This is a genomic window from Chromobacterium alticapitis, from assembly GCF_002924365.1.
Taxonomy (GTDB): domain Bacteria; phylum Pseudomonadota; class Gammaproteobacteria; order Burkholderiales; family Chromobacteriaceae; genus Chromobacterium; species Chromobacterium alticapitis.
The window spans coordinates 1-115343 of record NZ_PQWB01000051.1 but is presented as its reverse complement, the minus strand read 5'-3'; the positions used below and the strand labels follow the sequence as shown (position 1 = coordinate 115343).

Here is a 115343-nt window from a genome sequence, read left to right as displayed (position 1 = left end):
AGACATGGATGCCCAAGGGCGCCAGCGAGGCCGGCGTGACCGGGCCGCCGACGCGCAGGCCGTAGTTCCAGCCGGCGAAGAAGAAGTCGGCGTTGCGGGCCAGCAAGACCTCGGACGACGGGTAATCGCCGGCCAGCTCCGGCAGCGCGCCCAGCGCCTGCTTCAGCGGCGCGTTCAGCTTGTTCCAGGCGCTGATGCCGGTGTAGCCGACCATGCGGCTTTGCAGGCCCAGCGCCGCCATCATCTCGGTCAGATTGATGTCGTGGCTGACCGCGCGTTGCGGCGCATGCTGGAAAGTCACCTGGCGGTTGCAGCTTTGGAGGGTGAACGGGTAGCGGGTGGCGTGGACTTGGGCGGACAGCAGCGCGGCCAGGCCGCAGGCGATGAGCGAGGGGCGGATGCGTTTCATTGGATTTCTTCTTCTAATAGGGTAATGCGGGGGTGGCCGGCCAGCGGGTGGCGATCCACCAGCGCGCGCACGCCGAACACTTCGGCCAGCAAGGACGGCGTCAGCACCGCTTCCGGCGCGCCGCTGGCGACGACGCGGCCGGCCTTCAGCGCGTACAGCCGGTGGCAGAAGGCGGCGGCCAGGTTCAGATCGTGCAGCGTGGCGATGGCGGCGATGCCCAGCCGGCGCACCAAGCGCAGCAGCGACAATTGGTGGCGCAGGTCCAGGTGATTGGTCGGCTCGTCCAGGATCAGCAGCTCTGGCTTCTGAGCCAGCGCCCGCGCCAGCAGCGCGCGCTGCTTCTCGCCGCCGGACAGCGTGGCGAAAGGCTGGTGTTGCTGCGACGTCAGGCCCACCTGGTCCAGCGCGTCGTCGACGATGGCATGATCGGCGGCGCTGCCGCCGCGCAGCAGCGACTGGTGCGGAATGCGGCCCATGTCGGCCACTTCGCGCACGGTCAGGCCGAAGTCCTCCGGGAATTCCTGCAGCACCACCGCGACGCGGCGGGCGAAGGAGGCGGCGGATTGGCCCCAGATGTCGGCGCCGTCGAGTTTGGCTTCGCCGGCCAGCGGCTTGTTGAAGCGGAAGGCGCAACGCAGCGTGCTGGTCTTGCCGCTGCCGTTGGGGCCGATGACGCCGACGAATTCGCCGGGCCGGACGGTCAGCGCGATGTCGCGCAGCAGCCTCGCCTCAGGCGCTGTCGCGGCGTCCGGTGACCAGTCCAGGCCGCATAGTTCCAATGCGCTCACCGCCTAGCTCCAATGCGCGCCGGTGATGTCGCGCAGCAAGGCCACCACGCGCGGGCGGCTGGGGTGGTAGCCGATGAACACCAACTGCGCCTGACGCGGCGCGGCCAGCGCCTGGTCGCGGCTCAACTCGATGCGCTTGCGCACGCCCTGGGCCAGCAGCCGGCCGGGGCCGTCGGCGCAGGCGGCGAAGCCCTTGATCCTGAGCAGCGGCTCCTCGCGGGCGATGGCCTCCAGCGCCGCCGCCAGCTTGTCGGCATGCTGCGCCTCCTTGCTGCGTATCATGAACGATTGCCAGCCCGGGTCCTGCTCGTGGAAATGCTTGTGGGTGGACAGGCCGTGGCTGTGCGCGGCCTGGCCGCCGTGGCTGTGGCCGTCCAGCAGCCCCTGGTTGGCCAGCGGCCGCATCGCGAGCCCGGGCATGCTGGCCACCGGGCCGTAATGGCGGTGCGCGGCCGGCGCGGCCTCGTGCAGATGCAGGCCCAGCGTCAGCCGGGTGTCCAGCTTGGCTTGATAGGCCAGTTCGATGAAGCGGATCGACGGCGCTTGCCGGCGAACGGCTTCCTCAGCCGCCAGCAGCTGGTCGGCGGACAGCGCGTCTATCTTGTTCAGCACCACGATGTCGGCGTGGCCCAGCTGCTGGTCGAACAGCTCCGCCACCGCGTCGGCCTTGCCGCCGTCTCCGGCCGGCGCGAAGTGGCCGGCCAGCAGCAGCGGGGTGTCGACCACCGCCAGCGTCGCGTCCAGCACGAAATAAGGCGCCAGCGCCTCGCTTTGCAGCTGGGCCATCACCGCGCTGGGCAGCGCCAGGCCCGAGGTTTCGATCAGCACGTGGTCGATCTGCTGGCGGCGTTGCCACAGCGCCAGCATGGTGGGCAGGAAGTCGGCGTCGTCGTCGTAGGCGACCAGGCCGTTGGCCAAGTCGTGGATTTCCACGCCGCCGGCATCAGCGTCGCGCAGCAGGCCGCCGTCTATCGACACCTCGCCGAACTCGTTGACCAGGATGGCCAGCCGGCGTTGCTTGTTGTTTTCCAGCAGCTTGGACAGCAAGGTGGTCTTGCCGGCGCCGAGGAAGCCGGTCAGCACGGTGACGGGAAGGCGCGGCGCGCTCATGCCTGGCCTCCCTGCGGCAGGGCCGCCAGCACGGAAGCGAAGTCGCCAAAGGCTTGCGGGTAATCCAGCCGCGGACGATCGATGACGATGAACGGTATGCCCAGCGCCGCCGCGGCGGCGGCCTTGGCGTCGAAGCCGCCGGCCTCGCCGCCGTCCTTGCTGATCACGCAGTCGATTCCCCAATCGCGCCACAGCGCCTCGTTGGCGGCTTGCGAGAACGGGCCTTGCATTGCGCAGACGCGCGCGCGCGGGAGACCTAAGTCCAGTGCCCGCTGCAAATGCTGCGGGTCAGGCGCCAGCCGCACGAACCATTGATGCTTTTGCTCCGCGTCGGCGGCGAGGAAGCGGTGCAGCTCCTTGCTGCCGGTGGCGAGGAAGATGCGCTGGCCGCGAGCCATCGCCAGCCTGGCGGCCGTGTCCGCGTCGGCGCAATGGATGACCGGATGCGCGCTTGCGCTTGCCGGCCGTTCGTAGCGCAGATAGGGCAGGGCCAGCTCCTCGGCCAGCGCCATCAGCTGCTGCGACATCTCGCTGGCGTAAGGGTGGGTGGCGTCGACGATGGCGCTGGCCTGGCTGCCGGAGAGCAGCTCGCGGCGGCGCTCAACGCCGAGACGGCCGCTGACGGTGGCCACGCCGGGCACGGCTTGCTGCGCTTGCTCGTTGCCGTAATCGCTGGCGCTGCTGACCACCACCGCGCGGCCGGTTTCGGCGATGGCGCGCGACAGCGCGTTGCCGTCGCTGGTGCCGGAAAACACCCAGGCGGCGCCGGCGGGCAGCGCGTCGGCCTTCACCGTATCGCTGGTGTTGTCCCAGTTGAAGTAGCCGCGCGGGGTGAACATCCACTCGCGCTTGCGGCGGGTGAAGCGGTTGCCGATGACGATGCTGGTCAGCATGTCGAAGCGGCGGGTGCGCAGCTCGGCCAGGGTGACGATCTCCACCGCCTGGTCTTCGCGGTAGGCGTTGCGGACGATGCCGCACAGCGTCTCCGGCTTCTTGTGCTCCAGCATGATGTCCAGGATGCGGTAGACGCCTTCCTGGCGCTGGCGGCTTTGCACGTTGTAGAACACCACCGCCAGGTCGGCCTGGGCGATGTGGCGGGCGCGGGTTTCGATCCACTCCCACGGGCATAGCAGGTCCGACAGGCTGAGCGTGGCGAAGTCGTGCGATAGCGGCGCGCCGAGCAAGGACGCGCAGGAGTTGGCCGAGGTGATGCCGGGGATCAGCTGCACATCGAACACATCGTCCTCGCGCATGTCTTCGTAGGCCAGCGTGGCCATCGCGTAGACGCCGATGTCGCCGCTGGACAGCAGGGCCACGGTCTTGCCGGCGCGGGCTTCCTCCAGCGCCAGCTGCGCGCGCTCGCGCTCCTGGGTCAGCGGCAAGGTGCGGATGTCCTTGCCGGCTATCCACGGTTGCACCCAGGTCAGATAGAGGTCGTAGGACACGATCACGTCGCTCGCGGCCAGCGCCTGACGGGCGAGGTCGGGGATCAGTTCGGCGCGGCCGGGGCCGACCGAGACGAGGTAGAGTTTGCCGGTCATGGGTTCATTCGTATTCATGGATGATGGTTATGCAATGTCGGGTGTTGGTTTGCAGATGGTTTCTGCAAAGCTGGATAGGTGTGCGATGCGCCCCGCGTGGGAAAATCCCCGTATGCCCACCCAAGGGGTAGACGTGGTATGGGGTTTGCCGCCGCGTACTCGGTGGAACGCCCCTTTGGGGCTTCCGCCTTACCGCAGTGTCCATGTTGGAGCCCCTCTCCCCTTGTGGGAGAGGGGTTGGGGAGAGGGGGCGTCGTGCCCTCTCCTCGGACGATCTTGGGGTGCTGGTTCCGCCCTGCGGGCGGGTAAGTCCGTAGCGAGGGTTGGACGCCAGGCCATACCCGCGATTCCATTTCCGATGGCTCATGTTTTGTCGGCCGCCTCGCTCGCGGGTATGGCATGGCCAACCCGCGCTACGCACTGCGTCAAGCCCCTCTCCCCTCGCGGGAGAGGGGTTGGGGAGAGAGGGGCATCCTCCACCACCGCCACCGTCACCCCATCCACTGCGGTCTTGGGCACGATCAACCTCCCCCGCGGGCTGGCGATCAGCGCGCAGGGCTCGCACACGCCGTCCACGCCGACGTTCCGCCGCACCCAGTCCGACGGCGTGCCGGTCCAGCCGCGGGCGGCGACGTCTTCGCGGGCGATGACGCGCAGCGGGAGCGCGTGGCGGGCGCAGAATGCCAAGAGGCCGGCTTCGTCGGCCTTCAGGTCTATCGTCGCTACTTCGCGCACGTCGGACAACGCTCGGCCAGCCAAGGCCTGCAATACCGCTTGTTCGATGGCCTCGGCGCTTTTGCCGCGGCGGCAGCCGATTCCCAGCATCAGCGGCTTGATCGCCTCCGTCGCGGTGGTGACGGCCGGCACCGCGCCGGTCAGCCGCGCCGCTTCGTAGGCCAGCGCATTGGCGCCGCCTTCGTGGCCGGACAACAGCGGGATGGCGAAGCGGGCGGCTTCGTCCATCACCACTACCGCCGGGTCGCTGTACTTGCTTTGCGGCAGGCCGTCCAGATAGCGGACGGCGATGCCGCTGGCCATCACCAGCACCCAGTGGCTGTGCGCGTGGAAGGCGGCGCGGAATTGCTCGCGGCCGCTGGCATCCGCCTCCAGCCACGGCTGGTACAGCCGGGCGTCCAGCGCCGATGCCAGCTTCTGCCCCAAGGGCAGCGCTTCGGCGCGCACCAGCCACACGGCGCGGCTCATGCCTGGTTTTCTTTCTGCAGGCTGGCCCGCTTGGTCTTGCGCTCGTCGCCGTCGCGGAAGATGTGGGTGAAGCCGGCCGCGTACAGGCTGGATTCGACGCCGCCTTCGCGCGACAGCGCTTCGCCCACCAGCAGCAGCGTGGTCAGCAGCCAGTCTTTCTGCTTCACCTCGGACAGCATCTTGCCCAGCGTGCTGCGGTGGACGGACTGGTCCGGCCAGCTGGCGCGGCGCACCAGCGCCACCGGGGTGCTGGGCGGGTAGTGCAGCGACAGGTCGGCGACGGTCTGTTTCAGCCGCTGGCCGGACAGGAAGATGCACATCGTCGCGCGGTGAGATGCAAAGCTGGCGATGGATTCCGTCTCCGGCACCGCGCTGGCGCGGCCGCTGGTGCGGGTGAGGATGATGGACTGCGACACCTCGGGCCGGGTCAGTTCGCTGCACAGCGCGGCGGCGGCGGTGGTGAACGAGGACACGCCGGGGACCACTTCATAGGCGATGCCCAGCGCTTCCAGCCGGCGCATCTGCTCGTTGGTGGCGCCGTAGATGGCCGGATCGCCGGAGTGCAGCCGCGCCACGTCCTTGTCCTCGGCCTGGGCGCGGCGGTACAGCGCCTCCTGCTGGTCCAGATTCAGCTCGGCGGTGTCATGGATCTCCGCGTCCGGACGGCAGTGGCTCAGCATCTCGGCCGGCACCAGCGAGCCGGCGTACAGCACCATGGGCGCCGCGCCCAACAGGCGGCTGCCGCGCAAGGTGATCAGGTCGGCGGCGCCGGGGCCGGCGCCGATGAAATACACTTTCATTTCGAAACCTCGGTGGAAAATTGGCATCGCCCCCTCTCCCCGGCCCTCTCCCACGAGGGGAGAGGGAGGGCGCGGCGATGGCTTTGATCGCATAGGAGGTCGGCAGTGGATAGCGTAGGGCGGATGCCCCAAAGGGGCGATCCACCTTCCCTGCGACGGCTTGGCAGAGTCGGCGAGGGATACGCAGTGCATCGCCCCCTCTCCCCGGCCCTCTCCCGCGAGGGGAGAGGGAGGGCGCGGCGTTGGCTTTGATCGCATAGGAGGTCTGCAGTGGATAGCGTAGGGCGGATGCCCCAAAGGGGCGATCCGCCGCGACCCGCTTGCCGACTCACTACCGTAAGCGCGGCGGAGCGCCCGATGTCATCGGGCTTCCGCCCTACGGTGCAAGAAGGCGCGTTCATGAATGGCGTCTTTCTCTGGCTGCCTTGCGGATCAGCATGGTGGCGAGGTAGCCGCTGGCCTCGGCCGTCAATTGCGAGGCGTCGGCGCACAGCACTTCGCCGGGCAGGCCGATGCGGCGGGCGAAGGCGCACAACTGGGCGATGCCCATCTGGTTCAGCAGCGCCAGCACGTCGGGCAGCCGCTTGCCTATCTTCATCAGCACCACGATGTCGTGGCTTTCGATATCGGCTTGCAGCTCGGCCATGTCGTCGGGGCAGGGCAGGATCAGGATGCGTTCCTTGCCTTCGCCCAGCGGCCAGGACAGGGCCGACGCGGTGGCGGCGAAGCTGGTGACGCCGGGGAAGGTCTGCGTCTCCAGCGCCGGCAGCATTTCACGCAGCGCCGCCAGCAGGTAGCCGTAGGTGGAGTAGGTCATCGAATCGCCTATGGTCAGGTAGGCGACGTTCCGGCCGGTTTTCAATTCGGCGGCCAGTCGCTCGGCCAGCGCGCCGTAATGGCGCGACAGCGCGCCGCGATCCGGATTCATTTCGAACTCGATTTCGCAAAAGCGGCTTTCGTCCAGCGCCAGTCCTGCCAGGCATTGCCGGGCGACGGATGTGTCGCTGGAGGTGGCGCGCGGCAGGTAGACGATGTCGGCCTCGCGCAGCGCGGCCAGCGCCGCCACCGGAATCAAGCCGGCCGGTCCCGGCCCTACCCCTATGCCTATGAGCTTGCCCAGCTTCATGCGGCTTCTCCCAGCGGCGTGCCGTCCATGCTAAAGAGGCGCACCGCCACCTGCCGCACGCTGGGCACCTTGGTCGCCATCCGCGCCGCGGTGCGGCGTTCTATCTCCATCCAGTAGCCGCGCGCGTCCGGCTGGCTGCTCATGATCTGCACTACGTTCTCCACGGTATTCGCTTGTTTGATTTGCGCCACCAGCTCGGGCGCATGGCCCAGGTCGGCGGCGACGCCGGCGACGGCGTCCATCGCCATGCCGCTCTTGCCGGAGTGGGTGTCCCACACCCCGTCCAGCAGCTTGGCGATCTTGCCGGGGTGGCCCAGCACCCACAGCGTGTCGAGGATGCGGCCCTGTTCGATCAGCACCGATTCGGCGAAGTCCAACGAATCGCCGACGAAGTTGGCGATCTGGACGACCTGTTTCTTCTGAAGCCCCAGCGTGTCGGCGGCGTAGCCGCGGCCTATCTTGCCGGGGGTGAAGGCGATGGCAGTCGGCAGCTCGCCCAGCGCCACCCGCACATAGACCTCGATCGACGCGATCCACGCCGCCTGCGACATCGGCTCTACGATGCCGCTGGTGCCCAGGATGGAGATGCCGCCGACGATGCCCAGCATCGGGTTGAAGGTGCGCTTGGCGATCTTGTCGCCGTCGACGCAGCCTATCGCCAGGTCGATGCCGGGGGCCGGCCGGCCGGCCAGGACTTCGTCCACGGCCATCCGCATCATCTGCCGCGGCACCGGGTTGATCGCCGGCTCGCCGGGCGGGATGCGCAGGCCGGGTTGGGTGACCATGCCGACGCCGGGCGCGGCCAGGAAGCGCAGCGCGCCGGTGTCGTTCAACTTCACCTCGGCGAATATCGTCGCGCCGTCGGTGTTGTCCGGGTCGTCGCCGGCGTACTTCAGCACTTCGGCGCGCACGGTGTTTTCGTCCAGCCAGGCCACGATCTCTACCGGCACTGCCAGGTAAAAGTCCGGGTCCGGCAGGCTGATGTCGACCTCGTCCGCGACTACGCCGTCCAGCAACAGCATCAGCGCCGCCTTGACGGCGGCGGTGGCGCAGCTGCCGGTGGTGCGGCCGCGGCGCATGCCGTTGGGCGCGGGGGCGGCGAGGTCGTAGGGCTGGCGCACCGGGCTCATTCTTCCCGTTGCTGTTGCTGCTGATGATGAACGTGTTCGATCGCGTCTATCATCAGCGCGTTGACCACGGTGGCCGCCCACGGCGAGCCGCCGCGGGTGCCGCGGTTGGTGATGCGCGGCACTTGCAGCAGCGCGCGCAGCTCTTCCTTGCATTCGCGGGTGCCGACGAAACCCACCGGCAGGCCCACCACCAGTTGCGGCCGCCAGCCGTGATCGCGCACCAGGCGCACCACTTCGCGGATGGCGGTGGGCGCGTCGCCTATCGCCACCACGCAGTCGTTGCCGAACTTCTGCCACGCCCGGCGGATGCCGGCGGCAGAGCGGGTGAGGCCGCTGGCTTCGGCCAAGAGCCGGGTTTCCTCGTCGTGCACGCCGCACCAGGTTTCCACTTCCAGCTGGCGCAGCACCTCGCGCTTCAGGCCGGTTTCCACCATGGTGACGTCGGTGACCACGCGGCGGCAGCGCAGCAGCGCGCGCATGCCGGTTTCGCAAGCGCCGGCGGAGAAGAACAGGTCGTCGACGCTGTTGAAGTCGCCGGTGGTGTGCACCAGCCGCATCAGCGCGGTGCGCTGCTCGGCCGGGAAGGCCGACCAGTCGCGGCCTTCATCTATGATGCGCATGCTTTCGGCTTCGATCGGATGCGGGGTGTAGCGCTTCCAGGCCGGCGGCTGGTTTGGCGCCGGCTCGCGCTCCAGCAGGCCGCGCACCTTGCCGTGGTGGCCGCGCTGCGGCTCGCCCACTTGCTGCTCGAAGCCGACGATCTGCACCCGGTACTTGCACAACGCGCAGTTCATCGCCGCGCGGCCCTCCACGCCTTCCTGCGCCCGCTCCAGGAACACCTCGGCCACTTGCGGGTCCGGGCCCAGATAAGCAGTGCTCAGCACCTCGATCTCCGGATGGCGCGCCGCCAGGTCCGCCGCCGCGCCGTAGATGCGCTTGACCAGCACGCCGTCGAACAGGAAGTAGGGCAGCACCACGATGCGGCGGTAGCCCAGCATGGCGGCGGCGCGCAGGCCGTCGGCCACCAGCGGCTTGGCGGTGCCGGAATAGCAGACGAAGGAGGCGGCGAAGCCCAGGCCTTCCTCCAGCATCCGCGCGAGCTTGGAGATTTCGGAATTGGCGTCCGGGTCCGAGGTGCCGCGGCCGACGACGACCAGACAGGCGTCATTGCGCGAGATGGTCTGCGGCGACGCGGCCTCGGCCTCGACGATGCGCTGGCGGCACAGCGCCAACAGCCGCGGATGCAGGTCCAGCGCCGCGCCGAAGTGAAAGGCTACGCCCGGATGCGCCTGCTGCAGCGCCAGCAACTCGCTGGGCATGTCGTTCTTGGCGTGGGTGGCGGCCAGCAGCACGCCGGGCACCATCACCACGGTCTTGGCGCCGGCGGCCAGCACCTGCTCCACCGCCTCGTCTATGGTCGGTCGGGCGAATTCCAGAAAGCCGTGGGCGACGGGGCGGTCGCCGGCGCGCGCCTTCAGCGCGTCCACCAGCTGCATGACTTCGTTCACCCCGCCCGGGTCGCGGCTGCCGTGGCCGGCGAGCACGATGGCGTAGTCTTGCGTGCTCATTTGTGGGTCGGCTCGATCTGGCTGTCCATCGGCGAGAGCGTGCGGATCAGCATGATGCTCATGTCGGAGAAGCGCTGCTCTGCGCACTCGGCCAGGGTGCCGCGCCATTCCGCCTCGTTGCGGGTCAGGTTTTCCCACACTTCCACCGGCTGGCTGGCCGGGATGCCGTTTTCCAGCAGATAGGCGGCGATGTGCCAGGGCATGAAGGAGCGCGCCTCGTCCCAGGGGCAGGGGATCACGATGGCGTTGCGGCCGTCTTGCAGCACGTGCACCAGGTGGCGCTTGAACGGGGTCAGGTCGCCGCGGCGGTGGAAGGTGATGAAGCTGGTTTCGTCGAAGCACACCTTGCCGCGGGAGGCCAGGATCTGCGCCGACGAGATGCCGGGTATCGTTTCCACCGGGTGGCCGCAGGCGCGTTCGACCCGCTCCAGGTACTGGAAGCCGCTGAAGTGGATGTCGCCCATGAACACCACCACGCACTTCTTGCCGGCATGGTGGCGCTCGGCGACGATGTCCAGCTGGGCCACTTGGTCGCGGTAGCCCATCTGGATCACTTCGGCGCTGTCGGGGATCAGCGGGCGGACCATGTCCACCACCGCGTTGAAGCCGGCCACCACGTCGGCCTCGCGTATCAGTTGGGCCGAGCGCTGCGGCAGGTAGCCGATATCGCCGGGGCCGGCGCCTATGCAGATGATCATGCGTATTCCTTCGTTATGTCGTTGGCGGCGGACGGGCTACAGGACGCCAGCGCCACCGTTGGTCCGATGACGATCAGCGCCGGGCTGTGGATGCCGGCCGTACTCATGTCTTGTTCCAGCGCGCTCAGGGTGCTCAACACCTGGCGCTGCTGCGGCAGCGTGCCGTTTTCTATCGCCGCCGCCGGGGTGTCGGGTTTCAGGCCGTGGCGCAGCAGTTCGGCGCGGATCAAGGGCAGCCGTTTGACGCCCATATAGATCACCAGCGTCATGCCGCTTTGCGCCAGCGCTTGCCAGTTGGGCTCGTCGTCGTCCTGGTGCGGGTGGCCGGAGACGAAACAAACGCCGTGGACGAAATGGCGGTGGGTCAGCGGGATGCCCAAGGTGGCCGGCACCGCCAGGCCGGCGCTGAGACCGTTGACGATTTCCACCTCAATGCCGGCCGCTTGCAGCGTCAGCATTTCCTCGCCGCCGCGGCCGAAGACGAAGGGGTCGCCGCCCTTGAGGCGCGCCACCGTCTTGCCGGCGCGGGCCTCGTCTATCATCCGCTGCTCGATGGCCGCCTGGGGCGTAGACGGGCAGCCGCCGCGCTTGCCGACCGGCACGATTTCGGCGTCCGGCCGCAGCAGGGTGCGAATGTCCGGATGCACCAGATCGTCCACCAGCGCCACGTCGGCCAGTTGCAGGCAGCGCGCGGCCTTCAGCGTCAGCATTTCCAGGTCGCCGGGGCCGGCGCCTATCAGGTAAACCTTGCCCGTCATCTCAGCGGCCCAGTCTTTGTTGAATCGTCAATGTCAGCTGCTCGCCGGTGAGGGCGTCGCAAGCCAGGTATTCGGCACCCAGCGCTTCGGCCAGCTCGCGGGCGCGGCCCAGGCGGACGAAGTCCTGTTCGGTGTCCAGCACCAGCGCCGGCGCGCCGGCCAGCTGGCCGGCCAGGTCCAGCGCCTGCCGCCACGGGTCGCCGTCGCCATCCAGCGCCACATTGGCGCGGCCGTCGCTGAGGATGACCAAGAGCGGGGCCGGGCCGCCCAGCTGGCGGGACAGCGTGTCGGCGGCCAACGCCAGCGCGTGGGCCAGCGGCGTGCGGCCGCCGGTGGGCAGCTCGCGCAATGCCAGTTCTGCCTGTTCGACGCGGTTGCACGGCGGCAGCAGCAGTTCCGCCTGCTGGCCGCGGAAGGCGATCAGCGCCACCTGGTCGCGGCGGCGGTAGGCGTCTTCCAACAGGCTCATCACCGTGCCCTTGACCTGTTCCATGCGCTGGCGCGCGGCCATCGATCCGGACGCGTCGACGACCAGCAGGATCAGGTTGCCCTGTTTGGCGACGCGGACCTTGTCGTGCAGGTCGGCGCGGGTTACGGCGAAGTGGTCCGGATCGCGCAAGATCGCGTGGCGCAGAGTGGCGTCCACCGCCAGCTGGGCCGGCTGAGGATTGGCCTCGGCGCGCACGTAATGGCCGCGCTGGCGGCTGGCGCCGTCGCTGCGGCGGCCGGCCGCGTCGCCCAGACTCTGCGCCTGGACGCGGATGCGGGCGATGTCGCCGGCCGGCGCGGCGGCGAAGATTTGTTCCGAACCATGGCTGGCAGGATTCGGCTCCTGCTCGCCGTCGGCGTCCGGCGGCGGCTGGCTGTGATCCTGTTCCTGAGGAGAAGGCGGCGGTGGGGTGGACGCCTGCCGCGTCATCTGCTCCAGCTTGTCCTGGTCCAACCCGCTCTGCTCGAACGGTTTGCGGCGGCGGCGGTGCGGCAGCACCAGCCGGGCGGCGTCGCGGATGTCTTCGGCGCTGGCGTCAATGCGACCGTCCAGCGCGGCTAGCGCGCGCGCGGCCTTGTTCAGCACGATGTCGGCGCGCAGGCTGCTGACGTCGAATTCGCAGCACAGCTCGCTGACGAAGTGGAACAGGCTATCGCTGAGCCGGGTTTGCGGCAGCAGCGCGCGGGCGGCGGCGATGTTTTCGCGCAGCGCCTCGCTGTCGGTTTGCCACTGGGCGGCGAAGCCGGCCGGGTCGGCCTCGAAGGCCAGGCGGCGGCGCACCACTTCGGCGCGCAGGGCAGGCTCGCGCGGCGCGGCCACGTCCACCATCAGGCCGAAGCGGTCCAGCAACTGCGGCCGCAGATCGCCTTCCTCCTGGTTCATGGTGCCGAGCAACGTCACCCGCGCCGGGTGGCTGACCGCCAGGCCCTCGCGCTCGACGGTGTTGACGCCCATCGCGGCGGCGTCCAGCAGCACGTCCACCAGATGGTCGGCCAGCAGATTCACTTCATCGATGTAGAGCATGCCGCGGTGGGCCGCCGCCAACAGGCCGGGCTTGAATGCCTGTTTGCCGCCCTGCAGCGCCTTTTCGAAGTCCAGGCTGCCCAGCACGCGGTCCTCGGTGGCGCCCAGCGGCAGGTTGATGAAGGGCACCGGGCCGTCATGCAGCGCGCGCGCGCCGCCGGAGCACACCGGGCACAGCGGCAGCGGATGGTCGGGCTCGCAGTTGTAGCCGCAGCCGGCGGCGCGGCGTATCGCCGGCAGCACGGCGGCCAGACCGCGCGCGGCGGTGCTCTTGGCGCTGCCCTTGTCGCCGCGCACCAGCACGCCGCCGACCGTCGGATCGACGGCGCAGATCAGCAGCGCCTGTTTCAGTTGTTCCTGGCCGACGATGGCGGCGAACGGGTAAATCGGGCTCATGCTTGGTTTTCTCCGCGCGCTTCCAACAGCGCTTCGCTATCCAGGTGCAGCTGGCGCAGGGCGGCCAGCGTGTCCGGGTCCGGCTCCGCCCACAGCTGGCGCTGCGCGGCTTCCAGCAGGCGGTCGGTGATGGCGTTCAGCGCCCACGGGTTGCTGTCGGCGAAGAATTGCTGCATAGACGGGTCCAGCGCGTAGCTTTGCGCCAGTTGTTCATAGACCCAGTCGTCCACCACCTGGGCGGTGGCGTCGTAGCCGAACAGGTAATCGACGGTGGCGGTCAGCTCCAGCGCGCCTTTGTAGCCGTGCTTCTGGATGCCGGCTATCCACTTGGGGTTGGCTACCCGCGAGCGGAACACGCGCAGCACTTCCTCCTTCAGGCCGCGCACGGCCGGCGCTTCCGGATTGTGGCTGTCGCCGAAGAAGGCGCGCGGCTGGCGGCCGCTGAGGCTGCGTATCGTCGCGATCATCCCGCCGTGGTATTGCAGGTAGTCGTCGCTGTCGAAGATGTCGTGCTCGCGGTTGTCCTGGTTGTGCAGGGCGACCTCGACGCCGGCCAGCCGGTGGCGCAGCGCGTCGCGGGCGTCGGCGCCGTTGGCCTCGCGGCCGTAGGCGTAGCCGCCCCAGTTGACATAGGCGGTGGCGAAGTCGGCGTCGTTCTGCCAGTTCTGCTCGTTGATCAGCGGCAGGATGCCGGCGCCGTAGCTGCCCGGCTTGGCGCCGAACACGCGGTACAGCGATTGCGCGTCGGCGTCGGGCCGCTTGCCCAGCAGTTCATTCTTCAAGTCGGCCAGGTAGTGCTTGCGCAGGAAGTTCTGCTCCGTCGGCTCGTCCAGCCGCGCCACGGTGTGCACCGCCTCGTCCACCAGCGAGATCAGATGGGGGAAGGCGTCGCGGAAGAAGCCGCTGATGCGCACGGTGACGTCGATGCGCGGCCGGCCCAGCTCGGCCAAGGGGATCACTTCCAGGCCCTGCACGCGGCGGCTTTCCTGCTGCCAGCGCGGCTTGACGCCGAGCAGCGACAGGATTTCGGAGATGTCGTCGCCGTGGGTGCGCATCGCGCTGGTGCCCCACACGCTGATGGCCACCGATTCCGGATACTGGCCGGTTTCCTTCAGATGGCGGGCCAGCATCTCGCGCGCCAGGCCGTCGCCTATGCGCCAGGCGGCTTGCGAGGGCAGGCTGCGCGGGTCCACCGAGTAGAAATTGCGGCCGGTGGGCAGGATGTGGGCCATGCCGCGCGTCGGCGCGCCGCTGGGACCGGCCGGCACGTAGCCGCCTTCCAGGCCGCGCAGCAGATTGTCTATCTCCTCGGCGGTGCGGGCCAGCTTGAGGCACAGTTCGGCGCAGATGAAGTTCAGCACCCGCTCCAGATCGGCGTTCGGTGCTATGCCGGGCAGGATGTTTTCGACGGCGGCGGGGATGGCGGCGGCGTGGTAGCCGCGCGCGGCCAGATCGGCGATCAACGCGCGCGCCAGCTTCAGCACCGCGTCGTGCGCGTCGGCGCGGGTGACCAGAGCCTGGCCGGCCAGCGCTTGCAAGGCCGCGGGGGCTTCGGCCAGCCGTTTGCCCTGGTCTTGCTGCCACAGCGGCCAGTCGCCGCCGCAGGCCGCCGCCACGCTGGCGGGCAGGCCGGGGATGCCGAGGTTGGGCAGCCGGGTCAGCGCCAGCAGCATGTCGACCAGGGCCTCGCCCTGCGGCGCGTTGCCGAGCACGTGCAGGCCGTCGCGGATCTGCGCCGCGCCCAGCTCGCACAGATAGCCGTCTATGTCCTCGATCAGGTGGGCGACGTCGACGCCGTCCATCTTGGCCAGGCTCAAGGGCACGCCGTCCTCGTTCAGCGTGTCGTCCCAGTCGTGGTCATGGTCGTGGTGGTCGTGGTGATGGCCATGGTCGCCATGATCGTGGTGGTGATGGTGTCCATGATCGTGGCCGTGCGTGGCCTTGGCCGGGCGGTATTTCGCCGCGGCGGCCGTCGCCGGCTTCATCGTCGCCGCCGGCTTGGCCGCTTGAGTCCGGTACTTGCCGTGGACGGCGGCGGGCGCATGCTGGTGTCCGCCATGGGGGTGATCATGGTCGTGATGGTCGTGACCGTGGTGATCATGGCCATGGTCATGATCGTGCTTCAGCATCGCCGCCAGGTCGGTGTCGAGTTTGGCTTCCTTGATCAGGTCCCAGATCTGCTGCTGCAGCAGCGGCAGTTTGTTTGGGTCCAGCAGCTCCACCTGGTAGTACTCGTCCACCAGCTGGGTCAGCTGCGCCAGCGGGCCGTAGCTGTCGGCGGTGGTCATCGTCGGCGTCAGGTGGTCGATGATCACCGCGTGGCCGCGGCGCTTGGCTTGCGAGCCTTCGCCCGGATCGTTGACGATGAAGGGGTAGAACAGCGGCATGTCGCCCAGCAGCGCGTCCGGGAAGCAGTTCTGCGACACGCCCACGCCCTTGCCCGGCAGCCATTCCAGCGTGCCGTGCTTGCCGACGTGGACGATGGCGTCGGCTCGCCAGTCGTCGCGCAGCCAGCGGTACAGCGCGTAGTAGTGGTGGGTAGGCGGCAGGTCCGGGGTGTGGTAGATGGCGTCCGGGTCCATGCCGTAGCCGCGCGGCGGCTGCAGCGCGACGAAGACATTGCCGTAATCCAGGCCGGAAAACACCAGTTCGTCGCCGTCGACGTAGGCGCCGCCCGGCGGCTGGCCCCAGCGTTGCAGCATCTTGTCGCGCAGCGCGTCGGGCAGCTCGTCGAACCAGGCCTGGTAGCGCTTGGCCGGCACGCGGGCGGCGGCGTTCCGCATCTGCTCGGCGCTCAGATAGTCCTGGTCGTAAGCGCCGCGGTCTATCAGCTCGTGCATCAGCGCGTCGCTGTCTGGCGGCAGCTCCGCCATTTGGTAGCCGCGCGTCTGCATGCCGCGCAGCATCGCATAGAGAGATGCCGGCGAGTCCAGCCCCACCGCGTTGCCTATCTGTGAGGCCTTGCTGTTGGAGTTGGTGAAGATGAAGGCGATGCGCTTGTCGGCATTGGGCACATGGCGCAGCCGCGCCAGCCGGGCGGCGATGCCGGCCAGGCGGCGGGCGCGGTCAGGCAAGGGCGCGTATTGCTCGGCCTGGCCGGCTTTCGCCGGCTGCTTGAAGCTCAGCGGCACGCCGATGATGCGGCCGTCGAACTCCGGCAGCGCCACGTTCATCGCGGTGTCCAGCGGATTGAAGCCGCGGTCGGACGCCTCCCACTGTTCGCGGGTCATGCTGCTGGTGATGGCCTGCAGCACCGGCAGATCCAGCCGGTCCGACGCCTCCACCGCCCAGCCGGGCTGGGTGGGGCCGTCGTTGTTGATGTCGCCCATCGCGAACGAGGTGGTGTTGATCAGCAAGGACACCTGAGCGCGTGGATCGGTCAGCAGCGCCAATGCCGCCGGCAGGCCGCCGTCTTGAATCGTGCGCAAGGACGAAGTGAACACCGGCAGCGCGTTGACGCCGCGCTCGGCCAGGCAATCCACCAGCAGGTCGATGAAGCGGGTGTTGCCGGACAGCCAGTGGGCGCGGTAGAAGCACAGACCGACGGTGGGCCAGTCCGGATGGCGGATTTCAAGCCAATCGTCGAGCGAGCAGGGCGCGGCCAGCTCCGGGTGGTAGACGCCGTGCTCCGGCAGCGGCTGCGGGCTCTGGTAGCCGAAGCCGGTCAGCAGCAGTCTATCCGCCAGGCAGCGCATCATCTCGCCCAGGTTGGCGCTGCCTCCGGCCTGCAGATAGGCATGGACGTCCTGCTGCAGCGATACCGGCGCGCTGCACAGGGCTTGCAGCTCCGGGTCCGGCTCGCCTGTGCCGCTGACCACGATGACGGCGCATTGCACGCGGCGGGCGTGGGCCAGCAGCCGCTCCAGGCCGGGTATCGCGTCGGCGCGGCCCAGCACGCGCAGCACGATGGCGCGGGCGTTGGCAAGCTGGCCGTCCAGCAGTGTCTGCATCGCGGCTTCGTCGGCTATGCCTTGCAGCGCGATGCCGGCGACCGCGGGGAAATCCTCAGGCCAGCGCGCGCGCGACAGCGCGGCGAGGTCGGTGCCGGCGTGGCTCAATAGTGCGATTTCGGCGCTCATGCCTGGGCCTCCGCGTCGATGTCGCCGATGCCGGTTTTATGGAACACCAGTTCTTCAACCGGCGAGCCATCGCGCAGATGCTGGCAGACGATGCGTTCGACATCGGCCTCGGTGACCTTGCGGTACCAGACGCCGTCCGGGTACACCACCATCACCGGGCCTTCCTTGCACACGGCGAAGCAGTGGCTGCGGGTGCGTTTGGCGCGCAGGCCGTCGCAGGCGTCTATCGTGCGGCCCAGATGCAGGAACATCGCTTCCGAGCCCTGGCCGTCAGGCGTGCAGCGCGGGCCGGTGCACATCAGCACGTGTTTGTCGTGCGTTCTCATTGCGCCTCCGGGGCCATTTGGTCGAAGCGCTTCCACTTGTAGATGGCGGCGGAGGCGAGCCAGGTGAACAGGAACACGCCGACCACGAAATAGCCGAAATGGGCCAGGTCGTCGTTGAGCGCGGCGATCACATCCCACAGGCCGCCGCTGAGCTGCAGCTTGTCCACCAGCAAGCCCAGGCCTTCCAGCCCGCCGATGCCGACGGCGACGACGACCGAGACGAAGGTGATGGTCAGGTTGTACCAGAGCTTGCGCACCGGATTGATGAAGGCCCAGCCGTACACTTCCACCATCATCATGCTGTCCAGCGTGTCCACCAGCGCCATGCCGGCGGCGAACAGCACCGGGAACACCATGATGTGCCACAGCGCTACGCCGTGCGCGCTCTGCGAGGTGGCTATGGCGAACAGGCCGATCTCGGTGGCGGTGTCGAAGCCAAGGCCGAACAAAAAGCCGATGGGCAGCATATGCCAGCTCTTGCTCACCATCTTGAACAGCGGGCGCAGCATGCGCGCGATCAGACCGCGGTTGTTCAACAGCAGGTTCAATTGCTCGTCGCAGATGGCTTCGCCGGCGCGGGCGCGGCGGAAGGCGTTCCATACCGCGCGCAAAGAGGATAGGTTGATCAGGGCCAGCGTCAGCAGGAAGAAGGCCGACACGCTGGTGCCGATGACGCCGCCTATCTCCTTGAAGCCGGTGATGCGGCTTTGCAGCGCGCTGGCGGCGAATACGATGACGGCGACGGCGATGACCACCACCGCGGAGTGGCCGACAGAAAAGAACAAGCCGACTGCCGACGGGTGGCGGCCTTCCTGCATCAGCTTGCGCACGGTGTTGTCGATGGCGGCGATGTGGTCGGCGTCCACCGCGTGGCGCAGGCCGAACAGGTAGGCGAGCAGGGCGGTGGCGAGCTGGGCCGGGTAATCGGAGAAGGCGGCGAAGGCCCAGGCCCAAGCCAGGAGATTGGCCAGGATCAGCCCGGCGAGTATGGGGGCGTGGCGCGCCAGGCGGCGGCCCGCGGATAGCGTGGTGGATGGATGCATGGTGCCCTCGGAGACGATAACCGTCGCGCAAGCGAGGGCACATCCTTCCGTCTTCTATCCATGGACGGAGCTTGTGCGTATCCCCCGGTACACCCCGCCCGGCTTCTGCTTGCGTCGACACGTATGACGGCCGGTCTCCTGGCTTGCGCGTCGCCGTCCTGGCGCCGCCTTCCCGATCGCTAAGGATCAGTGGCGTCTGGCGTGGACTCTGCGCTTACAGTTGCGGGGGCAGCCGCGGTTTCGCACCGCGTTCCCGTTTCACCCTCTAGGGGCACCGTCATGATTGAGCCGGATGATACGCGACTAGCGGTGGGCTGTGAACCGCAATGGTTCTGATTACAAGCGTCGCCAGTCAGTCAGCGCCTGTTCCAATCTCACCCAGTCTTGATCGGTTTTGGGCAGGCCGAAGCGCAAGCTGGGAGTGGATTCGAAGTAGCGGGTCAGGATGCCGCGGCCGGCCAGGTAGCGATGCGTGGATAGGCTGTTTGCATGTGGACTCCACTGGAACAGTTCGCAGCCGCCGGCGGGGGGCAAACCATGCCGTTCCAGGCAGCGTTGCAGCCGCGCGCTGTCGCGCTGCAGCTTGCTTTTCATGCTTTGTTGCCATTCTGTGTCCTGCAAGGCTAGCTTGACAACTTCGCGCGCCGGGCCGGCCACCGTCCATGGGCCCAGTTCTTCGGCCAGGGCGTTCAGTAACTCCGGCCAGCCGAACACGAATCCGGCGCGCGCGCCGGCCAGGCCGAAGAACTTGCCGATCGAGCGCAGCACGATCAGTCCCGGCTTGCCGATGTGCGGCAGCATGCTGTCTTCCGGCGCGGCGTCCAGAAACGCCTCGTCCACCACCAGCCAGCCGCCGCGCGCGGCCAGCCGCTGCCGCCAGTTTTCCAGCAGCGCCGGGTCGAAGCGGTCGCCGGTGGGGTTGTTGGGATTGCACAGCAACACCACGTCCAGTTGGTCTATGCCGGCGGCCAGCTCCTCCGGCGACAGCCGGAGCAACTGGTGTCCGCGCTTCTGCCAGTGGTGCGGGTGCTCGGCGTAGCATAGGGCCAGCATGCCGACGCGGCAGGGCGCGCGCAGCCGCGGCAGCAGCTGGATTGCCGGTTGCGAGCCGGCCACGGCCAGCAGCTTGTCGCTGCCGTAATATTCCGCCGCCGCCGCCTCCAGCCCATCATGGTTCTGCGGCAGCCGCAGCCAGCTGTCGGCAGACAGCGGCGGCACCGGCCAGCCATTGGGATTGACGCCGGTGGACAGGTCCAGCCAGTCGCCGGCCGGGATGCCGTATTCGGCCGCGGCGCGCAGCAGGCCGCCTCCGTGTTCAAGCATGGATCGCTCCGATCAAAATGGCGGCCGCCAGCGACAACGCCGCCCACAGCCACATGCCCCGGTTGACCAGCCGCACCGCGCGGGCTATGTCCTCATGCGTAGGCGTGGGACCGCAACCGAGCGGCGGACGTTCCTTCCACTGGCCGTGGTAGCGCGCGCCGCCGCCCAGCGACACGCCCAGCGCGCCGGCGCCGGCCGCCATCACCGGGCCGGCGTTGGGGCTGTACCAGGTCGGCGCCTGGGTGCGCCAGCAGCGCCAGCCGTCTGCGGCATGGCCCAGCAGCAGATAGGTGAGGGCGGCCAGCCGCGCCGGGAGATAGTTCAGCGCGTCGTCGAAGCGGGCGGCGGCCCAGCCGAAGTGCAGGTAGCGATCGTTTTTGTAGCCCCACATCGCATCCAGTGTGTTGGACAGCCGGTACAGCACCGCGCCCGGCGCGCCCAGAACCAGGAACCAGAACAGCGCGGCGAAGACGGCGTCGCTGCCGTTTTCCAGCACCGACTCGATCGTCGCGCGGGCCACGCCGGCTTCGTCCAGCTCGCTGGTGTCGCGGCTGACGATCCAACCCACCCGTTCGCGGGCCAGGGCCAAGTCGCCGTCGGCCAAGGCTTTTCGCACCACCTCGGCGTGCTGGGCCAGGCTCTGCGCGCCAACGGCCAAATACAGCAGGATGATGGGAACGATGGCGCCCAGCCACGGCAGTCTCGCCAGCGCCCAGGCCAGCAGGGTGAAAGGCAGGATCAGCAGCGCGATGGCGGCCGCGCCGCGCAGCCGCATGCGCCAGACCGGCTCAGCCTCCGGCGCGGATGGGTAGGCCAGCCGCTCCATGGCCTTGACCAGCCGGCCGAAGCCGACCAGCGGATGCCAACGCGGCGGTTCGCCCAGCAGACGGTCCAGCAGCAGCGCGATCGGCAGAAACAATGCGGAATTCAACAAGCGGCCCTATATAATGGCCGGCCGCCGCTCGGGATTATCCAATGCGCAAGCGTTTTGCGCGCGGGGCGGCCGGAATGAATCAAGCCGCCATTCTAAGCGTTGTCAGCCATCCATGCGCAGGGAGATCGCCATGAGCGCCAAAACCATCATGATCCAGGGCGCCACGTCCGACGCCGGCAAGAGCGCGCTGGCTACCGGCTTGTGCCGTCTGCTGGCCCGGCGCGGCGTGAGGGTGGCGCCGTTCAAGCCGCAGAACATGGCGCTCAACAGCGCGGTGACGGCGGACGGCGGCGAGATCGGCCGCTCGCAGGCGGTGCAGGCGCTGGCCTGCCGCGTGGAGCCGCACACCGACATGAACCCGGTGCTGCTGAAGCCCAACAGCCACACCGGCTCGCAGGTGATCATCCAGGGCCGCGCCATCGGCAATATGGAGGCGCGCGGCTATCACGGCTACAAGCCCATCGCGATGCAGGCGGTGCTGGCGTCGCACGCCAGGCTGGCGGAACAGTATCAATGCATCGTCGCCGAGGGCGCCGGCAGCCCGGCCGAGATCAATCTGCGCGACGGCGACATCGCCAATATGGGCTTCGCCGAGGCGGTGGACTGCCCGGTGATCCTGGTGGCCGACATCGAGCGCGGCGGCGTGTTCGCCCATCTGGCCGGTACGCTGGCGCTATTGTCCGAATCCGAGCGCGCCCGCGTCGTCGGCCTGGTGATCAACCGCTTCCGCGGCGATCCGAGCCTGCTCAAGACCGGCGTCGACTGGCTGGAGCAATATACCGGCAAGCCGGTGCTGGGCGTGCTGCCCTATCTGTACGATCTGCACCTGGAGGCCGAGGACAGCATGGGCCTGGATAAGCCCGGCGGGGCCAGGGCAGAGGGCGACACGCTGCGCGTGATCGCCCCGGCCGCGCCGCGCGTCAGCAATCACACCGATTTCGACCCGCTGCGCCAGCACCCGCAGGTGGAGTTCACGCTGGTCCGCGCCGGCGAAACCATTCCGCCGGCTGACCTGATCGTGCTGCCCGGCAGCAAGAACGTGCTGGCGGACCTGGCCTGGCTGCGCGCCCAAGGCTGGGAGGAGGCGATACGCCGCCACCTGCGCTACGGCGGCAAGGTGCTGGGCATTTGCGGCGGCTTGCAGATGCTGGGCAAGAAGCTGCACGATCCGGATGGATTGGAAGGCGAGCCGGGCAGCGGCGACGGCCTGGGCTGGCTGGATATGGAAACCACGCTGGCGAGCGAAAAGCGGCTGACGCGGATGCGCGGCCGGCTGACATTGGGCGACGCCGAGGCCGCCGGCTACGAAATCCACATGGGCGTGAGCCAAGGGCCGGCCTTGGCCAGGCCCGCCGTGCAATTTGACGATGGCGCTACCGACGGCGCGCGCTCGGAAGACGACCAGATCTTCGCAACCTATCTGCACGGCGTGTTCGACGAACCCGCCGCCTGCCAGGCCATTCTGCGCTGGGCGGGACTGGCGGAGCCGGAGGCGCTGGATTACGCGGCGCTGCGCGAGGCCAATATAAACAAGCTGGCAGACATGTTGGAGAATTATCTTGATTTGCGGGCTGTCGAGGCGTGGCTGCCAAGCGGCGTCATACCTGACTGATCAGCAAAAAAAGAGGGCGCAACGCGCCCTCGCGGCCTGCCGCCTTGTCAGGCCAGCAGTACCTTGCGTATCACGCCATCGGCATCCTTGATTTCCATGAAGCCGCTCGCTATCCATACCTGGCGTTTGGCGTCGTCGGCGCCTTTGACTTCGATGAAATTGCCTTCCGCCGGCGCGCCGGCGTGATAGCTTGCGCCCAGTTGGACGAAGCCCGCGGAGCCCTTGGGCCGCAGCGCGAGATCAATATTCTGATCGTCCCCGTCCGCGGAAACCTGCACGGGTTTGCCGAGTTGGCCGCCTTGCAGGAAAGCATGGTTTTTGGCGTCGTCCTGATTTCGAATTTCCGCTTGCAGGCCGCCGCCGGTGTTGAAGTAGATGCTTTCTCTAGCGGCGGTATCCACGCGCAGCGGCCCTTTCATGGCCAGCAGCCGGCCTTGGTCGCTAGCGACGTCCAGCGTGGCGTAATGGTTGCATGCGCCCATTTGGTCCTGCTGGGAGTTCACGCCGTAAATCATGCCGCTGCCATCCGCGCATTCCCAGCCAAAACGGTTGTTGTTCCGCGCCTGGCCGCCCCAGGCTTCCACCACGCCTCTGGCCAAGGCAAAGTAACCGGAGCCCAGATTGTTCTCGCTGATAGTGTTGAGCGCTCGGGTGACTGAGCCCGATAGCGCGGCAAAGCCGCCGTTCAAGTTGCCGCTGGCGTAGGCGCCCTCGCAGTCGATTTGCGACGCGTATTCGGCCTGGAAGCCATAACCCCATTGATTCTCCCTGTCCATGCAGTTGCTGGCGCGGGCGTGGCGGGCATTGATCTGCGATCCGCAAAAGGCCCAGATGCCGACATCGCCGGCATTGCTCACCTGAGCGAAATCCGCATGGATGGTCGAGCCGTAGGACGCATTGATCCCGTAGTAGAAATTGTTGACCTGGATTTTGCTTCCCAGATTGATGAAAGAACCGTTGACGGCGAGGATGCCCGACACATTATTGAGCTTGCTCGCCTTTTGCGGCAGATCGATGCGGAAGCCGTCCAGCAGGCCGAAGCGGTGGCCATTGGCGCATGACACCGCATTATTGGTGGGCGGGAAGCTGGCCATCAGCGCGCACTTGGCCGGATCGGCCTGGTTGCCTATCAGTTGGATCTGGTCGCCCTGTGGGTGGGACAGTTCCAGCGTCGCGCCTGGCGGCAAGGTGTATACGCCATCGGCGACGTTGATGCGGACTATGGCGCCGGCGCCTATCTGTTTGCCGCGCAGGAAATCCATCGCCTCCCAAGGAGTGGGGAAGTCTTGAGGCACGCGGTAGATCAGTAGATGGCCATCGCCATCGCTGTCCGCGCCGCTGAGAATTTCCTGCAGCTTGCCTTCAATGCTGCGTTTGCGCGCGCCTGGCGATTGCGGAGTGTAGGATGGCAGGTTGACGGTAGCGGCGTCGCCGCTGATGCCTATGGTGACGGTGACTTCGGACATGGTGCGGCCTTTCTTCTGGCGGGTTGATCCGGCGCCAGTATCGCGGCCGCATGCGTTTGGGTTCAGTTGGCGCTAGTCAGTGGCAGTATCTTGGCCGGCCTCCGCCGCGATCGCGGCCAGCAGCGCGTCGGCCAGCTCCGGCCGGCAGATCAGCAGATCGGGCATGCTGACGCCTGGCTGGTTGAACACGCAGGGCGAGCCGTCTATCCGGGAGGCGTGCAGGCCGGCGGCCAGCGCCACGCCCACCGGCGCGCAGGTGTCCCATTCGTTCATGCCGCCGGCGTGCAGATAGGCGTGGGCCTGGCCGCGCAGCACCGCCATCGCCTTGGCGCCGGCCGAGCCCATGGGGACCAGCTCCGCGTCCAGCCTGGCGGCCACGCGCGCGGCCAGTTCCGGGGGGCGGGTCCGGCTGACCAGGATTTTCAGTCTGCCAGGCGGCGGCGGGGCAAGCTTCGGCAGGTCGGCGGTGCTGTATACCCGGCTCAGCGCCGGCAGGGCGACGGCGCAGGCGGTCGGCGCGCCATCTTCGGTTAGCGCGACATGCACCGCCCAGTCGTCGCGGCCCGTTTCGCCGTATTCGCGCGTGCCGTCCAGCGGGTCTATGATCCAGACCCGCCGCTTGGCCAGGCGCGCCGGGTCCGGCGCGGATTCCTCGGACAAAAAGCCGTCGTCCGGGCGCGCCGCATGCAGCAGATCCAGTATCAGGGTGTTGGCGTGGGCGTCGCCGAGCGCGCCCAGCGTTTGGCCGTTGCAGGCCTGGCCGCGGCGCAAGTGATTCAGCAGCTCGGCGGCGTGGCTCGCGGTGATGGCGGCGAGTCTGTGGTCATCTGGCATGGCGCGTTTCCCGGCGAAGATGGCAAAGTGTGCCACCGTCGGCGCCGGGCTGGCAATCGGCTCAAAAATACTCGATGCCGGGCTGGGATTGCAGCCCGGACCGCTGCAGCATGAAATTTTCCAGGTCCGCCGCGGGAAGCGGCTTGCACAGCAGATAGCCTTGCACCACGTCGACGTGGATGCTGGTCAGAAAAGTCAGCTGCTGCTGGGTTTCCACGCCTTCCGCCACCACGCGCAGCCCCAGGCGGTGGGCCAGGTAGGCGATGGTGTCGCACAGAGCCGTGTCTTTTTCATCGCTGGAAATATTGCGGATGAAGGATTGGTCTATCTTCAGCGTGTCCAGCGGGAAGCGTGTCAGATAGGCCAGGGCGGAATGGCCGGTGCCGAAGTCGTCTATCGAGCTGTGCACGCCCATGTCGCGGAACTGCTCCATCATGTTGATGGATTGCTGCGGCGACAGCATGGTGCAGGACTCGGTGATTTCCAGTTCCAGGCAGGCCGGCGCAATGCCGGTTTCGCGCAGCACGCCGGCGACGAAGTCCGGTAGCTCGTGGTCGGTGAATTGCGCCACGCTGAGATTGACCGCCATTTTCATGTCCGGATCGCTCCCCTGGTCCTGCCAGCGCCGCAGCTGGCCGCAGGCCTCGCGCAGCACCCAGCGGCCCAGCGGCAGGATCAGCCCGGATTGCTCGGCGATGGGAATGAACTGCGCCGGCGAGATCATGCCCCGTTTCGCATGCTGCCAGCGCACCAGCGCTTCCACTCCCACCACCCGGCCGCTGGACAGCTCGATCTGCGGCTGGTAATGCAGCAGCAACTGGCCGCTGTCTATGGCGTGGCGCAGCTCCTTTTCCAGCTCGACGCGCTCGCGCATCTGCCGTCCCAGGTCCGCGTGATACATTTCCGCGCGCAGCGCGCCGATTTGCTTGGACTGGTACAGCGCCATATCGGCGTTGCGCAACAGCTCCTGGCCGCTGTCGCCGTGGGCGGTGCCCAGGCTGACGCCGATATTGGCGCCTATGTTCAGCATCATCTCGTCCACCGGGAACGGCGCCGTGACGGCGTCCAGCACCCGGCGGGCCAGAGACTTGGCCTCCTTGACGTCGGCTATTCCGGTTTGCAGCAGCACGAATTCCACGCCGCCCAGCCGCGCCGCGTAGCCGCCGGCATCCGCCAACTGGCGCAACCGGTCTGCCACGCAGCATAGCAGCAGGTCGCCGATGCGGTTGCCGTAGACGTCGTTGATGTATTTGAAGTCGCCCAGGTCTATCAGCAGCAGCGCGAAAGCGGGCCGTTCCTTTTCGGGTATGGCGCACAGCGCGTCCAGTTGCTCCATCAGGCCGCTCTGGTTGTAAAGGCCGGTCAGCGCGTCGAAATAGGCGAGGCGATTGATCTTGTCCTGGGCGGCGATGCGCTGGGTGATGTCGATGTAGCTGACGCGCAGCAGTCGGCCGGTTTCGCTGGGCAGCAGGCTCAACCGCACCTCGCAGGGCACGATGCCGCCGTCCGGGCGCAGAATGGAGCGCTCGAAGACTTGAACCTCGCCTTGCAGCGCCCGCGCCGCATGCATGCCCACGCTTTCGGCGGCGGGCAGGCCGTCGGGCTGCTCGGCGGAGTAGATGTCGAGCGGGGACAGGCCTATCAGCGCTGGCAGCGGGCGGTCGGTCAGCAGTTCGGCTTGGCGGTTGGCGTCGACGAAGCGGCCGCTGTCCAGGTTGTACACCATGATCGCCTCCGGCGCCTGTTCGATCAGCGCGCGGAAGCGTTGCTCGCTGAGCCGCAGGGAGTCGGTCTTTTCCTCCACCAGCTTGCTTAACCGTTGCTTCAGCCGCGAGAGCTCCAGATGGGTGCTGATGCGCGCGAGCAGCTCGCTGCGCTCGAAGGGCTTGGCGATGAAGTCCACCGCGCCGGCGGCGAAGCCGTCCACGCGGGCGTCGGCGTCGGCGGAGGAACTCAGGAACAGCACCGGGATGTCGCGCGTGCGCAGGTTCAGCTTAAGTTCGCGGCACACGGCGAGGCCGTCGGTGTCCGGCAGATTGAAGTCCAGCAGGATCAGGTCCGGCGGGTGTTTCTGCGCCAGATTCAGCGCCTCGGCGCCGCTTTGCGCCGAACTGACCTGATAGCCTTGGGTGGAGAGCAAGGCAAGCAGCATCATCAGCGTGGTCGTGGTGTCGTCGACCACCAGAATGTCGCCCGTCTGCTGCATGCGTCTCCTCCTCGGAAAGATGCCCGATGTTCCAGTTTAGCCTGTTTTCCTTGGTTGGCGTTTGTCTTGATTGTCTAAACTGCAACAGTTGATATCGTTCCGCGACGTGCTGGAGAGGCGCATGAAATTGTCCGTGGGCAAAAACATGGCATTGCTGGTGGCGGCGGCGCTGCTGGGTCTCTCGCTGTTGACCGGGATGGAACAGTTCTTGATGGAGAAAATATACGACGGGGCCAATTACGCCAATATCAATGTGGTGCCAAGCATTGTCATACTGGATGCCTTGCGGCGCGATTTCCTGGATACCGAGGTCCAAGTCAATCGCAGGGTGCACACCTTCGAGCCGGCCCAGCTTCAACAGATAGAAAGCATGCTGCAGCAACGGCGCCAAGGCGTGGAAAAGGCGCTGAGCCTGTACGAGCGGGACGGTTGCTACAAGGTGTCGTGCGTGTCCAACGATGCGGACAGGGCGCTGCTGGAGCGGGACAAGCGGCTATGGGCGGCGTACGACGAGCAGTTGCAAAGGGTGTTGGCGGAGGCGAGGCATGACGAGTCCAGCCTGGGCCGGAGCCGTGAAATGCTGTGGGCGATGAGGGGCCTGAGCGAACAGATGTACCGCCTGATCAACGACCATATCAATTTCAATGTCGAACTGTCCAGGCAGCTGACAGAAAACGCAGCCACCACCAAGCGGCAGGCGATACGGCAATCCATTGCGCTAAGCGCGCTCATTCTGTTCATCATCGCCGCGATAGGTCTATTGGCGACCCGTTCCATACTGCGCAGCCTGGGCGGGGAGCCGGCGCAAGCGGCGGACGTCGCCGAGAAACTGGCGGAAGGCGATCTGGGCAGCGAAATCAAGCTCCGGCCTGGCGATGACAACAGCCTGATGGCGCGGCTGAAATCCCTGGTCGACTCCATGGAGCGGCTGGCCAACCGCGCCTACGCCATCGGCCAGGGCGATCTGAGCCAGGAAGTGAAGCTCGCCTCGTCCAAGGACAAGCTGGGCATCGCCATCAACGAGATGATACGGATGCTGCGCGGCGCGCGCGTGGAGGACGAGCGGCGCAACTGGCTGAAGGACGGCTACGGCCAGATTTCCGCCGCGCTGACCGGGGACCTCACCACCGAGCAGCTGGCCGACGCCGCCATCGGGCTGATAGGCCGCTATCTGGACGCCGGGCGCGGCGTGTTCTACCTGTACCGCGACACCGAGCAGCGGCTGGACCTGATAGGCAGCTATATGTACACCGAGCGCAACAACCTCGGCGCCAGCTTCGCGCTGGGCGAGGGCGCGGTGGGCCAGGTGGCGCGCGAGCGCAAGCCCATCATCCTTGAGGTGAGCGGAGAGGACGTGGCGCCCATCGTCACCGGCACCATGCTGGCCCCGCCGCGTTACACCTACACCTACCCCTTGCTGCATGAGAAGGAGCTGGTCGGCGTGGTCGAGCTGTCCAGCTTCGAGCATTTCGACGAGAGCAAGCAGGAATACCTGGCCAACGTCACCGGCATGCTGGCGTCTTTCCTGTTCGTGGCCGAACAGCGCGTGCACATCCGCAAGTTGCTGGCGGTCAGCGAGGAGTCGGAACGCGAAATGCGCGCGCAGAGCGAGCAGCTGCGCGAGAGCAACGCGCAAATGGAAGAACAGCAGCAGCAATTGCAGCAGCAATCCGAGGAGCTGCAGCAGAGCAACGCCCAGATGGAGGAGGCGCAACAGTTGCTGCGGCAGCAGACCGAGGAGTTGCAGCAGGCTAACGCGCAGATGGAGGAGTCGCAGCAGCAGCTGGAGCAGCAGAACCAGGAGCTGGAGGAGGGCCGGCGGCAGCAGGAGGCCAAGGCCAGGCAGCTGGACCAGGCCAGCAAGTACAAGTCCGAGTTCCTGGCCAATATGTCGCACGAACTGCGCACGCCGCTGAATTCCATCATCCTGTTGTCCAAGATGATGGTCGGCAACGAGGACGGCCAGGTGCAGGGCGAGGCGCAGAAATGGGCGCAGGTGATACACCGCTCCGGCGAAGACCTGCTCAGGCTGATCAACGACGTGTTGGACCTGTCCAAGGTGGAGGCGGGGCGCATGGACGTGCACCTGTCCACGCTGAGCAGCCGCGATCTGTGCGCCGAGCTGCAGGGCATGTTCGAACACCTGGCGCGCGACAAGGGGCTGGATTTCGTCGTGGACGACCAACTGCGGCGTGACTTCGTATCGGACCCGGACAAGCTGTCGCAGATTCTGCGCAATCTGCTGACCAACGCCATCAAGTTCACCCGCCAGGGCGGCATCACTTTCCAACTGAGCCTGCATGCCGACGCGGCTTTGCCGATACGGCTCAGCGTGCGCGACACCGGCATCGGCATTCCGGAAGAAAAGAAGAGCGTGATTTTCGAGGCCTTCCAGCAGGCGGACGGCTCCACCTCGCGCGAGTTCGGCGGCACCGGACTGGGCCTCACCATCAGCCTGCGCTTCGCCCAGATGCTGGGCGGCACCATAGAGCTGAGAAGCAAGCCGGGCGAAGGCAGCGAATTCATCGTTTGGCTGCCGGACAGCGGCGGCGCCGAGCGGGAGGCGGGAGGCCTGACGGCGCCGATAGGCGAGCTGGAGCCTGCGCGCGACGACCGCGCCGCGCTGAAATCCGGCGAACAGGCGGTGCTGCTGATAGACGACGATCCGGTGTTCGGCCAGATGCTGTTGGCGATGAACCGCCGGCTGGGCTACAAGACGCTGCTGGCCGGCAGCGGCGGCGAGGGCTTGGCGTTGGCGGGGCGGCATCAGCCGGCCGGCATCCTGCTGGACCTGGGCCTGCCGGACATGGACGGCACCCAGGTCTTGCATGAGCTGAAAACGCGGCCGGCGCTGGCATCCATCCCGGTATACATCGTGTCGGCGCGCGACCGCGACGAAGCCTTGCTGCAGCAAGGCGCCATCGGCTTCCTGCGCAAGCCGGCCAGCGACAAGCTGCTGGCGGCGGCGGAGGCCGAACTGGTGCGCGCGGTGGCCGGCGGCAGCGGCGGCATCCTGGTGGTGGAGCGCGGCGGCATCGGCCGAGACGAAGTGGCGGGCCTGGTGGGCGAGACCGCGGGGGCGGTAGTGGGCGCCGGCCCTGACGCTGACTGGCGAACCCTGCTGCGCGAGCTGCGCTGCCGGCTGGCCATCGTGGATCTCGGCGACGCGCCCGCGGCCGACAGCCTGGCCATCGCCGCGGCGCTGCGCGAGGCCGAGCCGTCCATTTCGCTGGTGTTCTACGCGGGCCGCAATCCGGGCGAAGAGGACGAGGTGGCGCTGCGCGCCTATACCGACTGCATCATCGTCAAAACGCCGCAGGCCGGGCAGCGGCTATTGGAAAACGTGGAGCGCTTCCTGCGCGATGTGCCGCGGCAGCAGGCCGCCTTGAAGGCGCCCGCGGCAAGCGTGGCCGGCAGCCGCTTGCTGGAAGGCCGCCGCATCCTGGTGGTGGACGACGATCCGCGCAATCTGTTCGTGATGACGGCGGCCCTGGAGCGCCATGGCGCCAGGCTGTCCAGCGCCATCAACGGCCGCCGCGCGCTGGAGTATCTGCAGCAGAATGAAGCGGACCTGGTGCTGATGGACATCATGATGCCGGAGATGGACGGCTACCAGGCCATTGCGGCCATACGCGCCAACCCGGCATGGTCCGCCATTCCGGTGGTGGCGATCACAGCCAAGGCCCTGCCGGCGGAGCGCGAGAAAATACTGGCCGCCGGCGCCGACGACTACCTGTCCAAGCCCGTCGATTACGACATGCTGGTGGCCAAGGCCGCGCAGTGGTGCGAGGGGCGCGGCGCATGAGCGTGACGGCGCAACGGCGGGGCGGGCAGTGCAAGGCGGCGGTGTTGGGCCGCCTGGAGGCGGAGGAAGACCGCGCGGCCCTGCTGGCCTTGTTGAGAGACCGCCTGGAGGAGCCGCTGGAGCTCAGCTTCTACGACGCGGATATTCTGCCGGCGGAGTTGTTCACCGCCATCTCGGACCGGCTGGATGCCGGCGGCAAGCTCAAGATCCAGGCCTATCACGCCTTGCTGGCGCACAGCCTGTCGCGCTTGAACCTGCCGGCGCGGCAGGTCGCGGCCAGGCTGGAGCAGCCGGCGGCGCGGCCGCCCTTGCGCGCGCTGGCGATGGCGGGGTCGGCGCAGAGCCTGGAGGGCATTCTGTTTCTGGTCGAGCGGCTGCCGCCGTCCGACATCGCCGTGTTCATCGCCCAGCACGTGCAGGAAAACCAGGCCAATCTGCTGGACAGGCTCTTGAAGACGCGCACCGATTACGCGGTGGAGATGCCGCAGCACATGACGCCGATCCGCCCCGGCGCGATTTACGTGGCTCCGCCCGGCCACCATATGAAAGTCGCCCATGGCTATGTCTACCTGACCCGCGACCGCCAGATCCAATTCGCCCGGCCGTCCATAGACGCGCTGTTCCAGTCGCTGGCCGGCGAGTACGGCGACGGCGCGATGGCGGTGCTGCTGTGCGGCTATGGCCATGACGGCGCGGACGGCTGCGCCGCGCTGCGCCAGGCCGGCGGCTGCGTCATCGTGGAGGACGGCGAGGAGTGCGCGCCTGCGCGCGCCATGCCGGACGCGGCTCGCAACGGCGGGCATTACGATTTTGTATTGAAGCTGCCGGCCATCGCCAGCATCGTGGCGTCGGCGGCGGCCGGGGAGGCCGCCGAGCCGGACGGCGACCTGTTGGCGCTGTTCCTGGAGGCCTTGGCCAGCCACTACGGCCATGACTTCCGTCATTACCAGCAAGACAGCCTGAAGCGGCGCTTCCGCAATCTGATGGGGCAATTCAACCTGCGCGCCTTCTGCGATTTCCAGCGAGCGGTGCTGACCGACGCCGCGCTGTTCGAACGGCTATGCGCCGAGCTGCCGGTCGGCGTGACCAGTTTTTTCCGCCATCCGGTCCAGTTGAAGCTGCTGCGCGACGAAATCCTGCCCTATCTGGCCAGCTTCCCGCTGCTCAAGCTGTGGTCGGCCGGCTGCGCCACCGGCGAGGAAGCGTATTCGCTGGCCATCGAGCTGGACGAGCTGGGGTTGCTCGACCGCAGCCACCTGTTCGCCACCGACCTGAATCCCTACCAGCTGAAGCTGGGCAGCTGCGGGCTGTTTCCAGCCGGCGCGCTGGCGGCCAATCGCGAGAACTATCTCGCCAGCGGCGGCGCGCGGCTGTTCGATGCTTATCTCTCGGCCAATGGGCGTTTCTTGCAAATGGACGACAGGCTGCGCCAGCGCATCCTGTTCTATCGCCATTCCCTGACCGAGGACGGCATTTTCAATGAATTCCAGCTCATCGTCTGCCGCAATGTATTGATCTATTTCGACGCCGAGCTGCAGCGCCAAGTGTTGCGCCGTTTCGCGCGCTCGCTGCATGCCGAAGGCTTTTTGGCGCTGGGGCCGCAGGACGGCCTGCACCGCCAGGCCCTGGACGCCGGTTTCATACCTTATCGCGGCGGCAGCCATGTGTACCGGCTTGGCAAAGGGGAGGCGCGATGAGCGGCGGATTTTCCATCCTGGTGGTGGACGACAACCCCGCCAACCTCGTGACGATGCGGGCCTTGCTGTCGCGCTTGCCGGAATGCCAGGTGTTGGAAGCCGGCTCGGGCGAGGAGGCGCTGATGGCCACGCTGGATCATGAGATCAATTTGATTCTGCTGGATGTGCAGATGCCGGGCATGGACGGCTTCGAAACCGCGGGCCATCTGCAAATGACCGAGCGCACCCGCGGCATTCCCATCGTCTTCGTCACCGCCATCTTCAAAGCCGACGAGTTCATCAGCCGCGGCTACGGCCTGGGCGCGGTAGACTATCTGATGAAGCCGCTGGACGACAATCTGCTGCTGAACCGGGTGCGGCTGTACCAGAAGCTGCATGAGCGCGAGACGGCGCTGGAGGCGCGCAGCCTGGCCCTGCAGCAGGCCAACCAGCAATTGACCCAGGCGCTGGACGAGCTGCGGCGCAGCAGCGCCGAGCTGGCCGACGCGCGCGACGCCGCCGAGGCGGCCAACCGCGCCAAGAGCGATTTCCTGGCGGTGATGAGCCACGAGATCCGCACGCCGCTGAACGGCGTGATAGGCATGACCGATCTCTTGCTGCGTACGCGGCTGGACGAGCAGCAGCGCCATTACGTCAATGTGGCGAGCCGTTCCGGCGAAAGCCTGCTGTCCATCATCAGCGACATTCTGGACTTCTCCAAGATAGAGGCCGGCCGCTTCGAGCTGGATAGCCAGCCGTTCTGCCTGAGCCTGCTGGTGGAGGAGATTGTCGAACGCCTGGCGCCGATAGCTTGCGGCAAAGGGTTGGAGTTGATGTGCGCGCTGCCGCTGGAAACGGTGGATGCGATGGGCGACGGCAAGCGGCTGAGCCAGGTGCTGACCAATCTGGTCGGCAACGCGGTCAAGTTCACCGAGTCCGGCCAAGTGCTGGCGCGTGTGGAGTTGTTGTCGGGGGGCGGCGGCGAAGTGGTTTGCCGCTTCAGCGTCCGCGATACCGGCATAGGCATCGCGCCGGAGCGGCATGACCGCCTGTTCCAGCCGTTCTCGCAGGCCGACAGCTCCACGACGCGCCGTTTCGGCGGGACGGGTCTGGGGCTGGTGATTTCGCAGCGGCTGGTCGGCATGATGGGGGGGCGCATCGAATTGGAGAGCGAGCCCGGCGTCGGCACGGAATTCCACTTCACGCTGCGGCTGCCGCGCGCTCCGCGCAGCCAGCCGCCGGAGCCGACCGAGCTGCTGAGCCGCATGCGGGTGCTGGTGCTGGACGATAATGCGACCAATCTGGAAATCCTGCAGCGCCAGCTGGAGTCATGGCGATGCAAGGTGAGCGCCTGCCAGCGCCCGGCGGATGCCCTGCGCCTGCTGGACGCGCAGGACGGTGGCTTCGACCTGATCCTGTCCGACATGATGATGCCGGACATGGATGGCCGGATGTTTCTCGAGGCGGTGCGGGAGCGGCTGGGCGAGCGCGCGCCGCGCGCCATCATCCTCAGCTCCGCCGCCGACGATTTCCAGCGGCTGAACAGCGCGGCCAGGCTGGCGAGCCAGGTGCTGACCAAGCCGGTGCGCCGCTCCGATCTGTACAACGCCTTGCTGCAGCCGCTCATGCCGCAGGCGACGGCCGCGCACGGCCCATCGCGGCAGACGCTCAGCGGCCGGGTGCTGCTGGTCGAGGACAATCTGGTCAACCAGGAGCTGGCGCTGGCCATGCTGCGCAATCTGGGCTGCTCGGTAGAGCTGGCCAGAAACGGCGCGGAAGCGCTGGCGATCAGCGCGGAAAGCCGCTTCGATCTGGCGCTGATGGATTGCGAGATGCCGGTGCTGGACGGTTGGCAGGCGACGCAGGCCATCCGCCGGCGCGAGGCGGGCGGACAGCGGCTGACCATAGTCGCGCTGACCGCCAACGCGGGAGCGGGCGAGCGCGAGCGCTGCCTGCAAGCGGGCATGGACGATTACCTGACCAAGCCATTCACGCAGAAAGCCTTGCTGGAAACGTTGGCGCGCTGGCTGGCGCCTGGGCCGTGCGAGCCGGGGCTGACCGCGGCAGAGCGGGAGGCGGAGGACGACTGGCTGGATCCGCAGACGCTGGCGTCCATCCGCGACATCGACGCCGGACTCTTGCCGCGCATGGCGGCGGCCTGGATGGAGGAAGGGCCGCGCCTGCTGGCGGGCATACACCAAGCGGCGAAGGATGGCGACGGCAAGGAACTGTTCCGCGCCGCCCATGCCTTGAAGAACGGCGCGGGCAGCATAGGCGCCGCGCGGCTGGCCGAGCTGTGCCGCGCGCTGGAACAACTGGGCAAGTCCGGCGAGTTGGTGGATGCTGCCAGCCTGGTCGAGGATCTGGACCTGGTATTCTACCGCTCGCTGGAGGCGCTGCGGCCCTTGCGCGCGGGCAGCGGCTGAGCGGCGAGGACGCGGAACAAGAAAAAAGCGACGCGGAGGCCGGCGTCGCTTGTTCATTAGGCTGCGGCCGATTATTCCGGCACGTTCAGAGCGTTGATGCTGTAGCCGGCGTCGACGTAGGTGATCTCGCCGGTGATGCCGGAAGACAGGTCGGACAGCATGAAGGCGGCGGCATTGCCTACTTCTTCCGTGGTGACGTTGCGGCGCAGGCAAGCCTGGCCGGCCGCCATGTTCAAGAGCTTGGAGAAGCCGGAAATGCCGGCGGCTGCCAGGGTCTTGATCGGGCCGGCGGAGATGCCGTTCACGCGTATGCCTTCCTTGCCCAGGCTGGCGGCCATGAAGCGCACCGAGGCCTCCAGGCTGGCCTTGGCCAAGCCCATCACATTGTAGTTGGGCACGGCGCGCACGGCGCCGAGATAGGACAGCGTCAGCAGCGAGGCCTTGCGGCCCTGCATCATCGGGCGCGCGGCCTTGGCCAGCGCCGGGAAACTGTACGACGACACGTCATGGGCGATCTGGAACGCTTCGCGGCTCAGCGAATCCAGGAAGTCGCCTTCCAGCGCTTCGCGCGGGGCGAAGCCTATCGAGTGCACCAGGCCATCCAGGCCGTCCCATTCCTTGCCCAGCTCGGCGAACAGCTGGTTGATCTCGTCGTCGCTCTGCACGTCGCAGCGGAAAACCAGCTTGGAGCCGAAGTCCGCGGCCATTTCGCGGACGCGGTCTTCCAGCTTGTCCACCACGTAGGTGAAAGCCAGTTCCGCGCCCTCGCGATGACAGGCTTGCGCGATGCCGTAAGCGATGGAGCGGTTGGAGATCATGCCGGTAATGAGGATTTTCTTGCCTTGCAGAAAGCCCATTGGGTGTCCTTCTCGTGTAAACAGCGCGTCATTATACCGAATGGCGGCGATTTGCAGCATACGCCGGCTTGGTCGAGTGTCTGATAAGCCGATGATAGACCGAGATTCCCCGGCACGCGGCGCGGTTGCCCGCCGCGCTTTCAGTTGCTACCATCCGAAATTAGGCAAGTTTCAACAATTCGACGAGGAAGCCATGAGCGAGCTGATCCAACACATTACCGACGATTCTTTCGAGCAGGACGTGCTGAAAGCCGACACCCCGGTGCTGGTTGATTACTGGGCGGAATGGTGCGGTCCGTGCAAGATGATCGCCCCCATCCTGGACGAGGTTTCCAAGGAATACGCCGGCCGCCTGAAAGTGGCCAAGCTGAACATCGACCAGAACGAGCTGACGCCGCCCAAGTTCGGCATCCGCGGCATCCCGACGCTGATGGTGTTCAAGGACGGCCAGGTAGCCGGCACCAAGGTCGGCGCGCTGTCCAAAAGCCAGCTGACCGCCTTCATTGACAGCGTTCTGTAAAGCGTCTATTCTCCACGCACAATCTTCAAGGCGGGTGGCATAAAACAGCCGCCCGCTCCGTTTCCGCTTCCACACCCCCGACGGCGTCCCGCCCGAACACTACCGAGTCGACCTCACGACTGCTATGCACTTATCTGATCTCAAACATCTTCATGTTTCAGAACTCGTGGAAATGGCGATTTCCAACGAGATCGAAGGCGCCAACCGGCTGCGCAAACAGGACCTGATCTTCGCGCTTCTGAAAAACCAGGCCAAGAAGGGCGAGAGCATCTTCGGCGAGGGCACGCTGGAAGTGTTGCCGGACGGCTTCGGTTTCCTGCGCAGCCCGGACACCTCCTATTTGGCCGGACCGGACGACATCTACGTCAGCCCCTCGCAAATCCGCCGCTTCAATCTGCATACCGGCGATTCCATCGAGGGCGAAATCCGCACGCCGAAGGATGGCGAGCGCTATTTCGCGCTGGTGAAGGTGGACAAGGTCAACGGCGAGGCGCCGGAGAATTCGAAGCACAAGATCCTGTTCGAGAACTTGACGCCGCTGTTCCCGACCGAGCAGTTCAAGCTGGAGCGCGACATCCGCGCCGAAGAGAACATCACCGGCCGCATCATCGACCTGATCGCGCCCATCGGCCGCGGCCAGCGCGCGCTGCTGGTGGCGCCGCCGAAGTCCGGTAAAACGGTGATGCTGCAGCACATCGCGCACGCCATCACCGCCAACCATCCGGACGCGGTGCTGATCGTGCTGCTGATCGACGAGCGTCCGGAAGAAGTGACGGAAATGCAACGCTCGGTGCGCGGCGAAGTGGTGTCGTCCACCTTCGACGAGCCGGCCACCCGCCACGTGCAAGTGGCGGAAATGGTCATCGAGAAGGCCAAGCGCCTGGTCGAGCACAAGAAGGACGTGGTCATCCTGCTGGACTCCGTGACCCGCCTGGCCCGCGCCTACAACACCGTGGTGCCGGCTTCCGGCAAGGTGCTGACCGGCGGCGTGGACGCCAACGCGCTGCAACGCCCGAAGCGCTTCTTCGGCGCCGCGCGCAATGTGGAAGAGGGCGGCAGCCTGACCATCATCGCCACTGCGCTGATCGACACCGGCAGCCGCATGGATGACGTGATCTACGAAGAGTTCAAGGGCACCGGCAACTGCGAAATCCATCTGGACCGCAAGATGGCCGAAAAGCGCATCTTCCCGGCGATGAACATCAACCGCTCCGGCACGCGCCGCGAAGAGTTGCTGATTCCGCAGGATCAGCTGCAACGCATCTGGGTGCTGCGCAAGCTCTTGTACCCGATGGACGATCTCGAAGCGATGGAATTCCTGCAGGACAAGATCAAGGCGACCAAGTCGAACCAGGCATTCTTCGACTCGATGCGCCGCTGAGCGGACGCCTCCGCCAACCATGCCAGACCATGCCGGTCTGGCATTTTTTTTGGTACATTGAAACATGGATTTGCCGAGCCGCATTTTTCAGATGGAGTGGTTCTCCGCGATAGGAACCGCCGCTTTCGCCTTTTCCGGCTATCTGGTGGGCATACGCAAGCGGCTGGACCTGTTGGGTATCGCCATCGTGTCGCTGCTGACCGCGATAGGCGGCGGCATCATACGCGACGTGCTGGTCAACCGCGTGCCGCTGGTGTTCTTCGACTACACCAATCTGGCCATCATCGCCGGCACGGTGCTGCTGGCCTGGCTGGCCGGGCTGCACCGGCGGCGCAGCCGCGCGCTGGAGGGCTTGTTCGTGTTCGCGGACTCGCTGGGTCTGGTGGCGTTCAGCCTGACCGGCGCACAAGTGGGGCTGATGTTCGATCTCAACGCCTTCGGCGTGGTCGCGCTCGGTTTCATCACCGCGGTGGGCGGCGGCGTGGTGCGCGACATGATGGTCAATGACGTGCCCTTCATTTTGCACAAGGACTTCTACGGCACGGTGGCCATCGTGGTGGCGGGCGGCCTGTGGCTGTTCGACTGGCAGGGCTGGGTGGGCACCTGGTCGCTGCAATTGCTGTTCTGGATGGGCCTCGCGCTGCGGCTGCTGGCCCATGCGCGCGAAATTTCCCTGCCCAAGATAGGCAGACGCGAACCATAAAAGGATAAGGATATGTGGTCGATGGAGGCTGACGCGGCCGCCGGGCTGATCGAACGGCGTTTGCGTGCGTATGATTTCACCGAGCAGGCCGGCGACCTGCCGCGGCGGCCGCTGAAGGAGGGCCTGCGGCCGGCCGCCGTGCTGGTGCCGCTGGTCTGGCATGCCGATGGCCCCTCCGTGCTGCTGACTCGCCGCGCCGACCACCTGCTCAGCCATCCCGGCCAGGTCAGCTTTCCCGGCGGCAAGCTGGAGGCGGCCGACGGCTCGGCCGAAGCCGCGGCCCTGCGCGAGGCGCGCGAGGAGACGGGCTTGGCCGAAGCGGGCGTGCGCGTGCTGGGGCGCTTGCCGGACTATGTCACGGTGACGGATTTCGTGGTGACGCCGGTGGTGGGGCTGCTGCATCCGCCGCTGGCGTTGGACCCGGCGCCGGACGAGGTGGCCGAAGTGTTCGAGGTGCCGCTGGAGCGGCTGCTGGATAAATCGGCCTACAGCCGCCACGACTACGTGCGGGACGGCGTATCCGGCCAATACCTGGTGTTCGAGTGGCGCCGCCACACCATATGGGGCGCCACCGCGGCCATGTCCTGGATGCTGGCAGACGCGCTGGCCGCCGGCCGCGATCAGTGAGCGGGCGTTAAGGCGTGTCCTGGTCGCACAGTATGATGTTGCGGCCGGACAACTTGGCCTCGTACAGCAGCTTGTCGGCGCGCGACACCATGGTGGCCGGCGTGTCGCCGGGCCGCCAGTCGGTGACGCCGCCGCTGAAGGTGATGCGCTGCTCGACGAAGGGGAAGGTGGTGTGGGTCAGCGCCATCTGCATCCGCAGCATCACTTTGTGCGCGTCGCGCAGCCGGGTGTAGGGGAAGATCACCATGAATTCCTCGCCGCCTATGCGGGCGTTGATGTCGGTGTTGCGCGTGGTGTCGCGCAGCGCGTTGGCCACCGCCACCAGCACGTCGTCGCCGGCCTGGTGTCCATATAGATCATTGAATTTCTTGAAGTAATCGATATCGAACACCGCTATCGCCATGGTCTGGCCGTAGCGCTCGCAGCGGCTGATTTCGTCGCGCAGCACCATGTCGGCGTGGCGGCGGTTGTACAGGCGGCTCAGCGGATCGGTGATGGCCATCTCGGCCAGCTGCAGATTGCTCTCGTGCAGCTGTTGCTCCAGCAGCTTGCGGCCGGAGATATCGTACATGGCTACCAGGGAGGACGGTTCGCCATCGCGGCTGAGCCGCTGCAGCGACACGATGGCCCACAGCGTGCTCTTGTCTTCCAGCTCCAGCTCCACCTCGCGTTGCAGCGCTTCTTCCCCATCCTGCAGCCATTGCTCAACCGGCTGCAGCTTCAGCGGCAGATTCAGGCCATGGCCGCTCTCGCCCGGCAGTTGCGGCGGCAGCCGCAGCAGTTCGCGCGCCGGCGCGTTGGCGTGCTGGATGCGCCGCGTTTGCGGGTTGACCAGCAGCAAGGCCAGCGGCGCGGTGTCCAGGATGCGGCGCGCCTGCTCCTCGCTTTCGCGTATGCGTTCGTTGCCGCGCAGCAATTGCTGGTGCTGTTTCAGATTGGATAAGTGCTTGCGCAGCGCCAGCAGGGTCAGCGCCGCGATGAACAGCCAGCCGGGCAGGGCGAGCCAGGCCTTGTCCCAGACGTAGCGGGTGAAATCCTGGCGCGAGATGCCCACCGCCACCTGGAAAGGGTAGTTGCCGGTCTGGCGCACGCTGTACAGCCGCATGGAGCCGTCGAAACTGGACGGCGCGCTGAACAGCATCTGGTTGGCGTCGCGCGACAGCATGACGTGGGGCTGCAGGGGGCGATAGCTTTGCGGATCGATGCCGGCCACCTTGGGCCAGCGCGCCACGGTCAGCTGGCGCTGGTCCAGCACCAGGATTTCGCCATGCTCGCCCACGGTCAGGCGGCTGACTTCGTCCTGGAAGAAATTGTGATTGATCAGGCCGGTGGCCATTCCTATCAGGTTGCCGTCGGCGTCGTGCAGCTTGTTGGCCAGCATGATGCCGCCGGCGGTGGGGCTGTGCATCACCGCGGTGTATTTGCTTTCCTGCGGGTCCACCCGGTGCAGCCAGCGGCAGAACTCGTTGTGGTGCAAGCGCGCGCCGGCGCCGCGGTTGGTGCTGAATATGGTTTGGCAGGCGGTGTCGACGATCTCGATCTGGCTCAGATACGGCGCCAGTTGCAGTTGTTGCAGCAATTTCTGCTGCAGGTTTTGTTGCGCCTCCGGCGGCAGGTTGCCGTTGCGCAGCAGCTTCTGCGCTTCCGGAATCTGATTGCTGCTCTGCAGGATCAGGCCTGCCTCGTGAATGCCGGAGCTGAGCCGTTCGGACAATAGCTGGCTCAGGCCGTTGGCCTGGTGGCTCGCCTCGTTTTCCACCTGATGGTAGCTGATGGCCAGGTCCAGCAGCACCAGCCCGAGCGAAACCAGCAGCAGCAGCGCGGCGCCCCATTTGGCATGGCGGGCGGAGCGAGTGACGTGCTTGCTGCGATGGGTCAGTTCCATATCAGGCGGGCGCTATGCCTTGCTTATTGTCCGAAAGCCTCCAGTATGACAGCTAAAGCGGACGCTGCGTAGTCGCTTACAGGGTAAAGCGCATGGACAAATCGACGGCGTGAACGTCCTTGGTCAGCTTGCCCACGGAAATGCGATCCACGCCGGTGGCCGCGATGGCGCGCACGCTGTCCAGGTCTATCCCGCCCGAGGCTTCCAGCTGGGCGCGGCCGGCGGTTTGCTTTACCGCGGCGCGCATCTGCTCCGGCGTCATATTGTCCAGCAGGATCAGCTTGGCGCCGTGGCGCAGCGCCTCTTCCAATTGCCCCAGCGTTTCCACCTCGATCTGCAGCGTGACGCCGGCCGGCAGCGCGGCCTGCGCCTGTTCCATGGCTTGGGCGATGCCGCCGGCGGCCATGATGTGGTTTTCCTTGATCAGGATGCCGTCGAACAGTCCTATGCGCTGGTTGGCGCCGCCGCCGACGGTGACGGCGTATTTCTGCGCCAGCCGCAGACCGGGCACGGTCTTGCGGGTGTCCAGGATGCGGGCGCGGTGGCCGGCGGCCGCGTCCGCGTAGCGGCGGGTCTCGCTGGCCACGCCGGACAAGAGCTGCAGGAAGTTCAGCGCGCTGCGCTCGGCGGTGAGCAAGGCGCGGGCGGGGCCGGAGATGCGGCATAGCTCGTTGCCGGCCGTGACTTGTTCGCCCTCCGCCGCCAGCCATTCCACCTCGCAGCGCGCGTCCACCTGGCGGAAGCATTCGTCGAACCAGGCCTGGCCGCAGATCACGGCGTCCTCGCGCGCGATGACGCGAGCGGTGCCGCGCTTGTCGGCGGGTATCAAGCGGGCGGTCCAGTCGCATTGGCCGATGTCTTCGGCCAGCGCCAGGCTAACTTGCTGGGCAATCAGGTGCGGGGCGGGTAGGGCGGTCATGCGGATCTCCGTTAAAAGCGTATTGTAACGGCTGTCTGAGGAAAAGGCGCGGCGAAGCGCTGGGCGGTTCTGGTATGCTGAAGGGCATCGCATCGCAAGCTCAATGTCATGGATTTGCCGGCTTCCCTGTTTGGCTCATGGTTTCCCTGGCTGGCCGACGGCCTGGCGCTGGCTGGCTTGAGTCTGGCCGCTTGGCGCGTGTCGTGGCGCGCGTTGGACGCGGCCGCGCTGAATGCCTGGATGGGCGCCTGCGTGTTCGACCTGATGTTGTGCCTGTTGCGCGCCGGCCTGCATCCAGGCTTGTCGTTCCATTTGCTGGGCGCTGCGCTGTTCGCGTTGCTGATGGGGCCATGGCTGGCGCTGCTGGCCCTGGCCGCAGTGCAGATAGGCCTGGCGGCCGGCGGCCACGCGGATTGGCAAGGGCTGGGGCTGAACTGGCTGCTGACGGCGCTGCCGGCGGTGGCGCTGACCGGCGGCGCGCTGGCGCTGGCGCGGCGTTTTCTGCCGCCGCATCTATTCGTCTACATTTTCGTCAATGGCTTCCTGGCGGGCGGCGCCAGCCTGATAGGCGCCGCGCTCTGCGGCTTGCTGGCCTTGGGACTGGCGGGCGCGTATCCCTGGGATGGCTTGCTGGCGGAAGCGCTGCCGTATTATTTCTTGCTGTCGTGGTCCGAGGCCTTCACCACCGGGCTCTTGCTGGCGGTGCTGGTGGTGTATCGCCCGCAGTGGGTGGCCACCTTCGACGATGGACGCTACCTCGATGACAAGCCGGGCAAACCGTGAAGGAGGAAACGCATGCCGTTCGTACTGTGGAGTTTGTTGCTGGCGGCGCTGCTGCCGCTGATCTGGGCCGGCGTCGCCAAGGCCGGGGCCAAGGTGGACAACCATAGGCCGCGCGAGTTTGCGGCGAGGGCGGAAGGATATAGGCAGCGGGCGGGCTGGGCCCAGCAGAACGCCTGGGAGGCGCTACCGGTCTGGACGGCGGCGGTGGTTGCCGCCTGGATGATGAAGGTGCCGGCGGCTGAAATGAGCGCCGCCGCCGGAGTGTTCATCGCGGCCCGCGTCGCGCACGGCCTGCTTTACATTGCGGATCAGGCGGCGCTGCGTTCGCTGTCCTGGCTGATCGGCTTGCTGGCCGGCCTGTACCTGTTCCTGCGCGCCGGCGGCGTGCTGGGCTGAGGCGGGTATTTACAGCCAGCCCTGCGCGCGCAGCGTAGCCTGCAACGGTTCGAATCCAACGGTGTGGAAGGCCTGCCAGCCGGCGGCGCGGGCGGCCTCCACGCATTCGATGTTGTCGTCGAAGAAGGCGATCTGCTTGCCTTGGCGGCCCAGCGCCTGCTCCACATGGCTATAGACGGCCGGGTCCGGTTTGCGCAGCCGGATCTGGTAGGAGGCGAAGACGTGATCGAACAGGTCGACCAAGTGGAATTCTTCGCTGACCTGTTGCCAGTGGCTGCTGTTGATGTTGCTGAGCGCGGCCAGCGGCCATTCGGCCGATAGTTGCTGCAGCAGCGCGCGGGCTCCGGGAAACGCGCCGCTGTTCCAGCTGCGCAACTGGGCCAGCATGTCTTCCGGCGAGATTTGCAGCTGCAATTCATCCGCCATCGCGCCAGCGAATTCCAGCGGCGTGCATTCGCCCAAATCCAGCTTGGCGGCCCAAGGCGTGTGCATCCAGAACTGTCGGGCAGCTTCGCGGTCCAGCCGGCCGCCGGATAGGCGGATCAGCGGGTCTATGCCGTTCCAGTTGATCAATACGCCGCCCAGGTCGAATACCAATACTTCCGGTTTGCTGCTCATTGCGTTTCCCTTTTCCGATGCGCCGCGTCCAAGAATGTGCGACAGCTAATATGACTGGATCATGGGGTGAGGCGACGGTTCCCGACGCCTTACAAAATCAATGGCTCCGGCTCCAGCCCCACGTCGAAGCGCTGCCGCACGGCGTCCTGCACCTTGCGGGCCAGCGCGTGCATCTGGGCGCCGGTGGCGTGGCCGTGGTTGACCAGCACCAGCGCTTGCTTGTCGTGCACGCCGGCGTCGCCGTCGCGGTAGCCCTTCAGGCCGCACTGGTCTATCAGCCAGCCCGCTGCCAGCTTGACCCGGCCGTCGGCGGCCGGGTAATGCGGCAGATTGGGATGGCCGGCCAGCAGGGCCTGGGCCTGCTCGGCGGAGACGATGGGGTTCTTGAAGAAGCTGCCGGCGTTGCCCAGCATGGCCGGATCCGGCAGCTTGCTCTGGCGGATGGCGATCACGGCGCGGCTGACGTCGCGCGGCGTCGGGTTGGCTATGCCGTCGTCGGCCAGTTGCCTGGCGATGTCGCCGTAGCCGGTGCGAAGATGGGCGCGGCGCGACAAACGGAAGCGCGCCGCCGTCACCAGCAGCCGGCCGGCGGCCTCATGCTTGAACACGCTGTCGCGGTAGCCGAAGCGGCAGTCGGCGTTGGACAGGATCAGCGGCTCGCCTTGCTTGTCCAGTTGCGCGCAGACCACTTCGTATAGATGATCCTTCACCTCCACGCCGTAGGCGCCGATGTTCTGCACCGGGCTCGCGCCCACGGTGCCGGGAATCAGGCTGAGGTTTTCCAGGCCGTACCAGCCTTGCTCCAGCGCGTGCCGCACGAAGCCATGCCAGTTTTCGCCGGCGGCGGCTTCCACGATGACTTCGTCGCCCTCGTCCCGCAGCGAACGGATGCCGGCCAGCGAAACTTTGATCACCAGGCCAGGATAGTCTTGCGTCAGCAGCAGATTGCTGCCGCCGCCCAGCCACAGCACCGGGCCTTGTCGGTACAGCGGGTGGGACAGCAGGGCAGGCAGCTCGGCCAGATCGTCCAGACTGCAGAAATGAGCGGCGCGCGCCGCCATGCCGAAGGTGTTGAGAGGGCGCAGATCGACGTCCGCTTGAAACTGCAGGGTCATAGCAGAATTCCTTGGTCGCGGCGCAGCCGCTGGCGGCTGGCGCGGGCCAGATAGTAGGTCAGAAGCAGGCCGGCCACGCTCAGGCTGATCACCAGCGCGGTCCAGAAGCCGTAGATGCCCATGCGCGGCACGATCCAATCGGTCAGGCCCAGCGCGATGCCCAGGCCCAGGCCGGCCACCCAGAAGGAGACGATGTGGATGGCCATCGGGATGGCGGTCAGCTTGTAGCCGCGCAGCGCGCCGGAGGCTACGGTCTGGGCCGCGTCGGTCAATTGGTAGACTGCGGCGAACAAGAGCAGGGTGGTGCCCATGGCGATCACGCGCGGGTCCTGGCTGTACATGCGCATGATGGGTTCGCGCAGCACCAGCACCAGGATCATGGCGCCGCCGGCCATGGCCAGGCCCATCATCAGGCCGACGCCGGAGATGAAGCGTGCTGCCTTGTAGTCGCCGGCGCCGGCATGGTGGCCGACGCGCACCGACAGCGCGGTGGCCACGCTTTGCGGCAGCATGTAGATCAGGCTGGAGAAGTTCAGCACGGATTGGTGGGTGGCGACGACCACGGTCCCCAGCTCGGCGATCAACAGCGCGATGAAGGAAAACAGGCTGACCTCAACGAAGAAGGACAGGCCTATGGGCGCGCCCAGCTTCAGGAAGGCGAGGAAGCGCCGCCAGTCGGGCGCGGCGAGGCCGGCCAGGATGCGGCGGTCCTGGAAATGGCGGTGCCAGCTGACATAGGCCAGCAAAGCCAGGCAGTTGAACCAGAACACGATGCCGGTGGCCCAGCCGCAGCCGGCGCCGCCCATCTTGGGCAGGCCGAACAGGCCGTGGATCAGGATGTAGTTGAGCGGGATGTTCAGGCCCAGCGCGATCAGGCTGACCACCATGATGGCCTTGGGATGGCCCAGGCTGGAGGCGTAGGCGTGCAGCGCGCGGTGGGCCATCGCCGCCGGCATGCCGATGGCGGCGCCGGTGATGAACAGCATGACCTTGTCTATGACTTGCGGCGGCAGCCCCAGCACGTGGCGCAGCGGCGCTTCCAGCAGCAGCATCAGCAAAGCGCCGCAGATGCCCAGCAGCAGGCCGAACCACAGGCCCTGGGCGGCGTCGCGGCTGAACTCGCGCGGTTGATCGGCGCCCAGATGGTGGGACAGGATGGGGTTGAGCGCCGTCACCACGCCCATCAGCGTGACGTAGACGGTGATGAACACGCTGGCACCCAGCGATACGGCGGCCAGGTCGTCGGTGCCGACGCGGCCGGCCATCACGGTGTCGACGAAACCGGTGGCGACTTGGGCGATCTGAGCCACCATCATGGGCAGCGCGAGGCGGGCGATCTGGCGCGCCTCGGCCACGATTTCATGGCGCGGGGCGCGATTGAGTTCGAACAGCATAATATGGCGGGGCGTGCGGCGGAAAACGCCAATTATAGCCGCCGCGCCGCCATGCTGTCGCGCGGCGTCAGATCCTGACCGGCGGGTCGCGGCGCAGATCGCAGCTGATGATCAGCGTGTCGCCGTAGCGGGCGTTGATCGCCAGCGCGTCGGCCAGGCTGATGTCCTGCACGGTCAGTTGCTGGTCGAGCTGCTCCACGGCGTAGCCTTGGTCGCGGGCGAAGGCGGCGAGCTCATGCAGCGACTGTCCGTCGCCGGAGGGCAGGGGGGTGGCGCTCAGGCTGCCACAGAGGGGGCGAGGTCTTCCCACGGCATCAAAAATCGCAAAAGAAAAATCAGCATAGCTGTCTTGAAGGCAGTCGTACATTTTGGGCTCTCCAGGTTCGGTCGCGCTGCGCGTGCCGAGCCTGGCGGCCGGCGACGCTTTAGCAGGATTTTTCGGCGCCCTGCAAGTTGTCATTAACTCGGCGCCCGCACCGATCCGGAGCGGCTTGCGGATGATCTCGCCAGCCGGCCAGCATGAAAAAACCCGCTGGCCGTGGAAAGCGCAAGCGGGTGGATCCGTATACGCTTTAGCTGGCATTTTTAAAGCGCCCGCAAGCTGTGTCAAATCGGCGCATGAACATCAGAATATGCCGCTGGCAGTGAGCTGTCAAGCCCGCGGCGGCGGTTTCAAACGGTGGCGTTGGGCGCGTTTTCCACCAGGCGGTAGCCGACGCCGGTTTCGGTGACGATATGGCGCGGCATGGCCGGATTGTCTTCCAGCTTTTGCCGCAAATGACCCATGTAGACGCGCAGATACTGGTTGTGCTCGGAGAAGGACGGTCCCCACACGGCCAGCAGCAGCTCGCGGTGGGTGATCACCTTGCCGGCGTTGCGGATCAGGGTGGACAGCAGCCGGTATTCGATGGGCGTCAGATGCACCGGCGTCTCGCCCTTGTGCACCAGTCGATTGACCAGGTCCACCTTGATGTCGCCGAACTGGAAGTTCTGCTGCGGCGCGGCGCTGCCCTGGATGCGCCGGCGCAGCAGCACGCGGATGCGCGCCAGGCACTCGGCCACGCCGAAGGGCTTGGTCAGATAGTCGTCGGCGCCGGCGTCCAGCGCGGCCACTTTTTCCGTTTCCTGGGTGCGCGCGGACAGCACCAGGATGGGGATGTCGCTCCACTCGCGCAGGCTCTTGATCACGTCTATGCCGTTCATGTCGGGCAGGCCCAGGTCCAGGATGACCAGGTCGGGCTTGCGGGTGGCGACTTCTATCTGGCCCTGCTTGCCGGTTTCGGCTTCATAGACGGTGAGGTTTTCTTCGTCCAGCGCCGAGGACAGGAAACGCCGTATCGGCTTCTCGTCCTCGATGATCACTACGGAAATAGGTGCGTCGGTCATGTCTTGTCGCTCTTGTGGGTTCAGGCGTCTTCCGGCGGCAGCGCGGGCGGCGCGCCGGACGGCAGGGTGAAGGAGAAGCGAGCGCCGCGCGGATGCGCGTTGCCTGCTTCTATCGTCCCGCCGTGGTTTTCGATGATGGCGCGGCAGATGGCGAGGCCCAGGCCGACGCCGGGCGTGGTGGATTCGGGCGTGCCGCGCGAGAATTTGTCGAAGGCCTTGTGTTCCATATTGGCCGGCAGGCCTGGGCCGTCGTCGGTCACGGTGATGCGGACCTTGTCACCCTCGTGCTGCGCCGCCAGTTCTATGCGCGAGCCGGCCGGCGTGTACTTGCCGGCGTTTTCCAGTAGATTGACCAGCACGCGCTCTATCAACACCGCGTCGTATTCCAGCACCGGCAGATCGCGGCTCAGCTTCAGCTCCAGCCGGTGATGGCGCAGGCTGTGCTCGCAGGCGCGCACGGCGCTGCCTACCACCTCGTCCAGCAGCTGCCACTCCTTGTTCAGTTTGACGCCGGACTGCAGCTTGGCCATGTCCAGCAGATTGGTCACCAGCTTGTTCATGCGCAGCGCCTCGTCCTGGATGGACTGCGCGATGTCGGCCTGCTGCTCAGGCGGCAGGCTGGGCGAATTCAGCATATTGGCCAGTCCCAGCATGGTGGTCAGCGGCGTGCGCAGATCGTGCGACACCACCGACAGCACGCTGTTGCGCAGTCGTTCCGACTCCATCGCCACGATGGCGTCCTGCGCGACTTCCACGTAATGCACGCGTTCCAGCGCCAGCGCGATCTGCGCGGCGCAGGTTTCCAGCAGCCGCTGCTGTTCCGGCAGGAAGGCGTGGATGGTTTCCTCGGGCAGCAGGGCGATGACGCCGCGGGTGCGCATCGGCGCTTTCAGCGGCACATAGAGCGCGGCGTTGGACGGCAGCGTGTTGGTGCCGAGTCCGGCCGGCTGCAGATTGTCGAATACCCATTGCGCCACGCCGGTGTCGGCGTCGTTGCCGATTTCGGTGGCGGCGCGCAGCCGGTCCTCGCTGTCGGGGATGAACAGCATGACCTTGGCGCGGAACAGCGGCTCCAGCCGGCCGACCGCGGTTTCGATGATTTGCGAGGCGGTCAGCGCGCCGGCCAGCTCGCGTCCCAGGTCGTACAGCGCGCGGGTTCGGCGCTCGCGATAGGTGGCGATGGTGGCTTCGAAGCGGAAGCGGGCGGTCAGCTGGCTGATGACCAGCGCCACCACCAGCATCACGATGAAGGTTAGCAGGTACTGGGTGTCCGATACCGCGAACGACAGCTGCGGCGGCACGAAGAAGAAATCAAACGCCGCCACCGACAGGAAGGACGCCAGCACGCCGGGGCCGCGGCCGTAGCGGGTGGCGATCAGCACCACCGCCAGCAGGTGGACCATGATCACGTTGGACAGCGCGAAGTAGGGCACCAGCAGATGGTTCAGCGCCGTGGTGGCGAAGCAGATGGCGGCGGCGGCCAGGTAGCCGCGCGCGGCGTTGCCGGACTCGCTGTCGCTGAACAGCAGGCTGTTCACGCGTTTGCCGCGGCGCTCGGTTTCGTCCTCCAGCTCGTGCGCCACCACGTAGACGTCCACGTCGCCGGATTGCCGGGTCAGCTCATTGACCAGCGAACCCTGCCATAGCCGCGCCAGCGCGCTGCGCGCGGATTTGCCCACCACCAGCTTGGATACGTTGCGGGTGCGGGCGTAGGCCAGCAGGGTGGCGGCCAGCTCGCTGCCGCCCAGCACCGTGGTTTCGGCGCCCAGCTCCTGCGCCAGCTTCAGGCCTTTCAGAATGCGCGCGCGTTGTTCTTCGGGCAGTCTTTGCAGATGCGGCGTTTCGACGTAAACGGCGATCCAGTCCGCGTCCAGATTGGCGGCCAGCCGCTTGGTGCTGCGGACCAGCTTTTCGGTGCCGGGCCCCGGGCCGACGCAGACCAGCAGCCGCTCGCGGGCGTGCCAGACCGGCGTGATGGACTGGTCGGCGCGGTAGGCGCGCATCTGCGCGTCCACCCGGTCGGCGGTGCGGCGCAGCGCCAGCTCGCGCAGCGCCAGCAGATTGCCCTTGCGGAAGAAGTTCTTGACCGCGCGTTCCGCCTGGTGCGGCACATAGACTTTGCCGGCGGCGAGGCGGGACAGCAGCTCGTCCGGCGGCAAATCCACCAGCGAGACTTCATCGGCCATGTCGAACACATGATCGGGCAGCGTTTCCCTGACGATGATGCCGGTGATCTGGCCGACAACATCGTTAAGGCTCTCAAGGTGCTGCACATTGAGAGTGGTGTAGACGTCGATGCCCGCGGCGAGCAGTTCCTCCACATCTTGCCAGCGCTTGGGGTGGCGCGAGCCGGGCACGTTGGAGTGGGCGAACTCGTCCATCAGGATCAACTGCGGTTTCAGCGCCAGCGCCTGGTCGATGTCGAATTCCGACAAGGCGTGGCCTTTGTATTCGATGCGGCTGGGCGGCAGGACTTCCAGGCTTTCCAGCTGCGCCTCGGTTTCCTTGCGGCCGTGGGTTTCCACCACGCCGATCAGCACCCTGACGCCTTCTTGCTGCTTGACGCGCGCGGCGGCCAGCATGGCGAAGGTCTTGCCCACGCCGGCGCAGGCGCCGAAGAAAATCTTCAGCCTGCCGCGCTGCGCTTCCAGTTCTTCGCGTTTCAGTTCGTCAAGCAGGGCATCCGGGTCGGGGCGCTGATCGGTCATGGGGGCTTAGGCCTTCTTGGAGAGTTGGTCCAGCGCCAGATTCAGTTCCAGCACATTGATTCGCGGTTCGCCGAGCAGGCCGAAGGTTTCGCCTATGATGTGGCCGTCTACCAGCTGGCGCACCGCGTTTGCCGGCAGTTTACGCGCGGCGGCTACGCGGTCAACCTGATAGTAAGCCGCTGCCACCGAGATTTCCGGGTCCAGGCCGCTGGCGGAGGCGGTGGCAAGATCCACCGGCACCAGGCCGGTTTGGGTCGGGTGCGCCTTGCGCAGGCTGTCTACATTGCCTTTGACCGCGTCCAGTTGGGCCTTGTTGGTCGGGCCGAGGTTGGAGCCGGACGAGTTGCCGGCGTTGTACGGCATCGGGCTGGTGGCCGACGGGCGGCCCCAGAAATAGGTGTCGCCGCTGAAATTCTGGCCGATCAGGCGCGAACCTACCACTTTGCCGTCTTTTGTTATCAGGCTGCCGTTGGCTTGGGCCGGGAACACCGCCTGGGCGATGCCGGTGGTGGCCAGCGGGTAGGCCAGGCCGGTGAGCAGCGACAAGCCGCCGAAGATCACCAGCAGGGGACGAATGACTTTCACGATAATCCTTTCCATTCTCTTGGCGAGGAGCCCGCGTCGCTCGCTTGCGCGGCGGGCTCGCCTTCGCCCGGTTCCCGGCTTGCCGGGGTGATGCCCCGGAACCGGTCCGGGAACCTGGTTAGCCTGTTACACCAGGCCCAGCGCGCCCAGCGCCATGTCGATCAGCTTGATGCCGGCGAAGGGCACCAGGAGGCCGCCCAGGCCGTAGACCAACAGGTTGCCGCGCAGCAGCTCGGCCGCGCTCTTGGCGTGGTACTTCACGCCCTTCAGCGCCAGCGGGATCAGGAACACGATGATGACGGCGTTGAAGATCACCGCCGACATGATGGCGGAGGCCGGGCTGTTCAGCCCCATCACGTTCAGCGCGTTCAGCTGCGGGTAAGTGCTGGCGAACGCCGCCGGAATGATGGCGAAGTACTTGGCCACGTCGTTGGCGATGGAGAAGGTGGTCAGCGAACCGCGCGTCATCAGCATCTGCTTGCCGATCTCCACGATCTCGATCAGCTTGGTCGGGTTCGAGTCCAGGTCCACCATATTGCCGGCTTCCTTGGCCGCCTGGGTGCCGGTGTTCATCGCCACGGCCACGTCGGCCTGGGCCAGGGCGGGGGCGTCGTTGGTGCCGTCGCCGGTCATCGCCACCAGCTTGCCTTCCGCCTGATGGCTGCGGATCAGCTTGAGCTTGGCTTCCGGCGTGGCTTCGGCCAGGAAGTCGTCCACGCCGGCTTCGGCAGCGATGGCCGCCGCGGTCAGCGGGTTGTCGCCGGTGATCATCACCGTCTTGATGCCCATCTGGCGCAGTTCGGCGAAACGCTCCTTGATGCCGCCCTTGACGATGTCCTTCAGCTCGATCACGCCCAGCGCGCGGTTGCCCTCGGCCACCAACAACGGGGTGGAGCCGCGGCGCGCCACTTCGTCGGCGCTCTTGGACAGCGCGTCCGGGAACTGGCCGCCTTGTTCGGCGATGTGGCGGCGGATCGCGTCGATGGCGCCCTTGCGGATCTGGCGGCCGTCGTAGTCGATGCCAGACATGCGGGTTTGCGCGCTGAACGGGATGAAGCTGGCTTCATGGCTGGCCAGTTGGCGTTCGCGCAGATTGAACTTCTGCTTGGCCAGCACCACGATGGAGCGGCCTTCCGGCGTTTCATCGGCCAGCGAAGCGAGCTGAGCGGCGTCGGCCAGATCCTTCTCGCTGATGCCCGGCGCCGGGATGAAGGCGGAAGCCTGGCGGTTGCCCAGCGTGATGGTGCCGGTCTTGTCCAAGAGCAGCACGTCCACGTCGCCGGCGGCTTCCACCGCGCGGCCGGAGGTGGCGATCACATTGGCGCCCATCATGCGGCTCATGCCGGCCACGCCGATGGCGGACAACAGGCCGCCGATGGTGGTCGGAATCAGGCAGACCAAGAGCGCCACCAGGGTGGTGATGCTGATCGGGCTGCCGGCCTTGGCCGCGTCCACGCTGAACAAGGAGAACGGCAGCAGGGTGACGGTCACGATCAGGAACACGATGGTCAGCGCTACCAGCAAGATGGTCAGCGCGATCTCGTTCGGCGTCTTCTGGCGCTTGGCGCCTTCCACCATCGCGATCATGCGGTCGAGGAAGGTTTCGCCCGGATTGACGGTGATTTTCACCACGATCCAGTCGGACAGCACGCGGGTGCCCCCGGTAACGGAGGAGAAGTCGCCGCCGGACTCGCGGATCACCGGCGCGGATTCGCCGGTGATGGCGGATTCGTCGACCGAGGCCACGCCTTCCACCACTTCGCCGTCCACCGGGATCACGTCGCCGGCTTCCACCAGCACGAAGTCGCCCTTGCGCAGGCTGGTGCCGTCGACGATGGTCTTGGCGGCGCCGTGGTTGCCGCCGGCCAGCTTCTTGGCCACCACGTTCTTCTTGGCGGAGCGCAGGCTGGCGGCCTGGGCCTTGCTGCGGCCTTCGGCCAGCGCCTCGGCGAAGTTGGCGAACAGCACGGTGAACCACAGCCACAGCGCGATGCCAAGGATGAAGCCGGAGGAGGCTTCGCCGTGGCCGCCCAGCGACTGTATCCACAGGCCGGTGGTCAGGATGCTGCCCACGTAGACCACGAACATCACCGGGTTGCGCCACTGGGTGCGCGGCGACAGCTTCTTGAACGAATCGACGATGGCCGGTTTCACCAGCGCCGGATCGAACATCGACTTGTTCGCGTTCTTGTGGCCGCCGACCGTCGGGTCGGTAGCCAGCGTCTTAGAATGATTCTTGTCGTTCATATCGAGTTTCCTTGACTGACGGGCGCTTAGCGGGCGGCGATCATCTGCAGATGCTCAACCACCGGACCCAGTGCCAGGGCCGGAACATAATTCAGCGCGCCAACCAGCAGCACGGTGCCGATCAGCAACACCACGAACAGCGGGCCATGGGTCGGCAGGGTGCCGCCGGTGACGGCCAGACGTTTCTTGGCGGCCAGCGAGCCGGCGATAGCCAGAATGGGCACGATCATGAAGAAGCGGCCGAAGAACATGGCGATGCCGGTCATGATGTTGTAGAACGGCGTGTTGGCGGACAGGCCGGCGAAGGCGCTGCCGTTGTTGTTGGCGGCCGAGGTGAAGGCGTACAGGATTTCGCTGAAGCCGTGCGCGCCCGGATTGAGGATGCCGGCCTTGCCCGCGCCCACGCTCACGGCGATGGCGGTCAGCGCCAGAACCAGGGTCGGGGTCACCAGAATGGTGATCGCGGTCATCTTCATTTCGTAGGTTTCGATCTTCTTGCCCAGGTATTCCGGCGTGCGGCCCACCATCAGGCCGGCGATGAACACCGCCAGGATGGCGAAGATCAGCATGCCGTACAGGCCGGAGCCGACGCCGCCGAACACCACTTCGCCCAGCTGCATCAGGAAAGTCGGGACCAGGCCGCCGATAGGCGTCAGCGAGTCGTGCATGGCGTTGACCGCGCCGCAGGAGGCGGAGGTGGTCACAGCGATGAACAGCGAGGTGTCGATGATGCCGAAGCGCGCTTCCTTGCCTTCCATATTGCCGCCGGATTGCAGGCTGCTGGCTTTCTGGTCCAGGTGCAGGGCCTTGTATTGCGGCACGCCGGCTTGCTCGGCGCTGGTCACCACGGTTACCGCGGTGGCGAACATGATGGTCATCGCGGCGAGAATGGCCCAGCCCTGGCGGCGGTCGCCCACCATGCGGCCAAACAGGAAGCACAGCGCGGCCGGGATCAGGAAGATCGCGATGTCCTGCAGGAAGTTGGACAGCGGGGTCGGGTTTTCATACGGGTGGGCGGAGTTGGCGTTGAAGAAGCCGCCGCCGTTGGTGCCCAGCATCTTGATGGCTTCTTGCGAGGCCACCGGACCCATGGGCAGGGTTTGCGTCTGGGTGGTCTTGTCTTCCATCACCGGCTTGCCGTCCTTGCCGGTCACCGGGTTGCCCTTGGCATCCACTTTGGGTTGCTGATACTTGGTCGCTTCCAGCGTGTGCACATCCTTGTAGGCGGACAGGTTCTGGATGGCGCCTTGCTGGGTGAATACCAGCGCGAACACCACGGCCAGCGGCAGCAGCACGTACAGGGTCAGGCGGGTGACGTCTACCCAGAAGTTGCCGATCTTGGCGCTGCTGTGGCGGGCGAAGCCGCGGATCAGCGCGATGACTACGGCGGCGCCGGTGGCGGCGGACAGGAAGTTCTGCACGGTCAGACCCAGCATCTGGGTCAGATAGCTCATTGTGGTTTCGCCGCCGTAGCCTTGCCAGTTGGTGTTGGTGACGAAGGAAACAGCGGTGTTGAACGAGGAGTCCGAGCTCACCGCGGCCATGGCCTGCGGGTTGAACGGCAGCGCGCCTTGCAGGCGTTGCAGCGCGTAGACGGCGATTACGCCGAGCACGTTGAACAGGATCAGCGCGACGGTATAGCCGCGCCAGCCCATTTCCTCATCCTGCTTGATGCCGGCCAGGCGGTAGAAGGCGCGCTCCAGCGGCGCGAAGAAACGCACCGGACCGACGTTGTCCCCCTGCATGATGCGCGTCATGTACGCGCCAAGAGGCCAGGCCAGCGCGATCAGCACGACCAGGAACAGCCCCAGTTGGAGCATGGCGGGTGTAGACATGATTAGAAATTCTCCGGTTTGACCAATGCGTAGATCAGATAGACGAATAGTCCGAGCGCCAGAGCGGCGCTGATCAGGTACCAAACACTCATTGTTTGCCTCCTAGTCGGTCACAGGCTGCGATCAGCAGCCAGGTCAATGCGCCGAACAGCGCGACCAAGCCCAGATAAAGCCAGTCCATAGTGAAAATCTCCATGCGTAATGTGCGATGTGGAAGGTACGCAATGCAGCGTCAAAAACCTGATAAAAGCGAGCGGCGAGGCGTAAATAAAATATAAAAATTATCTTTAATGGCCAGTTTCGTGGGAAAAAATTCCCTTATCTGGCGCATGTTTGATTTTTCTTTAGGCTAAAACGGCGCGCGGGGGCGGATGGCTGCTCAGCAAAGGCGAGGCATGCCGGGCGGATTGGCTGCGAGGAAGGAGATAAATAAAAAACAGCGGTAGTGCCGCCGGGGAGGCGGAGAGGGGGGAACGGAGGGCCGCTCAGGACCCGTCTCGGTTCAGAATAGATCGTCGCAACGGTCTGCCAGGAAGTGGGCGTCGTCGCGGTCATGCGCGCGTTGCCGCACCTTTTGCTGGCGCGACCTTTCCTCATCGCTCAACTGCGGCTTGGCCACGGCGTAGAGGAAGCTTTCATGCTGGTCTCGGGCTTGTTTTCTGCGAACGCTCAGAGGAATACGAGAAATCATCCTGCACCTTTCGATCTCGAAACGTGGATTTCTCAGGGCGATCCTGGGGGCTGCGGCGAGTGTGGCCGCTAGCGGGTCGGGCTGCGCCCTGACGGTATCAAGTTGACGCGATTTGTCAGGTTTGTAAAGCGTTTGGGTGTAAATCAAGCGGCGATTGTGGCGTTCCTTGTCGTTTGTCTCGGTTCAAACATAGGCCAGCCTTGTTACGTTGCCGTGATAGCGCGGTGAAACTTAGCCACTGAGATTTGATATAGATTTCAAGGGTATAATGTTGTATCAAAAGGATCTAAATTGTTATAAGCAAAGCGCGTAGCATCAGGGACATCTTGCAGGATGAATGGGGATGGCTATGGATTTGGGATATACGGCGGCGGGTCTGGTCGTCGGCTTCATCGTCGGTCTGACCGGTGTCGGCGGCGGCTCGCTGATGACGCCCATTCTGTTGTGGTTTGGCATCTCCCCGGCAACCGCCGTCGGTACCGACCTGATGTATGCGGCCCTGACCAAGGCCGGCGGCGTGGTGGTGCACCACAGGCAGCGCCATATCGACTGGCGCATCACGCTGCACCTGGCGCTGGGCAGCGTGCCGGCGGCTTTGCTGACGCTGGGTCTGCTGTCCTGGCTGCATGTGTCGCCCAAAATCATGGACGAACTGTTTCGTTTCGTGCTGGGTCTGGCCTTGCTGCTGACCGCAGCCGCCATTCTGTGCAAGCCCTGGCTGTTGAAAGTGGGGGGGCGGCACGTTGCCAAGCTGGGCGTGGGCGAGCGCTGGTGGCCGACTGCGCTGGTCGGCGCCGTGCTGGGCTTGCTGGTGACGCTGAGCTCCATCGGCGCCGGCGCCTTGGGCACCCTGGCCTTGTTCATGCTGTATCCCGCCTTGTCGACTTCGCGCCTGGTGGGGACCGAGATCGCCCACGCGGTGCCGCTGACCCTGGTCGCCGGCCTGGGCCACGCCAGCATGGGGCATTTGGACTGGGTGTTGCTGTTGAAGCTGCTCAGCGGTTCCCTGCCAGGCATCTGGCTGGGCAGCAAGCTGACCGGCAAGCTGGCGGATCATTGGTTGCGTCCGGCGCTGGCTGTGATGCTGGCGCTGGTGGGCGGCAAGCTGGTGTTCTAGTTGGTTTTGGCGCCGGGATGGCTGTAACGTTTCAGCAGGGCGGCATAGCGGCCGTCCTGTTTTAGTTTGTCCAGCGCGGCCTGCAAGCGAGCGGCATATTCCGGCTTGCTGTCCTTTTGCAAGGCGAAATAGAACTGCGTGCTGTCGTCCAGCACCTGTACCGACTCCAGCCGCTCAGGGTCTTGCCCCTGTTGATGCGCAGCGTAGCGCTGGAACAGGGCGACGCCCACCGTGTATTGCACCCGGCGCGCATACAGCAGCTTGACCGACAAGGCCTCGTCATTGGTCAGCACCAGGTTCTGGCTGTCGGAAAAACCGTGGTCTTCCATCATTTTCTGCCCAGGCGTATCGCGCGGCACCGCCACCAGGGAGTGGCGGGCCTGGTCCAGCGACGCGAAAGGCGCGCTGCGGGAGCCGCTGAGCCTGAACATTTCTATGGGCAGCGGCAGAGCGGGCCCCACCCATTTGAATAGGTTTTCGCGCTCCGGCGTGCGCACTGTCAGATAGAGCACGGTGTTCGGCGTGAGCTGGGCCTCGCGCAGCGCCCGGCTCCACGGCTTGATCTGGATGGTTGCGCGCAAGCCGCTTTCGCGCAGCATCATCTGCAGCAACTCATTGGAAAAGCCCTTGTAGCTGCCGTTTTCTTCATAGCTGAGAGGCGGCAGGCTTTCCGTCAGGGCATTGAGTTCCGGCATGGGCTGATCGGCTTTGGCGACCAGCAACTGGAAACAGCAGGCAAGCAAGGCGAGCATAGGCAGGCGCATGGCGTTCCCCGGCATGGATGCGTGTTTCCACTATAAGCGGAGGAGGCAGGTATGCAAAAGGCAAAGTCATTTGTCATTGTGGCGCGCGATGAGGATTTTGAGTTCTCGGTGCCGTTGACGTTTGCTGAGTGGTCGATCCGTTTGTCCATGGGCCGCATGGCCCTTGGCCAATCCGGGCTGCGGTTAGTCTGTCTCTGCGCATCTCGGGCATGGGATAGGACGACATGCAAAATGGCTCTGCCAATCGAGTAGCCAGGGCTGGCTGCCCCATGGGGCATGCCCGCGTCTTGAATGGGTTTTGTTGACGGCGAGGCAAGGAGGCTCGGCTTGTCAGGCGAGGCCCGCGATCTTCCAGGCTGCCGCGGAGAACAAAAAAAAGCCCCGGGTGAAAGCCCGGGGACGTCAAAGCAAACAACAAAGGAGAAGCCATAAGAAGCATGCGTATATTAATAAACTCTGATTTCTTGTGGCTTGATATGAAACAAACTTACAGTCGGGTATCGCAAAGAAGTAGCGGAAATCACAAGGCCTGCACCGCCAGCTGTTTGCTCATCGTCACGCGTTCGTCGTCGATGTCTGCCTCGTAGGGCTGACGGGCGATTTCCTGATAGCCCAGGCGCTGATAAAAGAACAGATTGCCGGGGAGGCGGCGGCGCGTGGCCAGGCGCGCGCTGAGTATGCCCTGTTGGCGCAGCTGGCTCTCCGCGTACTGGAACAGGGCGGAGCCAAGTCCTCGTCCCTGCAGTTCTGGATGCGTGCAGACGCGCTTGATCTCCGCGCAACCGTCTTCAGGCGGCAAGGCCAGCAAGCAGGCGGCCAGCCGTTGTTCCTGCCAAGCCAGGAAGAGCTGGCTGCCGCTGGCCAGGTGGCCGGTCAGGCTGGCCACGGTTTCGTCCAGCGCGGTGGGACGGCTGGGCAGAGACTCGGCCAGCGGGCCGAAGGCCTGATGAATCAGTTGGCAGACCGCCGGCAGGTCGTCCCAGTCGGCAAGGCGGAATTCCGTGGCATTCATGGCAGGCTCCCAGGTGTGGACCGGCTTATTCTGGTCCGCGATTGTTACCGAATGAAAAACGGCCACATGATAGTCATGCGGCCGTTTGGGGTCAGGGTCTGGCGACGCGGCTTACAGCTTGCCGGCCACCCAGGCTTCCACGCCCTTGAGCGCGGAGTCCAGGTTTTCCGGCTGGGTGCCGCCGGCCTGGGCCATGTCCGGACGACCGCCGCCCTTGCCGCCCACTTGCTGGGCGACGAAGTTGACCAGCTCGCCGGCTTTGACTTTGCCGGTCAGGTCGGCGGTGACGCCGGCCACCAGCGCCACTTTGCCGTCGGCCTTGGCGGCCAGCACGATGGCGGCGGAGCCCAGCTTGTCCTTCAGCTTGTCCAGCGTTTCGCGCAGCGCGGTATTGTCGGCGCCCGGCAGTTCGGCGGCTAGCACCTTGACGCCGTTGATGACGGCGGCGCTGTCGGCCAGGCTGTCGCCGGCGGTCGCGGCCAGCTGGCCCTTCAGCTTGGCCAGTTCTTTTTCCAGCGCCTTGGCGTTGTCCTGCAGCGCGGCGATCTTGGCCAGCACTTCCTCGCTGGTCTGCGCCTTCAGCGCGCCGGCGGCTTCCTTGATCAGCGCGTCCTGGGCCTGGACGTAGGCCAGGGCGCCCGCGCCGGTGACGGCTTCGATGCGGCGCACGCCCGCGGCAACGCCGCCTTCGGCCACAATCTTGAACAGGCCGATGTCGCCGGTGCGCTTGACGTGGGTGCCGCCGCACAGTTCTGCGGAGAAGTCTCCCATGGTCAGCACGCGCACTTCTTCGCCGTACTTCTCGCCAAACAGCATCATCGCGCCGGATTTCTGCGCGTCGGCCATGCTCATCAGCTCGGCCTTCACTTCGTAGTTGGCGGCGATCACGTGGTTGACCACGCGTTCCAGCTCGGCGATCTGCTCGGCGCTCACGGCTTCGCCGTGGGCGAAGTCGAAGCGGGTGCGTTCCGGGTTGACCAGCGAACCCTTCTGCGCCACGTGGCTGCCCAGCACATGGCGCAGCGCCGCGTGCAGCAGGTGGGTGGCGGAGTGGTTGCGGGCGCTGGCCAGGCGTTGGTGCAGGTCGATGGTGGCGGTGACCACATCGCCCACCTTCAGCGCGCCGCGGGCCAGCTTGCCCTTGTGGCCGAAGACCGCGCCCTGGATTTTCTGGGTGTCGGCCACGTCGAACAGCGCGTCCAGGCCGCCGGTGGCGGAGATTTCGCCCACGTCGCCCACCTGGCCGCCGCCCTCGGCGTAGAAGGCGGTGTTGTCGAGCACCACGATGCCTTCGTCGCCGGCTGCCAGCGATTCAACCGGCTCGGTGCCCTTGTACAGCGCCAGCACCTTGGCTTCCACGCTGGACTTGTCGTAGCCGTGGAAGCGGGTGTCGTCGCCGCTATAGCTGATCTTGCCGCTCATCTTGAAGTTGGAGCCGGCGCGGCCGCGCTCGCGCTGAGCCTCCATCGCGCGCTCGAAACCTTCCAGGTCGGCGTGGATGCCGCGCTCGCGGCAGATGTCGGCGGTCAGATCCACCGGGAAGCCGAAGGTGTCGTACAGCTTGAAGATGGTGTCGCCGTCCAGCGCGGTCTTGCCGCCTTCCAGCGCGGCGTCAACCAGGGCCATGCCGTTTTCCAGCGTTTCGGCGAACTTGATTTCCTCGGCGCGGATGGCGTCTTCGATCTGGGCCTGCTTCTCCAGCAGGTCCGGATAGGCTTCGCCCATCTCGGCGGCCAGGTCGGCCACGATCTTGTGGAAGAACAGACCCTTCTGACCCAGCTTGTAGCCGTGGCGGATGGCGCGGCGGGCGATGCGGCGCAGCACGTAGCCGCGGCCTTCGTTGGACGGCAGGATGCCGTCTGCGATCATGAAGCAACAGGCGCGGATGTGGTCGGCGATGACCTTCAGCGACGGCACGTCCTGGCTGTACGGCACGCCGGTTTCGCGGGCGGCGGCGCGCACCAGGCAGGCCAGCGCGTCGGTTTCGTAGTTGGACTTCACGTGCTGCAGCACGGTGGACAGGCGCTCCAGGCCCATGCCGGTGTCGACCGAAGGCTTGGGCAGCGGATGCAGCACGCCGGCTTCGTCGCGGTTGAACTGCATGAAGACGTTGTTCCAGATCTCCATGAAGCGGTCGCCGTCTTCGTCCGGGCTGCCCGGAGGGCCGCCGGCGACGGACGGGCCGTGGTCGAAGAAGATCTCGGTGCACGGGCCGCAGGGGCCGGTGTCGCCCATGGTCCAGAAGTTGTCGGACGCGTACGGCGCGCCCTTGTTGTCGCCGATGCGGACGATCTTGTCGGCCGGCACGCCGACGGTTTTATGCCAGATGTCGTAGGCTTCGTCATCGGACGCGTACACCGTGACCATCAGCTTGTCTTTGGGCAGGGCCAGCCATTGCTCGCCGGTCAGGAACTCCCAGGCGAAGGTGATGGCGTCGCGCTTGAAGTAGTCGCCGAAGCTGAAGTTGCCCAGCATTTCGAAGAAGGTGTGGTGGCGCGCGGTGTAGCCGACGTTTTCCAGGTCGTTGTGCTTGCCGCCCGCGCGCAGGCATTTCTGGCTGGTGGTGGCGCGGGTGTAGTCGCGCTTCTCGAAGCCCAGGAACACGTCCTTGAACTGCACCATGCCGGCGACGGTGAACATCAGAGTCGGGTCATTGCCCGGGATCAGGCTGCTGGAGGGAACGACCTGGTGGCCTTTGGAGGCGAAGAAATCCAGGAATTTCTTGCGAATTTCAGAAGTTTTCATGATTTTGGGTCAATTTTCCAAATCTGGTCCGGGCGCCATGCCGGGACGAATCCGTCGATTGTGTCAAGCCGCAGCCTGGCTGGCAAGCGCTTCGCAGCGCCGCCCCGGTCCGCCGCGAGCCTTGGCTGGCGCTGCTTGGCGGCGAGGGGCCATGGCTCAGTCTTCGTAGAAGTCGTCGTCGGCGTCGCCGGCGATGACCTGGCGGATCACGTCGGCCGGGAAGCCGCGCTGCGCCAGGAAACGATATTGCTTGGCTTTTTCCTGGGGGTCGGCCGGCGGGCAGCCGAATTTCTTGCGCCATTGGGCGCGCGCGCTGGCCAGATCATCCTGGCCTGACAATGCCTCGCGTATGGCCTCGTCGGCCACGCCGCGCTGGCGCATTTCCTGGGCGAGGCGGCGGCTGCCGAACTTGGCGCCCTTGCTCGCCGCGAACTGGCGGGCGAAGCGGTCGTCGGACTGCCAGTCGGCCGCGGCCAGTTCATCCAGAGCGGTTTCCAGCTGCTCCGGGCTATCCGCAAAAGGCGCGAGCCGCCGAACCAGTTCCTGCCGGGTGTATTCCCGGCGGGACAGCAGCTCGGCGGCTCGCGCCTTCAGGCTTTTGCCTTGCTCCGACATCAGGCGTCGAGAGCGTCGTCGGCGAACTCTTCGTCGCCCTGGTTTTCGTTGATTTCGATCTTCACGCCCACCGCTTCGCGGATCTTGCGCTCGATTTCTTCAGCGATCGCCGGGTTGGCCTTCAGCCATTCGCGGGTGTTGTCCTTGCCCTGGCCGATCTTCTGGCCGTTGTAGGCGTACCAGGCGCCGGACTTGTCGATGAAGCCGTGCTTGACGCCCAGCTCGATGATTTCGCCCTGGCGCGAGATGCCCTCGCCGTACAGGATTTCGAAATCGGCTTGGCGGAACGGCGGGGAAACCTTGTTCTTCACCACTTTGACGCGGGTGTCGTTGCCGATCACTTCCTCGCCCTTCTTGATGCCGCCGGTGCGGCGGATGTCCAGGCGCACGGAGGCGTAGAACTTCAGCGCGTTGCCGCCGGTGGTGGTTTCCGGGTTGCCGAACATCACGCCGATCTTCATGCGGATCTGGTTGATGAAGATCACCAGAGTGTTGGTGCGCTTGATGTTGCCGGTCAGCTTGCGCAGCGCCTGGCTCATCAGGCGGGCTTGCAGGCCCACGTGGCTGTCGCCCATTTCGCCTTCGATTTCAGCCTTGGGCACCAAGGCGGCCACCGAGTCGATCACGATCAGATCGACGCCGCTGGAGCGCACCAGCATGTCGCAGATTTCCAGCGCCTGCTCGCCGGTGTCCGGCTGCGAGATCAGCAGGTCGTCGACCTTGACGCCCAGCTTTTGCGCATATTGCGGGTCCAGCGCGTTTTCCGCGTCGATGTAGGCGCAGGTGCCGCCCAATTTTTGCATCTCGGCCACGGCTTGCAGACACAGGGTGGTTTTACCGGACGACTCCGGGCCGTAGATTTCCACCACGCGGCCGCGCGGCAGGCCGCCGACGCCAAGCGCCAAGTCCAGGGTCAGCGAGCCGGTGGAGACCACCTGCAGGTTTTCGTTGATCTGGTTGTCGCTCATGCGCATGATCGAACCCTTGCCGAACTGCTTTTCAATCTGGGAGAGGGCGGCGGCGAGCGCCTTGCTCTTGTCTTCGGAAGCCATGCTGTCTCCAAATGGGGTTGGTCGGACCAATAATGGGGCGATTATCGCAGAAAACCAGTGGACGAACAGCAGCTTGCCGGCCATCGTTTTCATGCCGCGCGAGCAAAGCCGCGCCGCGCCCCCTTTTGGCGCGGTGCAGGATGTGTACAATGGGGACATGATGAACGAACGCGCCCAACATCTGCTCAAGATCCTGATCGAGCGCTATATCGCGGATGGCCAGCCGGTCGCCTCCAAGGCCCTGTCTCTTCTGCCGGGCGTGGAGCTGTCGTCGGCCAGCGTGCGCAATGTGCTGGCCGATCTGGAAAACATGGGCCTGATCGCCTCGCCGCACACCTCGGCCGGCCGCGTGCCCACTGCGCGCGGCTACCGCTTGTTCGTAGACCGCCTGTTGACCATACGCCCGCTGGACCGGCTGTCTTTGCACGAGCTGGAGCACAGCCTGCAGCCGGACAGCCCGCAGCGCATCGCGCAGGCGGCGTCGTCGCTGCTGTCCGAGCTGACCAGCTTCGCCGGCGTGGTGCTGACGCCGCAGCGCAGCGACGTCGCCTTCCGCCAGATAGAGTTCCTGCGGCTGTCCGAACGGCGGGTGCTGATGATACTGGTGACGCTGGACGGCGACGTGCAGAACCACTTGCTGGGCACTGAGCGCGATTACACGCAGGGCGAGCTGATCGAGGCCGGCAATTTCATCAACCAGCATTACGCCGGCCAGGGGCTCAGCGCCGTCACGCAACGCGTGGAGAGCGAGCTTGCGCAGCTGCAGGGCGATATCTCGGAGTTGATGGCCGCGGCGGTGAAGCTGGGCCAGCAGACGCTGGCGCAAAGCGGGGAAAACGTGGTGGTGTCCGGCGGTTCGCGCCTGCTGCAGGTGCATGACCTGTCGGACGATCTGTCGCGGCTGCGCGAGCTGTTCGGCGTGTTCGAGCGCAAGACCGAGCTTTTGAAGCTGCTGGCGCAGGGCAGGGAGGCGAGCGGCGTGAACATTTTCATCGGCGAGGAGTCTGGCGTGGTGACGCTGGACGAATGCTCGGTGGTGACCGCGCCATATTGCATCAACGGCCAGGTGGTCGGCACGCTGGGCGTGGTCGGCCCCACCCGCATGGCCTACGAGCGCGTGATTCCCATCGTGGACATCACGGCCCGCCTGGTCAGCAACGCGCTGTCTTTCCGCGATTGACGCGCGTTTTCGCCTTTGACACGACAGACTCGAATTTCGATTTAAAGAGCAAAAAAATGAAAACCATGCACCAACTGGCCGTCCTGGCCGCCGCCGTCTGCGTCTCCCTCCCCGGCTGGGCGGATTCCGCCTTCCTGGGCCGTCCCGACGTGCAGCGCTACATAGACGAGCAGGTGGCCAGCGGCCAGTTCAATCGTCCCGAGCTGGAGGCGGTGTTCGCCAATGTGGAGTTGAAGCCCAATATCATCCGCATCCTGGACAAGCCGTCCACCTCGCGGCCGTGGTACCAGTTCCGAGCCTCCACCGTCAGCGAGAAGCTCATCGCCGACGGCGCGGCGTTCTGGCAGGCCAATGCCGACGCGCTGGCGCGCGCCGAGCGCCAGTACGGCGTGGCGCCGGAGGTGATCGTGGCCATCCTGGGCGTGGAAACCCATTACGGCCGCAACACCGGCAGCTTCCGCCTGGTGGACGCCTTGTCCACCATAGGCTTCGACTACCCGCGCCGCGCGGCGTATTTCCGCGGCGAGCTGACCCAGTTCCTGCTGCTAGCCAAGGAAGAGGGCAAGGACCCGCTGACGCTGAAGGGCTCTTACGCCGGCGCCATGGGTTTGCCGCAATTCATGCCGTCCAGCTACCGCAAGTGGGCGGTGGACTTCGACGGCAACGGCCACCGCGACATCTGGAACAATCCGCACGACGCGATAGGCAGCGTGGCCAACTATTTCAGCCAGTTCGGCTGGAGGCATGGCGACGATGTGGTGGTGCCGGCCAGCGTGGTGGCGGGACCGCAGATCGACAAGCTGCTGGCCGACAAATTCAATCTGCACTACACGGTGGGCGAGCTGCGCAAGATGGGCGTGGCGGCGCAAGCGCCGCTGGCTGACGACGTGCCGGCGGTGCTGTTCTCGCTGGAAAGCTCGCCCGGCGTGACTGAATACTGGCTGGGGCTGAATAACTTCTACGCCATCACCCGCTACAACCGCAGCACCCTGTACGCCAAGGCGGTGCAGGAAATCGCCGAGCAGCTTCGCCAGCGTTATTACGCCGGCCTGGCGCAGCGGCAGTCCGAGCCGGCTTCCGCCGCGCAGTAAGGCCGATCCAGCCATGCCGACCGGCGCCGCCCTCGCGGCCGCGCCGGCGAAACCTGTCGCCTTGCGCGGCAATTGCCATTAAAATCCGCCCCCATGAGCTATCAAGTCCTTGCCCGCAAATGGCGGCCCAAACGCTTCGCCGACCTGGTCGGCCAGGAGCATGTGGTGCGCGCCCTCTCCAACGCCCTGAAAGAGCAGCGGCTGCACCACGCTTATCTGCTGACCGGCACCCGAGGGGTGGGCAAGACCACCATCGCCCGCATTCTGGCGAAAAGCCTGAACTGCGAAACCGGCACCACGGCCGAGCCTTGCGGCGAATGCCAGGCCTGCCGCCAGATCGACGCCGGCCGCTACGTGGACCTGCTGGAGATCGACGCCGCGTCCAACACCGGCATCGACAATATCCGCGAAGTGCTGGAAAACGCGCAGTATGCGCCGACCATGGGCCGCTTCAAGGTCTACATCATCGACGAAGTGCACATGCTGTCCAAGAGCGCCTTCAACGCGATGCTGAAGACGCTGGAGGAGCCGCCCGGACACGTCAAGTTCATCTTGGCCACCACCGACCCGCAAAAGGTGCCGGTGACGGTGCTGAGCCGCTGCCTGCAGTTTTCCCTGCGCAATATGACGCCGCAGCAGGTGTCCAGCCATCTGGCGCACATGCTGGATGTGGAAGGCATCCAGTACGAAGCGCCGGCGCTAGCGCTGCTGGGCCGCGCCGCGGCGGGTTCGATGCGCGACGCGCAATCGCTGCTGGACCAGGCCATCGCCTATGGCCTGGGCGAGGTCAAGGAAGACGGCGTGCGCGCCATGCTGGGCGCGGTGGACCGCCGCTTCCTGTTCACCTTGCTGCAGGCGCTGGCCGAGGCTGACGGACCGGCGCTGCTGGCCGAGGCCGACAGCCTGGCCGAGAGAGGCGTCAGCTTCGACGCGGCCCTGTCCGAGCTCGCCGTGCTGCTGCAGCAACTGGCGTTGGCGCAGACGGTGCCGGCGGCGCTGGCCGACGACGAGCCGGAGCGCGAGGCGATCTTCGCGCTGGCCGACGCCATCGCGCCGCAGGACGTGCAACTGTATTACCAGATCGCCATCCACGGCCGCAAAGACCTGGCGCTGGCGCCGGATGAGCACGCCGGCTTCAATATGACGCTGTTGCGCATGCTGGCCTTCCACCCGGCCAACGCGCCGGCGGAGAGCGCCGCGCCGGCCCGGGCGGCCGCGCCGCAGCCCGTTCCGCGTCCGGCCGCCGCCACCGCGCAGGCGGCCAGCGCATCGCTTCCCGCTGAACGGGGCATATCGCCGGCCGCGCGCGCGCTGCAGGCCGCGGGTCTGGCGAATCATCAGGCGAAACCGGCTGCGCGGCAGGCGTCGCCGGAGCCGTCCAAGACAGAACCGGAGCCGGCCAAGCCGGAGCCAGAGCCCGCGCCTAGTCAGACAAGGCCGCTTGAACCGGCCAAGATAGAACCCAGGCCGGAGCCGCGTCCGGCCGCGCCGACGCCGGCCAAGCCCGTGGAGCCTGAGCCGGAAGAGGAGGAGCGCGACGAGGAAGAGGCGCTGGACTCGCCGTGGCAGCAATCCGGCGGCGACGACATGCCGGATTACGCGATGCAAGCGCCGCTGGAAGACGAGCCGGCGAGCTACAGCTTCGACGGCGATTGGCAGCGGCTGGTGGCCGAGCTCGGCGCCAAGCTCGGCGCGGCGCGCATGTTGGCTCATAATGCGGTATTGAAGCGCTGGAGCCAGAGCCGGCTGGAGCTGGCGGTGCCGGAGAGCTTCCGCCATATGAGCGGACGCGATTATCAGGAAAAACTCAAAGCCGCGCTGGCCGAACGTTTCGGCCATGCGGTGGAACTCGCGGTGACGGTGGAGGAGCTGGGGATGGAAACCCCGGCCATGACCGACGCCCGGCTGCGGCAGGAGCAACTGGCCGCCGCTCGCGAGTGTTTGCAAAACGATCCGGTGGTGCAGCAGATGGTGCGAGAACTCGGCGCCACGCTGCTCATCGAGACCATTCAACCCGTACAGGAGTGACCGCGATGTTCGGCAAAGCAGGTATCGCCGGCCTGATGAAGCAGGCCCAGCAAATGCAGGAAAACATGAAGAAGGCTCAGGAAGAACTGGCCTTGGTGGAAGTGGAAGGCCAGTCCGGAGCCGGCATGGTCAAGGTCACGATGACCTGCTCCCACGATGTCAAGCGCGTCGCCATCGACGACAGCGTGCTGGACGACAAGGAAATGCTGGAAGACCTGATCGCCGCCGCGTTCAACGACGCCGCGCGCAAGGTGGAGGCCACCAGCCAGGAACGCATGTCCGGTTTCACCGCCGGCATGAACCTGCCGGCCGGGATGAAGTTCCCGTTCTGATTCCAGGGCCCGGCGACGGGCCTTTTTCTTCGGCGCGGCGCTTGGGCATGGCATGCCGGGCGCCGCGCCGGGTTTTCCGCAGGTTGATGCCGTGTCGATGAAGAATCCCCCCGCGCTGGAGCAATTGATCTCCGCCTTGAAAGTGCTGCCCGGCGTCGGCCCGAAAACCGCGCAGCGCATGGCTTTCCACCTGCTGCAGCGGGACAAGAAGGGCGCGGACAAGCTGGCGCGCGCGCTGGACGTGGCGCTGACTCAGCTGACGCATTGCCAACGCTGCAATACCTTCAGCGAGGCCGAACTGTGCGCGATCTGCGCCGACGACGGCCGCCGGCAGGACCAGCTGTGCATCGTGGAGATGCCGGCGGACCTGATGATGCTGGAGCAGGCCAAGTGCTTCGAGGGTCTGTATTTCGTGTTGATGGGGCGGATTTCGCCGTTGGACAATATCGGTCCCAAGGACCTGAACCTGGACAAGCTGCTGCCGCGCGCGCTGGACGGCCAGGTGAGCGAGATCGTGGTCGCCACCAATTTCACCGCCGAGGGCGAGGTGACGGCTCATATGTTGAGCGAGCTGTTCAAGGACCGCGGGCTGGCCGTGACCCGCATCGCCCGCGGCATGCCGGTGGGCGGCGAGCTGGAATACGTGGACCTGGGCACGCTGGCCCAGGCGGTGTACGAGCGGCGCAGCGTATAGCCGGCGCATGGTTTCGGCATGGCGGATTCGCTAGAATCGTCGCCTGCTTTCCCCTGTTTTCCTCTTCAGGAGTCTGATCGACATGAACAAGTGATGCCCGGATGCCCTTGGCGTCCCCGATTTTCGCTCCGCCGTCCGGCGCGTGCGAGCGTGCGCATTGCTTGTTGTCGACAGATTGCCCCGCATCCCGTCCCGTTTGGGCGCGGGCATCGTTTGCGCCGCTGCGCGCCGGCATCGGTTTCCCTTTCCTCTGCAGGAGGTCAAGATGCCTGACGCCGTATCCATACACGACGAAGTTTTCCGCCATAACCAAGCCGCCTGGGATAAACAGGCCCGCGCCGACTGCGAATGGTCGCGCCCCGTTTCCGCGGCCGATATCGCCGACGCCCGCGCTGGCCGCCATCAGGCCAGGCTGACGCCGGACCCGCTGCCAACCGGCTGGCTGGATGCGCCGGCCAGTTGGCGCATATTGTGCCTGGCGGCCGGCGGCGGCCAGCAGGCGCCCTTGCTGGCCGCTGCCGGAGCCGAGGTGACGGTGCTGGACGCATCGGCCGAGCAATTGGCGCGCGACCGCATGGTGGCTGGGCGCGAAGGGCTGGCGTTGCGGCTGGAGCAGGGCGATATGGCCGATCTGTCCCGCTTCGCCGATGCGAGCTTCGATTGCGTGTTCCACCCGATTTCCAATCTGTACGCGCCGGATGTGGCGCCGGTATGGCGTGAATGCATGCGCGTGCTGCGGCCGGGCGGGCGGCTGCTGGCCAGCTTTTACAACCCGGTGGTTTTTGTGGCGGAGCGCGATGCGGATGATCTGGCCCGGGGGCGGATCACGCCGCGTTACAAGCCGCCCTACGCGGATGTGCGCGATCTGGACGAGGCCGCGCTGGCGGCCAAGCGCGAGCGCGGCGAGTCCTTGGTGTTCGGCCACAGTCTGAGCCAGCTGATAGGCGGCCAGCTGGCGGCGGGTTTCGCGCTGCGCGGCTTCCAGGAGGCTTATGCCGCCGCGCCGCGCTTCGTGATTGACCGCTATCTGCCGACTTTCATCGCCACCTGGGCGCAGAAGGAGGGCTAGCGGGGCAGGGGCGGGCGCGGGGCTAGCCCTCCACCCGGTTGCGGCCGGCGTGCTTGGCGGCGTAGAGGGCCTGATCGGCCCGTTCCAGCATGCTGTGGATGTCGTCGCTTTCCTGGTAGGCGGCCACGCCGAAGCTGGCGGTGCAGCGCTCGACGACGGGGAAGTCATGGCCCTCTACGGCCTGCCGCAGCTTTTCCGCCAGCGTGCGGGCGCCGCGCAGGTGGGTGTCGCTGCAGATGATCAGAAATTCCTCGCCTCCCCAGCGCACGGTGATGTCGCAGGCGCGGACGGTGCGGCGGATGATGTCGGCCATCGTCTTCAGCACCTCGTCGCCCACCTGGTGGCCATGCCGGTCGTTGACCAGTTTGAAGTGGTCGATGTCCAGCAGGATGAAGGCAAACGGGCTGGAAAAGCGCTTGGCCACCGCGAACTCGTGCGGCAGCATTTTTTCCAGGAACAGCCGGTTGTAGAGGCCGGTCAGCCTGTCGGTGGTGGCGAGGCGGTTCAGCTCCTCGTTTTTCAGCTCCAGCTCATGGGTGCGGGCCTGGACTATGTTCTCCAGCTCGTCGTTCATGCGCTGCAGCTTATCGATATAGCCGCGCAGTTCCTGGTCCAGCACATAGGAACGGATCGCCGATTGCAAAGTCAGGATCAGGTCTTCGTTGAGCCAGGGCTTTTCCATGAAGCGGAACAGATTGGCCTCGTTGATGGCGCGCTTGACGCCCTGCATATCGCTCTGCCCGGTCAGCATGATCTTGATGGCGGAGGGCTGGCTGGTGTGCACGCGCACCAGCAACTCGTCCCCTTTCATGCCGGGCATGATGTAGTCGGCCACGATGATGGTCAGCGGCCGGCCTTCCTGCCGCAGCTCTTCGAGCAGATCCAGCGCCTCTTCGCCGCTTTCGGCGATTTCGACGATGAGTTCGTTGTGGAAGTGCTGCGACAGCGCGTTGCGCAGGGCGCTGAGCACGGCGATGTCGTCGTCGACGCAGAGGACGATTTTCCTGTCCGCTCCGGAGAGCCCGTCAGTCGGCATGATCGTTTCCCATCTTGCGCCAGAATTCATCGAGCCCGGCGTCTATGCAGCGCATCAGATCTGTCGCCTCCCAGGGCTTGGAAAAAAAGTGGTTGGCCGAACCCGTCGCCAGCGCCGAATGTATGGAGGCCTCGTTGCCCTGGCCGGACAGCAGAACGGTGATGATGTGCGGGAATAGTTTTCTGGCGGCGGACAGAAAGGCGTCGCCATTCATGCTCGGCATGATGAAGTCGGAAATCACCACCAAGGGAATCCAGCCTTCGGCGGCGATTTCGTCGAGTATGTCCAGCCCTTCGGCCGCGCTTTCGGCGATTTCCACCAGATAGGCGGGATAATGTTTTTTCAATTGGTCGCGCAAGGCGATGAGCACGCTGGGCTCGTCATCCACGCAAAGAATCACGCCTTTTTTCATCTTGCCTCCTGTTCATAGGGCAAGAAAACCTTGAACGTGGTGCCATGGCCCACTTCGCTGGAAAATTCTATTTTCCCCCTGTGTCTTTCTATGATTTTTCTGACGATGTCCAGGCCCAATCCCGTGCCTTCGCCTCTGGGTTTGGTGGTGAAGAAGGGGTCGAATATGCGATCTTTGACGGCTTCGGGAATGCCGCAGCCGGTGTCGTGGATGGACACTACAGCATAGTCCCCGTCTTTTTGAATGCCAAGCCGCAGGGTGCCGTGGTAATTCATGGCCTGCAGCGAGTTGGCAATCAGATTGGTCCAGACCTGATTGAGTTGATCTGGCTGGCATTTTATTTGCGGGATGTCCTGATAATCCCGAATCAGCTCTATATTTTGCTTGATCTTGTTTTGATAAATAGTCAGCACGGTTTCTATGCTGTCGGTTAATGGCGCTTCCATCATTTCGTCATTGGTATCGAAACGGGAGAATGTCTTCAGCGCGAAAATGATTTTTCCGACGCGGTCCACTGCCATATTGATGTTGGCCGCATTCATGATGATGGAGTGCAAATTATAGGCGGCGTTCAAGATTTCTCCGCTTTGCGGATGCGTCAGCAAGGGCTGGAAATCAAGATAGCGCTCATGCGCCCGCAATTGGACCAGCATGGCGGCCTTGCCGCGCGCGTCCTCCAGGCCGAGCTGGGTCAGCTGCTCGGCCAGTTGCCTGGATATGCTGCGTTCTTCCCGGCTGTTGAACGCCGCGTTGGCTTGCTTGCCGCTGTCCAGCAATTGCTTGAACAATTCGAGATGAGGCGCGTCCAGTTGCAGCAGAATGGCGGGCAGGTTGTCCAGCGCATGGCCCAGCGCGTCCAGGATATTGTTGCTGCTGGATTTGATGGCGCCGATTGGCGTGTTGATTTCATGGGCGACGCCGGCGACTAGCTGGCCCAGCACGGCCATTTTTTCGGACTGTATCAATTGCCCCTGGGTCTGCCGCAGTTCCTGCAGAGCCTGGTCCGCGTGTTGCCGCGCGGCTTTGATCATGTTGTAGGAGATGGCGTTGGTCAGCGCGATGGCGGCGTAGGCGGCGATGGAGCGCAGGATTTCCAGCTCGCGTCGCTGAAACGCGCCTGCCTCGCGGCTGAGCGCCATGGCTATGCCAATGCAATTGCGGCCGGCGGTCAGCTGATGGACCACGCCTTGTTTCATGTTTTGCCCGAACGGCGCGCCGGCCGGCGCATGCAACTGCGCGATGGCGTTTTCGTCGAGCAGCAGAATTTCTTCGGTGCCGAGAAATGCGCTGACGACGAAGGTGTCTGTTTTATCCAGCGGATAAAGAAGGGCGGGTTTTTCCTCGCCGTCGTCGATGCTGTAAATCAGTTCCAGAGCGTTGGCGTCGAATTTGAGCAGGGCGACGGCGAAGCTGTCTATGGGCATCAGCTCGCGCAGATGCTGGTAGAGCGCGACGCATATCGCCTTGCTGTCCAGGCTGGCCGTCAGCGCCTTGCCGATGTCGCCGAGCTGGCGCAGCGTGTCGGCTGAGGTCGTCAAGGCAATGTTGGCCTGGTGCAAATCCGCCGTGCGCTGATGCACCAGCTCGCTCAAGTGGTCGCGGTGGGCGGAGAGTTCTTCTTCATACTGATTTTTTTGCGCCAAATACTCGGACAAGTTCTGCTGCATCGTATTGATGCCGTTGGCCAGTTTGTCCAGCTCGTCCTGATGGCTGTGCCGCCGCTCCAGCCGTATCAGCTTGTGCAAAGTCTGCGGCGAGAACTGATCCAGATGCAGGGCGATCTTGCGGATGTGGCTGGTGACGTAACGGTTGAAAATCAACATCAGAAAGCCGGCCAGCATCAGCGAGTAGATGGTCTGCGTCAGGACTATGTTGCCGATTTCCTTCTTCAGCTCCGCGACCAGAATGCGGCTATCGCCCTCTATCTCCAGGCTGCCTATCGTTTCGGTGGTGTGGGCGGTGAGGTCGTGGTGTTTAAGCAGGAAGAATATTTTCGGCGTCCAGGCGGTGTTTTGCCAGCCGGGCTTGGACAGCATGAAGGACTCCGCCTCGTAAGGCCGTTGCGATTCGGCGTTCAGATTGATCAGCTTGATGGTGACCTTGCCGACCGACGGCACGTGGAAGCTGCTGCGCAGATGCTCGTCTATGGCGCTGCGGTCCAGGTCCCAGATGGCCTTGTTCAGCGTTTGCTGGTAGATGTCGCCGATCAGGTTCAACTGGTTTTGCATGGCCTGGACTTGCTCGTTCCAAGTCAGCCAGGTTTTGACGACGACGGTGGCGAAAGTGAAGGCGAGGCAGAATAGCAGGGTGGCCAATACCAGGCGGCCGGCCAGGGACCTGGTGCCTGTCTTGCCGTTTTTCATGTGTCAAATCCCGAATTTGACTGTCTTGTGCCGAATATTTCCTATTTGTAGCGGTCGGTAGGAGGGATTGCAAAGGCGGGATGGCAAGCTGCGGGAGGGGGAAAGCACCCGCGGAGGCCGAGCGGCGACCGCGGGCGGGGATCAATCGCCGCTGACCACGTCCATGCCCTTGGGCGGCGCGAAGGCGAAACGGGAGGCCGGCAGCGCCACGTTCTGCCGCGGCTGGCTGAAGCGGATGCGGGTGTCGTTGCCGAAGCTGTCGGTCAGTTCCATTTCCACCAGCATATTGTTGCGGAAACCCATGCGGATAGCGCTGAAGGTGTTGTCCGGCTTGCTCGGGCTGGCGGCCAGCCATTCGATGTCGCCTTGCTTGCCGGCTTCGTTCAGCTTGTAGTCTCGTTCGATGGCGTTGCTGCCGGCCAAGAGCGCCGCCGGGCTGGAGCCCAGCGCCGCGCCTTGCGCCTTGCGGGTGACTTGGGCCAGATCCTGGTCATAGATCCACAGCGTTTTGCCGTCGCCGACGATCAGCTGGGCGTAGGGCTTGGTGTATTCCCAGCGGAATTTGCCGGGGCGGGCGATTTCCAGCTTGCCGCTGGCTTCCTCGCGCTTGCCCTTGTTGGTGACGGTCTGGCTGAAGTCTGAGCTCAGCGTCTTGCTGCCGGCGACGAAGGCCTTTAGTTGCGCCACGGCCGAGGCGTGCGCCGGCAGGGCCAGGCAGCAGGCCAGGGCGGCGCCCAGCAGAGGGAAAATGGGTTTCATCGAGTGTTTTCCTTGGGACAGCCGGGCTGCCGTGAAAATGCTAGGACCGCGCGGCGGGCGGACGGGTTCGGCCCCGCCGCCGCGCGGTTTATGAAAAGCGTTGCGGAATGTTGCCGGCTCAGCTGAAGCGGTTGGTGATCGGGTAGCGCCAATCCTTGCCGAAGCCGCGCTGGGTCACGCGCGGACCCACCGGCGCCTGGCGGCGCTTGTACTCGTTGATCTTGAGCAGGCGGACCACGCGCTTGACGTCGGCCGCGTCGTAGCCGGCCGCGATGATTTCCTCGGCGGATTCATTGTCTTCGACGTAGCGCGCCATGATGGCGTCCAGCACCTCGTACGGCGGCAGGCTGTCCTGGTCTTTCTGATCCGGGCGCAGTTCGGCCGACGGCGGACGGGTGATGATGCGTTCCGGGATCACGTCGGACACGGTATTGCGCCAGCGGCACAGCTCGAATACCAGGGTCTTGGCCACGTCTTTCAGCACGGCGAAGCCGCCGGCCATGTCGCCGTACAGCGTGCAGTAGCCGGTGGTCATCTCGGACTTGTTGCCGGTGGTCAGCACCAGCTTGCCGCTCTTGTTGGACAGCGCCATCAGCAGGGTGCCGCGGATGCGCGCCTGCAGGTTCTCCTCGGTGGTGTCCATGGCCAGGCCTTCGAACGAAGGGGCGAGGGCGGCCATGAAGCTCTCGTACATCGGCCAGATTTCGATCTCGTCGTACTTGACGCCGAGGCGGGCGATCATGTCTCGGCTGTCGGTCACCGAAATATCCGCGGTGTAGCGCGAGGGCATCATCACCGCGTGCACCTTGTCCGCGCCTAGCGCGTCCACCGCCACCGCCAGCGTCAGCGCCGAATCTATGCCGCCGGACAGGCCGAGCAGCGCGCCGGGGAAGCCGTTTTTGCCGATGTAGTCGCGCACGCCCACCACCAGCGTCCGATACACGCTTTCCAGCGTGCCGGGCAGCGCGGCGCAGCGGCCGGGCTGGAGATCGCCGTCGGCGTAGTCCAGCAACAGCAGTTCTTCATCGTATGCCGCGGCCTGGGCGACCAGCCGTCCCTGCGTGTCCAGCGCGAACGATGCGCCGTCGAACACCAGCTCGTCCTGGCCGCCCACAAGATTGACGTAGGCCAGCGGCAGGCCGGTTTCCTCCACGCGGTAGCGCAGCACCTCGTGGCGGGTTTCTATCTTGTCGCGATGGAAGGGCGAGGCGTTCAGGCTCAGCAGCAGCTCGGCCCCGGCGTCGGCGGCCTCGGAAGCGGGTTCCAGCTGCCAGGCGTCCTCGCAGATCAGCACGCCCACCTTGACGCCGTTTTGTTCGAACACCAAGGGCGCAGCGCCCGGCGTGAAGTAGCGGCATTCGTCGAACACTTCATAATTGGGCAGCAGCATCTTGTGATACTGGCCCAGGCGGTTGCCGTCGCGCAGCACGGTGGCGGCGTTGAAGCGCTCGGCGCCGAAGCGGGCCGGGTGGCCGACGATGACGGTGATGCCGTCCAGTTGCTCGATGATGTCCAGGCCGCGCGCCACTTCGCGGTAGAAGCTGTCGCGCAGCAGCAGATCTTCCGGGCTGTAGCCGGTCAGCGCCAGCTCCGGCGTCAACAGGATGTCCGCGCCCTGTGCCATGGCTTGCTGGGCGAGATCGACGATTTTCTGGGCATTGCCGGCGATGTCGCCGACCACGGGGTTGAACTGGGCGAGTGCGATACGCATCTTGAGAAGATACCGAAGGTTTCTTGATCGTTGCATTTTACCCGAAGACGAAGGCCCGGAAAGGAAAAGCATTGCGTTTGCGATTGTATGAAGGCGTAGCCGCCATCGCCCGGCCCGCCTGGCCGGCCGGCGAGGGCGCGGGGGTGTTCGTCGGGCGGGAATGGCTGGCGGCGCTGGAGGAGACCGGCTGCGTGGGCGGCGCCAGCGGCTGGCGGCCGCTGCCCTTGGCGGTGGAGCGGGACGGCCGCGCCGAGGCCTTGGCGCCGGCTTATCTGAAACAGCACAACCGCGGCGAATACGTGTTCGACTGGGCTTGGTCCGAGGCCTACGCCCGCGCCGGACTGGCGTATTACCCCAAGCTGGTGGTGGCTTCGCCATTCACGCCGGTGACGGGCGGCCGGTTGCTGGGCGGCGCCGAGGATCAGGCGCGGCTAATAGATGGCCTGCGGCAACTGGCAGATGACAACGGCCTCTCGTCGGCCCACGTGTTGTTTCCAAGCGAGGTCGAGGCGGCGCGGCTGGAGCAGGCGGGCTGGCTGCTGCGCGAGGGCGTGCAGTTCCATTGGCGCAATCGCGGCTACGCCGGTTTCGATGATTTCCTAAACGCCTTGAGCCGCGACAAGCGCAAAAAGATACGGCAGGAGCGGCGCAAGGTGGCAGAGGCGGGCGTGGTGGTGCGCGCGCAGGAGGGGAAGGACATCGGCGAGGCCGATTGGCGGCTGTTCTATCGCTGCTATCGGCAAACCTATCTGGAGCACCGTTCGGCGCCGTATCTGAACCTGGACTTTTTCCGGTTGATCGGGGAGCGGCTGGCCGATCACTGCGTGATGTTCATCGCCAGCCGGGGCGGAGAGGACATCGCCGCCAGCCTGTGCGTGCGCGACGGCGACGCCTTGTACGGCCGCTACTGGGGCGCGCTGGACGAGGTGCCCTGCCTGCACTTCGAATTGTGTTACTACCAGGGGCTGGAGTACGCCATCGCCCGCGGCCTGCAAAGCTTTGAAGGCGGCGCGCAGGGCGAGCACAAGCTGGCCCGCGGTTTCGAACCGGCGCGGACGTTTTCCGCCCATTACATCGCCGACGCGCGCTTCCGCGAGGCCATCGCGAGCTGGCTGGGGCGCGAGCGCGCAGGTGTGGCGGGCTATGTTGAACAGTTATTTTCTCATTCCGCTTACAAAACACTTGCGCAAGAATAGAGGGGCTTATATACTGCGCAGCCTCTGTGATCGAAACGCCCAGCGTATCGGTTACGGGTTCTGGAGAGGTGGATGAGTGGTTTAAGTCGCACGCCTGGAAAGCGTGTTTAGGTTAATAGCCTAACGGGGGTTCGAATCCCCCCCTCTCCGCCAGAATTCATTACGGAATCGCCTGGCGGTTTCGACAATTCAGCAAGACACCTCCGGAGAGGTGGATGAGTGGTTTAAGTCGCACGCCTGGAAAGCGTGTTTAGGTTAATAGCCTAACGGGGGTTCGAATCCCCCCCTCTCCGCCAAATAAAAAGCCCCGACTCGTTCGGGGCTTTTTTCATGCGTGCTTTCCACCGGGTCATGCTCTTGATCAATCGCAATCGCCTGCGCTTTATGCAGGATTCTGGTTTTAGCGCGATTGATTCATCATCTTTGTGTGAATTATGATGTTCACATGGCTACCCTCATTCCCAATTTAGGCAGTTGCGTCTCCAGGATGACCTCCGGCGAAAAGCGTCTCGCGGAGCGGCTGGAGCAGCAATTGGAAAACGACTATTTGCTGTGGTACGACACGCCGATCGGGCCGAAACAAACCCATCCCGATTTTGTGGTTCTGCATCCGCGACGCGGCATTCTGATTCTGGAAACCAAGGATTGGAAGCTGGAAACCATCGTTCGCGCTACCCGGCAGTTTTTTGAAATCACGCCGGATGGCGGGCCACTGAAAGTGGTGATTAATCCGTTGGCGCAGGCCCGGCATTGCGCCATACAGGTGGTCAACGCGCTGGAGCGGGACGCGCAGTTGATTCACCATGAGGGGAGGCACGAGGGCAAGCTGGCGTTTCCCTGGGGATATGGGGTGGTGTTCACCCGCATTACGCGGCGGCAATTCGAGGCGGCGGGTTTGGCCGAGGCGATAGAGCCGGATTTTGTGATCTGTTCCGACGAAATGCAGGAAACCGGCGATGCCGAGCGTTTTCAGCAGCGCTTGTGGAATATGTTTCCTCACAGCTTCCCGTCCATTCTGACCGTGCCGCAACTGGACCGGGCGCGCTGGATTCTGTTCCCCGAGGTGCGCGTGCCGACGCAGGAGTCTTTGTTCGATGATCAGGACCCGGACGCTCAATTGCCCAGCGTGATGAAGGTCATGGATTTGCAGCAGGAGCAACTGGCGCGCAGTCTGGGCGACGGGCATCGAGTGATTCACGGCGTGGCCGGCTCTGGCAAGACCATGATTCTGGCCTATCGGGCCGAATATCTGGCCAAGGCGAGCGCCGAGGCGGCCAAACCCATTCTGGTGCTGTGTTTCAACGAACCGCTGGGCGTGCAATTGAACGCCTTGTTTGAAGCGAAAGGTTTGGCGCATAGGGTGCACGCCCGCAACTTCCACAAGTGGTGCCGGCAGCAATTGGTGGCGTACCACCAGCCGCTGCCGCAGCAAGGCGGCGCGATGTTCGATGAGATGGTCGCCAATGTGATAGAGGCAGTGGGCCGCCAGCAAATACCGGCCGGCCAATACCAGGCCGTGTTGATAGACGAGGGTCATGACTTCCGGCCGGAATGGCTGAAGCTGTTGACGCAAATGGTGGACCCGAGCACCAACAGCCTGTTGTTGCTGTACGACGACGCGCAAAGCATTTACGAGCGACGGCATGGCAAGCAATTCAGCTTCAAGAGCGTGGGCATCCAGGCCCAAGGCCGCACCACCATCCTGAAGATCAATTACCGGAATACCAGGCAGATTCTGCAACTGGCCAATAAAATCGCCGCCGATCTGCTGAATCCCGAAGAAAAGGACGATGACGGCATTCCATTGATCCGTCCCATCAGCTATGGCCGCGAAGGGCATGTCCCCTTGGTGGTGAGGCTGCCCAGCGTGTCGGAAGAGGCGGTCAAAATCGCCGAGTTGCTGGATAGCGCTCGCCAGCAGGGCCATGCCTGGGGCGATATGGCCATACTCTGTCGCAATTACGCCATGATGGATCTGTGCGCGACGGCCTTGTCGAAGAAAGGCATCCCCCATCGGATGCGCAAGCGCTCCGGCGACTTTCAGCCGGGTGACGATGAGGTGAAGATTTTGACCATGAAGGTCAGCAAGGGCTTGGAATTCCCTGTGGTGGCGATTCCAGGCGTCGGACAGATGCCGGCGCCTGGCGAAGAGGAACAGGAGGAGGCGAGACTGTTCTATGTGGCGGCGACGCGCGCAACCAGCGAGCTGATCGTGACTGTCAGCGGCGACGGCGCGTTCGGCCGGCGCTTGGGCGCGTGAATCGGCTAGGTCGCTCTCAGAAAGAAAGTGGTCTGCGGCAAGGCGTTGCCGCCGGTGACCCAGTGCGGATGCGGGCTGAGCGACTGGCAGTCCGCCACTTCCGGCATTTCCGGATTGCCGGCATTGACCACCAAATAGATATGTTTGAAGCGCGAACTGATCAGCACGCCGATGTCGCCGCTGCTGAGCTGATCGCAGCCTGTCTCCGCGGTGTCCGGCGTGCGGATGATGTGCCAGCCGCGGCGGCGCAGCTCGCCGGTTAATTCCACCACGTCGTTGATGACGCCTACATTGATGCGCGCCATGTCCAGCAGCAGGCTCAGCGTGGCCGCGCATAGATTGTCCCCGCCGCAATGGTCGTTTCCGACGATGCCGCCGGCCGCCAGCCTGGCCACGCCCAGGCAATTGGGGTTGCTGGCGTAGTTGATCAATAGGGGAATCTGGGGCTTGTCCATGGCGCATTCTCCTTGGTCCGCAACCTGTCGCGTTGGGCGGGATGAGGATTGGAATGGAATGATCCCTTGATAATCAGGCCGCGCTGCGCGGCCGATTCATGCGTGCTGGCTGTCCTGCCGGCATTCTTAGACCATGCCGTTATTCGCATACTGTCACTTTTGACAGAGCGCGCCATGAATTCAACTCGTACAACTACCTATCTCTTAGCTAAGCGCCGTGGGGCTTGGCGGCATGCGGGCGCGTGTCGGCAGGCAGCTTGCGCGCTTGCCGCAAGACCGGCGGCAAGCTATCCCTAAAGAATAGTCGCACAGCATAGCCGGCCGCGCTGGCGCGCGATTCAGCGGGCGGATGGTCTGCGCGCAATCTTTAGGGGCTGGCGAGAGGATGTTACATGTTCAATGATCTGGCGCGGGATCAGGCGAAGATTTTGATCGTCGACGACGTGCCCAGCAATGTCCATGTCGTGCGGGAAGCGGTGCGCGGGCTGGGCGAAGTGCGCTTCGCCACCACGGGGCCGGCGGCGCTGGACATGGCCAAACGCAGCAGGCCGGACGTCATTCTGCTGGATATCGAAATGCCGGACATGGATGGCTATGCGGTGTGCCGGGAAATCAAGGCGACGCCGCGCTTGCGGGACATCCCGGTGATTTTCGTCACCTCTCATGGCCAGAGCGAGAACGAGTTGCGGGCCCTGAGCATGGGCGGCGTGGACTTTCTGCACAAGCCGCTCAATGTGCCGGTGGCGCGGGCGCGCATCCAGACCCATCTGGCCTTGCAGCGAAAAACGCGGCAGCTGGCCAGGGCGCAACAGGATCTGACCGATGTGCTGCAGAACCTGCCTGCCTTCATCGCGCATTGGGGCGCGGATGGGCGCAATGTCTTCTGCAACGATGCGGAGGGGCAATGGTTCGGCATTCCCGCCGCGGCCATGCTGGGCATGCATGCGCGGGAAGCGTTGGGCGACGCCAACTACGCCGCCATAGACGGCTATCTGTCCCAGGCGTTGCGCCAGGGCAATGCTTCGTTCGACATGAGTTTCACTCGGCGCGACGGCACCGCGCTGCATGGACAGGTTTCGCTGGTGGACAGGCAAGAGGCGGGCTATTTGATGCTGGTCACCGACGTGACAGAGCGCAAGCGGGCGGAGCAGGCCTTGTTCGATGAGAAGGAGCGCATCCGCATCACGCTGAATTCCATAGGCGACGCGGTGATCGCCACCGATGCCGAAGGTTGCATCACTTTTCTCAACCCCATCGCCGAGGTGATGACTGGCTGGCTGGCGCGGGAGGCGCTGGGCAAGCCCATAGATTTGATCATGCCGCTGCAGGAAACCGGCGCGGGCCGCCGGATAGCCAATCCGGTCAGGCTGGCGTTGGCGGAAAGCCGCACGGTGGGCATGGCGCTGGACTGCGCGCTGGTGCGGCGGGACGGCGCCCTGCTGGAGGTGGAAGACTCCGCCGCGCCCATCCTCGACCACGCGGGGCAGCTCACCGGCTCCATCATCGTGTTCCACGATGTCAGCGAGGCGCGGGCGATGGCGGTGAAAATGACCCATCTGGCCCAGCATGACGCGCTGACCAATCTGCCCAACCGCATTCTGCTGCAAGACCGCCTGCTGCAATCGCTGCAGCAGGCTGAGCAGAGCGGGGAGCGCATGTGCCTGATGATGCTGGATCTGGACCATTTTCAGCTGATCAACGACTCGATGGGGCATTCGGTCGGCGACAAGTTGCTGCAGCAGGTGGCCAAGCGCTTGCAGGGGGCTTTGCGGCCCAGCGACACGGTCAGCCGGCAGGGCGGCGACGAATTCATCATTCTGTTGCCGGGCCTGGGCGGCATAGAGCAGTCCGCGCTGTTCGCCGAAAAGTTGCGCAAAGTCGTCGCCGAGCCGTTCTGGCTAGGGGAGGCTCGCTATGACTTGTCCGCCTGCATGGGTGTGAGCCTGTACCCGGATGACAGCCGGGATGCCGAGGACCTGTATCGGCACGCGGACGCCGCCCTGTATCACGCCAAGCAGGCGGGGCGCAATTTATGCCGCTTCTTTTCTGGAGAGATCGAAGAGGCCCTGCTGACGCGGCGCGCGTTGGAGCGTCATATCCGGATGGGCGCGGAGCAAGGCGGTTTCCTGGTGTATTACCAGCCCAAGGTGGACATGGAAAGCCAGGACATAGTCGGCGTGGAGGCGCTGATGCGCTGGCGCAAGGAGGAGGGCGACATCCAGTCGCCGGCCGACTTCATCCCGCTGGCGGAAAAAACCGGGCTGATCCTGCAACTGGGACAGTTCGTGTTGCGGCAGGCGTGCCGGGACGGCAAGCGCTGGCTGGATGCAGGCCATCCCTTGCGCGTGGCGGTCAATGTATCGTCGCTGCAGATGGCGGAAGGCTGTTTTGACGAGGAAGTGCGCGAGGCGCTGGCGGAGACGGGCCTGCCCGCTTCGCTGCTGCAGCTGGAAATCACCGAGAGCGTGCTGGCGCAGGACGCGGACAAGACGATGGCGACGCTGGCCGAATTGAAGCGCCTGGGCGTCTCCATCGCCATCGACGACTTCGGCACCGGCTATTCCAGCCTGTCCTATTTGAAGCTGTTTCCGATAGATGTGTTGAAAATCGACCAGAGTTTCGTGCATGACATGCTGTCTGACAGGAATAGCGCCGCCATCGTGGCCGCCATCGTCAGCATGGCGCAAGGCATGAGCCTGGATCTGGTGGCGGAAGGCGTGGAAAGCGAGGCGCAGGCGCAGGCGCTGTTCAAGCTGGGCTGCCGCGTCATGCAGGGTTATCGCTACGGCAAACCGATGCCGGCGGCGGAACTGGAACGCAGCCTGGCGTGATCCAGATCCGGCGCGCAAGGGCAGGCGGGAAGGGGGCGGCTTGACGAGATGGCGATACGGCCCGGTCATCGGGTCCGAGCGGGCAGCCGCGGTTTGGGCCATTCTGATCCTGCTGCTGGGGCTGGCGGGCAGCGGATGGCTGGCGTGGCGGATCCATCGGGATGGCGCGGATCAGGTCCGCGCGGCGCTGCGCTTGGCCGCGCGGCTGGCCGCGGACGATGTGGCGGTCCGCGTCGAGCGCTATCAATATGGCTTGCGCGGCGCGCGCGGCGTGATCGTCAGCCACGGCGCGGCCGAGGCCAGCCGCCAGGATTTCCATGTTTACAGCCAGAGCAGGGATATCGCCGCGGAGTTTCCCGGCGCGCTGGCTTTCGGCTATATCCAGCGGGTGCCGCCGGAGCAGGCGGCCAGTTTCGAACGCCAGGCCCGGCAGGATGGCGCGCCCGGATTTTCCATTTTCCAGCTGCACGCGCACGCAGGCGAGCGGGCTGTGGTCCGCTTTATCGAACCGGAGGCGATGAGCCGGCAGGCGCTGGGGCTGGATATCGCCTCGGAGGACAATCGCCGCGCGGCGGCCGAAGCGGCGCTGCGCAGCGGCGAGACTCGGCTGACTGCGCCCATCGCGCTGGAGAGCCGTCCCTCCAGCCTGGCGCAATCCCTTCTGATGTTGATGCCGGTATATCGAGGCGGCGCCACGCCGGCGAGCGAGGCCGCCAGATTGCAGGCCGGCATGGGCTGGACCTTCGCGACGATAAGGCTGGAGCCGGCGTTGCGCGACGCGCTGCAGGCGCATCCGGGCCTATCCATGGAGTTGTCCGATGTCACGGAGGCGGGCGGCCCGTTGCCGCTTTACCGCAGCAATCCAGTGGGCGGCGAGGAGCGGGTTGCCGCCAGCGAGGATGTGCGGCAAGCGCTGCACGGGCGGCTCTGGCGCATGCGCTTTGACGCTGGCCCCGCTTTCATCGCCAGCCTGAGATTGCCGAGCCCTGAAAGCTATGGCCTGGCGGGTGCGGCGCTGAGCGCGCTGGCTTCGCTGGCGGCCTATCTGTTGGGCCGCGGCCAGTACCGGCGTCGCCAGTTCGCCGCGGCTCAGTCGCGGCTGGCCGGCATAGTAGAGAATTCGATTGACGCCATGATAGGCAAGAGCCTGGCGGGCGTGGTGACCAGCTGGAACCAGGGCGCGGAACGGATGTTCGGTTACGCCGAGGCGGAGGCGATTGGACGCCGGCTGGCGGATTTGATCGTGCCGGAGGACAGGCTGCACGAGGAGCTGGATATTTTGGCGCGCATCGGCCGCGGCGAGCGGGTGGAGCACTTCGAAACTGTGCGCCGCAGCAAGGATGGCGGCCTGATTCCCGTGTCCGTGGCCATTTCTCCCATCTTGAGCGGCGACGGCTTGGTGGTAGGCGCATCCAAGGTGGCGCGCGACATCAGCGTTCAGAAACGGGCGGAGGCCGAGCTGCATGAACTGAACGACAGGTTGGAAACGCTGGTGGCCAGCCGCACCGCGGAACTGGAGCAGGCCAGGAACGTCTTGCAGGCTGTGCTGGACGCGGTGCCGTCGATGATAGGCTATTGGGACCGCGAGCAAAGGAACCGGGTGGCCAACCATGCCTGCAAGGACTGGTTCGGCCTGGAGCCGGAGCAGGTGCTGGGGCGCTCGCTGCGGGAGCTGCTGGGCGAGGAGCCGTATCGCGACAGCCTGCCATGGATAGAGGGCGCTCTGCGCGGCGAGCCGCAAAGCTTCGAACGGCGCGTCATGCGCGCGGACGGCAGCATGCGCTACGCGCTGGTTCAATATCTGCCGGATGTCGTCGATGGCGTGGTCCAGGGGTTCTACGCGGTTTCCCATGACGTGACGGAGCTGGAGGAGGGACGCAGCCAGCTGGCGGATGCCTTGCGGAACCGCGAGGCGTTGTTGGACACCATCAACCAGCAGCTGTTGTACTCGGTGACCGACGCCGAGGGGCGCATCCGCGAGGTCAACGACCTGTTCTGCCTGACGCACGGCTATGCGCGCGACGAGCTATTGGGAGGCGACCATAAGCGGCTGGGCGCGGGCACGCATCCGGCGGCGTTCTGGCAGGCCATGTGGAGCGCCATCAGCGCCGGCCGCCCCTGGCGCGGCGAAATCTGCAACCAGACGCGCGACGGCCATTTGCGCTGGCTGGACACCGTCATCGTGCCGCATGTCGGCGCCAGCGGCCGGATCGAGCGCTATATCGCGCTGCGCATAGACATCACGGAGCGCCGGCTGGCCGACGCCGAACTGGCGCGCGTGCACAGGCTGTTGAGCAATATGCTGCGCGCGGCGTCGGCCACCGCCATCATCGCGATGGACGTGGGCGGCGTGATCACCCAGTTCAACAGCGGCGCGCAGCGCATGCTGGGTTATCAGGAGGGCGAGGTGGTGGGGCGGATCGGCCTTGCCCATTTTCATCAGGCTGATGAGTTGTCGGTGCTGGAAAAAGAACTCAGAGAGCGAGAGGGCCTGTCCATTCAAGGCTTCGGCGCGCTGGTGCATGGCGCAAGAATCTTCGGCCCCGAAACCCGGGAGTGGACTTATTCGCGCAAGGACGGCAGCCGCTTGCAGGTTTCGCTGATCGTCAGCGCGATGCGCGATGGCGGCGACGAGATCATAGGCTATCTGGCCATCGCCACCGACATCACCGGCAGGCTGCGCCAGCAGCGCGAACTGCTGGCGGCCAGGGACCAGCTGCAATTGGCTGCGGAAGTGGCGCATCTGGGTGTCTGGAGCTGGACGACGGAGGATGGCCGCCTCAGCTGGAACCGCAGGATGTTCGAAATCTACGCCCAGTCGCAGGCGTTGCAGGAGGATCTGCAATACCGGCATTGGCGCGAGCGGGTGCACCCGGAGGATCTGGAGAGGGCCGAGGCCGGCTTGCGAGCCGCGCTGGCGGGGGAGCGGCCTTTCGACGAAGTGTTCCGCGTGGTGCATCCGGACGGCGATACGCGCTATGTGCAAGCGGCGGCGCAGGTGGAGCGCGACGACAAGGGACGGCCGATCCGGGTGACCGGCATCAATCTGGATGTCACCGAGCAGCGCGCCTATGAGCAAAACCTGTTGCGGGCGATGAAGCAGGCGGAGCAGGCCAGCGTGGTCAAGAGCCAGTTCCTGGCCAATATGAGTCATGAGATACGCACGCCGATGAACGCGGTGCTGGGGCTGCTGCAACTCTTGCTGCACACCCGGCTGGACGAGCGGCAGCGCGATTACGTGGGCAAAACGCAGACGGCGGCCAAGTCCTTGCTAGGCCTGCTCAACGACATTCTGGATTTTTCCAAGATGGACGCCGGCAAATTGCAGCTGGACATCCACCCCTTCGATCTGGAAGGCCTGATGCGCGATCTGTCGGTCGTGTTGTCGGCCAATAACGGCGACCGCAATGTCGAGGTGCTGTTCCGCATGGACCCTGAGCTGCCTTCGGGGCTGCGCGGCGACAGGCTGCGCCTGCTGCAAATCCTGATCAACTTGGCGGGCAACGCGTTGAAGTTCACCAGCCAGGGGCAAGTGGTGGTGGCGCTGACGGAGCTGGCGCGCGATCAAGAGGCTGTCCGGCTGCGCATAGAAGTCAGCGACACCGGCATTGGCATCGCGCCGGAACAATTGGCGCGGATTTTCGATGGCTTCACCCAGGCGGAGGCGTCCACCACGCGCCGATTTGGCGGTACGGGGCTGGGGCTGGTGATCAGCAAGCGCTTGATCGAGCTGATGGGCGGCCAGTTGCAGGTGGAAAGCCAGTTGGGCCATGGCAGCCGTTTCTGGTTCGAGCTCGCGCTGGAGATGTCGGATGAGACGCCGCTGGTGCCGACGCCGGCCGTGGCCAAGGACAGCTTGCGCATTCTGGTGGTGGACGACAATCCCTTGGCCGGCGAGATACTGGTCAACACCATCAAGCAGCTGGGCTGGCGGGCGGAGTACGCGGAGGGCGGCGAGGAGGCGTTGGCGTGCGCGCGCCGCCTGGCGGACAAAGGCGAGCGCTACGATGTGGCGCTGATGGACTGGCGCATGCCCCAGATGGACGGTTTGGGCGTGGCGGAGCGCATGCGGCGCGAACTGGCGGGCGACAGGCCGCCGGTGATCATCATGGTGACGGCTTTTGGCCGAGAGGTGCTGGCGGAGGCGGTGGACAAGCAGAACGCGCCGTTCAGCGATTTCCTGACCAAGCCGGTCACGCCGCAGCAATTGGTGGACGTGGTGGAGCGTTCGGTGGGGAGGCTCGGCGCGCCAAGCGAGCCGGCGGTCAGCGGCGACGAGGCCATGGGGCGGCGGTTGGCCGGCATGCGCATTCTGCTGGTGGAGGACAACGCCTTGAACCGGCAGGTGGCATCGGCGCTGCTGGAGGAGGAGGGCGCGCGAGTGGAGGTCGCCGAAGGCGGCTTGCCCGGCGTGGCGATGGCGACGCAGGCCGCGTCGCTATTCGATATCGTGATCATGGACGTGCAAATGCCGGATATCGATGGCCTGGAGGCGACGCGGCGCATCCGGGCCGACGCGCGCGGACAGGCGCTGCCCATCCTGGCAATGACGGCCAACGCCTCGCACGCGGACCGCGAAGCCTGCCTGGCCGCCGGCATGAACGACCATGTGGGCAAACCCATAGACATAGACGAACTGGTGCCCAAGTTGCTGGCGCTGAGCGGATACGCCGCGTCGCCGGGCCGGGCGGCGGCGAAGCCGGCGCCGGACGGGGGGGAAGTGGAGCCGCTAGAGTCGCGCTTGCGCCGCTTCGGCAACCGTCTGCCGGTTTACCGCGCGGCGTTGTCCACGTTCCGGCAGGAGTGTCGGGAGTTGCTGCGGCAGATAGGCTGCGTAGATGGCGCAGATGAATCGCGGCGCAAGGCCGAGGCGATCGCGCTGCATACGCTGAAGGGGCTGGCGGCTACCATGGGCGCCTCTGCGCTGAGCGCGCGCGCCGCGGAGCTTGAGCGGCTTGTGAAGACCGGCGAAGAGCCGCAGTGGGAGCGGGAGTCGGCCGAACTGGCTTCCATGCTGGAGCGGGGAGCGGATCGGTTGGAGTCGTCGCTGCCGCCGCCTGAGCCGCCGGCGCCCGCTACCGAGGCGGAAGGCCGCGACCGGGGCGGAGTGCTGAGGGAGATCATGGCCATGCTGGACGACAGCAACCTGGCCGTGGTCGATCTGGTGGAGGAGCTGGGACGGCGCGGCCTGGGCCTGCCGGAAGACGCTTTGCGGCAGCTGGAGCGCAGCGTGGCGCGGCTGGATTTCGACGAGGCCGCGCGCATCGTCAAGACGCTGCTGGCTGCGGCTTAGGCCGCGGCCAGCACGCCTGGCCATGGCCTTAGCTGACGGCGGCGCGCCGCAGCAGCACCGGGATGGATTTGGACGTCGGCGTGTTCGACACCTCGGCCACGCTGTCCAGCGGAATCAGCGGGTTGGTTTCCGGGAAATAGGCGCCCAGGCAGCCGCGAGGAATGTCGTACTCCACCAGCCGGAAGCCGTCGGCGCGGCGCTCTGCGCCGTCGTGCCAGACGGTGAAGATATCCACCTTGTCGCCGGCGGCGAAGCCCAGCCGCGCGATGTCGTCGCGGTGTATCAGCAGCACCCGGCGCTGGCCGTAGACGCCGCGGTAACGGTCGTCCAGCGCGTAGATGGTGGTGTTGTACTGATCGTTGGAACGGGCCGTCATCAGCACCATCAGCTCGTCGCCATGCTGCGCGCGGGCGCGGGAGATGGGCGTATCCCGAGCCAGCGCATTGACGATGAACTGCGCCTTGCCGCTTGGCGTCAGCCAGCGCCGCTCGCGCGAGGCCGGCGTCAGATGGAAACCGCCGGGCTTGGCCACGCGGGCATTGAAATCTTCAAAGCCTGCAATGGATTTGGCGATTTCATCGCGGATGCGCGAGTAGTCGCCGACATAGGACAGCCAATCGACCTTGCCGTCGCCTAGCACGGCGTGAGCCATGCGGGCCGTGATGTCGGTTTCAGACAGCAGCTGTTTGGACGCCGGCGGATTGATGCCGTAGGACAGGTGCACCATGCACATCGAGTCTTCCACCGTCACGCCCTGCGGGCCGGTTTTCTGCAGGTCGATCTCGGTGCGGCCCAGCGTGGGCAGGATCAGCGCGTCTGCGCCGTGGATCAGGTGGCTGCGGTTCAGCTTGGTGGATATCTGCACCGTCAGCGCGCAGTTGCGCAGCGCCTCGAAGGTGCGCGGCGTGTCCGGCGTGGCCATGGCGAAATTGCCGCCCAGGCCGACGAAGACCTTGACCCGGCCATCCCGCATGGCGTGGATGGTGTCCACCGCGTCCAGGCCGTGCTCGCGCGGCGGCTCGAAATCGTAAACCTGGGCCAGGCGATCGAGGAAGGCCGGCGTCGGCTTGTCCTCAATGCCCATGGTGCGGTCGCCCTGCACATTGGAATGGCCGCGCACCGGGCACAGGCCGGCGCCGAGGCGGCCGATATTGCCGCGCATCATCAGCAGATTGGACAGCATCTGGATGGCGGCCACCGAGTCGCGGTGTTGGGTCAGACCCATGCCCCAGGTGGCGATCACGGCTTTGCCGCGGACATAGGTTCTAGCCAGCCGTTCAATGTCCTGGAAGGCCACGCCGGAGGCGGCGATCAGTTGCTGCCAGCTTTCCTGGCGAAGGTCGGCGGCGAAGGCATCGAAGCCGCTGCAATGCTGGTCGAGGAAGGCGAGATCCAGCACGCGCTCGCCGCCGACGGCGACAGCCTCGTCGTCCAGCTCCAGCACGCGCTTGGCCACGCCCTTGATCAGCGCGAAATCGCCGCCCAGCGTCGGCCGGATGAACAGCGAGCTGATTTCAGTGCCGCCGCCCAACAGATCCAGCGGATGCTGCGGACTGGCGAAGCGGTCCAGCCCTTTTTCCTTCAGGGGGTTGATCGACACGATGGTCGCGCCGCGCTTGGCCGCCGCGCGCAGCTCGTTCAGCATGCGCGGGTGGTTGGTGGCCGGATTCTGGCCGAACACCATGATGGTGTCGGCGTGTTCGAAATCCTCCAGCACCACCGTGGCCTTGCCCACGCCCACCGTCTGCGGCAGGGCGCGGCTGGACGATTCATGGCACAGATTGGAGCAGTCCGGGAAGTTGTTGGTGCCGTACAGGCGCACGAACAGCTGGAATAGGAAGGCGGTTTCGTTGCTGGTGCGGCCGGACACGTAGAACGCGGCCTGGTTCGGGTCGGGCAGGGCCTTCAGATGACGGGCGATCCGCTCGAAAGCGTCGTCCCAGCTGATGGGCAGATAGCGGTCGCTGGCGTGGTCATAGGCCAGCGGCTCGGTCAGCCGTCCGTGCTGTTCCAGCTCGTAGTCGCTTTGTTCCAGCAACGCCGCCACGGTATGGCGGGCGAAGAGTTCCGCGCCCGCGCGTTTGGCCGTGGCTTCTGCCGCCACCGCCTTGACGCCGTTCTCGCAGAATTCAAAGGTGGAGGTGTGTTCTCGGTCCGGCCAGGCGCAGCCCGGGCAGTCGAATCCGTCCGGCTGGTTTTGGCTCAGCAGCGTCTTGAAGCGGCTGCCGGGCACTTTTTCCTTCAGCAGCGTGATCGTGGAGCTTTTCAGCGAGTCCAGGCCGCCAGCCGGCAGCGTGTACGGTTCGATGCGCTCCTTGCGCTTGTGGTCCATGCGGGATGTCCAGATAGGTATGCGGTGAAACTCGAACCGCCGGGAGGGCGGAACGGGCGGGTAGATAGCAAGGATAAAGCCAGCCGGCGGGGGGGCGTCAAGGCTTTATCTTGGCGGCATGGCCGCGGGAGCGGCTTATGCCGGCGGCTGGCCATGCTGCGGCGGCGGGGGGATAATGTCAGCCGGCGGGTGCGAACAGCAGGCGGCACAGGGCTTTGCCTTGCGCCGTCAGCATGGCCTCTCCTTGGCCGGCCTCGTCGACGCGCATCGCCGCCAACTCCAGCTCGCCCAGCAGCGTCAGGCTGCGTCGCACGGTGCTCATGCGCAGGCCGGATTGCTTGCATAGCCTGGGCAATGACCAGGGCGCGTCGCTGGCGGATTCCGCGCGCCATAGCTGAGCCAGCAAGGCGGCGATGGCGGGGTCCAGTTGTTCGGTTTTGAGAGGCTCGTCTGAGGTCATGGCGTGTTCTGCGGGGCGGAGCGGGGCATAGTCTAGCGCACTCGGCCAGGCGGGAGCGGAAAGAAAAGAATGAATGCGATTAGGGAAGAGGCCGGCGCGGTCCGGCTGCCGGTGCTGAGGCACAAGGCCGGCGCGGCGTCGGACGCTGTCGATTGGGTGGCGGAAGAAGCGCCGGTGGCGCTGGTGTTCAACGGCATTTCGCACGCGGTGATGATGGCTACGCCATGCGATCTGGTCGAGCTAGCCCTTGGCTTCGCCTTGAGCGAGGGCATTGTCGCGCGGCGGTCGGAGATTTTCGACGTGGAGGCCGAGACGGTTTGCGGCGGAGCGGAGGTCAGGCTGGAAATCGCCCAGCCGGCTTTCTTGGCGATGAAGGAGCGCCGCCGATCGCTGGCCGGGCGCACCGGCTGCGGCGTATGCGGCATAGAGAGCCTGGCCCTGCTGGATCTGGCGCCGGAGGCCATTGCGCCGCCGAGCCAGCCCATCGCCGCCGATGGCCAGGCCATCGCCCGCGCCGCGGCCGGCTTGCCGCCGCATCAGCATTTGATGCGGCTGACCGGCTGCGCCCACGCTGCGGCCTGGTGCGATAGGGAGGGCAATGTGCTGGCCGTGTTCGAGGATGTCGGCCGCCATAACGCGCTGGACAAGCTGATAGGCTGGCTGGCGATGGAGGAGGCCTGCGTCGGAGACGGTTTCGTCTTCCTGTCCAGCCGCGCCAGCTACGAGCTGGTGCGCAAGGCGGCGCGGCTCAACATCCCCATGTTGGCCACCATTTCCGCGCCCACCTCGCTGGCGGTGGACATCGCGCGCCGCGCCGGCGTGACGCTGGCCAGCTTCTGCCGGCAGAACGGTTTCGTCGAGTACACCGCCCAAGCTCAAGCCTGATCAGGCGCGGCTCGCGGGGGCTCGGGCCTGGTCTTTCCACTCGCGCTCCAGCCTGGCCAGGTCCTCCGGCGAGTTCAGATTGCTGAACGCGCGCGGCGCGTCGTCGAAGACCACGGCGAGCGCGCCATTGGCAGCCTGCCATTCGCGCACCCGGCGTCCGCCATTTGCCAGGTAATCGCGCAAGGAGGGCAGCAGCGCGCGCGACAGCGCCATGCAGACCGGATGCGGCTGGCCGGCGCAATGCGCGACGCTGATTCTTGCCTCGCCGCGCAGCAGGGGCGCCATCAGCCGCGCGGCCAGGTCGTCCGGCAGCAAGGGCAAGTCGCATGGCGCCGTGATCATCCATTCGGTGGCGCAGGCGGCCAGCCCGGCCTCCAGTCCTGCCAGCGGGCCGCAACGCTCATATTCCGGCGCATCCGTCACCACCTGGCCCAGGGCGGCGTAACGTTGCAGATTGCGGTTGGCGCTGATCAGCAGCGCGTCCGCTTGCGGCCGCAGCCTGGCCGCGGTCCGCTCGGCTAGCGCGACGCCGTCCAGCGCCACCCAGCCCTTGTCCGCGCCGCCCATGCGCGTGCCCTGGCCGCCGGCCAGCAGCAGGGCGGTGAGAGGACTTGCATGGCGGCATGCGGGCATGACGGGCTCCTGGAGGCGTGTGATGGTGTAGGGCGGCCCCCCGGCCAAGCCGGGGCTTCCGCCCTACAGGCCAACTATGGCATCGGCGGCAGGCAATGAAAAACGGCGGCCAAGCGGCCGCCGTCAGATTTTAACCGAAAGTCCGCGCTCAAGGCGTCTGCAGCGCTTCTCCGCCGGAGGGCTCTGCAGCCTTTTCCTCGCGGCGCGAGGCGATGAACATATACATCGCCGGCACCACGAACAGCGTGAACAGCGTGCCGATGGACAGGCCGGTGAAGATCACCAGGCCCATGGCGTAGCGGCCGGCCGCGCCGGCGCCGGAGGCGATCACCAGCGGGATCACGCCGAACACCATGGCGGCGGTGGTCATCAGGATGGGGCGCAGCCGGATGGATGCCGCCTCCTCGATGGCCTGGCGCTTGTTCATGCCGGTTTTGCGCAGCTCGTTGGCCACTTCCACGATCAAAATCCCGTGCTTGCTGATCAGGCCCATCAGCGTCACCAGGCCCACCTCGGTGTAGATGTTGAGCGAGGAGAAACCCAGGAAGATGAACATCATCGCGCCGAACAGGGCCAGCGGCACCGACACCAGGATCACCACCGGATCGCGGAAGCTCTCGAACAGGGCCGACAGCGCCAGGAACACGATGATGACCGCGAACAGCATGGTCAGCAGGAAGCCGCCGGATTCCTGCATGTACTGGCGCGACTGGCCGGCGTAGTCCACGGTGTAGCCGGTGGGCGCCGCTTCCTGCACGGTGTCGCGCAGGTATTGCAGCACTTCGCCTTGCGACACGGCCGGCACGCCGGAAATGGTGGCGGAGTTCAGCTGCTGGAAGCGGCTGATGGATTCCGGCACCACCGTCTGCTTCAGCTTGGCCACGGTGCCCAGCGGAATCATGCTGCCGCCCGGCGTTTTGATGTAGTAGTCCAAGAGCTGGGACGGATTGAGGCGGTCCACCTGCTGCACCTGCGGGATCACCTTGTACGAACGGCCGTCGATGGAGAAGTAGTTGACGTAGCCGCCGCCCAGCGCCGCGGACATGGCGTTGCCCACGTCCTGCTGCGTCATGCCCAGCGCGGAGATCTTGTCCCTATCCACTTCCAGGGTAGCTTGCGGCTTGTCAATCTTGAGGTCGGCGTCCAGGAAGTAGAACTTGCCGGAGGCGCGCGCCTTGTCCATCACCTGCTGCGTCACCTGGTTCAGGTTTTCGAACGGTTCGGTGGTGGTGATGACGAACTGCACCGGCAGGCCGGACGCGCCCGGCAGCGGCGGGAACTGGAAGGCCGCCACGCGGGCGCCGGCGATCTTGTTCCAGCGTGCCTGCAGATCCATCTGGATTTCATGCGCGTTGCGCGAGCGCTGGTCCCAGGGCTTGAACAGCACGCCGCCTATGCCGGCGTTGGTGGTGGGCACGCCGGTGATCTGGAACATCTGCTTGTATTCCGGCATGCTCTTGCCCACCTGGAACACCTGGTTGGCGTAGGTCTGCATCTGCTGCGCGGTGGCGGTGGGCGCGCCCACCACCTGGGACAGCACGATGCCCTGGTCTTCTTCCGGCGCCAGCTCCGACTTGGACATCTTGAACATCACGCCCAAGAGGGCGATCAGGATGGCGCCCATCACGATCAGCACCGGCCAGGTTTCCAGCAGGCTGTGCAGAATGCGTTGGTAGCCGTGGCGCACGCGCTCGAAAGTGCGGTCGATGGCGTGGACGAAGGGGCTGTTGTCCATGTCGGCGTTGAAGAAGCGCGAGCACATCATCGGCGACAGCGTCAGCGCCACCACGCCGGACACCGTCACCGCCGCCGCCAGGGTAAAGGCGAACTCGGTGAACAGCGCGCCGGTCAGGCCGCCCTGGAAGCCGATGGGCACGTACACCGCCACCAGCACCACCGTCATGGCCAAAATGGGGCCGCCCAGTTCGCGCGCGGCGATGATGGACGCTTCGAACGGCGTCTTGCCCTCGCGCATGTGGCGGTCCACGTTCTCCACCACGATGATGGCGTCGTCCACCACCAGGCCGATGGCCAGCACCAGGGCCAGCAGCGTCAGCAGGTTGATGGAGTAGCCCAGCATCAGCATGATGAAGAAGGTGCCGATCAGCGACAGCGGCATGGCGATCACCGGCACCACCACGGCGCGGAAGCTGCCGAGGAACAGGAAGATCACCACGGTCACGATCACCAGCGCCTCCAGCAGCGTCTTCACCACCTCGTGGATGGAGGTGTTGATGAATTCGGTGGAGTCGTAGACGATCTGGCCGGTCAAGCCGGTGGGCAGCTGTTTCTGCACGTCCGGGAAGGCGACGCGCACCCGTTCCGCCACATCGAGGATGTTGGCTTCCGGCGCCACCTTGATGCCGATGAACACCGAGCGCACGCCGCTGAATGCGACGTTGAAGTCATAGTTTTCCGAACCCAGCGTCACGGTGGCCACATCCTCTAGCCGCACGATGGCGTCGCCGTTGCGCTTGACCGCTAGCCGTTTGAACTCGTTTACCGAGTGCAGGTCGGTGTCGGCCGTCAGCGGGATGGTCACCATCTGGCCCTTGCTGGCGCCCAGCGCGGTCAGCGTGTTGTTCCCGGCCAGTGCGGCGCTGACGTCGGCCGCGGTGACGCCGTGCGCCGCCATCTTGGCCGAATCCAGCCAGGCGCGCAGCGCGAACTGGCGCGCGCCCAGGATTTCCGCCGTTTGCACGCCCGGTATCGAGTCCAGCTTGGGCTTGACCACGCGAACCAGGTAGTCGGTGACGTTGTTGGTGGGCAGCTCGTTGCTGTAGAAGCCCATATACATCGCGTCGGTGGTCTGGCCGGTCTGCACTGTCAGCACCGGCTGCTGCGCCTGAGGCGGCAGCTGGTTTTTCACCGAGTTGACCTGGGTGTTGATTTCGGTCAGCGCGCGGTTGGCGTCATAGTTCAGCCGCAGCGTGGCGGTGATGGTGGACACGCCGCTGGCGCTGGACGAGGACAGATAATCAATGCCCTGAGCCTGGGCGATGGCCGATTCCAGCGGCTGGGTGATGAAGCCCGCCACGGTCTTGGCGTCGGCGCCGTAGTAGGCGGTGGAGATGGTCACCACCGCGTTCTGCGTGCGCGGATACTGGTTGATCGGCAGGCCGAACAGCGAGCGCAGGCCCAGCACCACGATCAGCAGGCTGACCGTAGTGGCCAGCACCGGCCGCTTGATGAAGATGTCGGTAAAGTTCATGGCTGCGCCTTATTGTTCCTGCGGCGTCGGGTTCGGGCTGTTGGCCGGCTGCACCGAGTTGTTGACCGCGACCGGGGTGCCGGTCTTCAGTTTCAGCTGGCCGCTGGTCACCACTTCCTGGCCTTCCTTTAGGCCGCCGGTGATCGCCACCTGGTCGCCGCGGGTGTCGCCGGTGGTGACGAAGGCCTGCTGCGCTTCCGGTCCATTCTTGCCCTGCTTGACGATGAACACGGTGGAGCCGTACGGGTTATACGTGATGGCGGTTTGCGGCAGCGTCAGATGGCTCTGCTTGCTGCCCACCTCGATGGCGGCGGTGGCGAACATGCCCGGCAGCAGCTTGCGCTTGGGGTTGGCGATGGTGGCTTCCACCTGCACATTGCGGGTGGCCGGGTCTATCTTCGGGTTGACCGCGTTGATCTTGCCCTGGAAAACCTCGGCGCCGAAAGCGTCGCTTTTGACGCTGACCGGCAGGCCCACGCGCACTTGGGCGATCTGGCGTTGCGGCAGCGTGAAGTCCACATAGACCGGGTCTATGGTCTGCAGCGTGACGATCTTGTCGCCCGGGTTCAGGTACTGGCCCGGGTTGACGGCGGTGATGCCCAGGCGGCCGGTGAACGGCGCGCGTATGGTCTTTTTGGCCACTTGCGCCGCCTGTTGCGCCACCAGGGCGGTCTTGCTCTTCAGGTCGGCCGCGTCCGCGTCCACCTGGGCCTGGCTGACGCCGTCAATCGCCAGCTGGGCGCGGTCGCGCTTCAGCGTGGTGGCGGCCAGCTCGGCGGCGGCCTGCAGCGAGCGCAGCTGGGCCTGGTCGGCGTCGGCGTTCAGTTGCACCAGCACGTCGCCGGCCTTGACGTCCTGGCCGGATTTGAAGTGCAGGCTGCGAACCTGGCCGGCCACTTCGCTGCTGATGTCCACGCCGTGGACGGCGGTCAGCGTGCCGACGGCGCTCAGTTGAGGCTGCCAGGACTGCATCTTGGCGACGGCGGTGGTGACGGTCTGCGCGCCGGGCTTGGGCGCGCTGGCGATCAGCTTCTTGATGTGCAGGAAAAAGCCCAGGCCCAGCGCTACGATCAGCGCCAGCACGCAGCCCAGCATGATCAGCATTCGTTTGGTCATGATTCGTCTTCTCTAAATGGCGATTCGAATTTCAGCGTCCCGCGCCGGCGGCGCGGGCTTGGTGTTTTGGTTTCAGCCTGCGGCCGCGGGGCGATGCCACCAGCCGCCGCCCAGCGCGAGGAACAGCGCGGCGGTATCGGCGTAGCGCGCCGCCTGGGCCTGGATCAGGCCTATGCGCGCTTGCTGGTAGCTGCGTTGCGCGTCCAGCAGCGCCAGGTAGCTGATGCCGCCCAGCTTGTATTGCCGGGTGTTGACTTCCAGAGATTCGCGCGCCTGGGTTTCGGCTTCGGCCTGCGCTTTCAGCGCCGCGGCGTCGGTCTCGATGGCGCGCAGACTGTCCGCCACGTTCTGGAAGGCCTTCAGCACGGTGGCGCGGTATTGCGCCTCCGCCTGCTGGTAGGCCGCTTCCGCGGCGCGGCGCTTGGCGCTGAGCGCGCCGCCGTTGAATATCGGCTGGGTCAGGCCGGCGCCGATATTCCATAGCGTGTTGCCTACATCCACACCCTTGAGCACGGTGTGCTGGTCGCCATAGCTGCCGCTGAGCGTGATCTGTGGATACTGGTTGGCCGTGGCCACGCCCACGTTGGCGCTGGCCTGGTGCAGCAGCGCCTCGCTGGCGCGGATGTCAGGCCGCTGCCGCGCGAGCTCCGACGGCAGCGACACTGGCAGCTCGGTGGGCAGGTTCAGCGATTCCAGCCGGAACTCGGGCAGGCCGCCTTCGCCGGGGAAGCGCCCAGCCAGCGCGGCCAGTTGATGGCGGGTCTGGTCCAGCGCTTTTTCCAGCGGCGGGATCTGGGCGCGCGTTTGCGCCACCAGCGTGCCCTGGGTCAGCTCCACCGCTCGCGGATGCGCGCCCAGTTCCACTTGCTTGCGGATGATGGCCAGCTGAGCCTCTTGCGCCTGCAGCAGTTCGCGCGTGGCTTGCAGCTGGCCGCGCAGCGCCGCTTCCTGCACCGCGGCGGTCACCACGTTGGAGATCAGGGTTTGGTAGGCGCCTTCGGTCTGGAAGCGCTGATAGTCCACCGCCGCCGTCAGGCCTTCCAGTTGCCGGCGCGAGCCGCCGAACAGATCCAGGGTATAGGACACACTGACCGAGGCGTTGTACAGATTGAATTCGCTGGGCGTGGAGCCGCTGAGTATCGCGCGCTGGCGGCTGCCGCCGAGCTGGCCGTTGACGGCGGGGTCGCGCAGGTTGCCGGAGGCCGCGTTATAGCTTTCCTCGGCTTGGCGCAGCGAGGCCTGGGCGGCTTCCAGCGTCGGGTTGCGCTCCAGCGCGGCGCGGATCAGTTGATCCAGCGCGTCTGAGCGGAACAGTTTCCACCATTCGGCTGGCAGGTCCTGGCCGTTGATCAGGCGTTGGCTGGCGCCGGATTGGCCGACGCGATCGCCGGCCGCGCTGACGGTGCGCTCGGCCAGCGGGGCGGCGGTATACGGCGCGTCGGCGGCCTTGGGCAAGGCGGGCGTTTTGAAATCCGGGCCGACTGCGCAGCCGGCCAGCGCCAGCGCGACGGCCAGCCCGGCCGCGGCGCGCCGCAGCGGCGGTCGGATGCGGTTCGAATGCGGTTTGGAATGCACGGCATGCTCCTGATGTGCGGACGGCCGACGGGCGGTTTCAGCGCGTCGGCGGCTCTTCCGATATGGCTTCCCCTGCGGCTATGCGCGCGGCGGGTCAGGGGATGAGCTTGCTATGCTCTATGGATTTGCGGCGTATGTCTACTGGGTTGAGGGTAGGGGTATGGAAATGTCGTTTTGTTGAATGTCGAGGTCGCGGCGGGACAGCGCCTCAGCCAGGCAGCCGGGAAGCGGCGATGCGCGGGTCCAGGCCCTGGCGCGCGACCAGGTGATCCAGATAGGTCATGGCCTGGTTGCCCAGGCGCAGCGCGCGCAGCTCGGCCGCGGCGGCGGGCGGCAGGCGCGCCAGCGCGTCCTTGCGGATGAGCAGCGTCGCTTCGTCGCGGCCGCGCAGCAGGCCGTCCGGATCGGCCAGTTCGCGGATGCGGTGGGTCCAATGCAGGAACTGCGGCTGCCACAGCGGAACCACGGCCCAGTCGCGGCGAGCGACGGCTTGTTCGAAGGCCGCCGCGCAGTCGTCCAGCGTGCCGTGGCGGAAGCGGTAGCCGGCCTGGTCCAGCCGGTAGCGCGCCATGATCTCCAGCGAGAAGCGGCTGATGCCGGCGCCTGGGTTGATGCCCTGTATGGTCTTGACCATGCGCGCGGCGACTTCCGGCTTGGCCAGGTCGGCCAGGGTGGCCACGGCGTCGGCGGGCGCGTAGTCCGGCACGCCCCACAGGGCATAGGGCGTGTACAGCGCGGCCAGCTTCTCCACCTCGTGCTCGAAGGGCGCCAGATAGGCGCCGTGGCTGCCGGGCAGCCAAGCGCTGCACAGCAAGTCGCCCTGACCGCTGGCCAGCAGTTCGAAAGCGCGCTCGTGCGGCACTCGCCACTCGCTGGCGGAAACGCCGTGCTTTTCCAGCGCGGCCATCACCACGCCGGCGCTGGCGGCATGGAAGGACAGGTCTATGGTGATCAGGGTCAGGTGGGCTCGCATGCTTTCTTCCTGTTCGATGAAAAGGCCGCGCTAAGCGGCCGATGGCGTCGATGAGATGGGCTTAGAAACCGGACAGCACGATCTTGCCCTTGGCGGCGTTGCTCTCCAGCAAAGCGTGGGCGCGCTTGAGGTTGGCGGCGTTGATCGCGCCGAAGCGCTCGGCCGCTGTGCTCTTGACGATGCCGGCGTCCACCAGCCGCGCGAGCTCGGTCAGCAGTTTGTGCTGCTCGATCTGGTCGTCGGTAGCGAACATGGAGCGCGTGTACATGAACTCCCAGTGCAGAGAAAGGCTCTTGCGCTTGAGCTGGGAAATATCCAGCGCGGCCGGGTCGTCGATCAAGGCGAGCTTGCCTTGCGGCGCCAGCGCCTCGACGATTTCGGCGAAGTGCTGGTCGGTCTGGTTCAGGCTGGCGACGTAATCCACGTGTTCGATGCCGATGCGCTTCAGCTCCCGGCTCAGCGGCTGGCGATGGTCGATCACGTGGTGCGCGCCCAGTTCCGCCACCCAGGCCTGGGTTTCCGGCCGCGAGGCGGTGCCGATCACGGTGAGGCCGGTGAGCCTGCGCGCCAGCTGCACCAGGATGGAGCCGACGCCGCCGGCGGCGCCGACCACCAGCAGCTTCTTGCCGGCGGGCTGGCGGTTGGCCAGCACTTGCAGACGGTCGAACAGCAGCTCCCAGGCGGTGATGGCGGTCAAGGGCAGGGCTGCGGCGGTTTCGAAATCCAGGCTGTCCGGCATGCGGCCGACGATGCGCTCATCCACCGCGTGCAGCTCGCTGTTGGCGCCGGGGCGTTGCAGGGCGCCGGCGTACCAGACGCGGTCGCCCGGCTGGAATAGGCTGACTTTGGCGCCCACGGCGCGCACGACGCCGGCGGCATCCCAGCCCAGCACGCGGGCCTGGCCGGCCTCCGGCGCCATATTGGCGCGGACTTTCACATCCACCGGGTTGACGGAGATGGCTTTCACTTCGACCAGCAGGTCATGCTCGCCGATGGCGGGTTCGGGCAGCTGGATATCCAGCAACGCTTCCGGGTGGGAGATGGGCAGGCTTTGGTAGTAAGCGACGGCTTTCATTTGCAGTGTCCTTTGCTGCTGGGGTGATCGATGGCTGCATGGTAGGGCGATTTCAATTTCTTAAAATCCAGCTAAAATCGGAATCAGTTTCAAAAAATTTTTGATAAAAATGGTCAGATTGGACGATTTGCAGGTGTTCATCCGCGCAGCGGACCTAGGCAGCCTGTCGGCGGCGGCGCGGCAGCTGGATTTGAGTCCGGCAGTGGCCAGCGCCGCGCTGAAGCGGCTGGAGGCTGAAGTGGGCGCGCAACTGCTGGCGCGCTCCACCCGCAGCTTGCGGCTGACGCTGGCCGGCGAGCGCTACCTTGAACATGCCCGGACGGCGCTGAGCGCGGTGCAGGCCGGCGGTCAGGCGCTGGCGCAGGACAGGCAGGCGCTGTCGGGCAGCCTGTCCTTGTCCATGCCCTCGGATCTGGGGCGCAATGCGCTCCGGCCTTGGCTGGACGACTTCCTGGCGCGTCACCCGGGGCTAAGCCTGCAACTGCGCGTCAGCGACCGGGTGGCGGATCTATACCGCCAGCCGGTGGACGTGGCGTTGCGTTACGGCGTGCCGGAGGACTCCAGCCTGGTGGCGCTGCCGCTGGCGCCGGACAACCGGCGCGTGCTGTGCGCCGCGCCGGATTACCTGGCCCGCCATGGCGCGCTGGATGCGCCGCAGGGACTGCGCGGCCGCGAGTGCTTGCGGCTGGTGTTGGGCGAGGCGGTGCATGAGCGCTGGAGCTTCGCGCGCGGCGGCGAGCGGCTGGCGGTGGCGGTGGCCGGGCGCTGGATGAGCGACGACGGCGAGATCGTGCGACGCTGGGCGCTGGAGGGAAGAGGCATCGCCTACAAGTCGCGGCTGGACGTGCTGGCCGATTTGCGCGGCGGCCGGCTGCAGCCCCTGCTGGAGGGGTATGAGACGGAGGCTGCGCCGCTCTATCTGGTGACGCCGCACCGGCTGATGCTGTCGCCGGCGGTGGCCGCGCTGCGAGAACATTTGCAAAGCTGTCTGGCGAGCTATCTGGCTGAGCCATAATGCTATGGTTACCGGGACAGTCCATCTTGAAACTAGTTTCGAAAGCGGGAGGCCTCGATGTGTATTTTCCGTAAAGATTCGGGCTATAATCGCGACCTTGATTCCCTAATCTTGCGAATCCCGCATTCCAAGTCACAATCTTCCACCACATGATCCGCAAGCTAATCCGTAAAGTTCTGGAACTGCCCATGGGCAAGCGCCGCGGCAAGCCGCGCGTCTATCCGCTGCCGCAGCACGGCATCCGCCGCGACCAGCTGAGCCACGCCGCCGTGCGCGTGACCAGCCGCCTGCAGGAAGCCGGCTACGCCGCCTACGTGGTGGGCGGCGCCGTGCGCGACCTGATGCTGGGCGTGTCGCCCAAGGATTTCGACGTGGCCACCAATGCCACGCCGGAGCAGGTGCATCACCTGTTCCGCCGCTCCCGCATCATCGGCCGCCGTTTCCGCATCGTGCACGTGATGATGGGCCCGGAAACCATAGAGGTGACCACCTTCCGCGGCGGCAGCGTGGACGATACCAATGAAACCGGCCGCATCATGGCCGACAACAGCTTCGGCAGCCAGGAAGAAGACGCGCACCGCCGAGATTTCACCGTCAACGCGCTGTTCTACGATCCGTCCGACGAAACCGTCATCGACTACCACCACGGCGTCAAGGACCTGCACGCGAAGAAGCTGGTGATGATAGGCCAGCCGGCCCGCCGCTATCAGGAAGACCCGGTGCGCATGCTGCGCGCGGTGCGTCTGGCGGCCAAGCTGGGCTTCGAGATCGATGAAGACACCAAGAAGCCCATCCGCGCCCACGCGCATCTGTTGAAGAAAGAGCCGGGGGCGCGTCTGTTCGACGAGATGCTGAAGCTCCTGATGTCCGGCCAGGCCTACGCCTGCTTGAAAAAGCTGCGCGACGAGGGGCTGGCGCGGGGCGTGTTCCCGCTGTTGGACGCGGTGATGGACGACAAGGGCGATGACGCCTTCCTGCGGCTGAGCCTGGAGAGCACCGACGCCCGCCTGCGCGCGGACAAGCCGATTTCCGTCGGCTTTCTGCTGGCTACCTTGCTGTGGCGCCAGGTGAACCAGGGCTGGCAACGCCGCGTCGCCGAGGGCGAAAAGAGCCTGCCGGCGCTGATGGCCGCCATCGACGATGTCGAGTCCGAGCAAGAGAATGATTTGGCCATTCCGCGCCGCTTCAGCGTGACCATGCGTGAAATCTGGACTTTGCAGGCGCGGTTCGACAACCGCACCGGAGCGCGCCCGTATCGTTTCCTGGAGCAGCCGCGTTTCCGCGCCGCCTATGATTTCCTGGCCTTGCGTAGCGAGGCCGGCGAAGTGCCGCGTGAGCTGGTGAGCTGGTGGGAGGAATTCCAGCGCGCCGACGGCGCCGGCTGCGAGCGCCTGATCGCCGAAGCCAAGGAAGGCGGCGCCGAGGAACCGGCCAAGAAGCGCCGCCGCCGCCGCAGCGGCGGACGCCGCAAGCCCGAGGGCGGCGGCGGGGAGAGCGCCGAGTGACGCTGGCCTATGTGGCTCTGGGCAGCAATCTGGAGCAGCCGGACCAGCAGGTGAGGGCCGCGCTCGCGGCCCTCGGCCATTTGCCCGGCAGCGCGCTGCTTCGCCACTCCTCGCTCTACCGCACCGCGCCGGTCGGCTATGCCGATCAGCCCGATTTCATCAACGCCGTGGCGGCGCTGGATACCGCGCTGCCGCCGGCGGAACTGCTGGCCGAGCTATTCGCCATAGAACAACGCTTTGGCCGCGAGCGCAGTTTCCGCAACGCGCCCAGGGTTCTAGATCTTGACCTTTTGTATTACGATGGCGTCATATCGGATGGGCCGGAGCTGATCCTGCCGCATCCGCGCATGCGCGATCGCGCTTTCGTCATGGTGCCGCTGGCTGAGATCGCCGGCGGCAAGACGCTGCCAGGCGTAGGAGACGTGGCGGCGCTGGCTGCCGCGCTGGCCTGCGACGGCATAGAAAAGCTGGACGCGGCCCGCTGAGTCCGCGCCGGAACTGGAGCAATATGAGTCAACTGCGATATGTGGCGGTAGAGGGGCCGATAGGCTCCGGCAAATCTTCCCTGGCCCAGCGGCTGTCTGCCTACTGGGGCGTGCAGCTGAAGGCGGAAGACCCGGCCGCCAATCCGTTCTTGCCGCGCTTCTACCGCAATATGCCGGCGCACGCGCTGTCCACCCAGCTCAGCTTCCTGACGCAGCGCGCGGACATCGCCCGCGATATGCTGCAGGGCGACTTGATGGCTGCGCCGCTGGTGTCGGACTTCCTGTTCGAGAAGGATGAGCTGTTCGCGCGGATGAATCTGGACGAGCACGAGCTGGCGCTGTACCGCCGCCTGGCCCGGCTGGCGCTGCCGGAATACCCGGTGCCGGATCTGGTGATCTATCTGCAGGCGTCTGAGGATATTCTGCTGCAGCGGGTGGCGGCGCGCGCCATCGATTACGAGGTGAACTTTCCCGAGGGCTATCTCAAGCGCGTCCACGCCGCATACAGCGAATTTTTCCATCAGTACGAGGCCGCGCCGTTGCTGATAGTCAACACCGACCACTTGAATCTGGTGGACGGCGACGAGGACTTCGAGTTATTGATCCGCTGCATCGCGGAAATGCGCGGTCAACGCAGTTATTTCAACAAGAGCGCCTGATACGGAGTTCTCCGCGTGGCGCCGTAGATGGAACACGAGGAAGTCGAGATATGAAAATAACCGTCAATACCCTGCACAAGTTGGCCGCGGAAGGCCAGAAGATCACCATGCTGACCTGTTACGACGCCAGCTTCGCCAGTTTGCTGGACGAGGCCGGCGTGGAAATCCTGCTGGTCGGCGACTCCTTGGGCCCGGTGATGCAGGGCGTGGACTCCACGCTGCCGGTCAGCGAAGCGGACATGCTTTACCACATCCGCTGCGTGGCGCGCGGCTCCAAGAACGCGCTGATCCTGGGCGACATGACTTTCGGCGCCTATCAGGAAACGCCGCAGCAGGCCTTCGCCCATGCCGCCCGCCTGTTGCAGGCCGGCGCCCACATGGTGAAGCTGGAGGGCGGCGCCTATATGGCCGAGACCACACGCTTCCTGGTGGAGCGCGGCATTCCGGTGTGTTCGCATATCGGGCTGACGCCGCAGTTCGTCAACGCTTTTGGCGGCTATCGCGTGCAAGGCCGCGGCGACGACGCGCAACGCGTCATGAATGACGCCAAGGCGCTGTCCGAGGCCGGCGCCAGCCTGATTGTGATGGAATGCGTGCCGGCGGCGCTGGCCAAGGAAATCACGGAAACCATCGATACGCCGACCATCGGCATAGGCGCGGGCGCGGACACCTCCGGCCAGGTATTGGTGTTGCAAGACATGTTGGGCGTGTATCCGGGCAAAAAGGCCAAGTTCGTCAAGAACTTCATGGACGAGGCGGGCAGCATCCAGGGCGCTGTCCAGGCCTATATCCAGGCGGTGAAGGACAAGACCTTCCCGACCGCGGAACACACTTACTAAGCCCGGGAGACTGCAAGCGATGGAAATCATCCGTAGCGTGGCCGCTATGCGGGCCTGGCGCAAGCAAGCCGGCAAGCTGGCATTCGTGCCCACCATGGGCAATCTGCACGAGGGGCATCTGGCCCTGGTCAAGGCCGCCCGCGAACAAGCGGACAAGGTCGTCGTCAGCATCTTCGTCAACCGGCTGCAATTCGGCCAGGGCGAAGACTTCGACGCCTATCCGCGCACATTCGAGTCCGATTGCGACAAGCTGCGCACAGCCGGCGCGGACGCGCTGTTCTTCCCGGACGAGCGCGAGCTGTATCCGCGCGTGAGGCAGGATTTCAACGTGGAGCCGCCGCACATCCAGAACGAGCTGTGCGGCGCCTTCCGCCCCGGCCACTTCCGCGGCGTGGCCACCGTGGTGACCAAGCTGTTCAATATCGTGCAGCCGGATGTCGCCTGTTTCGGCAAGAAAGACTACCAGCAGCTGCATGTGATCCAGGCCATGGTGGACGACTTGAACTCGCCCATCGCCATCGTGCCGGTGGACACTGGACGCGCCGGCGACGGCCTGGCGCTGTCCTCGCGCAACGGCTACCTGTCCGCCGAGGAGCGCGCCGAAGCGCCCAGGCTGTATCGCAATCTGACTGCGATTCGCGACGGCTTGCTGGCCGGCAGCCAGGACTACGCGGCGCTGGAACAATCCGCGCGCGACGACCTGTCCGCCGCCGGCTGGGTGGTGGACTATGTGGAAGTGCGCCAGGCCGACACGCTGGAAATCGCCCACGCCGGCGAAAAGCGCCTGGTGGTCCTGGCTGCCGCGCGCTTGGGCAAGACCCGTCTGATCGACAATATCGAAGTGTTCCGTTAAGCCGGGACGAGAAGGAAAAGCTTCATGCAACGCAATATGCTCAAGTCCAAGCTCCATCGCGTGACCACCACGCATGCCGAGCTGCATTACATCGGCTCCTGCGCCATCGACGAGAACCTGCTGGAAGCGGCGGACATCCTCGAATACGAAGAAGTGCAGATCTGGAACGTCACCAACGGCGAGCGCTTCGCCACCTACGCCATCAAGGCCGAACGCGGCTCCGGCGTGATCTCGGTCAACGGCTCCGCCGCGCGCCGCGCCGCGCCGGGCGATCTGCTGATCATCGCCTCCTTCGCCCAATACGAAGACGCGGAGCTGAAGAACCACTCGCCCAAGCTGGTGTTCGTCGACGGCGACAACCGGCTGACCGAAGTCAAAGGCGCCACGCCGACGCAGCCGGCGTAAGCCTGTCATGGCATTGCGCGAGCCGCTCATGGGAGCGGCTTTTTTTATGATTTTCTGATATTTGATAATTTATCGAGTAAGTTGTTTTTAATTGTCGATCAATCGTTTTCTTCAAGGGCTGAGTTGATTTTTTTCTTGTCCTGAAACACAAAGTTCATTTGATTGCGAATATTTGTCTTGAAATAAAGCATACAATGCCGTTGGGCAAAAAAAGCCCGCTTAAAACAAGAAAGGCATTGTGATGAAAATGAGAAACTTAGCCTGGCCAGGCTTGGCTGCATTGGTCTTGTTGTCGGGCTGTTCTACAACCGCCAATAACCAACCGGCGGAAGGCAGTACGGTCGATGTGACGCTGCTGGAAACCACCGATATCCATCAAAACGTACTCAGCTACGATTATTACAAACTGGCGGCCAATCCATCGTTTGGTTTGGAGCGGGCGGCTACGCTGATTCAGCAGGCGCGCGCGCAGTATCCCAATAATCTGCTGCTGGATGACGGCGATCTGATTCAAGGCACGGCGCTGGGCGATTATCAGGCGGCGGTCAATCCAGTGAAATGCGCCGATACCTTGGCCGTGCACAAGGTGATGAATTACCTGAAGTACGATGCCGGCACCATAGGCAACCACGAATTCAATTACGGCCTGCCTTTCTTGTCCCAGGTCACCAACACCGATTTTCGGCTGAACAATATCAGCAAGCCCAATGGTTGCGGCGCGCCGTCATATCCGCTGGTGTTGGCCAACGTCAATAATCTGGCCGACGGCAAACCGATTTTTCAGCCTTACACCATGCTGAAGCGCACTTTCAGCGGCGTCGCGCCGAATGGCACGGTGATTCAGGTGCCGTTGAGCATAGGCGTGATCGGTTTCACGCCGCCCACCATCATGGATTGGGACAAAAAGAACCTGCAAGGCCAGGTGATTACGGCCGGCGTGAAGGAAACGGCGCAAACCTATATCCCGCAAATGCGTCAGCAGGGCGCCGATTTGGTGGTGGCGCTGTCGCACGGGGGCCTGGATCCGTCCGCCTATAGCCCGACCATGGAAAACGGCAGCTGGCATTTGACTAAGACCGGCATAGACGCGCTGCTGATCGGCCACTCGCACGATATCTTCCCGAATCCGGGCGTCGCCAGCTCGCAGTTCAATAATATGCAGGGTGTGGACAATACCAAGGGTTTCGTCAACGGCGTGCCCACGGTGATGGGCGGCAACTGGGGCAATCGCCTGGGCCTGATCCATCTGACGCTGAAATTCAGCGGCGGCAAGTGGGTGGTGCAGAACGACAAGACTTCGGTGGAAACGCGTTCGATCAAGAACGCGGATGGTTCGTACGTGGCGGCGGACGCGAAGGTGGGCCAACTGGTGGCGGCAGAGCATCAGGGCACCATCAACTATGTCAAGACGCCGATAGGCAGCACCGATTTCCGCATGAACACCTATTTCGCCCTGTTGGGCGACGTCAGCGCGGTGCAGATCGTCAATATGGCGCAGCAGGACTACGTCAAGAAATACATCCAGACCAACCTGCCGCAGTACGCCTCCTTGCCGGTGTTGTCTGTGTCCGCGCCGTTCAAGGCCGGTCGCAACGGCGCCAGCGACTACACCGATGTGCAGAAGGGCGCCATCGCCATCAACAACGCGGCCGATCTTTACCTGTACCCGAACACGGTGCAGGCGGTGAAGGTAACGGGCGCGGACCTGAAGAACTGGCTGGAACAATCGGCAGGGATGTTCAACGTTATCGATCCGACGGCGACTGCAACGCAGGACTTGTTGAATTCCAAATATCAGGTATTCAATTTCGATGTGATGTACGGCGTGCAATATCAGATCGACGTTACCAAGCCTGTAAATAACCGCATCGTCAATCTGACCTATAACGGCGCGCCGGTTGATCCCGCCCAGCAGTTCGTGGTGGCGACCAATAACTATCGCGCCAGCGGCGGCGGCAGCTTCCCCGGCATAGACGGCACCAAGACCATCATCCAGGCGCCGGACGCCAACCGCGATGTGCTGATCGCCTACATCAAGGCCAATGGCAACCTTGGTTTCGCCCAGTACGGCTCCACGCGTCCGTGGAGCTTCGTCAAGGTGAAGACGGCCGCGCCGCTGCGTTTCAACAGCATCGCCAATCAGTTGCCGCTGGCGCAGGCGGCAGGCATCAAGGGTCTCAGCGGAGGCGCCGACAAGGGCGATGGCACCGGCGACTACCAAGTCGATCTGAGCCAGTAAGCCAGGAGGGGAGGCGGCTGGCGCCGCCTCCTGTGGAAGAGAGATGTTCAATAGAAATCTGATCCCCCTCGCCGCGTTGTGCCTGGCGCTGCTTGGCTGCGCCGGCCGTCCAAGCCAGGCGCAACTGGATGAGGCGAAGCAGCAAGCCGTTTTCGCGGGAGACGCGGCGGCATGGTCCCATCTGGTGGAATGGGCTGGCGCGCGCAACCCTGCGGCGGCGCTCAGCCTGGCTGAGGCCTATGCCGCCGCCGATACGCCCAAAGGTTGGGCGCAGGCCGCGCCGTGGCTCCAGCGCGCGGCGGAGTGGGGCAGCGGCCCGGCCGCCTTCCGCTTGGCACGGCTTTACGCCAAGGGGGTGGGCGTGGCGGCCAGCCGCGCCCAGTCCAGCCACTGGCTGCATGTAGCGGCGGAGCGGGAGAATCCTGGCGCGGCGTGCGTGCTAGGCCTGCGGGCCAAGGAGGCAGGCGATATGTCGACGGCTCATCGCTGGTTCGAGCAGGCTGCGGCGGGCGGCAGCGCGGAGGCGATGTTCCAGCTTGGCATCGCGTATCAGGAGGGGCAGGGCGTCAAGGCGGATATCGCGCGCGCGCGCGGCTGGTATGAAAAGGCGGCCAGGCTGGAAATGCCGGCTGCCTTGCAGACGCTGGCCATGGCCTACCAATCCGGCGATTTGGGGCTGCCGCGAGATGAAATCAAGGCTTCCGAGCTGTTCAACCTGACCGCGCACGCCATCCACGACTTCGAGTCCGAGGTTTTTTGACGAAAGTGTGACGATAGTGGTCCGCAACGCGCCTGCCGCTTATCTGGCCGGCGCGTTTTTTTTGCGCCTGCAGCATGGCTGGGGCATAGTGAAAGCACGGAGCCGGCGAGTGCCGGCGTAGACGATGCTGCGATAGGGAGGACGGCATGGCAATGGGATTGACCGGCGGTTGCTTGTGCGGCGCAGTCAGATACCGTCTGCGCGGCATGCCCTACCATGTGACGCACTGCCATTGCCGCAGTTGCCGGCGCGCCAGCGGAGCGGCCTTCGTCACCTGGTTCACCGTGCGGGTGCTTGAGTTGGAGTGGCGCGGCGAAAAGCCGGTGCAATACCATTCGTCGGCGGCGGTGTCCCGCGGCTTTTGCCCGCACTGCGGCTCGACGCTGACCTATTTCCACGAATCGGACCCGGAAGAGATCGACGTCACGGCGGCGTCTCTGGATACGCCGGAGCTTCTGGTGCCGGAGCACCATACTTGGTGGGAGCAGCGTCTGGAATGGGGCACCGCCAGCGCCCAGAGCGCGCTGCCGGTGCATCAGCGCAGCGGCGGCTAGGCCCGCTCTCGTTCCGCCACGATCACGCCGTCTTCATCGGCATACAGCCATTGGCCAGGCGCGATGTCGCATCCAGCGATGCGCACCGGCAAATCCTTTTGGCCGCTGCCCAGCTTCACGGATTTTCGCGGATGGGTCGCCAGCGCCTTGACGCCCAGCGGCAGCTGGCCCAGCGCCGCGCTGTCGCGCACGCAGCCGTCTATCACCAGGCCTGCCCAACCGTTCTTCACCGCGAGTTCGCCCAATTGATCGCCCAGCAGCGCGCAGCGGCGGGAGCCGCCGCCGTCCACCACCAGCACCTTGCCCTGGCCATTCTCGCCCAGCGTCTGCCGCACCAGGCTATTGTCCTCGAACAGCTTCAAGGTGACGATCTGGCCGTGGAAACGGGCATGGCCGCCGTATGACTGGAAAATCGGGTCCAAAACATGAACTTCATTTTCGAAAGTGTCGCAAAGATCGGTGGTGGCGTATTTCATGCCGCTCTCCTTGTATGCGTGATTAAGCGCAGCCTATCTCTTTAACTGCCGAACATGCCGCTGAACATATGCTGTATCCCGGAGACAACGCCAACCGTCAGTCCGGCAAGCAATAAAACCAAACCTGCTGTTTTGACTCCATCAATCTCGTTTTTCTGTATCGCGCTGATATGTTGCCAAGGAAGCCGCGTGGCAAGCTCGCTATCTGCAAGCTTGCCCTCCAGGCCTTGCTGATCGATGGCGCTCAGGATCAGGGTGTATTCTTTGCCGTCGGTGGTCTTGAGACTGATCTTGTCGCCGGCTTTCAATTGGTTCTGCTGCGGCGCGGCCAGGCTGGATAGGGCTTGCTGGTTGTCCGCGATGACGCGCATGGAGGTGCAGCCGGTGAAGCACAGGCTGCTGGCTACGATCAGGCTGGCGGCGAGAGTTTTTTTCATTTTCCAAGTCTCCTAAGTTTGGTTTGATTTGTTATTTGATAATCCAAAATGGACTGAAAATGATTTTGTCATTTATTGGTAAATAAAAAAACCGGCGTTGTAGCCGGTTTTTGTCCCCGTTTGTGACGGTTTAGTGGAACTGTTCTTCCTCGGTGGAGCCGGTCAGCGCGGTGACGCTGGAGGCGCCGCCCTGGATCACGGTGGTCACGTCGTCGAAGTAGCCGGTGCCCACTTCCTGCTGGTGGGACACGAAGGTGTAGCCGCGCTCGCGCGCGGCGAATTCCGGCTCCTGCACTTTCTCGACGTAGGCGGACATGCCGCGCGCCACGTAGTCTTGCGCCAGGTCGTACATGTTGAACCACATGCTGTGGATGCCGGCCAGCGTGATGAACTGGTATTTGTAACCCATGGCGCCCAGCTCGCGCTGGAACTTGGCGATGGTGGCGTCGTCCAGGTTCTTTCTCCAGTTGAACGACGGCGAGCAGTTGTAGGCCAGCAGCTTGCCCGGGTGCTTGGCATGGACTGCTTCCGCGAACTTGCGGGCGAATTCCAGGTCCGGCGTGCCGGTTTCGCACCATACCAGGTCGGCGTAGTCGGCGTAGGCCACGGCGCGGCTGATGGCTTGCTCCAGACCCTTCTTGGTCTTGTAGAAGCCTTCCGCGGTGCGTTCGCCGGTCAGGAAGGGCTCGTCGTTGGCGTCCACGTCGCTGGTCAGCAGGTCCGCCGCTTCCGCGTCGGTGCGGGCGATCACCAGGGTGGGCACGCCGTAGACGTCGGCCGCCAGGCGCGCGGCGATCAGCTTCTGGATCGCTTCCTGAGTCGGCACCAGCACCTTGCCGCCCATGTGGCCGCACTTCTTGACCGAAGCCAGCTGGTCTTCGAAGTGCACGCCGGCGGCGCCGGCGCGGATCATGGACTTCATCAGCTCGTAGGCGTTCAGCACGCCGCCGAAGCCGGCTTCGGCGTCGGCCACGATGGGGGCGAAGTAGTCGACATAACCCTTGTCGCCGGCCTCAAGGCCCTTGGCGTGCTGGATTTCGTCGGCGCGGGTGAAGGCGTTGTTGATGCGCTCCACTACCTTGGGCACGGAGTCCACCGGATACAGCGACTGGTCCGGATACATGGCCGAGTATTCGTTGTTGTCGGCGGCCACTTGCCAGCCGGACAGATAGATGGCCTTGACGCCGGCTTTTACCTGCTGCATGGCCTGGCCGCCGGTCAGCGCGCCCAGACAGTTGATGTAGGGTTCGTTGTTGACCAGATTCCACAGCTTTTCGGCGCCGCTGCGGGCCAGCGTATGTTCAACCTGCAGCGAGCCGCGCAGGCGCTCGACGTCGGCGGCGGTGTAGCCACGCTTGATGCCTTTCCAGCGCGGGTTTTCGTCCCAGTCTTTTTGGATGGCTGCAATGCGTTGTTCGCGAGTCGTCATGTTGTGTAACCCTTCTCGAAGCGTTTCTGTGCTCGCCGGGCGAAGCCGGCGTCCTCAATAGCGGTCAAGCCGTATCCGGTGTGCCGGATTTATTTTCGAAAACCGAACCGGGTCGGTCCGATTTTCCCGGTCCGCCCGCGGCGCGGCATATGCCCCGCCGGAGCGGTTTCCTGCTCAATGTGGGGCCATTATATGCACAAAAAAATCGCGTTGTGTGCGCTGCAGCAACAAAAAAATCCCGTGTTTTCATAAGCTAACAGACTGGCTATTTAAACGAATCTTGATGGTTCAAAAATGTTGGCAATGCGAAAAAATGACGGTTGGAATGTGCGCATGCGACAGATTTGTCTCAAGATGGAGGCAATGCAAAATAGGGCTTGAAATCGCCGCGAAAGGCCCTACCTTGGGTCTGGACATCAATTTAGCCGGTGTAATTCCGAGGAAACGTCATGCAAGAAAACCAGAACCCGGCCGCTGAAGCCGCAGACAAAGAAATGACCGATACTGCCAGCGCGGCGCATACCGAGCTGGAGCAGACGCCCGAGCAGCATATCGCCGGGCTGGAAGCCGAAATCGCCGAACTGAACGACACCCTGCTGCGCGCGCGCGCCGAGCTGGACAACCAGCGCCGCCGCGCTCAGGAAGAAGTGGCTGCCGCGCACAAATACGCCATTGGCAAGTTCGCCGCGGAGCTGGTGACGGTTAAGGATTATCTGGAAATGGCGCTGCTGGACCAGAGCGGCCAGATAGACACCCTGAAGATGGGCGTGGACATGACGCTGAAGCAGCTGGTCTCCGCTTTCGACAAGGCGCAGATCAAGGACATCGCGCCCAAGGCCGGCGACAAGCTGGACCCGCACCAGCACCAAGCCATGAGCGCGGAAGCGTCCGACGCCGAGCCGAACACCGTGGTGCGCGTGATGCAGAAGGGCTATCAACTGGCGGACCGCGTGCTGCGTCCGGCCATGGTGGTGGTGGCCAAGGCCAAGGCATAAAAAAAGCCCAGGCATGAAAAAGGCTGCCGGCAGACTCTTGAAAAGATCGGCATAGCCAATATTTATTGAGACAACAGGCTCTGGCTATCAGACAAGCCAAAGCCGGAACGAATAGAGAAAAGGAATACATCATGGGTAAAATCATCGGTATCGACCTGGGCACCACCAACTCCTGCGTGGCAGTCGTAGAAGGCGGCAACCCGAAAGTCATCGAAAACGCCGAAGGCAACCGCACCACCCCGTCCATCATCGCCTACGTCGAGGACGGCGAGATCCTGGTGGGCGCGCCGGCCAAGCGCCAGGCCGTGACCAATCCGAAGAACACCATTTACGCCGCCAAGCGCCTGATCGGCCGCCGCTTCGAAGACAAGGAAGTGCAGAAGGACATCGACCTGATGCCTTTCGAAATCCTGAAGGCCAAGAACGGCGACGCTTGGGTGAAGGTGCGCGAGCAGGAACTGGCTCCGCCGCAAATCTCCGCCGAAGTGCTGCGCAAGATGAAGAAGGCCGCCGAAGATTATCTGGGCGAAGAAGTGACCGAAGCCGTGATCACCGTGCCGGCCTACTTCAACGACAGCCAGCGCCAGGCCACCAAGGATGCCGGCCGCATCGCCGGCCTGGAAGTGAAGCGCATCATCAACGAGCCGACCGCGGCCGCGCTGGCCTTCGGCCTGGCCAAGCAAGAGGGCGACCGCAAGATCGCGGTATATGACCTGGGCGGCGGCACCTTCGACGTGTCCATCATTGAAATCGCCGACGTGGATGGCGAGCACCAGTTCGAAGTGCTGTCGACCAACGGCGACACCTTCCTGGGCGGCGAAGACTTCGACCAGCGCGTGATCGACTACATCGTCACCGAGTTCAAGAAAGAACAAGGCGTCGATCTGAAGAAGGACGTGATGGCGCTGCAACGTCTGAAGGAAGCCGCTGAAAAGGCCAAGATCGAGCTGTCCTCGGCTACCCAGACCGAAGTGAACCTGCCGTACATCACCATGGACGCCACCGGTCCGAAGCACTTGGCGATGAAGATCACCCGCGCCAAGTTCGAAAGCCTGGTGGATGACCTGATCGCCCGCTCGATCGAGCCTTGCCGCGTGGCCCTGAAGGACGCCGGCGTGTCGCTGTCCGACATCACCGACGTGATCCTGGTCGGCGGCCAGACCCGCATGCCCAAGGTGCAGGACGCGGTCAAGGAGTTCTTCGGCAAGGAACCGCGCAAGGACGTGAACCCGGACGAAGCCGTGGCCGTAGGCGCCGCCATCCAGGGCTCCGTGCTGTCGGGCGACCGCAAGGACGTGCTGCTGCTGGACGTGACTCCGCTGTCGCTGGGCATCGAAACCCTGGGCGGCGTGATGACCAAGCTGATTCAGAAGAACACCACCATCCCGACCAAGGCGTCGCAAACCTTCTCCACCGCCGACGACAACCAGACCGCGGTGACCATCCACGTGCTGCAGGGCGAGCGCGAGAAGGCAGCCGCCAACAAGTCGCTGGGCCAGTTCAATCTGGGCGACATCCCGCCGGCGCCGCGCGGCATTCCGCAGATCGAGGTCGAGTTCAACATCGACGCCAACGGCATTCTGCACGTGTCCGCCAAGGACAAGGCTTCCGGCAAGCAGGCCAACATCACCATCCAGGCATCGAGCGGCCTGTCCGAAGCTGAAATCGAGCGCATGGTGAAGGACGCCGAAGCCAACGCCGAGGAAGACAAGAAGCTGCACGAGCTGGTGACCGCGCGCAACCACGCCGAAGGCCTGATCCACAGCATCAAGAAGTCTCTGTCCGAGCATGGCGACAAGATCGGCGCCGACGAAAAAGCCAAGATCGAAGACGCCATCAAGGCGGCCGAGGAAGTGGTGAAGAGCGACGACAAGGAAGCCATCGAAGCCAAGGCCGAAGAACTGGCCAAGGCCAGCCAGAAGCTGGGCGAGATCATGTACGCCCAAGCCGCTCAGGCTGAAGGCGGCGCGGAGGGCGCGCAAGCCGCCGGCGACAAGAAGGACGACGGCAATGTGGTGGACGCCGAGTTCGAAGAAGTGAAAGACAAGAAGTAAGCGTTAGTCTTCACTGATTGGGGCACAGGGAATGGGGGAGCCGTCTCCGCCTGCCCCTGTGCCTTTGCCGTATCAAGACGAGCGATTGTGCGGAGCGGTTCCGGACAATTCTGAAAGCGAATGACAATGTCGAAAAAAGATTTCTACGATGTGCTGGGCGTCAATCGCGATGCGTCCGACGACGACATCAAGAAGGCCTATCGCAAGCTGGCGATGAAGTATCACCCGGACCGCAATCCGGACAGCAAGGAAGCCGAGGACAAGTTCAAGGAGGTCAAAGAGGCCTACGAGATCCTGTCCGACAGCCAGAAACGCAGCGCCTATGACCAGTTCGGCCATGCCGGGGTGGACCCGCAAGCCGGCGCCGGCGGCGGCCAGGGGTTTGGCGGCTTCGGCGATTTCGCCGACATCTTCAGCGACATCTTCGGCGGCGGCCGCGGCGGCCAGGGCGGCGGGCGTTCCAACGTCTACCGCGGCGCCGATTTGCGCTACAACATGGAAATCACGCTGGAAGAGGCGGCGCGCGGCTGCGAGAAGCAAATCCGCATCCCGTCGCACGAGTCCTGCGGCGTGTGCAACGGCAGCGGCGCCAAGCCGGGTACCCAGCCCAAGACCTGCTCCACTTGCGGCGGCCATGGCCAGGTGCGGATGAGCCAGGGCTTCTTCTCCATCCAGCAAACCTGCCCGACCTGCCACGGCAGCGGCAAGCAGATCACCGATCCGTGCACCAGCTGCCACGGCGCGGGCCAGAAGAAGACCACCAAGACGCTGAACGTGAAGATTCCGGCCGGCGTGGACGAGGGCGACCGCATCCGTCTGGGCGGCGAAGGCGAGCCGGGACAGAACGGCGGCCCATCCGGCGATTTGTATGTGGTCACGCATATCAAGCCGCACGCGGTCTTCCAGCGCGATGGCGTGGACCTGCATTGCGAAATGCCGATCT

At 65.3% G+C, this 115343-nt stretch carries 91 protein-coding genes, 2 tRNA genes and 1 riboswitch (1 of these 94 running past the window's edge); of the genes, 37 read left to right on the top strand and 56 right to left on the bottom strand.

All coding sequences use genetic code 11. The features are described from left to right. From C2I19_RS13550 to cbiB, 17 genes are all read right to left on the bottom strand, one after another. A protein-coding gene (locus C2I19_RS13550; protein WP_103903221.1) for an ABC transporter substrate-binding protein crosses the window boundary here: on the bottom strand, positions 1-409 show its start. 560 nt of this gene lie to the left of the window's left edge; the window shows 409 of its 969 coding nt (coding positions 1-409); the start codon lies at positions 407-409; its stop codon lies off the left edge, out of view. Then, on the bottom strand, positions 406-1197 hold the full coding sequence (locus C2I19_RS13545) for an ABC transporter ATP-binding protein (RefSeq protein ID WP_233201190.1): 792 nt from the start codon (positions 1195-1197) through the stop codon (positions 406-408). Before C2I19_RS13545 ends, C2I19_RS13550 begins: the two co-directional genes overlap by 4 nt. A gap of 3 nt (positions 1198-1200) precedes the next feature. After that, positions 1201-2307: a CobW family GTP-binding protein gene (locus C2I19_RS13540; RefSeq protein WP_103903220.1), complete on the bottom strand. Its 1107-nt coding sequence runs from the start codon at positions 2305-2307 to the stop codon at positions 1201-1203. Beyond that, entirely contained in the window at positions 2304-3848 is a 1545-nt protein-coding gene (gene cobJ / locus C2I19_RS13535; protein WP_103903219.1) for a precorrin-3B C(17)-methyltransferase, read from the bottom strand. Before cobJ ends, C2I19_RS13540 begins: the two co-directional genes overlap by 4 nt. 363 nt (positions 3849-4211) lie before the next feature. Then, positions 4212-5051, bottom strand: a complete 840-nt coding sequence (locus tag C2I19_RS13530; RefSeq protein WP_103903218.1) for a cobalamin biosynthesis protein — start codon at positions 5049-5051, stop codon at positions 4212-4214. Next, the gene (gene cobM, locus C2I19_RS13525) at positions 5048-5878 is read right to left on the bottom strand and encodes a precorrin-4 C(11)-methyltransferase (protein WP_233201189.1); all 831 of its coding nucleotides are present in this window, start codon (positions 5876-5878) and stop codon (positions 5048-5050) included. Before cobM ends, C2I19_RS13530 begins: the two co-directional genes overlap by 4 nt. A gap of 370 nt (positions 5879-6248) precedes the next feature. Continuing rightward, positions 6249-6977, bottom strand: coding sequence for a precorrin-2 C(20)-methyltransferase (gene cobI, locus C2I19_RS13520; RefSeq protein WP_103903216.1), 729 nt, complete (start codon positions 6975-6977; stop codon positions 6249-6251). After that, positions 6974-8107, bottom strand: a complete 1134-nt coding sequence (gene cbiD / locus C2I19_RS13515) for a cobalt-precorrin-5B (C(1))-methyltransferase CbiD (protein WP_103903215.1) — start codon at positions 8105-8107, stop codon at positions 6974-6976. The genes cobI and cbiD overlap by 4 nt, the downstream gene beginning before the upstream one ends. Continuing rightward, positions 8104-9675, bottom strand: coding sequence for a precorrin-8X methylmutase (locus tag C2I19_RS13510; protein ID WP_103903214.1), 1572 nt, complete (start codon positions 9673-9675; stop codon positions 8104-8106). Before C2I19_RS13510 ends, cbiD begins: the two co-directional genes overlap by 4 nt. Then, positions 9672-10373, bottom strand: a complete 702-nt coding sequence (locus C2I19_RS13505; RefSeq protein ID WP_103903213.1) for a cobalt-precorrin-7 (C(5))-methyltransferase — start codon at positions 10371-10373, stop codon at positions 9672-9674. The genes C2I19_RS13510 and C2I19_RS13505 overlap by 4 nt, the downstream gene beginning before the upstream one ends. Continuing rightward, positions 10370-11131 (bottom strand): uroporphyrinogen-III C-methyltransferase, encoded by a 762-nt coding sequence (gene cobA, locus C2I19_RS13500; RefSeq protein ID WP_103903212.1) that lies wholly within the window; start codon positions 11129-11131, stop codon positions 10370-10372. The genes C2I19_RS13505 and cobA overlap by 4 nt, the downstream gene beginning before the upstream one ends. Before the next feature lies 1 nt (position 11132). Next, positions 11133-13040: a putative cobaltochelatase gene (locus C2I19_RS13495; protein ID WP_103903211.1), complete on the bottom strand. Its 1908-nt coding sequence runs from the start codon at positions 13038-13040 to the stop codon at positions 11133-11135. Then, entirely contained in the window at positions 13037-17119 is a 4083-nt protein-coding gene (locus C2I19_RS13490) for a cobaltochelatase subunit CobN (RefSeq protein WP_103903210.1), read from the bottom strand. Before C2I19_RS13490 ends, C2I19_RS13495 begins: the two co-directional genes overlap by 4 nt. Continuing rightward, positions 17116-17445 (bottom strand): (2Fe-2S) ferredoxin domain-containing protein, encoded by a 330-nt coding sequence (locus C2I19_RS13485; protein WP_103903209.1) that lies wholly within the window; start codon positions 17443-17445, stop codon positions 17116-17118. Before C2I19_RS13485 ends, C2I19_RS13490 begins: the two co-directional genes overlap by 4 nt. Beyond that, the gene (locus C2I19_RS13480; RefSeq protein WP_103903208.1) at positions 17442-18488 is read right to left on the bottom strand and encodes a HoxN/HupN/NixA family nickel/cobalt transporter; all 1047 of its coding nucleotides are present in this window, start codon (positions 18486-18488) and stop codon (positions 17442-17444) included. The genes C2I19_RS13485 and C2I19_RS13480 overlap by 4 nt, the downstream gene beginning before the upstream one ends. A 111-nt stretch (positions 18489-18599) precedes the next feature. Next, positions 18600-18782, bottom strand: a riboswitch (cobalamin riboswitch). A gap of 42 nt (positions 18783-18824) precedes the next feature. After that, complete coding sequence (gene cobD, locus C2I19_RS13475; RefSeq protein WP_103903207.1) at positions 18825-19811, bottom strand: threonine-phosphate decarboxylase CobD; 987 nt, start codon at positions 19809-19811, stop codon at positions 18825-18827. After that, the gene (gene cbiB / locus C2I19_RS13470; RefSeq protein WP_103903239.1) at positions 19804-20742 is read right to left on the bottom strand and encodes an adenosylcobinamide-phosphate synthase CbiB; all 939 of its coding nucleotides are present in this window, start codon (positions 20740-20742) and stop codon (positions 19804-19806) included. Before cbiB ends, cobD begins: the two co-directional genes overlap by 8 nt. 133 nt (positions 20743-20875) lie before the next feature. Between cbiB and C2I19_RS13465 the strand changes: the two genes are divergently transcribed. Continuing rightward, a complete protein-coding gene (locus C2I19_RS13465) occupies positions 20876-22357 on the top strand; it encodes a cobyric acid synthase (RefSeq protein WP_103903238.1) in 1482 nt (493 codons plus the stop codon). Between the two features lie 47 nt (positions 22358-22404). Here the strand turns inward: C2I19_RS13465 and C2I19_RS13460 are convergent, their stop codons facing one another. From C2I19_RS13460 to C2I19_RS13450, 3 genes are all read right to left on the bottom strand, one after another. Then, the gene (locus tag C2I19_RS13460) at positions 22405-23823 is read right to left on the bottom strand and encodes a hypothetical protein (protein WP_103903206.1); all 1419 of its coding nucleotides are present in this window, start codon (positions 23821-23823) and stop codon (positions 22405-22407) included. A 72-nt stretch (positions 23824-23895) separates the two neighbouring features. Beyond that, positions 23896-24657: a 3'(2'),5'-bisphosphate nucleotidase CysQ gene (locus tag C2I19_RS13455; protein ID WP_103903205.1), complete on the bottom strand. Its 762-nt coding sequence runs from the start codon at positions 24655-24657 to the stop codon at positions 23896-23898. Between the two features lie 61 nt (positions 24658-24718). Next, entirely contained in the window at positions 24719-26863 is a 2145-nt protein-coding gene (locus C2I19_RS13450; RefSeq protein WP_103903204.1) for a putative bifunctional diguanylate cyclase/phosphodiesterase, read from the bottom strand. A gap of 121 nt (positions 26864-26984) precedes the next feature. On the opposite strand from C2I19_RS13450, the gene C2I19_RS13445 reads away from it, so the two are divergent. Genes C2I19_RS13445 through C2I19_RS13435 form a run of 3 tightly spaced genes read left to right on the top strand, consistent with a single transcriptional unit; the run spans position 26985 to position 34770 of the window. Continuing rightward, positions 26985-30668, top strand: a complete 3684-nt coding sequence (locus C2I19_RS13445) for a response regulator (RefSeq protein WP_103903203.1) — start codon at positions 26985-26987, stop codon at positions 30666-30668. Then, positions 30665-32365 (top strand): chemotaxis protein CheB, encoded by a 1701-nt coding sequence (locus C2I19_RS13440; RefSeq protein WP_103903202.1) that lies wholly within the window; start codon positions 30665-30667, stop codon positions 32363-32365. Before C2I19_RS13445 ends, C2I19_RS13440 begins: the two co-directional genes overlap by 4 nt. Then, the gene (locus C2I19_RS13435; protein ID WP_103903201.1) at positions 32362-34770 is read left to right on the top strand and encodes a response regulator; all 2409 of its coding nucleotides are present in this window, start codon (positions 32362-32364) and stop codon (positions 34768-34770) included. Before C2I19_RS13440 ends, C2I19_RS13435 begins: the two co-directional genes overlap by 4 nt. A gap of 71 nt (positions 34771-34841) precedes the next feature. Here C2I19_RS13435 and fabI read toward each other — a convergent pair whose 3' ends face one another. Then, complete coding sequence (gene fabI / locus C2I19_RS13430) at positions 34842-35627, bottom strand: enoyl-ACP reductase FabI (RefSeq protein ID WP_103903200.1); 786 nt, start codon at positions 35625-35627, stop codon at positions 34842-34844. A gap of 193 nt (positions 35628-35820) precedes the next feature. Between fabI and trxA the strand changes: the two genes are divergently transcribed. The 4 genes from trxA (at position 35821) to C2I19_RS13410 (ending at position 38858) form a co-directional block, all read left to right on the top strand. Further along, a complete protein-coding gene (gene trxA, locus C2I19_RS13425; protein ID WP_103903237.1) occupies positions 35821-36147 on the top strand; it encodes a thioredoxin TrxA in 327 nt (108 codons plus the stop codon). 124 nt (positions 36148-36271) lie between these two features. After that, positions 36272-37528, top strand: a complete 1257-nt coding sequence (rho, locus tag C2I19_RS13420) for a transcription termination factor Rho (RefSeq protein ID WP_103318719.1) — start codon at positions 36272-36274, stop codon at positions 37526-37528. A 91-nt stretch (positions 37529-37619) separates the two neighbouring features. Further along, positions 37620-38231 carry a trimeric intracellular cation channel family protein gene (locus C2I19_RS13415; RefSeq protein ID WP_233201188.1) on the top strand — a complete coding sequence of 204 codons (612 nt, stop codon included), beginning with the start codon at positions 37620-37622 and terminating at the stop codon, positions 38229-38231. Positions 38232-38243: 12 nt separating this feature from the next. Continuing rightward, a complete protein-coding gene (locus C2I19_RS13410) occupies positions 38244-38858 on the top strand; it encodes a CoA pyrophosphatase (protein ID WP_103903198.1) in 615 nt (204 codons plus the stop codon). Between the two features lie 7 nt (positions 38859-38865). On the opposite strand, the gene C2I19_RS13405 is transcribed toward C2I19_RS13410, so the two are convergent. Together C2I19_RS13405 and nadC are read right to left on the bottom strand one after the other, a co-directional pair. Next, a complete protein-coding gene (locus tag C2I19_RS13405; protein WP_103903197.1) occupies positions 38866-40743 on the bottom strand; it encodes a sensor domain-containing diguanylate cyclase in 1878 nt (625 codons plus the stop codon). A 76-nt stretch (positions 40744-40819) separates the two neighbouring features. Then, positions 40820-41662, bottom strand: a complete 843-nt coding sequence (nadC, locus tag C2I19_RS13400; RefSeq protein ID WP_103903196.1) for a carboxylating nicotinate-nucleotide diphosphorylase — start codon at positions 41660-41662, stop codon at positions 40820-40822. 108 nt (positions 41663-41770) lie between these two features. On the opposite strand from nadC, the gene C2I19_RS13395 reads away from it, so the two are divergent. Both C2I19_RS13395 and C2I19_RS13390 read left to right on the top strand, forming a co-directional pair. Beyond that, positions 41771-42445 carry an energy-coupling factor ABC transporter permease gene (locus C2I19_RS13395; protein ID WP_103903195.1) on the top strand — a complete coding sequence of 225 codons (675 nt, stop codon included), beginning with the start codon at positions 41771-41773 and terminating at the stop codon, positions 42443-42445. A gap of 12 nt (positions 42446-42457) precedes the next feature. Next, positions 42458-42841, top strand: coding sequence for an MAPEG family protein (locus tag C2I19_RS13390; RefSeq protein ID WP_103903194.1), 384 nt, complete (start codon positions 42458-42460; stop codon positions 42839-42841). Positions 42842-42850: 9 nt separating this feature from the next. On the opposite strand, the gene C2I19_RS13385 is transcribed toward C2I19_RS13390, so the two are convergent. The 11 genes from C2I19_RS13385 to C2I19_RS21775 all read right to left on the bottom strand — a co-directional run bounded on the left by C2I19_RS13385 (position 42851) and on the right by C2I19_RS21775 (position 55567). Further along, complete coding sequence (locus C2I19_RS13385; RefSeq protein WP_103903193.1) at positions 42851-43459, bottom strand: HAD family hydrolase; 609 nt, start codon at positions 43457-43459, stop codon at positions 42851-42853. Between the two features lie 89 nt (positions 43460-43548). Beyond that, on the bottom strand, positions 43549-44574 hold the full coding sequence (murB, locus tag C2I19_RS13380) for a UDP-N-acetylmuramate dehydrogenase (RefSeq protein WP_103903192.1): 1026 nt from the start codon (positions 44572-44574) through the stop codon (positions 43549-43551). Then, complete coding sequence (locus tag C2I19_RS13375) at positions 44571-45968, bottom strand: MATE family efflux transporter (protein WP_103903191.1); 1398 nt, start codon at positions 45966-45968, stop codon at positions 44571-44573. The genes murB and C2I19_RS13375 overlap by 4 nt, the downstream gene beginning before the upstream one ends. A gap of 67 nt (positions 45969-46035) precedes the next feature. Next, positions 46036-46335: a hypothetical protein gene (locus tag C2I19_RS13370; RefSeq protein WP_103903190.1), complete on the bottom strand. Its 300-nt coding sequence runs from the start codon at positions 46333-46335 to the stop codon at positions 46036-46038. 305 nt (positions 46336-46640) lie between these two features. After that, positions 46641-47354: a two-component system response regulator KdpE gene (gene kdpE, locus C2I19_RS13365; RefSeq protein ID WP_103903189.1), complete on the bottom strand. Its 714-nt coding sequence runs from the start codon at positions 47352-47354 to the stop codon at positions 46641-46643. Between the two features lie 20 nt (positions 47355-47374). After that, entirely contained in the window at positions 47375-50062 is a 2688-nt protein-coding gene (locus C2I19_RS13360) for a DUF4118 domain-containing protein (protein ID WP_103903188.1), read from the bottom strand. A 6-nt stretch (positions 50063-50068) separates the two neighbouring features. Beyond that, the gene (kdpC, locus tag C2I19_RS13355; RefSeq protein ID WP_304529152.1) at positions 50069-50647 is read right to left on the bottom strand and encodes a potassium-transporting ATPase subunit KdpC; all 579 of its coding nucleotides are present in this window, start codon (positions 50645-50647) and stop codon (positions 50069-50071) included. 126 nt (positions 50648-50773) lie between these two features. After that, entirely contained in the window at positions 50774-52894 is a 2121-nt protein-coding gene (kdpB, locus tag C2I19_RS13350) for a potassium-transporting ATPase subunit KdpB (protein ID WP_103903186.1), read from the bottom strand. 26 nt (positions 52895-52920) lie between these two features. After that, a complete protein-coding gene (gene kdpA / locus C2I19_RS13345) occupies positions 52921-54729 on the bottom strand; it encodes a potassium-transporting ATPase subunit KdpA (protein ID WP_103903185.1) in 1809 nt (602 codons plus the stop codon). Positions 54730-54731: 2 nt separating this feature from the next. Continuing rightward, positions 54732-54821 carry a K(+)-transporting ATPase subunit F gene (gene kdpF, locus C2I19_RS13340; protein ID WP_103903184.1) on the bottom strand — a complete coding sequence of 30 codons (90 nt, stop codon included), beginning with the start codon at positions 54819-54821 and terminating at the stop codon, positions 54732-54734. Between the two features lie 410 nt (positions 54822-55231). Further along, positions 55232-55567 carry a hypothetical protein gene (locus tag C2I19_RS21775; RefSeq protein WP_146056810.1) on the bottom strand — a complete coding sequence of 112 codons (336 nt, stop codon included), beginning with the start codon at positions 55565-55567 and terminating at the stop codon, positions 55232-55234. A gap of 202 nt (positions 55568-55769) precedes the next feature. Here C2I19_RS21775 and C2I19_RS13330 point away from each other — a divergent pair, with 202 nt between their 5' ends. Continuing rightward, entirely contained in the window at positions 55770-56537 is a 768-nt protein-coding gene (locus C2I19_RS13330; RefSeq protein ID WP_103903236.1) for a sulfite exporter TauE/SafE family protein, read from the top strand. Here C2I19_RS13330 and C2I19_RS13325 read toward each other — a convergent pair. The 5 genes from C2I19_RS13325 to recA all read right to left on the bottom strand — a co-directional run bounded on the left by C2I19_RS13325 (position 56534) and on the right by recA (position 62725). After that, a complete protein-coding gene (locus tag C2I19_RS13325; RefSeq protein ID WP_158253706.1) occupies positions 56534-57301 on the bottom strand; it encodes a substrate-binding periplasmic protein in 768 nt (255 codons plus the stop codon). The two genes, C2I19_RS13330 and C2I19_RS13325, sit on opposite strands and share 4 nt — an antisense overlap. A 520-nt stretch (positions 57302-57821) precedes the next feature. Continuing rightward, positions 57822-58313 carry a GNAT family N-acetyltransferase gene (locus tag C2I19_RS13315; protein ID WP_103903180.1) on the bottom strand — a complete coding sequence of 164 codons (492 nt, stop codon included), beginning with the start codon at positions 58311-58313 and terminating at the stop codon, positions 57822-57824. A gap of 111 nt (positions 58314-58424) precedes the next feature. Beyond that, entirely contained in the window at positions 58425-61058 is a 2634-nt protein-coding gene (gene alaS / locus C2I19_RS13310; protein ID WP_103903179.1) for an alanine--tRNA ligase, read from the bottom strand. A gap of 156 nt (positions 61059-61214) precedes the next feature. Continuing rightward, the gene (gene recX / locus C2I19_RS13305) at positions 61215-61673 is read right to left on the bottom strand and encodes a recombination regulator RecX (protein WP_103903178.1); all 459 of its coding nucleotides are present in this window, start codon (positions 61671-61673) and stop codon (positions 61215-61217) included. Continuing rightward, positions 61673-62725 carry a recombinase RecA gene (gene recA / locus C2I19_RS13300; protein WP_103903177.1) on the bottom strand — a complete coding sequence of 351 codons (1053 nt, stop codon included), beginning with the start codon at positions 62723-62725 and terminating at the stop codon, positions 61673-61675. Before recA ends, recX begins: the two co-directional genes overlap by 1 nt. A 157-nt stretch (positions 62726-62882) precedes the next feature. On the opposite strand from recA, the gene hrcA reads away from it, so the two are divergent. From hrcA to C2I19_RS13270, 6 genes are all read left to right on the top strand, one after another. Further along, positions 62883-63905 carry a heat-inducible transcriptional repressor HrcA gene (gene hrcA, locus C2I19_RS13295; RefSeq protein WP_103903235.1) on the top strand — a complete coding sequence of 341 codons (1023 nt, stop codon included), beginning with the start codon at positions 62883-62885 and terminating at the stop codon, positions 63903-63905. A 56-nt stretch (positions 63906-63961) separates the two neighbouring features. After that, positions 63962-64996 (top strand): lytic murein transglycosylase B, encoded by a 1035-nt coding sequence (gene mltB, locus C2I19_RS13290; protein WP_199181173.1) that lies wholly within the window; start codon positions 63962-63964, stop codon positions 64994-64996. Between the two features lie 93 nt (positions 64997-65089). Next, positions 65090-67024 carry a DNA polymerase III subunit gamma/tau gene (gene dnaX, locus C2I19_RS13285; RefSeq protein ID WP_103903176.1) on the top strand — a complete coding sequence of 645 codons (1935 nt, stop codon included), beginning with the start codon at positions 65090-65092 and terminating at the stop codon, positions 67022-67024. A 5-nt stretch (positions 67025-67029) separates the two neighbouring features. Continuing rightward, a complete protein-coding gene (locus C2I19_RS13280; RefSeq protein WP_103903175.1) occupies positions 67030-67356 on the top strand; it encodes a YbaB/EbfC family nucleoid-associated protein in 327 nt (108 codons plus the stop codon). Positions 67357-67453: 97 nt separating this feature from the next. Beyond that, on the top strand, positions 67454-68050 hold the full coding sequence (recR, locus tag C2I19_RS13275) for a recombination mediator RecR (protein WP_103903233.1): 597 nt from the start codon (positions 67454-67456) through the stop codon (positions 68048-68050). A gap of 265 nt (positions 68051-68315) precedes the next feature. After that, positions 68316-69119: a class I SAM-dependent methyltransferase gene (locus C2I19_RS13270; protein WP_103903174.1), complete on the top strand. Its 804-nt coding sequence runs from the start codon at positions 68316-68318 to the stop codon at positions 69117-69119. A 22-nt stretch (positions 69120-69141) separates the two neighbouring features. Here C2I19_RS13270 and C2I19_RS13265 read toward each other — a convergent pair whose 3' ends face one another. From C2I19_RS13265 to C2I19_RS13245, 5 genes are all read right to left on the bottom strand, one after another. Further along, positions 69142-70155, bottom strand: coding sequence for a GGDEF domain-containing response regulator (locus C2I19_RS13265; protein ID WP_103903173.1), 1014 nt, complete (start codon positions 70153-70155; stop codon positions 69142-69144). After that, a complete protein-coding gene (locus C2I19_RS13260) occupies positions 70145-70567 on the bottom strand; it encodes a response regulator (protein ID WP_103903172.1) in 423 nt (140 codons plus the stop codon). Before C2I19_RS13260 ends, C2I19_RS13265 begins: the two co-directional genes overlap by 11 nt. Then, a complete protein-coding gene (locus C2I19_RS13255) occupies positions 70564-72930 on the bottom strand; it encodes a GAF domain-containing sensor histidine kinase (RefSeq protein ID WP_103903171.1) in 2367 nt (788 codons plus the stop codon). Before C2I19_RS13255 ends, C2I19_RS13260 begins: the two co-directional genes overlap by 4 nt. A 141-nt stretch (positions 72931-73071) precedes the next feature. Continuing rightward, entirely contained in the window at positions 73072-73689 is a 618-nt protein-coding gene (gene lolA, locus C2I19_RS13250) for an outer membrane lipoprotein periplasmic chaperone LolA (protein ID WP_103903170.1), read from the bottom strand. A 118-nt stretch (positions 73690-73807) separates the two neighbouring features. Continuing rightward, positions 73808-75400, bottom strand: coding sequence for an NAD+ synthase (locus C2I19_RS13245; protein WP_103903169.1), 1593 nt, complete (start codon positions 75398-75400; stop codon positions 73808-73810). A 71-nt stretch (positions 75401-75471) separates the two neighbouring features. Here C2I19_RS13245 and C2I19_RS13240 point away from each other — a divergent pair, with 71 nt between their 5' ends. The 4 genes from C2I19_RS13240 to C2I19_RS13225 all read left to right on the top strand — a co-directional run bounded on the left by C2I19_RS13240 (position 75472) and on the right by C2I19_RS13225 (position 78856). Next, positions 75472-76596, top strand: a complete 1125-nt coding sequence (locus tag C2I19_RS13240) for a GNAT family N-acetyltransferase (protein ID WP_103903168.1) — start codon at positions 75472-75474, stop codon at positions 76594-76596. Between the two features lie 62 nt (positions 76597-76658). Further along, positions 76659-76749 (top strand) — tRNA-Ser (locus C2I19_RS13235). A gap of 52 nt (positions 76750-76801) precedes the next feature. After that, positions 76802-76892, top strand: a tRNA-Ser gene (locus C2I19_RS13230). A gap of 149 nt (positions 76893-77041) precedes the next feature. Continuing rightward, on the top strand, positions 77042-78856 hold the full coding sequence (locus C2I19_RS13225) for a DEAD/DEAH box helicase (RefSeq protein ID WP_199181172.1): 1815 nt from the start codon (positions 77042-77044) through the stop codon (positions 78854-78856). A 5-nt stretch (positions 78857-78861) separates the two neighbouring features. Here C2I19_RS13225 and C2I19_RS13220 read toward each other — a convergent pair whose 3' ends face one another. Next, positions 78862-79311, bottom strand: a complete 450-nt coding sequence (locus tag C2I19_RS13220) for a hypothetical protein (protein ID WP_103903166.1) — start codon at positions 79309-79311, stop codon at positions 78862-78864. 392 nt (positions 79312-79703) lie between these two features. Here C2I19_RS13220 and C2I19_RS13215 point away from each other — a divergent pair, with 392 nt between their 5' ends. Both C2I19_RS13215 and C2I19_RS13210 read left to right on the top strand, forming a co-directional pair. Then, positions 79704-82142 (top strand): GGDEF/EAL domain-containing response regulator, encoded by a 2439-nt coding sequence (locus C2I19_RS13215; RefSeq protein ID WP_103903165.1) that lies wholly within the window; start codon positions 79704-79706, stop codon positions 82140-82142. 40 nt (positions 82143-82182) lie between these two features. Further along, complete coding sequence (locus tag C2I19_RS13210; RefSeq protein WP_103903164.1) at positions 82183-87435, top strand: PAS domain S-box protein; 5253 nt, start codon at positions 82183-82185, stop codon at positions 87433-87435. A 28-nt stretch (positions 87436-87463) separates the two neighbouring features. Here C2I19_RS13210 and C2I19_RS13205 read toward each other — a convergent pair whose 3' ends face one another. Then, on the bottom strand, positions 87464-89767 hold the full coding sequence (locus tag C2I19_RS13205; protein ID WP_103903163.1) for an FdhF/YdeP family oxidoreductase: 2304 nt from the start codon (positions 89765-89767) through the stop codon (positions 87464-87466). Positions 89768-89945: 178 nt separating this feature from the next. Beyond that, positions 89946-90227, bottom strand: coding sequence for a transcriptional regulator (locus tag C2I19_RS13200; RefSeq protein ID WP_103903162.1), 282 nt, complete (start codon positions 90225-90227; stop codon positions 89946-89948). Between the two features lie 69 nt (positions 90228-90296). On the opposite strand from C2I19_RS13200, the gene fdhD reads away from it, so the two are divergent. Further along, on the top strand, positions 90297-91112 hold the full coding sequence (gene fdhD, locus C2I19_RS13195; protein ID WP_103903161.1) for a formate dehydrogenase accessory sulfurtransferase FdhD: 816 nt from the start codon (positions 90297-90299) through the stop codon (positions 91110-91112). Here the strand turns inward: fdhD and mobA are convergent, their stop codons facing one another. The 6 genes from mobA to C2I19_RS13165 form a co-directional block, all read right to left on the bottom strand. Continuing rightward, positions 91113-91745, bottom strand: a complete 633-nt coding sequence (mobA, locus tag C2I19_RS13190; protein WP_103903160.1) for a molybdenum cofactor guanylyltransferase MobA — start codon at positions 91743-91745, stop codon at positions 91113-91115. Between the two features lie 148 nt (positions 91746-91893). Continuing rightward, on the bottom strand, positions 91894-94956 hold the full coding sequence (locus C2I19_RS13185) for an efflux RND transporter permease subunit (protein WP_103903159.1): 3063 nt from the start codon (positions 94954-94956) through the stop codon (positions 91894-91896). Between the two features lie 9 nt (positions 94957-94965). Beyond that, on the bottom strand, positions 94966-96072 hold the full coding sequence (locus tag C2I19_RS13180; RefSeq protein ID WP_103903158.1) for an efflux RND transporter periplasmic adaptor subunit: 1107 nt from the start codon (positions 96070-96072) through the stop codon (positions 94966-94968). A gap of 72 nt (positions 96073-96144) precedes the next feature. Then, on the bottom strand, positions 96145-97647 hold the full coding sequence (locus tag C2I19_RS13175; RefSeq protein ID WP_103903157.1) for an efflux transporter outer membrane subunit: 1503 nt from the start codon (positions 97645-97647) through the stop codon (positions 96145-96147). Between the two features lie 208 nt (positions 97648-97855). Further along, complete coding sequence (locus C2I19_RS13170; RefSeq protein ID WP_103903156.1) at positions 97856-98620, bottom strand: glycine betaine ABC transporter substrate-binding protein; 765 nt, start codon at positions 98618-98620, stop codon at positions 97856-97858. Positions 98621-98681: 61 nt separating this feature from the next. Continuing rightward, on the bottom strand, positions 98682-99695 hold the full coding sequence (locus C2I19_RS13165; protein WP_103903155.1) for a zinc-binding alcohol dehydrogenase family protein: 1014 nt from the start codon (positions 99693-99695) through the stop codon (positions 98682-98684). Positions 99696-99804: 109 nt separating this feature from the next. On the opposite strand from C2I19_RS13165, the gene C2I19_RS13160 reads away from it, so the two are divergent. The 10 genes from C2I19_RS13160 to C2I19_RS13115 all read left to right on the top strand — a co-directional run bounded on the left by C2I19_RS13160 (position 99805) and on the right by C2I19_RS13115 (position 109009). Then, complete coding sequence (locus tag C2I19_RS13160; protein WP_103903154.1) at positions 99805-100710, top strand: LysR family transcriptional regulator; 906 nt, start codon at positions 99805-99807, stop codon at positions 100708-100710. Positions 100711-100859: 149 nt separating this feature from the next. Beyond that, entirely contained in the window at positions 100860-102215 is a 1356-nt protein-coding gene (gene pcnB / locus C2I19_RS13155; RefSeq protein ID WP_103903153.1) for a polynucleotide adenylyltransferase PcnB, read from the top strand. Continuing rightward, positions 102212-102700 carry a 2-amino-4-hydroxy-6-hydroxymethyldihydropteridine diphosphokinase gene (gene folK / locus C2I19_RS13150; protein WP_103903152.1) on the top strand — a complete coding sequence of 163 codons (489 nt, stop codon included), beginning with the start codon at positions 102212-102214 and terminating at the stop codon, positions 102698-102700. Before pcnB ends, folK begins: the two co-directional genes overlap by 4 nt. 23 nt (positions 102701-102723) lie before the next feature. Then, complete coding sequence (locus tag C2I19_RS13145; protein WP_103903151.1) at positions 102724-103359, top strand: deoxynucleoside kinase; 636 nt, start codon at positions 102724-102726, stop codon at positions 103357-103359. A 50-nt stretch (positions 103360-103409) separates the two neighbouring features. Continuing rightward, positions 103410-104198: a 3-methyl-2-oxobutanoate hydroxymethyltransferase gene (gene panB, locus C2I19_RS13140; protein WP_103903150.1), complete on the top strand. Its 789-nt coding sequence runs from the start codon at positions 103410-103412 to the stop codon at positions 104196-104198. A 19-nt stretch (positions 104199-104217) separates the two neighbouring features. Beyond that, positions 104218-105051, top strand: coding sequence for a pantoate--beta-alanine ligase (gene panC, locus C2I19_RS13135; protein WP_103903149.1), 834 nt, complete (start codon positions 104218-104220; stop codon positions 105049-105051). A gap of 24 nt (positions 105052-105075) precedes the next feature. Next, complete coding sequence (panD, locus tag C2I19_RS13130; protein ID WP_043573938.1) at positions 105076-105456, top strand: aspartate 1-decarboxylase; 381 nt, start codon at positions 105076-105078, stop codon at positions 105454-105456. A gap of 241 nt (positions 105457-105697) precedes the next feature. Then, positions 105698-107695: a bifunctional 2',3'-cyclic-nucleotide 2'-phosphodiesterase/3'-nucleotidase gene (locus tag C2I19_RS13125; RefSeq protein ID WP_233201187.1), complete on the top strand. Its 1998-nt coding sequence runs from the start codon at positions 105698-105700 to the stop codon at positions 107693-107695. A gap of 43 nt (positions 107696-107738) precedes the next feature. Next, the gene (locus C2I19_RS13120; RefSeq protein ID WP_103903148.1) at positions 107739-108455 is read left to right on the top strand and encodes a tetratricopeptide repeat protein; all 717 of its coding nucleotides are present in this window, start codon (positions 107739-107741) and stop codon (positions 108453-108455) included. A 146-nt stretch (positions 108456-108601) separates the two neighbouring features. Further along, the gene (locus C2I19_RS13115; RefSeq protein WP_233201186.1) at positions 108602-109009 is read left to right on the top strand and encodes a GFA family protein; all 408 of its coding nucleotides are present in this window, start codon (positions 108602-108604) and stop codon (positions 109007-109009) included. On the opposite strand, the gene rraA is transcribed toward C2I19_RS13115, so the two are convergent. The 3 genes from rraA to aceA all read right to left on the bottom strand — a co-directional run bounded on the left by rraA (position 109006) and on the right by aceA (position 111351). Further along, positions 109006-109485, bottom strand: a complete 480-nt coding sequence (rraA, locus tag C2I19_RS13110) for a ribonuclease E activity regulator RraA (protein ID WP_103903147.1) — start codon at positions 109483-109485, stop codon at positions 109006-109008. The genes C2I19_RS13115 and rraA overlap by 4 nt on opposite strands. 41 nt (positions 109486-109526) lie before the next feature. After that, positions 109527-109922: a hypothetical protein gene (locus C2I19_RS13105; RefSeq protein ID WP_103903146.1), complete on the bottom strand. Its 396-nt coding sequence runs from the start codon at positions 109920-109922 to the stop codon at positions 109527-109529. Between the two features lie 130 nt (positions 109923-110052). Next, a complete protein-coding gene (gene aceA, locus C2I19_RS13100; RefSeq protein WP_103903145.1) occupies positions 110053-111351 on the bottom strand; it encodes an isocitrate lyase in 1299 nt (432 codons plus the stop codon). A 449-nt stretch (positions 111352-111800) separates the two neighbouring features. On the opposite strand from aceA, the gene grpE reads away from it, so the two are divergent. The 3 genes from grpE to C2I19_RS13085 all read left to right on the top strand — a co-directional run. Then, on the top strand, positions 111801-112346 hold the full coding sequence (grpE, locus tag C2I19_RS13095) for a nucleotide exchange factor GrpE (RefSeq protein ID WP_103903144.1): 546 nt from the start codon (positions 111801-111803) through the stop codon (positions 112344-112346). Positions 112347-112477: 131 nt separating this feature from the next. Continuing rightward, positions 112478-114400, top strand: a complete 1923-nt coding sequence (dnaK, locus tag C2I19_RS13090) for a molecular chaperone DnaK (protein WP_103903143.1) — start codon at positions 112478-112480, stop codon at positions 114398-114400. 126 nt (positions 114401-114526) lie between these two features. After that, the coding region (locus C2I19_RS13085; RefSeq protein WP_103903142.1) for a molecular chaperone DnaJ at positions 114527-115343 on the top strand (817 nt) is incomplete at its 3' end.

Bases quoted from the DNA above. Each gene is read 5' to 3' on its own strand.
- panC (WP_103903149.1), top strand. From the start codon at position 104,218: ATGGAAATCATCCGTAGCGTGGCCGCTATGCGGGCCTGGCGCAAGCAA.
- C2I19_RS13220 (WP_103903166.1), bottom strand. From the start codon at position 79,311: ATGGACAAGCCCCAGATTCCCCTATTGATCAACTACGCCAGCAACCCC.
- C2I19_RS13225 (WP_199181172.1), top strand. From the start codon at position 77,042: ATGGCTACCCTCATTCCCAATTTAGGCAGTTGCGTCTCCAGGATGACC.
- C2I19_RS13450 (WP_103903204.1), bottom strand. From the start codon at position 26,863: ATGCAGCAGACGGGCGACATTCTGGTGGTCGACGACACCACGACCACG.
- grpE (WP_103903144.1), top strand. From the start codon at position 111,801: ATGCAAGAAAACCAGAACCCGGCCGCTGAAGCCGCAGACAAAGAAATG.
- C2I19_RS13435 (WP_103903201.1), top strand. From the start codon at position 32,362: ATGAGCGGCGGATTTTCCATCCTGGTGGTGGACGACAACCCCGCCAAC.
- dnaK (WP_103903143.1), top strand. From the start codon at position 112,478: ATGGGTAAAATCATCGGTATCGACCTGGGCACCACCAACTCCTGCGTG.
- C2I19_RS13445 (WP_103903203.1), top strand. From the start codon at position 26,985: ATGAAATTGTCCGTGGGCAAAAACATGGCATTGCTGGTGGCGGCGGCG.
- C2I19_RS13315 (WP_103903180.1), bottom strand. From the start codon at position 58,313: ATGAATGCCACGGAATTCCGCCTTGCCGACTGGGACGACCTGCCGGCG.
- cobD (WP_103903207.1), bottom strand. From the start codon at position 19,811: ATGCTTGAACACGGAGGCGGCCTGCTGCGCGCCGCGGCCGAATACGGC.
- C2I19_RS13200 (WP_103903162.1), bottom strand. From the start codon at position 90,227: ATGACCTCAGACGAGCCTCTCAAAACCGAACAACTGGACCCCGCCATC.
- C2I19_RS13260 (WP_103903172.1), bottom strand. From the start codon at position 70,567: ATGAAAAAAGGCGTGATTCTTTGCGTGGATGACGAGCCCAGCGTGCTC.
- C2I19_RS13330 (WP_103903236.1), top strand. From the start codon at position 55,770: ATGGATTTGGGATATACGGCGGCGGGTCTGGTCGTCGGCTTCATCGTC.
- C2I19_RS13325 (WP_158253706.1), bottom strand. From the start codon at position 57,301: ATGCGCCTGCCTATGCTCGCCTTGCTTGCCTGCTGTTTCCAGTTGCTG.
- C2I19_RS13490 (WP_103903210.1), bottom strand. From the start codon at position 17,119: ATGAGCGCCGAAATCGCACTATTGAGCCACGCCGGCACCGACCTCGCC.
- C2I19_RS13395 (WP_103903195.1), top strand. From the start codon at position 41,771: ATGGATTTGCCGGCTTCCCTGTTTGGCTCATGGTTTCCCTGGCTGGCC.
- C2I19_RS13465 (WP_103903238.1), top strand. From the start codon at position 20,876: ATGAGCGCCAAAACCATCATGATCCAGGGCGCCACGTCCGACGCCGGC.
- C2I19_RS13245 (WP_103903169.1), bottom strand. From the start codon at position 75,400: ATGCGTATCGCACTCGCCCAGTTCAACCCCGTGGTCGGCGACATCGCC.
- C2I19_RS13270 (WP_103903174.1), top strand. From the start codon at position 68,316: ATGCCTGACGCCGTATCCATACACGACGAAGTTTTCCGCCATAACCAA.
- aceA (WP_103903145.1), bottom strand. From the start codon at position 111,351: ATGACGACTCGCGAACAACGCATTGCAGCCATCCAAAAAGACTGGGAC.
- C2I19_RS13390 (WP_103903194.1), top strand. From the start codon at position 42,458: ATGCCGTTCGTACTGTGGAGTTTGTTGCTGGCGGCGCTGCTGCCGCTG.
- C2I19_RS13145 (WP_103903151.1), top strand. From the start codon at position 102,724: ATGAGTCAACTGCGATATGTGGCGGTAGAGGGGCCGATAGGCTCCGGC.
- nadC (WP_103903196.1), bottom strand. From the start codon at position 41,662: ATGACCGCCCTACCCGCCCCGCACCTGATTGCCCAGCAAGTTAGCCTG.
- C2I19_RS13375 (WP_103903191.1), bottom strand. From the start codon at position 45,968: ATGCTGTTCGAACTCAATCGCGCCCCGCGCCATGAAATCGTGGCCGAG.
- hrcA (WP_103903235.1), top strand. From the start codon at position 62,883: ATGATGAACGAACGCGCCCAACATCTGCTCAAGATCCTGATCGAGCGC.
- panD (WP_043573938.1), top strand. From the start codon at position 105,076: ATGCAACGCAATATGCTCAAGTCCAAGCTCCATCGCGTGACCACCACG.
- C2I19_RS13255 (WP_103903171.1), bottom strand. From the start codon at position 72,930: ATGAAAAACGGCAAGACAGGCACCAGGTCCCTGGCCGGCCGCCTGGTA.
- C2I19_RS13160 (WP_103903154.1), top strand. From the start codon at position 99,805: ATGGTCAGATTGGACGATTTGCAGGTGTTCATCCGCGCAGCGGACCTA.
- C2I19_RS13480 (WP_103903208.1), bottom strand. From the start codon at position 18,488: ATGCATCCATCCACCACGCTATCCGCGGGCCGCCGCCTGGCGCGCCAC.
- C2I19_RS13215 (WP_103903165.1), top strand. From the start codon at position 79,704: ATGTTCAATGATCTGGCGCGGGATCAGGCGAAGATTTTGATCGTCGAC.
- C2I19_RS13510 (WP_103903214.1), bottom strand. From the start codon at position 9,675: ATGAGCACGCAAGACTACGCCATCGTGCTCGCCGGCCACGGCAGCCGC.
- recA (WP_103903177.1), bottom strand. From the start codon at position 62,725: ATGGCTTCCGAAGACAAGAGCAAGGCGCTCGCCGCCGCCCTCTCCCAG.
- kdpF (WP_103903184.1), bottom strand. From the start codon at position 54,821: ATGAGTGTTTGGTACCTGATCAGCGCCGCTCTGGCGCTCGGACTATTC.
- C2I19_RS13385 (WP_103903193.1), bottom strand. From the start codon at position 43,459: ATGAGCAGCAAACCGGAAGTATTGGTATTCGACCTGGGCGGCGTATTG.
- lolA (WP_103903170.1), bottom strand. From the start codon at position 73,689: ATGAAACCCATTTTCCCTCTGCTGGGCGCCGCCCTGGCCTGCTGCCTG.
- kdpE (WP_103903189.1), bottom strand. From the start codon at position 47,354: ATGACCGACGCACCTATTTCCGTAGTGATCATCGAGGACGAGAAGCCG.
- C2I19_RS13530 (WP_103903218.1), bottom strand. From the start codon at position 5,051: ATGAGCCGCGCCGTGTGGCTGGTGCGCGCCGAAGCGCTGCCCTTGGGG.
- C2I19_RS13370 (WP_103903190.1), bottom strand. From the start codon at position 46,335: ATGTACGACTGCCTTCAAGACAGCTATGCTGATTTTTCTTTTGCGATT.
- cobM (WP_233201189.1), bottom strand. From the start codon at position 5,878: ATGCCAATTTTCCACCGAGGTTTCGAAATGAAAGTGTATTTCATCGGC.
- C2I19_RS13505 (WP_103903213.1), bottom strand. From the start codon at position 10,373: ATGATCATCTGCATAGGCGCCGGCCCCGGCGATATCGGCTACCTGCCG.
- murB (WP_103903192.1), bottom strand. From the start codon at position 44,574: ATGACCCTGCAGTTTCAAGCGGACGTCGATCTGCGCCCTCTCAACACC.
- fabI (WP_103903200.1), bottom strand. From the start codon at position 35,627: ATGGGCTTTCTGCAAGGCAAGAAAATCCTCATTACCGGCATGATCTCC.
- mltB (WP_199181173.1), top strand. From the start codon at position 63,962: ATGAAAACCATGCACCAACTGGCCGTCCTGGCCGCCGCCGTCTGCGTC.
- C2I19_RS13455 (WP_103903205.1), bottom strand. From the start codon at position 24,657: ATGCCAGATGACCACAGACTCGCCGCCATCACCGCGAGCCACGCCGCC.
- mobA (WP_103903160.1), bottom strand. From the start codon at position 91,745: ATGCCCGCATGCCGCCATGCAAGTCCTCTCACCGCCCTGCTGCTGGCC.
- pcnB (WP_103903153.1), top strand. From the start codon at position 100,860: ATGATCCGCAAGCTAATCCGTAAAGTTCTGGAACTGCCCATGGGCAAG.
- C2I19_RS13125 (WP_233201187.1), top strand. From the start codon at position 105,698: ATGAAAATGAGAAACTTAGCCTGGCCAGGCTTGGCTGCATTGGTCTTG.
- kdpB (WP_103903186.1), bottom strand. From the start codon at position 52,894: ATGAACGACAAGAATCATTCTAAGACGCTGGCTACCGACCCGACGGTC.
- alaS (WP_103903179.1), bottom strand. From the start codon at position 61,058: ATGAAAACTTCTGAAATTCGCAAGAAATTCCTGGATTTCTTCGCCTCC.
- C2I19_RS13205 (WP_103903163.1), bottom strand. From the start codon at position 89,767: ATGGACCACAAGCGCAAGGAGCGCATCGAACCGTACACGCTGCCGGCT.
- C2I19_RS13165 (WP_103903155.1), bottom strand. From the start codon at position 99,695: ATGAAAGCCGTCGCTTACTACCAAAGCCTGCCCATCTCCCACCCGGAA.
- rraA (WP_103903147.1), bottom strand. From the start codon at position 109,485: ATGAAATACGCCACCACCGATCTTTGCGACACTTTCGAAAATGAAGTT.
- cobI (WP_103903216.1), bottom strand. From the start codon at position 6,977: ATGAAGCTGGGCAAGCTCATAGGCATAGGGGTAGGGCCGGGACCGGCC.
- kdpA (WP_103903185.1), bottom strand. From the start codon at position 54,729: ATGTCTACACCCGCCATGCTCCAACTGGGGCTGTTCCTGGTCGTGCTG.
- C2I19_RS13120 (WP_103903148.1), top strand. From the start codon at position 107,739: ATGTTCAATAGAAATCTGATCCCCCTCGCCGCGTTGTGCCTGGCGCTG.
- C2I19_RS13170 (WP_103903156.1), bottom strand. From the start codon at position 98,620: ATGCGAGCCCACCTGACCCTGATCACCATAGACCTGTCCTTCCATGCC.
- cobJ (WP_103903219.1), bottom strand. From the start codon at position 3,848: ATGACCGGCAAACTCTACCTCGTCTCGGTCGGCCCCGGCCGCGCCGAA.
- C2I19_RS13540 (WP_103903220.1), bottom strand. From the start codon at position 2,307: ATGAGCGCGCCGCGCCTTCCCGTCACCGTGCTGACCGGCTTCCTCGGC.
- C2I19_RS13280 (WP_103903175.1), top strand. From the start codon at position 67,030: ATGTTCGGCAAAGCAGGTATCGCCGGCCTGATGAAGCAGGCCCAGCAA.
- C2I19_RS13115 (WP_233201186.1), top strand. From the start codon at position 108,602: ATGGCAATGGGATTGACCGGCGGTTGCTTGTGCGGCGCAGTCAGATAC.
- recR (WP_103903233.1), top strand. From the start codon at position 67,454: ATGAAGAATCCCCCCGCGCTGGAGCAATTGATCTCCGCCTTGAAAGTG.
- C2I19_RS13415 (WP_233201188.1), top strand. From the start codon at position 37,620: ATGGAGTGGTTCTCCGCGATAGGAACCGCCGCTTTCGCCTTTTCCGGC.
- C2I19_RS13105 (WP_103903146.1), bottom strand. From the start codon at position 109,922: ATGAAAAAAACTCTCGCCGCCAGCCTGATCGTAGCCAGCAGCCTGTGC.
- trxA (WP_103903237.1), top strand. From the start codon at position 35,821: ATGAGCGAGCTGATCCAACACATTACCGACGATTCTTTCGAGCAGGAC.
- cobA (WP_103903212.1), bottom strand. From the start codon at position 11,131: ATGACGGGCAAGGTTTACCTGATAGGCGCCGGCCCCGGCGACCTGGAA.
- C2I19_RS13265 (WP_103903173.1), bottom strand. From the start codon at position 70,155: ATGCCGACTGACGGGCTCTCCGGAGCGGACAGGAAAATCGTCCTCTGC.
- dnaX (WP_103903176.1), top strand. From the start codon at position 65,090: ATGAGCTATCAAGTCCTTGCCCGCAAATGGCGGCCCAAACGCTTCGCC.
- C2I19_RS13185 (WP_103903159.1), bottom strand. From the start codon at position 94,956: ATGAACTTTACCGACATCTTCATCAAGCGGCCGGTGCTGGCCACTACG.
- recX (WP_103903178.1), bottom strand. From the start codon at position 61,673: ATGTCGGAGCAAGGCAAAAGCCTGAAGGCGCGAGCCGCCGAGCTGCTG.
- C2I19_RS13180 (WP_103903158.1), bottom strand. From the start codon at position 96,072: ATGACCAAACGAATGCTGATCATGCTGGGCTGCGTGCTGGCGCTGATC.
- C2I19_RS13360 (WP_103903188.1), bottom strand. From the start codon at position 50,062: ATGACCGATCAGCGCCCCGACCCGGATGCCCTGCTTGACGAACTGAAA.
- fdhD (WP_103903161.1), top strand. From the start codon at position 90,297: ATGAATGCGATTAGGGAAGAGGCCGGCGCGGTCCGGCTGCCGGTGCTG.
- C2I19_RS13460 (WP_103903206.1), bottom strand. From the start codon at position 23,823: ATGTCCGAAGTCACCGTCACCATAGGCATCAGCGGCGACGCCGCTACC.
- cbiD (WP_103903215.1), bottom strand. From the start codon at position 8,107: ATGAGCCCGGTGCGCCAGCCCTACGACCTCGCCGCCCCCGCGCCCAAC.
- panB (WP_103903150.1), top strand. From the start codon at position 103,410: ATGAAAATAACCGTCAATACCCTGCACAAGTTGGCCGCGGAAGGCCAG.
- rho (WP_103318719.1), top strand. From the start codon at position 36,272: ATGCACTTATCTGATCTCAAACATCTTCATGTTTCAGAACTCGTGGAA.
- C2I19_RS13495 (WP_103903211.1), bottom strand. From the start codon at position 13,040: ATGAGCCCGATTTACCCGTTCGCCGCCATCGTCGGCCAGGAACAACTG.
- C2I19_RS13440 (WP_103903202.1), top strand. From the start codon at position 30,665: ATGAGCGTGACGGCGCAACGGCGGGGCGGGCAGTGCAAGGCGGCGGTG.
- C2I19_RS13485 (WP_103903209.1), bottom strand. From the start codon at position 17,445: ATGAGAACGCACGACAAACACGTGCTGATGTGCACCGGCCCGCGCTGC.
- C2I19_RS13405 (WP_103903197.1), bottom strand. From the start codon at position 40,743: ATGGAACTGACCCATCGCAGCAAGCACGTCACTCGCTCCGCCCGCCAT.
- C2I19_RS13410 (WP_103903198.1), top strand. From the start codon at position 38,244: ATGTGGTCGATGGAGGCTGACGCGGCCGCCGGGCTGATCGAACGGCGT.